Consider the following 113926-nt stretch of genomic DNA (forward strand, 5'->3'; position numbering starts at 1 on the left):
GTGATCGGCGGGATCGGCGCAACGATCCGTTCCACCGGCGCCCGGGCGGCCGGCGCGGGCGGCTGTGGCAGCTGTGCGACCGGCGGCGGCGGGTCGGCCGGGGCATAGCCTTCGACGCTGGGGATACAGCCGCCCAGCGCAAGGGCGGCAAGCGCCACGCCGCCGGTCCGTCGCGGCCATCGCCCGGCCATGGCCAGCCGACCCGCTGACGGGCGCCGCCGGCTCAGACCGCGATCGCCCCGCGCCCCGCGCCCCGTGCGATCGTCAGACGGTGCCTCGCCCCCCGGCATCGCTCAGCGCCGGGCGACGAGCCGGTCGAGCCCGCCGAGATACGGCTGCAACACCGTCGGCACCGCGACCGCGCCGTCGTCCTGCTGGTAATTCTCCAGCACCGCGACCAGCGTCCGCCCGACCGCGAGCCCCGATCCGTTGAGCGTATGCGCGAACCGCGGCGCCTTTTCGCCCTCGACGCGATAGCGTGCGTTCATGCGTCGCGCCTGGAAGTCGCCGCAGGTCGAGCAGCTCGAAATCTCGCGATACGTATCCTGCCCGGGCAGCCACACTTCGAGATCGTAGGTCCTTCGCGCGGTGAAGCCCATGTCGCCCGCGCACAGCAGCATCCGCCGATAGGGCAGGCCGAGCGCGTCGAGGATATGTTCGGCGCAGGCGGTCATCCGCTCATGCTCCGCCTCTGATGCGTCGTCGGGGACGATCGACACCATCTCGACCTTGTCGAACTGATGCTGGCGGATATAGCCGCGCGTGTCGCGCCCCGCCGCGCCCGCTTCCGAACGGAAGCACGGGGTCAGCGCCGCGAAGCGCAGCGGCAGCTCGCGCGCCGGCAGGATGCTCTCGCGGACGATGTTGGTCAGCGACACCTCGGCGGTGGGGATCAGCCAGCGGCCGTCGGTGGTGCGGAACAGATCCTCGGCGAACTTGGGCAGCTGGCCGGTGCCGAACACCGCCTCGTCCTTGACGAGCAGCGGCGGCGCCACTTCCTCATAGCCATGGTCGCGGGTCAGCGTATCGAGCATGAACTGGCCGAGCGCGCGTTGCAGCCGCGCCGCCTGACCGCGCACCAGGGTGAAGCGCGCGCCGGCGATCGCCACGCCGGTCTCGAAATCGAGGCCGAGCGCCGGGCCGATCGCGTCATGCTCGCGCGGCGGGAAGGCGAAGGCCGGCGGCTCGCCGCGCCGGTGGACGAGGACGTTGCCGCTCTCATCCCCGCCCTCGGGCACGTCGGCGGCGGGCAAATTGGGCAGGGCGGCGAGCGCGGTGGCAAGCGCGGCCTCCGCCTCCGCCTCCGCCGCTTCCTGCTGCGGCAGCGCGTCCTTGAGCGCGGCGACCTCCGCCATCAGCGCCTGTGCGCGCGCCTCGTCCTTCTGCGCCTTGGCCTGGCCGATCTGTTTCGACAGGTCGTTGCGGCGGGTCTGCGCCGCCTGCGCTGCGGCGATCGCCGCCCGCCGCGCATCGTCGAGCGACAGCAGCGCGGCGGCCTGCGGAACGACGCCGCGGCGGGCGAGGGCGGCATCGAAGGCGGCGGGATCGTCGCGGATCAGGCGGATGTCGTGCATGGTGCGGCGGCTATGCCGAGACGCCCGCGCCCGCGCAAGTCGGCAACCCCGGCGCCCCCGGCGGCGTTGTCATGCCGATCGCCACGATACAGGAGATAGGTCATGCAGGTTCCCCACAATGCGTTCGTGCTCGTCGCCGACGGCCGCAAGGCGTTGTTCTTCCGCAACGAGGGCGATGCCGATTATCCCAACCTCCGCGTCGAGCACGCCGAGGAAAAGGTCAATCCGGCCGACCGCGACCAGAAGACGGACGCCGCCGGCAGCGCCAGCTCGACGCAGATGGGCACGATGGAAGAGGTCGATTTCCATCAGCAGGAGGAAGACCGCTTCGCCGCCGACACCGCCGACATGCTCAAGCGCCGTGCGCTCGCCAATGATTTCGAGGCGCTGATCATCGTCGCGCCGCCGAAGACGCTCGGCGAATTGCGCAAACATTATCACAAGGAGGTAAGCAGCCGCCTTGCCGGGGAGCTCGCTAAGGATCTGACGGGTCATCCGGTGCCGGAGATCGAAAAGGCGCTCGGCGCCGCCTGATCGTCGGATCGAATTAGAAAAAGGGGGGGCGGATCACCGTCCGGCACCCCTTTTTCGTGCTCGGGCGAATGCTCAGGCCGCTCGCGGTTTGGCGAAGCGCTTGCGGGCGACCAGCGCCAGTGCGGCGGCACCGAACAGCAGCACCATCGGCGGGGCGGGCACCGGCGCGGGCGGCCCGCCCGACGACCCCGGCGGCCCCGGCGGCGGGCCGCCGTGATGGCCGCTCGACGTCCAGCCGCCGTTCGACGACCAACCGCCGCTGCTGCTCCATCCCTTCGAGCTCGACCCATAGTTGACCTGGCCCTGGCCCTGGCCCTGGTTTTGGCCCTGACCTTGGTTCTGGTTCTGGCCCTGGTTTTGACCCTGGTTCTGGCTCTGGTTGTTATTGTTGTTGTTGGTGTTCGTGTTGTTGCTCGAATTGTTGTTATTGTTCGTATTGTTGCTCGAGTTGTTGTTGGTGTTGTTGCTGGAATTGCTGTTGTCGATGTCGACGGTGGCGCCGCCGGTCGACGAGGAGCTCGAAACATTGCCCGACGAGGAGGACGAGACGTTCCCCGAGGACGAGGACGAGGACGACGAGGAGACGTTGCCCGAGGACGAGGAGCTGCCCGACGACGAGCTGCTCGTCGATCCGCCGCTCGACGTCGAGGAGATGACGACGCTGCCGCTCGATCCCGACGATCCGCCGCCGAAGAAGCCGCCGCCAAAGCCACCGCCGAACCCGCCGCTAAAACCGCCGCTGCCGCCGACCACGACCGGCACACCGCCGCCGCCCCCGCCGACGAAGCCCTGCGCGGCGGGCAGCGGCACCGGGACCGGCGCGGCCTGACTGGCGAGCGTCACCACCGTCGGCGCGCAGCTCGTCGTCGTCGTGGTGACGACGCGGCGGCGCACGCCGCGACGCTGCACCGATGCGACCTGCCGCTTGGCGACGACGCGCTTGACCTGCTTGACGTAGACGGGGCGGTTCGGCCGCTCGGCGACGTGCACGGCCCCGCCGCCGATCAACGCACCGCCGCATGCACAGGCGCATAATTTTGCCAGGGCCATCCTTACGGACATAACGTCTCTTTCTCGTTGCCGGCGCGACGGGCCGGACATTCGCTCGCAACAGGGCGGTGCTGCCATAGGATCAAGCGCCGAACAAAGGATTAAGTGCAAGCGCGTTCGGCACCGGCGGCGTCCCATATCGCGATTCCGCGGCGGTCGCGCCGCGCCGATCGGCGTTAACGTGCCAGAGTGGAACACATGCCTGCGGTGCCGTTAACCGATCCGGTCGCGGTTCATCCTCGCGTCATCCTAAGTCCGTTATGGTGCAATAAAATAACGCTTGGACGTACGATTCGGCAACTCTGATCGCTTGTGGTTCGGGTTGGGCGCGATTATAGGCGCTTCAACCATTTGGGGGCGGCCCCGCGGTCTAGACCGGGCCGGAGGGAGAGTGGTATGGCAACGCTAGTGAGTCAGGTTGACGATGTAATGACGCCTCCGCCGGCCAATGATGCCGACGATGGCTATCGGCCGAGCGCCGACGAACCGTTCATGAGCCTGCGGCAACAGGCCTATTTCCGTAAGAAACTGCTCCGCTGGAAAGATGCGATCCTGCTCGACGCGGCCGGCACGCTCAACCAGCTCCAGCTTGATTCCTTGCGCGAGTCCGACCTCACCGACCGTGCCTCGAGCGAGACCGACTGGTCGATCGAGCTGCGCACCCGTGACCGTCAGCGCAAGCTCGTCTCGAAGATCGAGGCGGCGATCCGCCGCATCGACGAGGGCGAATATGGCTATTGCGAAGTGACCGGCGAGCCGATCAGCCTCGGCCGTCTCGAAGCACGACCGATCGCGACGATGACGCTGGAGGCGCAGGAGCGGCACGAACGCAACGAGAAGATCTCGCGCGAGGATTGACCCGGCCTGCGGTTCGGGCTTTGGTCTCCGCCGGACAGGCGCGCGCGCCTGACTGGTAGCGGCTATACAGGCTTGGTTTATGGACAGCTTTTCCCACGACCCGGCAGATCATGCGATGGGCGCCGGCGGATCGCAGCGCAGCGTGGCGCGGGACAGCCTGTTCCTGATGGCGCGGCTGCGCTTCGCCGAAGAGACGGGGGTCCGCGACGTCAGGGTCCGCAACCTGTCCGAAGGCGGGCTGATGGTCGATTGCGCGCGGGTCAAGGAGCCTGGCACCCCCGTGACGCTCGATCTGCGCGGCATCGGCGAAGTCACCGGCAAGGTCGCCTGGTGCACCGAGGGGCGGATCGGCATCGCGCTCGACTCGCCGATCGATCCGATGAAGGCGCGCAAGCCGGTCGGCGGCACCAAGGCCTGACCGCGACTGCGCTGTGCCGCGCGGCCGGATATGAAAAGCCCCTCCGCGACGGGAGGGGCTGGCTAAGCCTAGAGGCCGGAAAGCTCTTCCTTGAGCTTCAGCTTCTTGCGTTTCAGGTCGGAAAGGAGCGCGGCGTCGGGCAACGGGCGATGAATTTCGTCGGCGATGCGGCGGTCGAGCGCGGCATGCTTGGTCTCCAGAGCCTGTTGGTGCGTCGTCTGCATTTCGGTGTCCTCCTGATGCATGCGTTGTGGGGGACTGAGTAAACCACCGAAGCGCCCGAAAGTCCTCCCCAAAAATCACCGAACGCGACGTGCCGAGCGATTGCGCGCGACGACTTGGTGCCGCATGGCGGCCCGGGTAAAAGGCGGCGCACCGATGGGGATGTCAGGCATGGACGAAGCACAGATCAGCGCCCGCCTCGACGCGCTGCGCACCGAACATCGCGACCTCGACGCGGCAATCGCCGCGCTGGCCGGCGCCGGCAATCCCGACCAGCTCCAGCTCGCGCGGCTGAAGAAGCGCAAGCTGCGGCTGCGCGACGAGATCGCAACCTGCGAAGATCAGCTCATTCCCGATATCATCGCCTGATCCTGTTTCGGGACGGGTGAATCCAAACGGGACGACCCGGGCCGACACGGCATCTGTGCAAGGGGCAAGGCCTGTGTCACCCAGCCTTTCATGACCGCCGGCCGCCGCGAATCACGCCTCCACGATCGTCTGATCGACTCGCTCTATACCGAGGCGATGCTGCTCGCCGACGAGGCGCGCGCCTATTTCGACGCCGCCGGGCGCAGCGAGCGTGAGGCGCTCGATCCGCTGATCCGCGTCGGCTTTTCGTGCGAATCGCTCAAGGTGACGACGCGGCTGATGCACGTCATCGCCTGGCTGCTCACCCAGCGGGCGGTCGACGCGGGCGAGATGAAGCCGCGCGATGCGCTCGATCCGACCTATAGGCTCGGCAAGGCGCCGCAATTCGACGTCGACCTCGTCCATGCCTTGCCGGTGCGCGCGCAGCGGCTGGTGGTGGCCAGCGCCAATCTGCACCGCCGCGTCGGCCTGCTCGACGATGCGCAGGAAGAGGTGCGGACGATCAGCCCGGTCCACCATCTGCACGACCGGCTCGCGCTGGCGTTCTAGATCGTCCGGCGGCGTCTGCATCGACCGGACATCGATCACGCGGAGGATGCTGTGACTGGGAGGGGCGTAGCCCGAACGATCGATCGAGGGGTGAGGGGCGTTACCGCGGCAGGTGCGACATCTCCGCGCCTCCGCGCCTCCGCGTGAATGCGCGGATCAGCGCAGCAGCCGCGCCCGTGCCGCGGCATATTGCGAGGCGAAGCGCTCGACGCGATCGGCGACGCTCTCGACCGCATCGATCACCCCGATCCCCTGGCCCGATCCCCAGATGTCGCGCCACGCCTTGGCCTTGCTGCCGTCGCCGCCCCCGAAGTTCATCGTCTTGAGATCGCCGTCCGGCAGCGCGTCGGGATCGAGCCCGGAGGCGACGATCGAGCTGCGCAGGTAATTGCCGTGCACGCCGGTGAACAGGTTGGAATAGACGATGTCCGACGCCCGGCTGGCGACGATCGAGTCCTTATAGTCCGGCGTCGCATTGGCTTCGCGCGTCGCGATGAACGGCGATCCGATATAGGCGAAGTCGGCGCCCATCGCCTGCGCGGCGAGGATCGCGCCGCCGGTGGCGATCGACCCCGACAGCGCCAGCGGCCCGTCGAACCATTGCCGGATCTCCTGCACGATGGCGAATGGCGACAGCGTGCCGGCATGGCCGCCGGCACCGGCGGCGACCGCGATCAGACCGTCGGCGCCCTTGTCGATCGCCTTGCGCGCGAACCGGTCGTCGATCACGTCGTGCAGCGTGATCCCGCCCCAGCCGTGCACCGCGGTGTTGAGATCCTCGCGCGCGCCGAGCGAGGTGATGACGATCGGCACCTTCCACTTGGCGCAGGTGGAAAGGTCCTGTTCGAGACGGTCGTTCGACTTGTGGACGATCTGATTGACCGCGAACGGCGCGGCAGGGGATTCTGGGTGGTCGCGATCGTGCGCGGCAAGCTCTTCGGTGATGCGGTGCAGCCACTCGTCGAGCAGCGCCTGCGGCCGCGCATTGAGCGCCGGAAACGAGCCGACGATCCCCGCCTTGCATTGCGCGATTACCAGCTCCGGCCCGGAAATGATGAACAGCGGCGAGCCGATGACGGGCAGGCGCAGGCGATCGAACAGCGGCGGGTTCATGCGGGGCTCCTCCATGAGATCGGTTGTTTAGCGCAACTGATTGACCTGTCCAGCGACGCGGCTTGCCCGCGCCCCGCAAAGGCGTATGGCCGGCGAATCCCGTGTTTCCGGAGTGTAACATTGATGAAGCTTGCCGCTGCCGCCGCTCTGGCGCTCACCGTCTCCACCCCCGCGCTCGCCGCCGGCAGCCTGCCCGCGACCGTGGTGCCCATCCTCTACGATATCGCGGTCACCCCCAATGCGCAGGCGATGACCTTCTCCGGCAGCGAGACGGTGCAGATCGACGTCAAGGCGACGACGCCGACGATCACGCTCAACGCCGCCGATCTCGCCATCGCCTCGGCCCGGTTCGACGGCAAGGCGGTGCCGTTCGCGCTCGACAAGGACAAGCAGCAGCTCGTGCTGACGCTTCCCGCCGCGGCGGCCGTCGGGCGGCATAGCGTCGCCTTCAGCTGGACTGGCAAGATCAACCAGTCGGCCGCCGGCCTGTTCGCTATCGACTATACCAATCAGGATGGGTCGAAGGCGCGTATGCTCGCGACGCAGTTCGAGGCGCCCGATGCCCGCCGCTTCGCGCCGATGTGGGACGAGCCCGCGTTCAAGGCGAAGTTCCGCCTGCGCGCGATCGCGCCGGGCGGCCAGCTCGCTTTCTCCAACATGCCCGCCGCATCGGTGGCCAAACAGCCGGACGGCACGCAGCTCTATACCTTCGCGGAAACGCCGGTGATGTCGAGCTATCTGCTCTATCTCGGCATGGGTGATCTCGAGCGCAAGACGGTGCAGGCCGGCAACGTCGAGATCGGCGTCATCACCCGCCGCGGCGTCGTCGACCAGGGCGATTATGCGCTCGCCGAGGCGAAGCGGCTGCTGCCCTATTACAACAGCTATTTCGGTCAGCCCTATCCGCTGCCCAAGCTCGACATGGTCGCCGGCCCCGGCTCCAGCCAGTTCTTCGGCGCGATGGAGAATTGGGGCGCGATCTTCTATTTCGAACCCGAATTGCTGTTCGACCCCAAGCGCGCCACCGAAAGCGGGCGCCAGCGCATCTTCACCGTCGTCGCGCATGAGATGGCGCATCAATGGTTCGGCGATCTGGTGACGATGCGCTGGTGGGACGACCTCTGGCTCAACGAGGGCTTCGCCTCGTGGATGGAGAACAAATCGGCCGCCGATCTCAACCCGAGCTGGAAGGCGGAGGCCGCCGCGGTGTCGACCGACCGTGAGGCGGCGATGGGCATCGACGCGACCGCCGCCACCCACCCGATCATCCGCAAGATCGAGACCGTCGACCAGATCGGCGAGGCGTTCGACGGCATCACCTATTCGAAGGGGCAGGCGGTGATCGGCATGCTCGAGTCGACGCTCGGCCCCGATGTCTTCCGCGACGGCATCCGCCGCTACATGGCCAAGTACAAGTTCGGCAATACCGTCACCGATCAGCTCTGGGCCGAATTGTCGGCGGCGGCGGGCAAGCCGGTCGCCGAGATCGCGCACGGCTATACGCTGCAGGGCGGCGTGCCGCTGGTGACGATGACCGCTGCGCGCTGCACCGGCGGCAACACCGTGGCGACGCTGGCGCAGGGACGGTTCGGGCTCGACGAGGCGTCGAAGGCGCCGCAGACGTGGCAGGTGCCGCTGGTCGTCGCCACCGTCGGTGGCGGCGAGACGCGCGCCGTCGTCACCGGCCCGTCGACCAACGTCACCGTCAAGGGCTGCGGCACGTTGCTGCTCAACAAGGGCAAGGGCAGCTATACGCGCGTGCTCTACGACCAGGCGGGGCATGACGGCATCGTCCGCGATTACACCCGCCTGCCGCTCGCCGACCGGCTCGGCACGCTCGCGGATGATTATGCGCTCGCCGCCGGTGGCTATCAGGACCTGTCGCGCTATTTCGCGGTGATGGGACAAGTCGGCGCCAACGCCGATCCGCTCGAATGGTCGCTCGTCTCGGCGCGGCTCAGCCGACTCAACGGCCTGTTCGACGGCACGCCGCTCAGTGGGCCGCTGCGCGCGCGCACGCTGGCGACGCTGAGCCCGGTGCTGCAGCGCATCGGCGCTACCGCCCGTGCCGACGAATCGCCGCTGGTCGGCAATCTGCGCGAGGCCCTGGTCGGCGAACTCGGCGATCTCGGCGACCCCGAGGTGCTGCGCCTCGCGCGCGGTTATGTCGCCAAGCTCGCCAGCGATCCGACCGCGATCCCGCCGTCGATCCGCCAGCCGATCCTCGCGACCTTCGCGACCAATGCGACCGCCGCCGACTGGGAGACGCTGCTGCGCCTGACCCAGGCGGAGACCAATCCGGTCGCCAAGAACCGGTTCGTCTCGCTGCTCGGCTATGCCAAGGACGATGCGCTCGCGACGCGGGCGCTGGCGCTGCTCAAGACCGATACCTTCACCGCGCCGCAGCGGGCGGCGCTGCTCCGCGCTATCTCGGGCGAGCATCCCGATATGGCGTTCGACTGGGCGGTGGCGAACCGCGCGCTGGTGGAAAGCTTCATCGAGGACAGCAGCAAGGCCGGCTTCATCGTCGGCCTCGGCGGCGGTTCGGTCGATCCCGGCATGCCGGCCAAGATCAACGCCTTCGCGGAGACGTTGCCGGAGACCTCGCGCGGCCCGGCGCGGCGTACCGTATCTGGGATCGCGGTCCGCACTGCGGCGGCGGAGCGGCTGCGTCCGGCGGTGCAGACCTGGCTCGGCACCGGTAAGTAAGGGGCAGGGCGGGGCGGCCGGATGCCGCCCCGTACCGCATCGATCAGCCGCTGGGCTGGGCCGGGATACCCGTCACCTCGGCCATGCCGTCGTCGCCCAGCGCGACGAGCCACGCGCTGCCCTCCAGGCATCGCACCGCCCAGACCGGCTTGCCGTTGCGCGGCTTCTGCCGCTCGACCCCGGCGATGCCCTGGCATTTCTGCTTGGCGTCATCGATCGCGCGATACAGAACGCCGTTGATCTGCCGCGGCGGCAGCGCCAGCACCTTGGCGATATAGCCGGTCTCGCGCGGGGCGGTGGCGGTCGGCGTCGGTTGCGGCGACGGCTGCGATCCGCATGCGGTCAGCGCCGCGGCCAGCACCAGCATCAGTCCATTACGCATAGCGGTCTCCCTCAGATGACGGGGAGAGATAGGGGTGCCGCCCGGTCGGCGGCAAGTCGCAATGCGGATCAGCGCCAGCCGGTGATCGCACGACCGCGGTCGACCTCGTGATCGACCATCTGCCGGGTCAGTCGCAGGAACAGCCGCTGCGCCTGTCGCCAGGCGACGCCGCCCGCGTCGCGGTTGCGCAGCCGGTCGCCGACGACCAGCCGGCTGCCCCAATCCTCCACCGTCGCGGCGAGATCGTCGGCCATCTCACCCGGACGGATCACCAGCGACGGGAACGGCAGCCGTACCTTCGGCGAGGCATAGAGCGACTGCGCCGCGGCGGGCGGCGCGAACAGCAGGGCGCCGGCGATCTTGCGCACGTCGTGCGCCGGCGACAGCCGCGCCCACCAGGCGCTCGCCGCGCAGCCGATCCCCTCGGCAACGAGCAGCACGCGGGCATCGGCCTCGCGCACCGCACGGTCGAGCTTCGCCGCCCAGATCGTCCGCGCCGCCGGCGAGCGCGCGTCGACCGGGACCGCACCCGCGCCATCGTCCGCCCAGCCGAACATCCGCTGCCACGCGGGGGTCGGCGCGCCATCGCCGATCGTGACGATCGACAGTCTCTGGTCGGCGAAGGGCAGCGGGATCGCGGTCATCCGTCTCTCCTCAGTGCCAAGCGCCCGTGGGCGACTCGCATCGTGGCGGGAAGTATGAACGACGGCTGATCGCTGACCAGTGCCTTTCGGCCATGGCGCGGCGAAGCGCGCCGGGAACGGGTCATGCCGACGTCCAAGGTCGAGACATCGTCAAGCATCGTCAATTGCTTCGCAGTCGGCTAGCGAGCCGGCAGGGCGGCCGTGACGGCGGCGATCAGGGAGCGATGCGGCGATGCCGAAGACGTTGGTGACCGGGGTGGCGGGCTTTATCGGCATGTATTGCGCGCAGGCGCTGCTCGCCCGCGGCGGCGAGGTGGTCGGGATCGACTCGCTCAACGATTATTACGACCCGGCGCTGAAGCATGCGCGCCTCGCCGAACTGACCCGCGACCATGGCGACCGCTTCACCTTCCATGCGGTCGATTTCGCCGATGCCGCCGCGCTGCGCGAGGCGCTGGCGGCGCATGACGTCGATCGCATCGTTCACCTCGGCGCGCAGGCCGGGGTGCGCTATTCGATCGATCATCCCGAAGTCTATGGCCAGTCCAACCTGATCGGCCACCTCAACATGCTCGAACTGGCGCGGTCGCGCGGCGTTGCGCATCTCGTCTATGCCTCCTCCTCGTCGGTCTATGGCGGCAACACGTCGGTGCCGTTCCGGGTCGAGGATCGCGTCGACCGGCCGGTGTCGCTCTACGCCGCGACCAAGCGCGCCAATGAGGTGATGAGCGAAAGCTATGCCCATCTCTACCGCCTGCCGCAGACCGGGCTGCGTTTCTTCACCGTCTATGGACCGTGGGGCCGGCCGGACATGATGCTGTGGATCTTCACCCGCGCGATGTTCGCCGGCGAGCCGATCCCGGTGTTCAACAACGGTCTGATGGAGCGCGACTTCACCTATATCGACGATATCATCGCCGGGGTGATCGCCGCGCACGACCAGCCGCCGCCCGACGACGGCGCGGTCAAGGCGGGCGGCAGCGTCGCGCCGCACCGGCTCTACAATATCGGCAACAATCGCTCCGAACCGCTCGGCCGGGTCATCGGCATCCTGGAACAGGCGACCGGGCGCCAGGCGATCCGCCGCGACCTGCCGATCCAGCCCGGCGACGTCGTCCGCACCGCCGCGGACATCAGCGCGATCGCCGGCGACCTCGGCTATCAGCCGACGACGACGATCGATGTCGGCGTGCCGCGCTTCGTCGACTGGTATCGCCGCTATCACGGGGTGTGAGCGCGGGCGGGTGAAATCCGGCAACGCAGCGGTGCCGATCCTGCTGTTTCGCCGCGCGTCGTCGCCCCCCATCTGAGGCGCAATGAGGAAGCCAGCGCTTCCGGTCGGAGTGACTTACATGATCGAACGTCGTCCCTTCAGCAGCCTCGGCGGTGCCAACCACGGCTGGCTCGACGCCAAGCACCATTTCTCCTTCGCCAGTTACTATGATCCCAAGCGGATGGGCTGGGGCCCGATCCGCGTCTGGAACGACGATGCGATCGCTGCCGGCACCGGCTTTCCGCCGCACCCGCATGCCGACATGGAGATCATCACCTATGTCCGCGACGGCGCGATCACGCATCAGGACAGCCTCGGCAACACCGGCCGCACCGAAGCGGGCGACGTCCAGGTGATGAGCGCCGGCTCCGGCGTCCGCCATTCGGAATATAATCGCGAAGCCGGCACGACAACGATCTTCCAGATCTGGATCGAGCCGCGCGCGCGTGGTGGAGCACCGGCCTGGGGCGCCAAGCCCTTTCCGCGCGGCGAGCGGTCCGGCCGGTTCGTCACGCTGGCGAGCGGCATCGACGGCGACGCCGACGCGCTGCCGATCCGCACCGACGCGCGCGTCGTCGGCGCGACGATCCGCGCCGGCGAGAGCGCGGACTATGCGCTCGGCGCGGGCCATCATGCCTATCTCGTCCCCGCCACCGGCCGCATCGAGGTCAACGGCGTCGCACTCGACGCGCGCGACGGCGCGGCGATCCGCGACGAGGCGGTGATCCGCGTCACCGCGCTGGAGGATGCCGAGATCGTGCTGGTCGACGCGGCCTGAGCTTCGGCGCCGCGCCGGTGGAGGGCTTCGGCCGCAGCCACCGGCGTGGGAGGCGTTGGTGCTCTGCCTATGCCGTCGAACAGTCGTGCAGGCGATACGACCGCCTAGTGGCGAAACCTCGATAGGAAATTTCCAGTCGGCCACGAGAAGCCGGTATTCCCGCGCAGGCGGGAATCCAGTGGCCAAGCAGAGCAACGGCTGGTGGCGAAAAGAACACTAGGCTCCCGCCTGCGCGGGAGCACTTAAGAGGGGGCGGTGCAAGCAACGACCGCGCATTGCCCGCATACCCTTGCCTCGTCAGCGTCGCTCGTCGCGAAAGCAACCCGCTCACCCCCGATCCGCCGCCTTCCGCTCCGCGCGGAAGCGGTGAAGCAGCGGCTCGGTATAGCCGTTCGGCTGGGTCACGCCTTCGAACACCAGCGCGCGGGCGGCACGCAGCGCGAGGCTGTCGCCGCTTAAAGGCCGGTAGAGGGGATCGCCGGCATTCTGCGCATCGACCTTCGCCGCCATGCGCGTGAACGCCGCCTCGACCGCCTCGCGCGTCGCGATGCCGTGGAGCAGCCAGTTGGCGATATGCTGCGAGGCGATGCGCAGGGTGGCGCGATCCTCCATCAGGCCGATGTCGTGGATGTCGGGCACCTTCGAACAGCCGATCCCCTGATCGATCCAGCGCACGACATAGCCGAGGATCCCCTGCGCGTTGTTGTCGAGCTCCGCCGCGACCGCCGCGGGCGGCCAGTCGCGCTCGGGATCGGCGAGCGGCAGGGTGAGCAGCGCGTCGAGCGGCGCCGATGTCTCGCCCGACCGCTCGCGTTGGCACGCCGCGACGTCGACGCGATGATAGTGCGTCGCGTGCAGCGTCGCCGCGGTGGGGGAGGGGACCCAGGCGGTGGTCGCGCCGGTCTGCGGATGCGCGATCTTCTGCGCGAGCATATCGGCCATCCGGTCGGGCGCCGCCCACATTCCCTTGCCGATCTGCGCCTTGCCGGCGAGCCCGCAGGCAAGGCCGATCTGAACGTTGCGATCCTCATAGGCGGCGATCCAGCGCGCGCTCTTCATCTCCGCCTTGGGGATCATCGCGCCGGCATGCATCGCGGTATGGATCTCGTCACCGGTGCGGTCGAGGAAGCCGGTGTTGATGAACATCAGCCGGTGGCGCACCGCGGCGATACAGGCGGCGAGATTGGCGCTGGTCCGCCGCTCCTCGTCCATCAGGCCGAGCCTGATCGTATGCCGCGGCACGCCGATCAGATCCTCGACCGCGTCGAACAGCCGGTCGGCGAAGGCCGCCTCGGCGGGGCCGTGCATCTTGGGTTTGACGATATAGATCGCGCCGGTGCGGCTGTTGCGGCCGCGATCATGCCGCGCGATCAGGGCGGTGACGATCGCATCGACCATGCCTTCGGGCGCCTCGCTGCCGTCGGGCAGCCGCACCGCCGGCGTCGTCATCAGATGGCCGACGTTGCGCACGAACACCAGGCTGCGCCCGGGCAAGGTCAGCCTGTCGCCGTCCGTGGTGACGTAGGTGCGATCCTTCGCGAGCCGCCGCTCGACCGTCCGCCCGCCCTTGGTGAAGCTGGCGGTGAGGTCGCCGCGGATCAGCCCGAGCCAATTGGCATAGGCCGCGACCTTGTCCTCGGCATCGATCGCGGCGACCGAATCCTCGAGGTCGCAGATCGTCGTCAGCGCCGATTCGAGGATGATGTCGGCGATGCCGGCGGGATCGGTCGCGCCGATCGGATGCGCGCGGTCGACGACGATCTCGATATGCAGGCCATGATGCCGCAGCAGCCACGTGTCGCCGGCCCGTCCGATCAACTGCGCGGGGTCGGCGAGCGTCGGCGTGCCGCCGTGCCAGTCCGCCCATCGTCCCTCCGCCAGCGGCACCGCCTCGTCGAGCAGCGCCTTGGCCCAGGCGATCACCGCCGCGCCGCGCACCGCATCATAGCCGGTCGTCGCCGGCCCCCTCTCGGGGATCGCATCGCTGCCGTAGAGCGCGTCGTACAGGCTGCCCCAGCGCGCATTGGCGGCGTTGAGCAGGAAGCGCGCGTTGAGGATCGGCACGACCAGCTGCGGCCCGGCGCGCCCGGCGATCTCGACGTCGATCGCGCCGGGATCGATCGCGAACGGCGCCGGCTCGGGGACCAGATAGCCGATGTCGGAGAGCATCGTGCGATACGCCTGCGGCGCATAGGCGTTGCCGCGGTGCCAGTCGTCGATCGCCGTCTGCAATCGGTCGCGCTCGGCGAGCAAGACGCGGTTCTCGGGCACCAGCTCGGCGAACAGCGCCGCGACGCCGTGCCAGAAGCGGTCGGCATCGAGATCGAGCCCGGGCAGCACCGCCTCGTCGATGAAGGTGGCGAGTGCGGGGGCGATCGACAGGCCGGCACGCTGGATCATGGCATCATCTCCTCACCCGATCGCTAGACCCGCAGCGATCCCATCGCTAGCCATGACAATCACCAATCACCTTTTCCGAAAGCGAACGAATGGGCTTCGATCCGGATTATGCGCTGTTCGTCGCCATCGCCGATGCGGGCAGCCTGTCGGCGGCGGCACGCAGCCTCGGCAGCTCGCCGGCGATGGTGTCGAAGCGGTTGCAACGGCTCGAACATCGCCTCGGCGTCACGCTCGTCCAGCGGACGACACGGCGGCTGGTGCTGACCGAAGCCGGCAGCCGCTTTCGCGACGATCTGCGCGCAATCCTCGATATGCTCGGCACGGCGGAGGCGCGGGTGACGGGCGGGCAGGGCGCGCCGGTCGGACGGCTGCACGTATCGGCGCCGACCTCCTTCGGGCGGCTCCATGTCGCCCCGTACCTCGGCCGTTTCCTGGCGCGCCATCCGCGGATCGATCTCGCCTTCGATCTGAGCGACGCCTATGTGGATTTGCTCACGGCCCGCGTCGACTGCGCGATCCGCATCGCCCGCGATATTCCGCCGCCGCTCGTCGGGCATCGGCTGGCGCCGAGCCGCCGTATCCTCTGCGCCGCGCCTGCCTATCTGGCCGAGCATGGTACGCCGGCGACGATCGAGGCACTCGACGCGCATCGCCTGATCGCTGCCGATGGGCAGATGCCGTGGCAGCTCGCGACGGCGGGCAGGGCGGTGACGATCGAGCGGCCGAGCCACGTTCGCACCAATTCGAGCGAGATGGTGCGCGAGCTGGCGGTCGCCGGTGTGGGAGTCGCGCTGCGATCCTGGTGGGATGTCGGTGCGGCGATCCGCAGCGGGGAATTGGTGCGGGTGCTGCCGGACTGGCACGGATCGGCGGCGGTGGCGATCCACGCGGTGCATCTGCGCCGCCCGGCGACCCCCGCCGCGGTCGCCGCCTTCGTCGACTTCCTGCGCGAAATGATCGACCCCGCCGTCTGGGAGGCGGAGGCCTGACCGCGGGATGACACCGAATTCATGGAACATGACGCTGGCGTCACGGCTTTGGTCGGGAACGGTTCAATACAGGAGAATGCCATGAAGACGCTCATGATCCTCGCCGCCGCCACCGCCGTGATCGGCGCGCAGCCGGCGCTGGCGAAGGGCTGCATCCGCGGTGCCGCCGCGGGCGGCGTCGCCGGTCATTATGTCGGCAAGGGCCATGCCGTGATGGGCGCGGCGGCAGGCTGCATCGCGATGCACCACCATTATGCCAAGCAGGCGCGCGCGCAAAAGGCCGCCGCGAAGCGCTGACCCCGATCACCCGGCGTATCAGGGTGGAGACCCGGAGCGGCCGTCGCCGTCTCCGGGTCTTGTTATATGGCGGTCAGCCCGTCGCGCGGCCGCTGAGCTCCTCGCCCGCCTTCGGGTCGAAGCGTGCGTTGACGAATACCGCGGTCAGCGAGATCGCCGTCACCGTCCAGAAGGCGAAGCGGAAGTCGGCGAAGCCGGTGTTCACGCTGCCCCTCCACAGCATCGAGACATGCAGCGCGGTCGCGCCGATGCAGATGCCGAGCGACAGCATCAATTGCTGGAAGGTCGAATAGAAGCTCGTCGCCGCGCTCATCCGGTCCTTGGCGATCTCGTCATAGGCGATGGTGTTATAGGCGGTGAACTGGAACGACATCAGGAAGCCCGACACGACCAGCACCGCGAACACCGCCGGCAGCGGCCAGGCCGGCCCGAACAGCCCGCAGCAGGCATAGCCCGCGGTCCCGGCCAGTCCCATCACCACCAAAGCGTTGCGGAAGCCGAAGCGCTTGAGGATGCGCCGCGCCACGCCCTTCATCCCGAACGAGCCGATCGCCGAGGCGACCGTCATCGCGCCGCTCTGCGCCGCTGACAGGCCTAAGGCGAGCTGCATCATCAGCGGCAGCAGGAAGGGCTGCGCACCCTGCGTGATCCGGGCCAGCGATCCGCCGAGCACTGACAGGCGGAAGGTCGGCACACGCATCAGCGACAGGTCGAGGATCGGATGCTCGGTCCGCCGCGTATGCCGCCAATAGCCGAGGCCGAACGCTGCGCCGATCGCGATCAGCGTCGCCGCCAGCCGTCCCTCGCCGGGACGGCTCGCCATTTCGAAGCCGAACAGCAGGCAGCCGAGCGCCGCGCCCGACAGCAGGAAGCCGGCCGGATCGAAGCGCGCCGGATGATCCTCGCGCACGTCGGCGATGAAATGGCCGACCAGTACAATGCCGGCGATGCCGATCGGTAGGTTGAGCCAGAAGATCCACCGCCAGTCGAGATAGGTGACGATCAGACCGCCGACCGGCGGCCCGACGATCGGCCCGATCAGCGCCGGCATGATCAGCCACGACATCGCCGACACCATGTCGCGCTTGGCGACCGAGCGGAGCAGCACCAGCCGCCCGACCGGCATCATCATCGCGCCGCCGATCCCCTGGACGAACCGCGCCGCGACCATCGCCTCCAGGTTCGGGGCGAGGCCGCAGGCAAGGCTGCCCGCGACGAACAGGCCGATCGCGGCGCGGAACACGCGGCGCGCACCGAACCGGTCGGCCATCGTTCCCGAGGCAGGGATGAACATCGCCAGCGCAAGCAGGTAGGAGGTGAGCGCAATGCTCATCTCGGGCGCGCGCACCGCGAAATCGCGGGCCATCGTCGGCAGCGCGGTGGCGAGCACGGTCGCGTCGAGATTCTCCATGAACATCGCGGTGGCGATGATCAGCGCGACGGTGCGGTAATTGCGCGTCGGCTCGGCGCCGCCGTGATGATCCGCGGTCTGCGCGATGCCGTCGCCCGCCGGCACAATACCGTCGCGCACCTCGGCATTGACCGAGGCGATCCCGCGCCGACGCGGCCTCAAATAGAGACGCGGATCGAGCTTGGCGGGAAGGTGGAGGTGCATGCGACGGACGAAGCTTTCTCGCTGGAACGGACCTCTCCGACGGTCGCGACCGGCTCGGACGGCTCGGCTCGCGCTGCCGACAATATAGGAACGGTGACGCCGGGATTGAAGTTGCCGTCTACGCCGATCCCCCGGCGGCGCCATGGTTATTGCCGCTGCCGAGGGTCGTGGGCATGATCGCGCGGATGATCCGGACCGCCGCCTGATGTGTAACCGCGCCCGCCTGTCGAGCGAACCCGAAACCTTATGGGGCGCGAGCGCGGCGCTGTTCGACGAGCGCCCGCGCGACAATCGCTTCGACCCGCAGGAACTGCGCCCGCGCAACCGCAGCTATGTCATCCGCGAGGCGGACGGCACTCGCGGCTGGGACGTGATGGGCTGGGACGTGCTCGGCGGGCAGGCGGCCTATCCGATGACCAACGTGCGCAACCTCGGGCTCGCGCAGTGGCGGCGGCTGGCGGAACGGCCCGCCAACCGCTGCGTCGTGCCGCTCACCGAATTCTGTGAGTTCACCCCCGAGCGGCACGATCTCGGCGACGGCAAGCCGCCGCTCAAGGGCGAGATGTGGTTCGCGGTCACCGACCAGCCGCGCTTCGCCGTCGCCGGTTTCTGGCAGCAGACCGCGGCCGGCAAGGGCTTTGCGATGGTCACCTGCGACCCCAATGCGCTGGTCGCGCCGATCCACCCCAAGGCGATGATCACCATCCTCGCCGCCGATGACGTCGATCTCTGGCTGCGCGGCAGCTATGCGGAGATCGTCGCGCTGCAACGCCCCTATGATGCCGCGCGCATGACGGTGCGTGGGCCGCTGTTCCCGACCCGGCAGGGGTGATGCCGGGCGGCGCGCGCCCGGCATCGATCAATCAATTGGCCTGCCGCTACGCGCGTAACTGCGCGGCATCGACATCGCTGGCGTAGCACTATCATCGGGCAGTGGTGCGGTATAATCCGTCCAGGATTTCCTGATCCCGGCTCGATCGGTATCAGGTTACGGCGCCGTTGTTCATCAATACTGGCGCGTCGGCCTCACTTCATCGCCTTCTGCGCGGCCAAGGCGCGCTCACGTGCTTCGCGATGGCCGATGATCTTCGCCGGATAGGACTCGGGGCGGACACCATGCTCGTCCGGATCGTGGATGGCGTCGTCGGGAACGTCGGCGAGCTCGGGCACCCAGCGGCGGATATAGTCGCCGGCGTCGAACTTCTCCGACTGGCCGAGCGGCGCCATGATCCGGCTGAACATATTGGCATCGACGCCGGTGCCGGCGATCCATTGCCAATTGACCGAGTTGTTGCCGTAATCGGCGTCGACCAGACAATCCCAGAACCAGCGCTCGCCCGCACGCCAGTCGATCAGCAGATGTTTGACGAGGAAGCTCGCGGTGATCATCCGCACCCGATTGTGCATCCAACCCGATTGCCACAATTGCCGCATGCCGGCGTCGACGATCGGATAGCCGGTCTGCCCGCGCTGCCACGCCTTGAGGTCGCGCTTGGCGGCGGCATCGTCGCGCCACGGCAAGGCGTCGAACTTGGCGCGGCCATTGACCGTGCCGTAATCCGGCAGGGCGAGCAGCACGCCCGAGGTGAAATCGCGCCAGGCGATCTCCCGCACGAAGCCGTCGTCGGCATGGTCGCCAAGCGCGTGAATCACCTGCCGCGGCGAGATCTCGCCGTGATGGAGGTGCGGCGACAGCCGGGACGTGCCATCCGCCGCGGGCAGGTTGCGCTGCCTTTCGTAATCGTCGGCCTGTTTGGCGAAGCGCTTCGCCTTGGCCAGCGCCTCGGTCTCGCTCGGTTTCCAGTCGGCAAAACCGCCCGACCAGTCGGGCTTGCTCGGCAGCAACGCCCAGTCGGCAAGCGAGTCGCTTTTCGGCCAGTGATCGGGCGCGGGACACGTGCGTGGCGCGGCGACCGGCGCATCGGGGGGCAATTGCGTCTGCAAGGCCTTCCAGAAGGACGAAAAGATGCGGAACGGCGCGCCGCTGCCGGTGGTGATGTCCTCGATCCGCGCGAGGTGATTGCCGTCGTACAAGGTGATCGCGTCGCCCAGCGCCGCCTCCGCCTTGCGCCACCACGGCTCATAGTGGCGCAACGCATGGATGCGCGCCGCGCCCGTCTCCTGCATCAGGTCACGCAGGATCGTCACCGAATCCCCGCGACGCAGGATTAGCCGGCTGTGCTTGGCGTCCAGCGCATCGCCGAGCGCGGCGAGGCTGTGGTGCAGCCACCAGCGTTGCGCCCCACCGATCGCCCATTCACCCGCGGCATCGTCATCGAGGATATAGACCGGGATCACCGCCCCCGCCTGCGTCGCGGCGACGAGCGCGGGTTGATCGTGCAGGCGCAGGTCCTGGCGCAGCCAGAGCAGGGAGATATCGGTCATCGGCGGTCAAGCGTTTTAGCGGCGAGACGGGTTCCGCGCCGCATCGGCCTGATGTGCAGCTCTATCATGGGTAAGCACGAGCCGAAGAGCGGGGCAGCGGCCCGATTGTGCTCGGGCAGGCGGTCGGGCACAGGGGAGGGATGAAGCGGATATCGATCCTCGCGCTGCTGCTCGCCGCCTGCGCCCCGTCCGCGCCCGACCCGGCGCCGCCGCGGCTGCCGGTGCCGATCCGTGGCGCCGAACAGATGACGCTGGTGCGCGGCGTGGCGCTCGAACGGCTGGTGCGCGGCAGCGTCCAGACGCGAGACGGCGCGGTGCCGCCGGTCGAGCATTTCGCCGCGACCGGCGATGGCTATGAGTTGCGCTATAACGACAAGCCCGATTCCGCCGGCCGCTATCGGATCACCCCCGACCGCGTCTGCCTGCGCTTCGCCGACGATCGCAGCATCTATTGCCGCTTCTATCTCACCGATCGCGCCGGCAAGACCTGGATGGCGGAGGACGATCGCGACTATCCCCTGCACGTCGCCGGGGTGCGGGTGACGCACGGCGACCGATAGGGCCCGCCGACGTCGGGAGCGGCGGCGATCAGTCGCCGTCCGCCCCCGAACCGGATTCAGGCGATCATCGCGCTGCCGGCGATCACTTTGTCGAGCGTGACCGGATATTCACGCACGCGCACGCCGCTGGCATTGTACACCGCATTGGCGATCGCCGCGCCGACGCCGCACAGGCCGAGTTCGCCGACACCCTTGGCCTTCATCGGCGACGACATCGGATCGACCTCGTCGAGGAAGATCACCTCCTGATGCGGGATGTCGGCATGAACCGGCACCTCATAGCTTGCCAGATCGTGGTTTACGAAGAAGCCGAAGCGCTTGTCGACCGCCAGCTCCTCCATCAGCGCCGCACCGACGCCCATCGTCATCGCCCCGATCACCTGGCTGCGCGCCGACTTCGGGTTGAGGATGCGTCCGGCCGCGCAGACCGCGAGCATGCGGCGGATGCGGATCTCGCCGGTATAGGCGTGGACGCCGACCTCGACAAAATGGCCGGCGAAGGTGGATTGCTGTTCCTTCTTCGCCAGGTCACCGAACTCGATACTGTCTTCCGCCGACAGGCCCGAGGTGCCCGCCGCCTGCGCCAGTGGCACGCTGCGATTCCCTGAGCGGACCTTACCGTCGGCGAAGCTGACGTCGTTCGAGTTGAAGCCGAGCTTTTGCGCCACCGCCTCGCGCAGCTTCATGCACGCAGCATAGACGCCGGCGGTCGAGCTGTTGGCGCCCCATTGGCCGCCCGATCCGGCGGCAGTCGGGAAGCTGCTGTCGCCGAGCAGCACCGTCACCTTGTCGAGCGGCACGCCCATCATCTCGGCGGCGGTCTGCGCGATGATCGTATAGCTGCCGGTGCCGATGTCGGTCATGTCGGTGGCGACGGTGACCTGACCCTTGCGGTCGATGCCGACCCGCGCGCCCGATTTCATCGTGATGTTGTTGCGGAAGCCGGAGGCGACACCCATGCCGACCAGCCACGCGCCGTCGCGCTTCGCCCGCGGCGTCGCGCTGCGCTGCGCCCAGCCGAATTTGTCGGCGCCCAGGCGCAGACACTCGACCAGCTGCCGCTGCGAGAATTTGCGGTTGGGCTTCTCGGGATCGACCTGCGTGTCGTTGATGATGCGGAACTGCACCGGGTCCATGCCCAGCTTCTCCGCCATCTCGTCCATCGCGACTTCGAGCGCCATCAACCCGGGCGCCTCGCCCGGTGCGCGCATCGCATTGCCCTCGGGCAGGTCCAGCACGGCGAGCCGCATCGAGGTCAGCCGGTTGGCGCCGGCGTAGAGCAATTTGGTCTGCGACACCGCCGTCTCCGGCCCGCCGCCGGGCAGATCGCCCGAACCGCTCTCATGCGCGATGGCGACGAGCTTGCCGTCCTTCCCCGCGCCGAGCCGGATGCGCTGGCGCGTCGCCGGACGGTGCGTGGTGTTGTTGATCATCAGCGGGCGTTGCAGCGTCACCTTGACCGGCCGGCCCGCCTGCCGCGCGCCGAGCGCCGCGAGCACCGCATCGGCGCGCACGAACAGCTTTCCACCGAAACCGCCACCGATATAGGGCGAGATCAGCCGCACCTTCTCCTTGGGGATGCCGAGCGTCTTGGCGACGTCGCCCTTGCCCCAGTTGATCATCTGGTTCGAGGTCCACAGCGTCAGCTCGTCGCCCTGCCAGCGGGCGATGCTGGCATGCGGTTCCATCATCGCATGGCTCTGATCGGGCGTTTCATAGACCGCGTCGAGTTGCACCGGCGCGGCGGCGAACGCCTGTTCGAACTTGCCGACGCGGTCGACCGGCGGGGCGGAGCTGCCCTCGCCGCTGCTGTCACCCTTGAGCGGCGCGGTCTTGAGCGCCTCGTCGAGGTCGAACCGGCCTTGTCCGCGCGCATAATCGACGCGGATCAGCGCCGCGGCGGCGCGCGCCTGTTCGAACGTCTCGGCGACGACGAGAGCGATCGCCTGGTGGTAATGATCGACCGCCGGGCCGCCGAGCAGCTTCGCGGTGTTCATGTCACCCTTGCCGAGCGTGCCGGCGGTGTCCGCGGTGACGATCGTCAGCACGCCCGGCGCGGCCTTGGCGGCGGCGAGGTCCATGCCGGCGATCCGGCCCTTGGCGATGCCGGCGCCGACGACATAGCCATAGGCCGCATCGGGGGCGACGTCGTGGCGTTCATAGGCATAGGGGGCGGTGCCGGTCGTCTTGAACTTGCCGTCGATCCGGTCGGTCGGCTTGCCGACCACCTTGAGCTGATCGATCGGATTCTGCCCGGCGGGCGTATCGAACTTCATGCTGCGTCCTTCGCTTGCGCCAGCACCGCGGCGAGCGTCCGCTCGACCAGCGGCACCTTGAAGCTATTGTCCTTGGTCGGCCGTGCGCCGGCGAGCAGTCGCGGCGTCACCGCCTTGGCTCCCTGCGGCAGCGCTGCTTCCGCCGCCTCGACCCGCCACGGCTTGGGCGCGATACCGCCGATCGCGACATGGCCGCTGCCGTCGCGCTGGACGATCGCGGCGACCGAGACGAGCGCATAGGCGTAGGAGGCACGGTCGCGCACCTTGTGGTAGATGTGCGTGCCGCCAACCGGCTTGGGAAGGGTCACCGCGGTGATCAGCTCGCCCGGTTGCAGGTTGGTGTCGATATGCGGCGTATCGCCCCACAGCCGATGGAAATCGGTGATCGGGATGCGCCGTGTCGCGCCCGACGGCTGCACCGTCTCGACCGTCGCGTCGAGCACGCGCATCGCCACCGCCATGTCGCCGGGATAGGTGGCGATACAGGCGTCGCTGGTGCCGATGATGCCGAGCTGACGGCTGTAGCCGCCGATCGCCGCGCAGCCCGATCCGGGCTTGCGCTTGTTGCACGGCTGGTTGGTGTCGTAGAAATAGGGGCAGCGGGTGCGCTGGAGCAGATTGCCCGCGGTGGTCGCCTTGTTGCGCAACTGGCCGCTCGCCCCCGCGACGATCGCCCGGGTCAGCACGCCGTAATCGCGGCGCACGCGCGGGTCGGCGGCGAGGTCGGTGTTACGGACCAGGGCGCCGATGCGCAGTCCGCCGCTGTCAGTCGGTTCGATCTTGTCGAGCGACAGCGTGTTGACGTCGACCAGATGGACCGGCGCCTCGATCTCCAGCTTCATCAGGTCGAGCAGGTTGGTGCCGCCGGCGATGAACTTGGCGCCGGGACGCGCCGCGACCGCGGCGGCGGCGGCGGCGGGGCTGGTCGCGCGCTCATAGGTGAAGGCCTTCATGCCTTGGCTCCCGCGACGTCGCGCATCGCTTCGATGATGTTGGAATAGGCGCCGCAGCGGCAGATGTTGCCGCTCATCCGCTCGCGGATCTCCATCTCGGTGACGGCCGGCGCGGTGGCGATATCGGCCTGGACGTGGCTCGGCACGCCGCGTTTGATCTCGTCGAGCACCGCCACCGCCGAACAGATCTGGCCGGGCGTGCAATAGCCGCACTGATAGCCGTCATGCTTGATGAAGGCGGCCTGCATCGGATGGAGATCGTCGGGCTTGCCCAAGCCCTCGATCGTCGTGATCGAATCGCCGTCGTGCATCACCGCGAGGCTGAGGCAGGAGTTGATCCGGCGGCCGTCGACCAGCACCGTGCACGCGCCGCACTGGCCGTGGTCGCAACCCTTCTTGGTGCCGGTCAGCTTCCAATGCTCGCGCAGCGCATCGAGCAGGGTGGTGCGCGTGTCGAGATCGAGCCGGTGGGTCGATCCATTGACCTTGAGCGTCACCGGCATCGTCGGCGGCGCGGCGCGCTGGTCGAGCGGCGGCGTCTGTGCTTCGGCCGGCAGCGCGCTCGCGGCGACGCCGACGGCCCCGCCCGCGATCACGCCGCGGCGGGACATGGTAATTTCGTTCTGGCTCATCGAGGCCCCCGGATGCTGTCGCAGATCGTCATAGGGCCGGACGGCCCCGCCTAGCTACGGAAAATCGCGTGGACTCACTACGCCGGAAGAGGGCCGGGGTTCCGCCGCCGGGACGGCGAAACCCCTGAATTCCCATCAGAAGCCGATATGGGCTCCGGCCGACAGGACGACGGCATGCGCATCCTGCAACGTGCCGTTGGTCAGCACGGTGGTCTGCGCGATCGTGCCGGAATAGGCCTGCGTCGCGCGATCGATCGACGCATTCTTGAAGTCGACGTAATTGGCGGCGAGATCGATGCCGAACTTGGGGGTCAGCTGGAAGGTGCCGCCGGCGCCATAATTCCAGCGGTTGGCATCGGGTACGCGCGCGTCGCGCAGACCGTTCTGCGTCGGCGTGGTGGCGTGCTGGACACCGGCGCGCAGCGTCACGCGCGGCGAGATCTCATAATCGACACCACCGGCGAGGCTGTAGCTGTCGCGATAATTCTCCGGCAGCGCGGTATTGAGCGGCGCGCCGAGGCGGATCGCGTCGAACTTGCTCCAATTGTAGCGCACCGCCTGGCCGTTGAGCGTCAGCGCCGGCGTGGCGCGGATGCGGGCGCCGACGATCACCTGCGCGGGGGTGTAGAAGCGCGCCTCGACCCCCGAGATCGTCGTGTTGCGGGTGGCGAGCGGCCCGGTCAGTCCTTCAACCAGCAGGTCGCCCTTCAGCGTATGCTCGATCCGCGACTTGTAGCTGACGCCGACCGTCGCCCAGTCGTTGTGCATCTGCGCGCCGGCGGTCCAGCCCACATCCCAGCCGTCGCCTTCGAGCTTCTGGCGGCCGTCCGTCGTCGTGGTGAGGTTGGGCAGCGCGTTGCCGAGGCTGGCATAGACATGTTCGACATTGGCGCCGCCGCCGACCCGCAGCCAGTCGGTCAGCGCGACCGCGATCGATGGCTGGATGTCGATCGTCTGGAGCTTGGTGCGGGTGGCGCTGTAGCGCGTCCAGCTCGTCGAATCATAATCGGTGGTGAAGCTGTACGGCGAGGTCACGGCAAGGCCGATCGCCACCGGTCCGAACGGCACGGCGACGGCGCCCGACGGCAGCAGGCCGTTGTCGATCGGGTTGCGCGCGACCTGGTCGCCGCCGACCGCGGCGAACTGACCCGCCGGCGTGCGCTGCACCAGCGTGCCGTTGTTGACGACCTTGCCGCGCGGCAGGATGCCCGATGCGTTGATCGCCGCCTCGCCGTGATCCATCCCGGCGATCGCGGCGGGGTTCCACCACAGCGACTGCGGCCCGGTGTCGGCGACCTCGCCCGAGAAGGCGCGGCCGGCGCCGCGTGCCGACTGTTCCTGAAGGTAGAAGGCCTGCGCGTGGGCGACGGTGGCGAAGCCGAACGAGCCGAGCACCGCGGTGGCGAGCAGGGAGGTTTTGCGGAAGGTCATGGCGGGGTTCCTCTGAAAGGGATGGGAAGGGGGCTGGTGCGAGGGATGCGGCGGGCGGCGCCGGATCAGCGGATGCGCGTCCAGGTCTGCGTCTTGCAGAGCGGCACGAAGACGCAGCCGCGCACCTTGAGCGTGTCGGCGGTGAGCGGCGTCACCGTCGCCTTATAGGTCTTGCCGTCGTCGGCCTTGTAGATCGATCCGCCGGTCCAGGCGTTGCCGCTGGCGGTGAAGCCGCTGAGGATCAGCAGGCCCTTGAGCGGGCGGTTACGCTGCGCCGGATCGGGGTTCTTGCTGTCCTTGAGGTCGGGCTGGGTACGCAGCAGCTCCGACGTGACGATGCGGCCGCAGATCGATGCGCCGCAGCGCTGGATCTCGACGATGCCGCCGCGCGTCTCGGTCTTCCAGCGGCCGATCGCGGCCTCCGCACCGGGGTCTGGCGCCGCGGCGAGCAGGGCACCGAGCAACAGCAGGGACATGGTCATTCTCCTCTCCATGATGCCCGCGGTCCACCGCGCACATCGGTCTTGCACTGGTCGGACGCCGTATCCGTACGGTCGCCCCGTCATCATCACCGCGTAAAGATGAACGATGACCTAATGGCTAAGCAGATGCCGTATACGGCAAGCTGCGGCCCGGTTAACCCGCTGTCGGGGCAAGTCAAGCGCCGCCACGCTGATTGTCCGGCGGGTGCGGCAGCGGTGCCACGAATGGCCGAATCGCGGCGTGGCGGCGTGCGACTCGGGGGTGGTGGGGCGTCCGCAAAGGGGGCCATCCGCGAGACGCCAGTCTTCCCGCGCGGGCTCGAACCCAGCGGCCAAGCAGGCCGGCGGCCGGTTGCGATGAGAAAACCGGGCGCCGCCTGCGCCGGGGCACCGTGGGCTGGCGCACCGATTCACGCAGGCCAGGAGCCGGCTGGAGCAAGCCTCGCGACGACGCGGTCGCCCGACCGTCCCCAGCAGGACGGTCGGTTGGTTTGCGGAAGCCCCGACCGATCATCAGGACCGCCGAACCACGACACCGCGACGGCTCAGTTGCGCAGCGGCTTCCCCGTCGTCAGCATCTGCTGGATGCGCGCCTGCGTCCGGGGATCGCGCACCGCCTCCATGAACCCCTCGCGCTCGAGCGCGAGCAGGTCATCCTCGCCAACGACATCGACCAGATCGGCGTCGCCGCCGGTCAGGACGCGCGCCAGCCGGGCCGAGACGACGACGTCATAGTCGGTCGCCACGCCCTTCTTGTGGAAGCCGTCGACCACGCCGGCGATGCCGACCTGACCGCTTTCGCCGGGCAGGCGGAACGTCGGCTGCTCGGGCGGCGCATAGCCCGCGACCAGCGACAGCGCCTTGGCCTTGGCGTCGGCGAGCAGCCGGTCGCGGTTCATCGTGATGCCGTCGCTCGGCCGCAGCAGCAACATCTCCTTGGCGAGCGCCGCCGACTTGGAGACCTGCGCGGTCGAGATCGTCTCGAACGCCTTGGCGACCGCGGGCATCGGCCCCTTGGGCAGCATCGGCGCATGCGCGAGCCGGTCGAGCAATTCGCCATTGCCGCCCCAGCCGGGCAACAGGCCAACGCCGCATTCGACCAGGCCGATATAGCTTTCGGCATGCGCCTGCACCGCATCGGCGTGGAGCACCACCTCGCAGCCGCCGCCGAGCGCCATGCCCGCGGGCGCGGCCACGACGGGGAAGGGGGCATATTTCAGCGCCTTCATTGCCTGCTGACCGCCGGCGACGAGCTTTTCGATCTCGCCCCACATGCCGGCGGCGACCGCGAACATCGCCATGCCGAGATTGGCGCCCGCCGAGAAGTTCGACCCTTCGTTGTAGATCACCAGCGCCTTGAACCGCTCTGCGACGATCGGAATCGCCTGCTGGATCAGCGCCATGATCTCGCCGTCGAGCGCGTTCATCTTGGTGGTGAATTCGAGCGCCGCGACGCCGTCGCCGATATCCCACAGCGCGGCCGAGGCATTGCGCAGCACCGGTTCGACGCCGAGCTTGATGTCCTCGAGCAGCATCACGCCGTCGCCGCGCACCACGTCGGCATAGTCGCCGTCGCGGCTGAGGAACTGGCGCTTGCCGTCGACGACGCGGTAGAAGCTGCGCTCGCCCGCGACGTCGAGGATCGCCGGCACGTCTCGGCCCGCGTCGCGCAGCCGCGCGGCAAAGGGCGCGGCGCCGATCCGGTCGATCAGCTCGAACGGCCCGAACTTCCAATTGTAGCCGAGTTTCATCGCATCATCGATCGCGACGATATCGTCGGCAGCCTCCCCGATGAGCATCGCCGCATAAGCGAGTGTCTTGCCGAGCACCTCCCAGGCATAGTCGCCGACCTTGCCGGGCGTCGCGATCAGCGCGGCGAGATCCTTCTCGGCCTTGGGCGGCAAGGCGGCGGGCTTGATCCCCTCGCGATAGTCACCGGTGGCAAGGTCGAGCGCGAGCTTGGTGCGCGTCGCCTTGTCGAAGCGGTAGAAGCCGCCCTTGCCCTTGCGGCCGGTGAAGCCCTCGGCGATCATCCTGTCGACCAGCGGCATCGGCCGCACCGTCTCGAAATAGGGGTCGCCCTGCGGCAGCGTCGACGACAGGCTCTTCGACAGCAACGGCATCAGATCGACGCCGACCAGGTCGACCAGCCCGAAGATACCGGTCTTGGGCACGCCCATCGGCCGGCCGCCGATCTGGTCCGCCTCTTCGACGGTCAGGCCCTGATCCATCGCCGCATTGATCGCGACGGCGAGCCAATAGGTGCCGATGCGGTTGGCGATGAAGCCCGGCGTGTCCTTGGCGCGGACGATGCGCTTGCCCATGAAGCGATCGACGAAATCCTCGACCCGTCCCGCCACCGTCGCATCGGTCTGCGCGCCGCGGACGATCTCGATCAGCCGCATGTAGCGCGGCGGATTGAAGAAGTGGGTGATGAGGAAATCGGCCTTGAACTGGTCCGAGCGCCCGTCGACCAGCGCGCCGAGCGGAATGGTCGAGGTGTTCGACGAGACGGCGGTGCCGGGGCGCTTGAGCGTTTCCAGCTTGGCGTAGAGCGACTGCTTGATGTCGAGCCGCTCGACGATCGCCTCGACGATCCAGTCGCATTCGGCGACGCGGGCGAGGTGGTCGTCGATATTGCCCGTCTCGACCAGCTTCGCCGCGGCATTCGACATGAACGGCGCGGGGTCGGTCTTGAGCATCTTCGCCACCGCGCCCTTGGCGACCGCGTCGCGATCGTCGCCGTCCCTGGCCGGAATGTCGAGCAGCAGCACCGACACGCCGGCATTGGCGACCTGCGCGGCGATGCCGGCGCCCATCACGCCGGCGCCGATCACGCACACTTTGCGAATGGCGTCAGTCATCATGCGCGCTCCAGCACCGTGGCGATGCCCTGGCCGCCACCGATACATTGGGTGGCGAGCGCATAGCGGCCGCCCTCGCGCTCGAGCAGCGCCGCCGCCTTGCCGACGATACGCGCGCCGGTCGCGCCGAGCGGATGGCCGATCGCAATCGCGCCGCCGTCCTTGTTGATCGTCTCGTCCTTGAGGCCGAGGTCGCGGATGCAGGCGATCGCCTGGCTGGCGAAGGCCTCGTTGATCTCGACCACGTCGAGGTCGGCGACGGCAACGCCCGCCCGCTCCAGCGCCTTGCGCGAGGCGCTGATCGGGCCGAGGCCCATCGTCTCGGGCTCGATCCCCGATACGCCGACCGCCTTGATCCGGGCGAGGATCTTGAGGCCGTGCTTGACCGCAAAGTCCTCCGACGTGACGAGCACGGCCGAGGCGCCGTCGGTCAGCGGCGACGAGGTGCCGGCGGTCACCGATCCATCCTGGCTGAACGCGGGCTTGAGCGCGCCGAGCGCCTCGACATTGGTGTCGGGGCGGATCGTGCCGTCCTCGCTGACCGTGCCCGCCTTGGTGGTGATCGGCACGATCTCGTCGGCAAGGCGGCCGTCGGTGCGCGCCGCGGCGGCCTTCTGCTGGCTCTTCACCGCAAAGGCATCCTGCTCGCCGCGGGTGATCTGATATTTGGTCGCGACGTTCTCCGCCGTTTCGCCCATGCCCATGTAGGCGCCGGGATTGGCCTTGGCGAGCGCCGGGTTGGGCAGGGGGTTGTAGCCGCCCATCGGAATGCGGCTCATCGATTCGAGGCCGGCGCAGATGAACGCCTCGCCCGCGCCGATCTGGATCTGGCCCATGGCGATATGGATCGCGCTCATCGACGATCCGCAGAAGCGGTTGACCGTCATGCCGCCGACCGACAGCGGCAGATCGGCGAGCAGGCCGATCAGCCGCGCGACGTTGAGGCCCTGTTCGCCCTCCGGAAAGGCGCAGCCGAGGATGATGTCCTCGATCGCCGCCGCATCGACGCCGGTCTTCTCGATCAGCCCGCGAATCGTCTGCGCGGCGAGATCGTCGGGGCGGACGCGGGCGAGCGCGCCCTTGCCGGCGAGGTGGAAGGGCGAGCGCGCATAACCGGCGATGACGACGTTGGTCATGGAATCCTCTCTTTGCAGGCATCCGAGACTTGCGGGATGCCGTATAGGTGCGATACCTTCCCATTACGTCAAGTGACGCGAGCGGACAATATGCTCGGGACAGAAGATGAGAGGATAGACGGATGAGCGACACCGCGAGCCGAGAGTCGAGCGCATCGCAGACCCCTTCGCTGGCGATCCGCCATGGCGCGCCGCTCACCGCCCAACCCCGCCTGCTCGGCGACCTGCTCGACCGGTCGGTGCAGCGCTTCCACGGTCGGCCCGCGGTCGACTTCATGGGTCGGATCACCAGCTGGGGCGCGCTGGGCGCCGATGTCGAGCGGGCCGCGGCGGCGCTGCAGGCGCTCGGCGTCGTCAAGGGGACGCGGGTCGCGCTGTGCCTGCCCAACACGCCCTATTATCCGGTGTTCTTCTTCGCGACGCTCAAGGCGGGCGGCATCGTCGTCAACGTCAACCCGCTCTACGTCGAGCGCGAGCTCACCCATCTGATTGAGGATTCCGGCGCGGAGATCATCGTCACCTGCGACATCGCCGAAATCCAGGCGCGCGTCCTCAAGGTCGCCGGCGAGACCGGCCTCCGCCACGTCATCACCTGCCCGATCGCCGACGTGCTGCCCGGGCTCAAGCGGTTCGGCTACAGACTGGTCAAGCGCAAGGAGATCGGCCACGCTCCGGCGAGCGTGCAGCATCTCTATTACCGCGCCTTCATGGCGAAGGGCGGTACGTCGCGCGCCGTCGCGGTCGATCCGCATGAGGTGGCGGTGCTGCAATATACCGGCGGCACCACCGGCGTGCCCAAGGCGGCGATGCTCAGCCACGCCAATATCGTCGCCAACACCGACGCGATGCTGGTCCATTGCGGCGGCGAGGTGCCCGAGCAGGACCGCGTGCTCGGCGTGCTGCCGCTGTTCCACGTCTTCGCGCTGACCAACGTGCTGACCTTCTCGACGCTGGTCGCGGCGGAGATGATCCTGTTGCCGCGCTTCGAGCTCAAGCAGCTGCTGGCGACGCTCAAGCGTACCCGGCCGACCTATTTTCCGGCGGTGCCGACGATCTACAACGCACTCGCCAACCTGCCCGCCGGCGAGCGGCCCGATCTGTCGGCGATCAAGGTCTGCATCTCGGGCGGTGCGCCGCTGCCGGTCGAGGTGCGCCATGCGTTCGAGGCGCATACCGGCGCCAAGCTGGTTGAGGGATATGGCCTGTCCGAAGCCTCGCCGATCATCACCTGCAATCCGTTCGTGGGCGTCAACAAGGAAGGCTCGGCCGGTCTGCCCTTTCCGGGCACGACGATCGAGATTCGCGACCGCGAGGATCCGACGCGGATCATGCCGGCGGGCGAGAAGGGCGAAATCTGCGCGCGCGGCCCGCAGGTGATGAGCGGCTATTGGCACAAGCCCGCCGAGACGCAGGCCGCCTTCGCCGACGGCAGCCTGCGCACCGGCGACGTCGGCTATCTCGACGCCGACGGCTATCTGTTCATCGTCGACCGGATCAAGGACATGATCCTGTGCGGCGGCTACAACGTCTATCCGCGCGTCATCGAGGAGGCGCTCTACGAACATCCCGCGGTGGTCGAGGCGGTGGTGATCGGCGTCGCCGATCCGCATCGCGGCCAGAGCCCCAAGGCGTTCGTCGTGGTCAACGATCCCGCCGTCACCGGCGCGGCCTTGCGCGATTTCCTGCGCGACAAGATCAGCAAGATCGAGCTTCCCCGCGAGGTGGAAATCCGCGACACTCTGCCCAAGACCTTGATCGGCAAGCTTTCCAAAAAAGAGCTCGTCGCCGAGGAAGAGGCCAAGGCGGCACAGCACGCCGGCTGATTGGGGGAGTCTATGCACGACGGCGGCGAGCTGCAGGGGATTCAGGAGGTGGCCGACATGCTCGGCGTCACCCCGCGCACCCTGCGCTTCTACGAGGACAAGGGATTGATCGAACCGTCCCGCATCGGGACGACGCGCGTCTATCGCCGCCGCGAGGTCGCGCGGATGCAGCTGATCCTGCGCGGCAAGCGGCTCGGCTTTTCGCTGACCGACATCGCCGAATTCCTCGACCTCTACGATGCCGACCCGCAGCATCTCGAACAGATGCGCGCGCTGGCCGAACGCGTCCGCCAGCGGATCACCGAGCTGGAGCAGCAGCGCGACACGCTCGACCAGACGCTCGCCGATCTCGCCAAGCTGGAAGGCGAGGCGCTCGCCCGCGTCCATGCCCATGATCCGGGCGGCAAGCTTTCGTCACGCACCATCGCGACCCAGGGAATTGATGTTCGGGCGGAAGGAGGCCTATAGGCAGCGCCACATCCCCAGGACCGTTGAGGTAATCCGTGGCCAAATCGCCTGCTCCTCCCGCCGTACCGCTCACCAATCGCGAGCGCCCCGCCGATCCCAAGCCGTTCGAGGCGACGAAGGAGCAATTGCTCGACTTCTACAAGCACATGCTGCTGATCCGCCGGTTCGAGGAGAAGGCGGGCCAGCTTTATGGTCTCGGCTTCATCGGCGGTTTCTGCCACCTCTACATCGGCCAGGAAGCGGTTGCGGTCGGCCTCCAGTCGGCGCTCGACGGCGAGAAGGATTCGGTGATCACCGGCTATCGCGATCACGGCCATATGCTCGCCTACGGCATCGACCCCAAGGTGATCATGGCCGAGCTGACCGGCCGTGCCGCCGGCATCAGCCGCGGCAAGGGCGGTTCGATGCACATGTTCTCGACCGAACATAAGTTCTACGGCGGCCACGGCATCGTCGGCGCGCAGGTCAGCCTCGGCACCGGCCTCGCCTTCGGCCACAAGTACAGCAACGACGGCGGCGTCTGCCTTGCCTATTTCGGCGACGGCGCGGCCAACCAGGGCCAGGTGTACGAGAGCTTCAACATGGCCGAGCTGTGGAAGCTGCCGATCATCTTCGTGATCGAGAACAACCAGTATGCCATGGGCACCAGCGTCAACCGCGCCTCGGCCGAGGACCAGCTGTATCGCCGCGGCGAAAGCTTCCGCATTCCCGGCATCCAGGTCGACGGCATGGACGTGCTCGCCTGCCGCGGTGCCGCCGAGGAGGCGCTCGCCTGGGTGCGCGCGGGCAAGGGGCCGGTCATCCTCGAGATGAAGACCTATCGCTATCGCGGCCATTCCATGTCCGACCCCGCCAAATACCGCAGCCGCGAGGAGGTGCAGGGGGTGCGCGACAAGTCCGATCCGATCGAGCACGTCAAGAAGCTGCTCGAAGCGCAAGGGGTGGGCGAGGCCGACCTCAAGACCATCGAACAAGAGATCCGCAAGACCGTGAACGAAGCCGCCGATTTCGCCGAGAGCACGCCCGAGCCCGATGAGGCCGAACTCTATACCGACGTGCTGGTGGAGACGTACTGAGATGGCGATCGAGATCAAGATGCCCGCGCTCTCCCCGACGATGGAGGAAGGCACGCTCGCCAAATGGCTCGTGAAAGAGGGTGACAGCGTCAAGTCCGGCGACATCATGGCCGAGATCGAGACCGACAAGGCGACGATGGAGTTCGAGGCGGTCGACGAAGGGACGATCGGCAAGATCGTCATCGCCGAAGGCACCGACAATGTGAAGGTCGGCGACGTCATCGCCTTGCTGCTCGAAGAGGGCGAGAGCGCCGATTCGGTCGCCGCCCCCGCCACCAAGGACGACAGCGCCAAGGGCGACGCCCAGGCGGACGAGCAGAAGCCGGCCGACAAGGTCGAGGATTCGGCGCACCCGGCGCAGGAGAAGGTCGAGACGGGCGCGCGCCAGCTGTTCGATGCGGCGAGCAACGACGGCAGGCGCGATCCCGAGATCCCCGCCGGCACCGAAATGGTCCGCACCACCGTCCGCGAAGCGCTGCGCGACGCGATGGCGGAAGAGATGCGCAAGGACGACCGCGTCTTCGTGATGGGCGAGGAGGTCGCGCAATATCAGGGTGCGTACAAGGTGACGCAGGGCCTGCTCGATGAATTCGGCGACCGCCGCGTCATCGACACGCCGATCACCGAATATGGCTTTGCCGGCGTCGGCACCGGTGCGGCGATGGGCGGGCTCAAGCCGATCATCGAGTTCATGACGTTCAACTTCGCCATGCAGGCGATCGATCACATCATCAATTCGGCGGCCAAGACCAACTATATGTCGGGCGGCCAGATGCGCTGCCCGATCGTCTTCCGCGGCCCCAACGGTGCGGCGAGCCGCGTCGGCGCGCAGCACAGCCAGAATTATGCGCCCTGGTATGCCAGCGTCCCCGGCCTGATCGTCATCGCGCCCTATGACGCGGCGGACGCCAAGGGCCTGCTCAAGGCGGCGATCCGGTCGGAAGATCCGGTCGTCTTCCTCGAGAACGAGCTGATGTACGGCCGCTCGTTCGAAGTCCCCAAGCTCGACGATTACGTCCTGCCGATCGGCAAGGCGCGGATCATGCGCGAGGGCAAGCACGTCACCCTGGTCAGCTATTCGATCGGCGTCGGCCTCGCGCTCGAAGCCGCCGAGACGCTGGCAGGCGAGGGGATCGAGGCGGAGGTCATCGACCTGCGCACGCTGCGCCCGCTCGACAAGCAGACGGTGCTGAACAGCCTCGCCAAGACCAACCGCCTGGTGGTGGTCGAGGAAGGCTGGCCGACCTGCTCGATCGCGTCGGAGATCACCGCGATCGTGATGGAAGAGGCGTTCGACGATCTCGACGCGCCGGTGCTGCGCGTCACCAACGAGGACGTGCCGCTGCCTTATGCCGCCAATCTCGAGAAAAAGGCGCTGATCGACGCTCGGCGCGTCGTCGCCACGGTGAAGAAGATCGTCTGAGACAGGCGCCCCCTCTCCCTTGCGGGAGGGGGCGTTTTCCGGCGGGGGCGGCTCGCCGATGCTTTCGCCTGAGAAGTAGGGCTTTGGTGGCAAAAGCCGTTGGATCACTCGGACGGTGACGTGTCCGGTTGCGTGAGCCTTTGCTCAAGCCTCACCGTCGCCCGACACGCCGTCACCCCGGACCTGTTCCGGTGTTCACCGTCCCGCCCAACTACCGGCTCATGCCCTTGCGGACGGGTGGATGCCGGAACAAGTCCGGCCTGACCTAACCGCTTCGAATGATGGGTCACCCCGGCTGCGGGTCTGCGTCGCGGGATGATGATCCCAATGATCTTACCTGCGCCCCACAATCAAATCCGATCAACTCGCCGTATATAGGTCGCAGAAATACTGCGTCGCCGCCGGGCTCGGATTGTAGATCTGGCTAAAGTCGCGGCGGTCGCGCACCACATAGGATGCGGTGTAGCGGATTCGCGTGGCCGAGGCGCCGCCCGGCACCCAATAGGTGCTGAACACCGGCTTATAATCGTAGCTCACCTCGATATACATCACGCCCGATCCGACCGGCGCGCTGACCCGCGTCGCGGCGGTGTCGCCCATGCCGTTCGGCATCGCGACGCCGGCGCTGGAGGGGGAGGTGCCGACGCCGTCGCCGCGATCCATCGTCCCGTTGCTGCGGTCGTAGTTCGAATCATAGCCGGTGCCGCTGCGCATGCCGAGGCAGCGCTGCCAGTGGAGATATTGCGAGCCCGCCGTCTGCTGTTCGAGGCTCGATATCGTGATCCGCCCGCGATTGGTCAGATCGAGCGCCGCGCCCTGCAACCGCGCCGAGGTCAGTACGTCGGCGATATCCGCCTCGCGCAACTGGGTGATGTTCGAAGCGCCGAGCAGCCCGACCCGCGACGCGGTATCGGCGAGGTTGAGCGCGACCTGGCTGACGCGCAGATGCGTGATCGCCAGCCACGCCATCTCCGTCCCCCACGCGCCGACGCCGAGCACCAGCGGCATGGTCAGCGCGAACTCGATCAGCGCGACGCCGCGGGTCGCGCGGAGCAGGTGCCGCATTCGCCGGCGCGTCACGGGCACACCTGCTGCACGGTGGTGCCGGCCTGCGAGGCATAAGGCTGGTTCTTGAGGATCGTCGACGCGCTGATCGTCGCGCGCTTCGGCCAGCCGATCAGGCTGGCGATCGGGAAGATGCGGTTGAACTGGACCGTCATCGTATAGACGACGGCGTCATTCGCACCACCCTGGCCGGTGATACCGGGATCGATGTCGCGGAAGCCGTTACCATTGACGTCGGTGAAACATTCGGTCGCGGCATCGTAGACGCCGTTCTGATTGTCGTCGGAGAAGGGCTCGGGCGCGATATAGCCGAACTGGCTGAAGCTCTTGCGCGACGAGGTCCCGGTCGCGTTCTTGGCGATGCGGTTGACCTGGCTCATTACCCGCTGGTCGAGCGTCGTCCCCGCGTCGGTCGAGGCGTTGGTCTGGATCGTGCCGTCGCGTCCGGCCTTCTGCACCGCGCCGGTCAGCGTCGCCTGCATATAGGCGAAATAGGCGAGGTCACCAAGTCCCATGATGAGCAGCAGCATGACCGGGACGACGAAGGCGAATTCGACCAAAGTCGCGCCGCGCCGATCCGCGGCGAGGGGGGGGCGGGGCGACTTCACTGGCTGATCCGCAGCATCGCCAGCCGCTGGGCGATCGTCTGGAACGCGCTCTTCAGCGCATCGGTGCTGCTCGCCTGGAACGCCTGTCCCGGTGACGCGCAATACGTCAGGTCGCTGGTGATCGACGTGCCGAGCGCGACGACGAAGATGCTGATCCCGCGCTTCTTCGCCGCATCGCACTCGATGCGGAAACGTGCGGTGTGTGTCGCATAATCGCGCGAGTCGTTGCTCGCCGAGCCGGTCCGGTTGTCCATGTCCTCGACACCATATTGGCCGTAGATCTGGCCATTCGGCGACATCGTCCCGTCGGTCATGAAGACGATGTTGCGCGACGGCGCCGGCCGCCCGGGCCACGCCGCGGTATCCGCCGCAAAGACGCCCTTCGGCGCGAGCAGCCGCACGCCCCAGATCATGCCGGTGTCGTGGTAGGTGCCGCCGAACGCCTTGAAGCTGCTGTCGTAGACGTAATCGTTGACCTGCTGCGCCGTCATCACCGCCAGACGCTGCGCCTTCGGCACGCAGGCGGCATAAGCGTTGTTGGCGAGCGTGGTCCCGGCGCGGTAATTGAGGTTGTTTTCGTTGATGTTCTCGTCGGCGACGTCGACGTAGGTCCGGTTCGCCCCGCGCCACCATTCGACGTCCGGCCACATCGGCCGCCACTTGTTGGTCGACAGGCTGGGAATGCTGTCCGGGTTGAGGTCGTCGGGGAGATTGTTGACGTCGAAGCTGCTCGCGGTCGAGGTGTTGAGTTCCTCGATACACCCCGACCAGGCGCTGGTCGACCCGTCGAACCGGGTCGGATCGGCGACGGTGCCGCCGGTGAGCGTCGTCAGATAGGAGGAGACGTCCCATTGCACCGGCTCGAACCGCCAATAGGGGCGCAAGGGTTGTTCGCGACCCGAGCAGGTTCCGCCGGAGGAGGAGGACCAGCTCGTGTTGTAATATTTCATCGCCTGCGGATAGCTGGTGCTCCAGTCCGGACCGGTCTTGCTGAAGCCGCTGCTTGGATAACGTTGATCGACGCACATCGCCTTCGGCACGCCAGTCAGCGAGACCGCTTTCGTATCGCCGGACGCATAGTCGCCGGCCAGCACCCCGCCGGTACCGGTGAGCGGCGACAGATGCCGGCTCTGATAGGTCCAGCTGCCCTGCATATATTGCGACGGGATCAGCCGGCCGACGTTGACCGACGACGCGTAAGGTACGAACCCGTAGCGGATATGCGTCGAGGGATCGGCGCTCGTCCGCATCGTCTTGTCGAACAGCAGCACCGACTGGCGCAGCGATTCGATCTTCGAATAGGTCGTCGTGCCATTAGAGGTGGTGGCGGGCTTTTCCGTGCCGTTGTTGCAGGTCGTCGAATCGTAGGGATAGCAGGTCATCGACCCGGTCACGTCGAGCACGAACATCACGTCGGCATCGCCGACGTCGAAGATCGCCTGGCAATTGACCGTCAGCGTCTGCGCGCCGATGCCGAAGAATCCCATCAGCGCCATCGGCACCGTCGTCTGCGCGACGCCGCCCATCGCATTGGCGACGCCGGGGGTGGTGTTGACTGATGCCTTGCTGGTGGTGAAGCTGATGTTGCGGTTCTGGTACCAGCCGGGGCGGAAATTGTTGTAGAAGAAGGCGGAGGCCTGTTTGCTCGCGGCGTCATCGACCGGCGTCGACATCTGCGTGTCGGTCATCGCCTTGCGCCCGGCGAGCACGCCGGCGTCGCACGCCTGTTGCAGCCGCACCTTGACGACGTACAGCCGTGCCATATCGACCGCCGAGCCGGCGAAACCGATCAGCGGAATCATCGCCGCCGCCATGATCGCCAGCGTATTGCCGGCCCGGTCGCGCCGCAGCCGGGACAGAAATCCTGATCGAGACCGATTGCGAAAGATGCGCATCGCCAAACACGGCTCACGTTTGTTTACTGGGATAGTCCCGGTTAACCCCCTGGTATGAAATCACTCTCAAACGGCATGGTTAACGAATCCGATCCGGATGGAACCGCATTGGCGCTGCTCGCCGTGTCGAGGGCGATGCGGCCGGCGATGGCCGCGCTGTTCGCGCTCGACGCGCGGCTCGCCGATATCGTCCGCACCACGCGGGAGCCGCTGGTCGGGCAGATGCGGCTGACCTGGTGGCACGACGCGCTGCCCCGGCTCGACGATGCGCCCGCACCCGCCGAACCGCTGCTCCGCGAGCTGCAACGGCTGTTGCTGCCCCAGGGCGTATCCGGCGCCCTGCTGGCGACGATGATCGACGGCTGGGAGGCGCTGATCGTCGCCGACCCGATCGATGCCGCGGCGCTCGACACGCATGCGCGGGCGCGGGGGGAGGGGCTCTTCGCCGCCGCGGGCAGGCTGCTCGGCGGCGACTCGCCGCTGCTCACGCCGGCGGGGCGGGGGTGGGCGCTGGCCGATCTCGCGGCGCATCTGTCCGACCGCGACAGCGCGACGCGGGCGGCAGACTCGGCTGGCGAAGCACTTGCCGATGCGTTCTCAGGCACTTGGCCAAGAACGTTGCGTCCGGTCGGTCTATCGGCCCTAATTGCCAAGCTCGATCGCTCCGATCTTGCGCCTATCGTCAAAGCATTGAAGGTCGGGGCTTTTCGGATGACTGGCCGGTGAAGACTTGATCGTCGCCCCGCCGCTGCTAGGCTCCCCTATCGCAGGAGGGCTCGACGATGTGGCGATATCTGGCGGCGGGTGTGGCAGTTCTGGCAGCGGCGGGGGGGGGGGCGGTGCTGCTCCCCCGCCATTCGCCGGCGGCGGCTCTGCCCGCGGCCCCGACGGCGCAGGCGAGCGAGGCGCCGGCCCCGGCGGCTGAGCCGGACGTTCCCGCCGCGGCCGAGGCGACGCGCGAACAGCGTCGCTTCGCGCGTTACGACAAGGACGAGAATGGCGCGATCAGCCGCGAGGAATATCTCGCCAACCGGCGCAAGAGCTTCGCCAAGCTCGACAGCAATGGCGACGGCCGGCTCGACTTCGACGAATATGCCGCCCGCGCCGCCGCCAAATTCGTCGCCGCTGATCGCGACAAATCGGGGGCGATGGACGCCGCCGAATTCGCCGCCACCGCGGTCAAGCGCAAGCCGGGTCGGGCGAAATGTCCGCCGACTGCGGCGCCGTCGGGTGATGAGAGCTGAGCCAGCCGGCAAAGGCGGCACGACCGCGGTCGGTGTACATCTTCTTGCGGTCGGCCTTCTTGGTGCGACCGGGAATCGGCGGCATCAGCCCGAAGTTGACGTTCATCGGCTGATAGGTCTCCGCCTCTGCGCCGCCGGTGATATGGCCGAGCAGGGCGCCGAGCGCGGTCTCGACCGGCGGCGGCGCTAGCGTCGGGCCGGCGAGCTCCGCCGCGGCGAAGCGTCCGGCGAGCAGGCCGATCGCCGCGCTCTCGATATAGCCCTCACAGCCGGTGATCTGTCCGGCGAAGCGCAGATGCGGCCGGCTCTTCAATCGCAACGTCGGATCGAGCAATTGCGGCGAGCGGATGAACGTATTGCGATGCAGCCCGCCGAGCCGCGCGAATTCCGCATTCTGCAGGCCGGGGATGGTGCGGAACAGCCGGACCTGTTCGGCATGTTTGAGCTTGGTCTGAAAGCCGACGATATTCCACAAGGTGCCCTGCGCATTGTCCTGCCGCAGCTGCACCACCGCATAGGGCCAGCGCCCGGTGCGCGGGTCGTCGAGCCCGACCGGCTTCATCGGCCCGTAGCGCAACGTGTCGAGGCCGCGCTCCGCCATCACCTCGATCGGCATGCAGCCCTCGAAATAGGGCGTGTCCTTTTCCCACTCCTTGAATTCGCTCTTCTCCCCGGCAAGCAGCGCGGCGTGGAAGGCGAGATAGGTTTCCTTGTCCATCGGGCAGTTGATGTAATCCGCCTCGCCCTTGTCCCAGCGCGACGCCTTCCACGCGACGTCCATGTCGATCGTGTCGGCGTGGACGATCGGCGCCAGCGCGTCGAAGAAGGCGAGCGCCTCCGCCCCCGTCGCGCCGCCGATCGCCTCGGCGAGATGCGCCGCGGTGAGCGGCCCGGTGGCGAGGATCGCCGGCCCCTCCGGCAGCGTGTCGATCCGCTCGCGCACCAGCGTGACATTGGGATGATCGGCGAGCGCGGCGGTGACGCCCGCGGCATAGCCGTCGCGATCGACGGCGAGCGCCGAGCCGGCGGGGACGCGATGCCGGTCCGCCTGCGCCATGATCAGCGATCCGAGCGCGCGCATCTCCTGATGCAGCAACCCGACCGCATTCGCCTCGGCATCGTCCGAGCGGAAGCTGTTCGAGCAGACGAGTTCGGCGAGCTGGTCGGTCTGATGCGCCGGCGTGCGCTCACCCGATCCGCGCATCTCCGACAGGCGGACACGATAGCCCGCCTCGGCGAGCTGCCATGCCGCTTCCGATCCGGCGAGGCCGCCGCCGACGATATGGATGTCATAAGTCATGTCAGGCCATTAGGCCGCGATGCCGGCGCGGGCAACGCGCCGCCCCGCCGATGCGTTGGGGCGGCATGACGACGATCTACACTATCGGGTACGAGGCCACGACGATGGCCGACTTCCTCGCCGCGCTGCATCGCGCCGGCGTGACGCAGGTGGTCGACGTGCGCGCATTGCCGCTGTCGCGCCGCCCCGGCTTCTCTAAGTCGTCGCTTGCCGCCAGTCTCGCCGAGGCGGGCATCGCCTATGTCCACCTCAAGGCGCTGGGCACGCCGAAGCGCGGCCGCGACGCCGCCAAGAAGGGCGACGTCGCGACGCTGACCGAGGTCTACGACGCGCAGCTCGACCTGCCCGAAGCGCAGGCCGCCGCCGCGCAGATGCTCGACCTCGCCGCGACGCAGCCGAGCGCCTTGCTCTGCTACGAACGGGACCCGACCCATTGCCACCGCACGCTGCTGCTCGACGCGGTGGCGGAGGGCGCGGAGGTGGTCGATCTTTATACTTGAGGCCGAGCGCGATGGACTGGTCTTCGTGCGCCATCGGTCTCTTATGGTAGGACTCAGCCTAGTCGCGCGGACGAGCCGGAAAATTAGGTTCACGCGGAGGCGCGGAGAAGGAGTTTGCGCGCAGAGGCGCAGAGGGCGCGGAGGTATTGCGCCGCGGCGCGCAGCGCCTCCTCTATTCTCATTGGAGATAGCAAGCAGCTTCGCTGAGTCGCCTGTCGTCGGCTTTTTGACGTGGAACCCTCTTCTTCTCCGCGCCTCCGCGCCTCCGCGCCTCCGCGTGAACCCTCTTCCTGCGTTCCTTGCGCCCGCACTCAGGCCGACCGCACATCCTCGCTCATCCGCCGCACCCGCCGGATGCGCGGTTCGCGGTCGAGTTCCGCCGCCGCGCGGATCGTCTGGCGCAGCTCGTCGCGCTTTGCATGGATCGAGGCGATCACCGGCCCCATCGCGACGCCGAGATCGACCAGCACCGCCTCCGACAATTGCAGCGAGCTTTCGAGCGTTTCCGGCACCGCGTCGGTCACCCCGGCACGATAGAGTTCGGCGGCGTGGTGCGGATCGCGGGCGCGGGCGATGATCGGCAGGTCGGGGGCCAGCGCGCGCATCCGCCGCGTCAGCTGCACGGTCAGCACCGGATCGTCCATCGTCAGGATCAGCGCGCGCGCGCGGGCGAGGTCGAGCCGCTCCACCCAGTCACCGCGGGCGATATCGCCGAACATCACCGGGTGGCCGCTGCGCCGCGCCTCGGCGACCGCATCGATATCCGCCTCGACCGCGAGATAGCGCTGGCCGTGCACCGCAAGCAGGTCGGCGACCATCCGGCCGACGCGGCCGAAGCCGATCACCACCGCGCCCGGCCCGTCGCCGCCGTCGTCGGCGGGCAGCGGGTCGTTGGGCGCGAACCGGTCGATGCCGCGCGACAGCCTCTTGCCCGCCTGCGCGAGCAGCGGCGTCAGCGTCAGCCCGATCGCGGTCACCGTCTGCCAGAAGGCGGCGGTCGACGGCAGGATCAGCTGCGCCTGCGCCGCGGTGGCGAGGACGATCAGCGTCGTTTCCGACGGGCTGCCCATCAGCAGCCCGGTCTCCGCGGCGACGCCGCGCCCGGTCTGCGCGACGCGGAGCAGCAGGAAGGTGACGATCGCCTTGATCCCGACAACCGCGGTCACGCCGCCGAGCAGCGACGGCCAATTGGCGAGCACCTCGCCAAGATTGACGCTCATCCCGACGGTGATCAGGAACACGCCGAGCGCCAGGCCTTTGAACGGCGCGGTGATGACCTCGACCTCGTTATGATATTCGGTCTCGGCGATCAGCAGCCCGGCGAGCAGTGCGCCGACGATCGGCGACAGCCCCGCCGCGGTGGTCGCGACGCTCGCGGTGATGACGACGAGCAGCGAGGCGGCGAGGAACAGCTCCGGGCTTTTGGTCCGCGCCGCCTGCGCGAACAGCCGCGGCAGCACCAGCCGTCCGCCCAGATACATCACCACCACCGTCGCCAGGCCGCGCAGCGCCACTCCGGCGATGCCGACCCAGCCGTCCGGGCTCGCGGTCGGCGCCATCGCGCCCAGCGCGAAGATGATCGGCACCAGCGCGAGATCCTCGAACAGCAGCATCGCGAAGGCGGCGCGGCCGACCGGGCTCGTGGTGCCGACCAGCGGCAGCACCAGCGCGGTCGACGACAGCGCGAGCGCAAGCCCGAGCCCCGCCGAACCGCCCCAATCCTGGCCGAGCAGATGCACCGCCACCGCGATCAGCACCGCCGATCCGATCAGTTCGGCGGGACCGATGCCGAACACCTGCGCCCGCATCGCCCACAGGCGCTTGAAGGACAGCTCGAGCCCGATCGAGAACAGCAGCAGCACGATGCCGAATTCGGCGAAGGGCTCGATCGAATGCGGGTTGGAGATGGTCAGGTAATAGAGCCATGGCGCGCGATCGGTCAGCGCGCCGAGCCCCGCCGGCCCGACCAGCACGCCGACGAGGATGAAGCCGATGATCGGGCTGACGCGAAACCGCGCAAAGGCGGGGATCACCAGCCCCGCCGCCCCCAGGATCACCAGCGCATCGCTGAACCCCGTATTATCCAGTCCGATTGCCATAGCCACTTTGTAGAGGGGGTTCGGCGAAAGTCAGCCCATCATTGGTCGGGGAGGTCAGTCCTCCGGTTCGACGCGGGCCCGAGACCGAGCCATGAGCAAATCTCCGGACAGACGGGATCAAAGGTTCTTTGTCGCCGGCGCAGCCACGCCATAGACCCGGTGCGTCAGAGACCAGGGAATTTCGCATGACGCCGTTTCGCTTAGCGTTGCTCACCGCACTGACGATCGGGGCTGCCAGCGGAGCCTGCGGCCGCGCCGGCAAGCCCGATGCGCCGCCCGCGCCTGCTCGAACGAGCGCCCCGTCGACGTGGCAGCCGCGCGCGGGTTTGCGGCAGATGCGCATCTGGCCGGGCGCCGCCCCCGATGGCACGTTCCGGCCGCAGCCGCCGGAAAGCGTCCAGAGCTATCCCGACCCCGGTGCGACCGGCGGAATATCCGCCGCCGTGCTCAACGTCTCCGTCCCGACGATGACCATCATGCCCGCTCGGGGCCATGCCAATGGCGCCGCCGTCATCGTCTTTCCGGGCGGCGGTTTCCAGAAGGTCTTCGTCGACCTCGAAGGCGTCGAGATCTGCGACTGGCTGACCGGCAGGGGCATCACCTGCATCGTCTCCAAATATCGCGCCCCCGGCGGCAACGACTTCTGGGACGACAAGACGCAGCGTCGCATAATCCCCGCGATCCCGCGCGCGCTGCAGGATGCGCAGCGGACGATCCGGCTGGTGCGGTCGATGGCGGGGCGGCTCGGCATCGATCCGCATCGCATCGGCGTGCTCGGCATGTCGGCGGGCGGCTATCTCGTCGCCCAGACCAGCAACATCGTCGAACCCACCTATCGCCCGGTCGATGCCGTCGACGCGGTGAGCAGTCGGCCCGATTTCGCCGTGGCGCTCTATCCGGGGCACATCTGCCGCCAACACGGCACGTTCGATCCGAAACTGCCGGTCAGCCGCGCCGCGCCGCCGACCTTCATCGCCCAGGCGTGGAACGATCCGGTCGATCCGATCTGCAACAGCCTGATGTACGCGTCGGCGCTCGACAAAGCCGGCGTGTCGACCGAAGTTCACCTCTTCGCCAAAGGCGGACACGCCTTTGCGCTACGCCACGGCAGCGAGCCGGTTGGGCAGTGGCCGCGGCTCGTCGAGCTGTGGCTGCGTGCGATCGGAATGGTGAGCGCGTGAACCTCTCCTGCAATACCGCGGCCGGTGCCGAGAGGAGATGGATGCCGTGAGGATCGCTGCCGAAGTCCGGCGCTAGCGCACCACCCGCCTCAATTCCCCGCCACCGTCGTCCGCGACTGCGGGCTGACGCTGCCGTTCACCGCGATCGCGGTGTTGCTCGGGCGGCCGGCGATGCGGACCGCGGCGGCGCCGGGCAGGCCGGGGAAGCGCGGCCACATGCCCTGCGCCAGCGCGGAGCGGCTCGCCGAGGCCTTGCGGCCGCCCTGCGCCTCGTACATCCAATAATTGCGCAGCACCGTCGTGACATAGCCGCGCGTCTCCCAATAGGGGATGCTTTCGATGTAGAGCAGAGGGTCGCCATTGTCGTGGACGATCGCGTTCCAGTCGCCGACCGGTCGCGGGCCGGCGTTATAGGCGGCGATCACCTTGGGCAGCAGCCCGCCGGTCACGCCCGCCATGTCGCGCAAGCGCTCCAGATGGCGCTGGCCGATGTCCATGTTGGTCGCCGGCTTGGTCAGCGCCGCCTTGTCGAGCGCCAGGCCGCGTTCGCGCGAATAGTCGGTCGCGGCGGCGGGCATGATCTGCATCAGGCCATAGGCGCCGGCGGGGCTCACCACCTTGTTGCGGAAGCCGCTTTCCTCGAGCGTATGGGCATAGACCAAGGCCTTGTCGACGCGCCAGCCGCTCGACGGGGTCCAATTGGGCGTCGGATAGCGTGCCTCGGCGGTGGCGACGACGCCCTGCGGGCAATTGTGCGCGAGCCAGACGGTGGTGGCGGGCAGGCTGAGCGCCTCGGCGACGCGGACCAGGCTGCCGAATTCGGCCGGGTCGCCGATCCGCGCCTGCTGGCGCACGACGGTGTCGGCAAGGTCGGTCTCGCCGATCTCGGCGAGCGCGGCGGCAACGCGGATGTTCGGCCGCTTGTCGAGCCGTGCCCAGTCGGCCGCGACGACCTGCGTCGACGGGCGGCTGGTATCGCGGATCAGAAGCGCCTGTCGGGCGAGCTGGCCGTAGAAGCTTTCGGAGAATTGCGCCGCGGATTGCAGTCGCGCCTGCACGCGGTCGGGGCGGCCGCACATCATATCGGCCCGCGCCGCCCAATAGAGCGCGGCGGCACGCAGATCGACGTCGGTGGCGCGCGCAGCGACGCCGGAGAATTCGCCGGCCGCGGCGGCGCAGTCATTCTGCCGCCAGGCGGCGAGCGCACCCATCCAGCGCCCCTGGACCGCCCAGTCGCCGTCGCCCGCGGCGGCTTTCGCTGCCATCGCGCGCGTGTTGCGGTCATCGCCGGTGAGATAATACATCCAGGCGACCTTCGCCTGCCATTCGCTCAGCGCCTCGGGCGACAGGCCGGGCGTCGATTCGAGCAGCGCCTGCGCCTCGGCGCCCATGTCACCCTTGATATAGGGCTGCATCGCCACGGCGAGGCCGGCGGCGACCTCGTCGCTGCGTGTCGCCTTGGCACGGACGCGGCGCGGCGCGCCGTCCTGCCAGATCAGCCGCTGCGCCTGCGGTAGCGGCGGCAGCTCCGCCGCGCCGCGGCTGCGGGCGAGGCGGGCGAGGGTCTCCGCCTCGGGCAGCTCGGGTGCTTCGTTGAGCAAGGCGACGAGCGGTTCCATCTCGATCCGCGGCGAGCCCTTGGCGGTATAAAGTTCGGCGCGGGCGATCGCGTGCAGCGGGCCGGGCTTCATCGCGTCGAGCCCGAGCTGCGCATCCTGCCACCGGCCGTCGCGGATCGCCTGGAACACCGCGCGATAGCCCTCGCGCTGGCTGGCATCGAGCTGATCGGGAATGCGATCGGCGAGCGCGGCGGCGGTGACCGGCCTCGCATCGCCGGCCGGATCGCCGGGCGCGGCGTCCGCGGCGGCGGGGAAGGTGGCGGGGAGCGCGAGCGCGACGAGCAGGGCGAGCGTGCGGGTCATGCGGGTCCGATCAGCAATTGCAGGTCCTTCCAGGCCTCCGCCTTGGCCACGGGCTTTTCGAGCAGGAAGCGCGGGTGGAAAGTGGCGACCACCCCGGTCTTTCCGCTTCTATGGTTAAATGAGTGTAAAGACCCGCGTGCCGCCGGCATTTCCGCCCCCAGAACGGCACGGCTCGCCGCATTGCCGAGCAGCAGCAGCCGTTGCGGCGCGACCAGCCCGACATGATGCTGCGCGATGGCGGACAAACGCGTCTCGGTATCGGGCGGCATCCGGCCGGCGACCGGCCGCTTCGCGCAGACCGCGGCGAGGTGGATGGTCTCGCGGCTCAGGCCGATCGCGGCGAGCATCCGGTCGAACAAGGCGCCCGCCTGTCCGCTGAGCAAGCTGCCGGCCTCGCCATCCTCCTTGTCGGGGCAGTCGACCAGCACCATCACCGCCGCATCGTGCGGGCCGCTCGCCGCGATCGAGATGCCGCGCCAGGAGACTTCCGGCACCGCATCGCCGGCGCGCCAGGCGATGAAATCGGCGATCCGGTCGGGCATCGTCGCCGCGGCCGGCGCCGCCGCGAGGGCAGGGGCGGGGGCGGGCATCGCCGGCACGACCATCGGCTCGGCGAGCCAGTCGCGCGGCGTATCGGCGACGAGCGTGTCGACGCCCGCCTCCTGCCACCAGTCGAGCGCGCTCGCGACGCCCGCCAGCCAGTCGCTATGTTGATCGGCCCCCACGCTGTTCCTTTTTGTTTCCCCGAACCTTCCCTAGGTTGACGTTTGCGTCAACTTGTCCGATCGCGATCCGGAGACGAGACGTTGTCGGGATGCGCCTGAACGCTTTTCATGCCGCCGACAACCGCAAGCACGATGCATCCAGTGGGATGCCGGGAGTGGAATGATGTCGGAACGCGAATCGATGCCCTATGACGTGGTGATCGTCGGCGCCGGCCCGGCGGGCCTGTCGGCGGCGATCCGCTTCAAACAGGTCGCTGCCGAACAGGGCGCCGACCTGTCGGTCTGCGTGCTCGAAAAGGGCTCGGAGGTCGGCGCGCATATCCTGTCGGGCGCGGTGATCGATCCGCGCAGCCTCGACGAGCTGCTGCCCGACTGGCGCGAGGATTGCCCGCTGGCCGAGGTGCCGGTCACCGACAATCTCCATTGGGTGCTCAGCCCGACGAAGAAGACGGTGCTGCCGCATCTGTGGACGCCGCCCTTCCTCCACAACAAGGGCACCTATACCGGCAGCCTCGGCAATCTGTGCCGCTGGCTCGCCGGCAAGGCGGAGGAACTCGGCGTCGAGATCTTCCCGGGCTTCGCCGCCGCCGAGGTGCTGTTCGACGACGGAGGCCGCGTGATCGGTGTCGCCACCGGCGACATGGGCGTGGCGCGCGACGGCACGCACAAGCCCGACTATACGCCGGGGCTCGAACTCCACGCCAAATACACCTTTTTCGCCGAAGGCTGCCGCGGTCACCTGAGCAAGGAGGTGATCCGCACCTTCGACCTCGCGCGCGACGCGCAGCCTCAGGTCTACGGCCTCGGCGTCAAGGAATTGTGGGACATCGATCCGGCGCTGCACCAGCCCGGACGGGTGATCCACACCCAGGGCTGGCCGCTCGGCGACGACGCCAATGGCGGCGGCTGGCTCTACCATCAGGCGAACGGGCAGGTCAGCCTCGGCTTCGTCACCTGGCTCAACTACACCAATCCCTATCTGTCGCCCTTCCAGGAAATGCAGAAGTGGAAGACGCATCCGGAGATCGCCGCGCTGCTCAAGGGCGGCAAGCGGGTCTCCTACGGCGCGCGCGCGATCAGCGACGGCGGCTTGCAGTCGATCCCCAAGCTCGTCTTCCCCGGCGGCGCGCTGATCGGTGACAGCGCCGGTTTCCTCAACGTGCCGCGGATCAAGGGCACGCATACCGCGATGAAGAGCGGCATGATGGCTGCCGAGGCCGCCGCCGCCGCGATCCTGTCGCAGCGCCAGCATGACGAGCTCGTCGCCTATCCGCAGGCGTTCGAGACGAGCTGGGTCAAAAAGGAGCTGTCGATCGTCCGCAACGTCGTGCCTCTGGTCAAGAAGTTCGGCGATTTCCTCGGCTCCGGCCTTGCCGGCGTGACGATGTGGCTCGAGCATTTCGGCATCCGCATGCCGTTCACGATGAAGCATCATCCGGATCACGAGAGCCTGTGGCGCAAGGATCTGGTCAAGCCGCCGGTCTATCCCAAGCCCGACGGCGTGCTGACCTTCGACCGCCTGTCCTCGGTGTTCCTGTCGAACACCAATCACGAGGAGGACCAGCCGGTCCACCTGACGCTCAAGGACCCGAACGTGCCGGTCGAATATGACCTGCCGCTCTACGACGAACCGGCGCAACGCTATTGCCCGGCCGGCGTTTACGAGATCGTCGGGCAGGAGACGGGCGAGCCGAAGTTCGTCATCAACGCGCAGAATTGCGTCCACTGCAAGACGTGCGACATCAAGGACCCGACCCAGAACATCAACTGGGTGGTGCCGGAGGGTGGTGGAGGCCCGAATTATCCCAACATGTAAGCGCCTGATCCTCGCCGCGGCGGTCGGCTGTGCCACGATCGCGCCGGCGGCGGCGGACACCGCGCGGCTTGCCGATTACCTGAAGGCCGGGGCGGCGGATGCCGACGGCCGCGTCGACCTCGCCGCCGCAGGCTATGCCCGCGCGCTGGCGGCGGCGCCGACCAGTACGGCGGTCGCGGTGCGCGCCTATCGCGAGGCGCTCGCCGCGGGCGACGTCGCGCTCGCCACCCGCGCCGCCGCGGTGCTGCGCGGCCAGCCGGGCGCCCCCGCCGATCTGCCGCTGTTGCCGCTCGCGCTTGCCGCCGCCCGCGGCGACGCTGCGGGCGCGAGCGCCGCGACCGATGCGCTCGCCACCACCCCGCTCGGCGTGCTCGCGCCGTCGCTGCGCGCCTGGATCGCCTTCGCGAGCAAGCAGAACCCGGCGCCGGCGATTCTCGCCACCGGCAAGGACCCGGTCGCGCAGCGGCTTGCCGCCGAGACCGCGGCATTGATCCAGATCGCCCGCGGCGACACCGCAAAGGGTCTGGCCACGGTCCAGGCGCTGCGCGAGACCGGCTCGCCGATCGACCTGCGCCTCTCCGCCGGTCAGTTGCTGTTCGGCCTCGGGCAGAAGGATCAGGCCCGCAGCCTGCTCGCCGGCGACGATCCGGTGTTCGCGGCATTGCGCGAGGGCGATGCCGCGCAGCCGACGCTCGGCTTCGGCGTATCGCGGCTGCTCGGCCGGATCGCCGGCGACCTTGCCGATCAGGATGCGAGCGAGCTGTCGATCGCGCTCGCCCGCACCGCGCTGATCGCTTACCCGGCCAATGATCGCGTGCGGCTGCTGCTCGCCGGCGCGCTCGCCAAGGACAAGGCGGTGCCGCGCGCGCTGACCGCGCTCGACGGGATCGGCGCGGCGAGTCCCTATGCCTCGACCGCGCTGGCGACGCGGATCGCGATCCTCACCGCCGCCGGTCGCCAGGAGGAAGCGCTCGCCATCGCCCGCACGGGGGCCGAGCGGCCGGGGGCGGGCGAGGGCGACTGGCAGACCTATGCCGACCAGCTCACCGCGCTCGACCGGCATCGCGAGGCGGTCGGCTGGTACCGCCGCGTCGTCGATGCCGATCCGACCGCGTGGAGCGCATGGCTGCAATATGGCGGTGCGCTCGAACAGGCGGGCGACTGGCCGGCGAGCCGCGCCGCATTGCAGAAGGCGGTGGCGATCGCCCCGGCCGAACCGCTCGCGCTCAACTATCTCGGCTATGCGCAGGCCGAGCGCGGCATCGACGTGCCGCAGTCGATCGCGATGCTCGAACGCGCGCATGCGCTCAAGCCCGACGATTCCTCGATCGCCGATTCGCTCGGCTGGGCCTATTTCCTCAGCGGCGATATTGCGCGGGCGCAGCCATTGATCGAGCGTGCCGCCGCGGTCGACACCGTCAATGCCGAGATCGGCGAGCATCTCGGCGATCTCTACTGGACCCGCGGCCGGCGCTACGAGGCGCGCTACGCCTGGCGCGCCGCGGCGCTGACCGCGACGCCGGTCGAGGCGCAGCGGCTCGCCGCCAAGGCCGCGAACGGATTGCCGCCGCGATGATCGTCGAACCCGCCCCCGCCAAGATCAATCTTGCCCTGCACGTGCGGCATCGCCGCGCCGACGGCTATCATGCTCTGGAGACGCTGTTCGTCTTCGCGGCCGATGGCGATACGATCACCGTCGTTCCCGCCGCGGCGGACAGCTTCACGATCACCGGACCGTTCGCCGATGCGCTCGCGGGCGGCAATCCCGCGGACAATCTCGTGCTGCGCGCGGCGCAGGGGTTCGCCGGCGTGTTCGGCATCACCCAGGCGCATGCGATCACGCTCGACAAGCATCTGCCGATCGCCTCGGGGATCGGCGGCGGCTCGGCGGATGCCGCGGCGACCCTGCGCGCACTCGCCCGCCTGCACGGCATCGCCACCGACGACCCGCGGCTGTTCGTGCTCGCCGAGACGCTCGGTGCCGACGTTCCTGCCTGCCTGCTCGGGCGGGCGACGCTGGGTACCGGCAAGGGGGAGGCGCTGCTGCCGGTCGAGGGGCTGGCGGGTATGCCGGTGCTGCTCGTCAATCCGGGCGTCGCGGTCGGCACCGCCGCGGTCTTCGCGCGCTGGGACGGGATCGATCGCGGCGCGATCGCCGAGGACGGGGACCTGCTCGCCCGCGCCCGCGCCGGCCGCAACGACCTCGAACCGCCCGCCCGCGCGATCGCGCCGGTGATCGACGCGGTGCTCGCCCAGCTCGCCGCCGCGCCTGACGTGCTTCTGGCGCGCATGTCGGGGAGCGGCGCGACCTGCTTCGCGCTGTTCGACGAGCCGGCGGCGCGGGATGCGGCCGCGGAGCGCGCGCGCGCCTGCGGCTGGTGGACGCTGGCGACGCGGCTGACGTGATCCGGCACCCTCGAACGGGTAAAATCCGCGTTCCCCTCTTGTTCTCACGGAACAAACACCGTACATGGTGAACAGACGCGTTGCCCCGACGGCGCGCTTGCTCTAGCGAGGACCCTCCCGATGGCCGCCAATCTGAAAGTGATCGACACCGGCATGGCAACCGCAAATACCGACCGGCAAAAGGCGCTCGACGCCGCGCTGGCGCAGATCGACCGCGCCTTCGGCAAGGGCTCGGCGATGAAGCTCGGCCAGAAGGAGGCGATGCAGGTCGAGGCGATCTCGACCGGTTCGCTCGGTCTCGACATCGCGCTCGGCGTCGGTGGCCTGCCCCGCGGCCGTGTGATCGAGGTCTATGGCCCCGAATCGTCGGGCAAGACGACGCTCGCGCTGCACGTCATCGCCGAGGCGCAGAAGGGCGGCGGTACCGCGGCCTTCGTCGACGCCGAACATGCGCTCGACCCGGTCTATGCCAAGAAGCTCGGCGTCAACATCGACGAGCTGATCGTCTCGCAGCCCGACACCGGCGAACAGGCGCTGGAGATCGTCGACACGCTCGTCCGCTCCAATGCGATCGACGTGCTGGTCGTCGATTCGGTCGCCGCGCTGGTTCCCCGCGCGGAGATCGAGGGCGAGATGGGCGACAGCCACGTCGGCCTGCAGGCGCGACTGATGTCGCAGTCGCTGCGCAAGCTGACCGGGTCGATCAGCCGGTCGCGCTGCATGGTGATCTTCATCAACCAGCTGCGCATGAAGATCGGCGTGATGTACGGCAATCCGGAGACGACGACGGGCGGCAACGCGCTGAAGTTCTACGCCTCGGTCCGCCTCGACATCCGTCGCACCGGCGCGATCAAGGACAAGGAAGAGGTCACTGGCAACGCCACCCGCGTCAAGGTCGTCAAGAATAAGGTCGCGCCGCCGTTCAAGCAGGTCGAGTTCGACATCATGTACGGCGAGGGCATTTCGAAGATCGGCGAGATCCTCGATCTCGGCGTCAAGGCCGGGCTGGTCGAGAAATCGGGCGCGTGGTTCAGCTACGACAGCGTCCGCATCGGTCAGGGTCGCGAGAATTCGAAGAACTATCTGCGCGAACATCCCGAGATGGCCGACCGGCTCGAAAAAGCGATCCGTCAGCGGACCGAAAAGGTCGCCGAGGAGATGATGGCCGGACCGGAAGCCGACGACGACATCTGATGCGCGCCCGGCGCGATGCGACGACAGGAGGCTCGCCGGTGACGGCGGGCCTCTTTTGTCTTTGGGGCGCTCGCGGTGCGCCGTCTAGGCTCGCGATCCGGGTTCGATCGACGGCGTCGCGCGTCAGGCAACGAAATCGCGCTGTCGGGAATTGGCAAGAGGTGCGCGCGGCCTGAGCCGCGATGAAGGGAAGTCAGATGATCATCGTCCACCATCTCGAGAACAGCCGGTCGCAGCGTATCCTGTGGATGCTCGAGGAGCTCGGCTTCGACTATCAGGTCAAGCGCTATCAGCGCGACGCCAAGACGATGCTCGCGCCCCCCGAGCTCAAGCGCATCCATCCGCTCGGCAAGTCGCCGGTGATCGAGGATCTCGACGCCGACGGCGGCCGCGTCGTCGCAGAGACGGGCGCGATCGTCGAATATCTCGTCGAAAAGGCCGATGGCCGGCTCGGACCGCCGCCGCACCGCGATTCGGCGCTTCGCTATCGCTTCTGGCTCCATTATGCCGAAGGCTCGATGATGCCGCCGCTGCTGCTCAAGCTGGTGCTCAGCCGTATTCCGCTGATGGGCAAGCCGGCGATCAAGCGCATCCTGCCGATGATCGACGTCCACCTCGACTATGTCGAGGCGGAGCTGTCGCAGCGGCCGTGGTTCGCGGGCGACGACCTCACCGCCGCCGACGTGATGATGAGCTTCCCGCTCGAGGCGGCGCGCAGCCGCGCGGGGCTCGACGCGTCGCGCCCCGCGACGATCGCCTGGCTGAACAAGGTCCACGCCCGTCCGGCCTATCAGGCGGCGTTGGAGAAGGGCGGTCGCTACGCCTACGCCTGATCGGGGCGATGGGCGGGTGAGGGCGGCGCCCGAAGACGCGAACCTGTGGCTGGAGCTGATTCGCGCGGAGGCGCGGAGGCGCGGAGGGTTGCGATAGGAGCGTCGTTTCCGCGTACGTCACGGCCGTCAGGGCAAACTGCCGCGTTCGCGGCAACCCTAATCTCCGCGCCTCCGTGCCTCCGCGTGAACCTCCTTTTGGATCACGTCTTCATGCCTTCGCGTGACCTTACCCGCCGGCGGCTGGACCCCGGCGAAGCGCTCAATCCCGGAACCGCGTCGTCGCCTCCGCCGCCGGTCCGTGCGAGACCAGCGGGTCGATCGTCGCCGGCTCGCGCGGGTCGAGGCCGCCCTCCCATTTCGCCACCACCGACGCGGCGACGGCATTGCCGATGACGTTGGTCGCGGTGCGGCCCATGTCGAGGAAATGGTCGATCGCCAGGATCAGCAGCAATCCCGCCTCCGGGATCTTGAACACCGGCAGCACCGCCGCGATCACCACCAGGCTGGCGCGCGGCACCCCGGCGATCCCCTTGGACGAGATCATCAGGAACAGCAGCATCGCGATCTGCGTGCCGAGCGGCAGCGCGATGCCATAGGCCTGGGCGATGAACAGTGACGCGAAGGTCATGTAGATCATCGAGCCGTCGAGGTTGAACGAATAGCCGAGCGGCAGCACGAAGCTGGCGATCCGCGGCGGCACCCCGAATTTGTCGAGCGCCTCCAGCATGCGCGGATAGGCGGCTTCCGACGAGGCGGTGGTGAAGGCGACGAGCAATGGCTCGCGCACATAGCCGATCAGCGCCCGGATGCGCGGTCCGATGAACAGGAAGCCGAGGCCGAGCAGGATCGCCCACAGGCACAGCAAGGCGAGGTAGAAGCTGCCCATGAAGAAGGCGAGTTGGCCGATCACCCCGGGTCCGCGCTCGGTCAGCGTCGCCGCGACCGCGCAGAACACCGCAACCGGGGCGACGCGCATGACGTAATCGGTGATCCGCAGCATCACCGCGACCAGCCCGTCGATCGCCCGGGTCAGCGGCGCGGCACGCTCGCCCACCGCGGTGATCGCGATGCCGACGAAGATCGAGAAGACGACGATCTGGAGGATCTCGTTGGTCGCCATCGCCTCGACCATCGATGCCGGGACGATATGGGTGATGAACGTGTCGAGGCTGAACGCTGCGGTGGCGATCCCCGCATCGGCATCGACCGGCGGCAAGGGCAGGTTGATGCCGACGCCGGGGTGGATCAGATTGACCAGCACCAGCCCGAGGCCCAGCGAGATCAGGCTGGCCGACACGAACCAGCCGATCGCCTTGGCACCGACCCGGCCGAGCGACGCGGTATCGCCCATCTGGGTGATGCCGCTGACCAGCGTCGCGAACACCAGCGGCGCGATGATCATCTTGATGAGGCGCAGGAAGACGGTGGTGCCGATGGCGAAATAGCCGGCGATGCCCTTCAGCCGCGCCGCGGCGGCGGGCGTGCCGTCATCGAGCCATCCGTTGATCGCCAACCCGACGACGACGCCAAGCAGCAGGCCGATCACGATAAACACAGTCAGCCGTTTGGCCATGCAGCAAGTCTCCCAATATCGCCGGCCACGGAAGGGGATTGCGACCGCCGGGTCAAGCGCCGTATCGCTGGCATCATGATCGCCACCCCCTCGCGCCGCGCGCTGCTCGCCGCTGCGGCGACGGTGCCCCTGCTTTCCGCCGGGCTGCTCCGCGCCGCCGAACCCGATCTGTCGGCATTGCGCGACATCACCACGGGCGCGACGCCGATCGGCGCGGACGAGCGGGCGCGCCGCCTCGCCCGGGCGCAGGCGCTGATGGCGGCGAACGGCCTCGGCGCGGTGCTGATCGAGCCGGGCTCGTCGATGCTCTATTTCACCGGCGTGCGCTGGGGGCGCAGCGAGCGCCCGACGCTCGCCATCCTGCCGCGCGAGGGCGCGCCGCTGATCGTCACGCCCTTCTTCGAGGAACCCTCGGTCCGCCAGACGCTCGCCGTGCCTGCCGAGGTCCGCGTCTGGCAGGAGGACGGCAATGCGCTCGCCGTCGTCGCCGCCTGGCTGCGGGAGCGGCGACTCGACCGGCTGCCGATCGGGATCGAGGAGACGGTGCGCGTCTTCATCCCGAGCGATCTCGCCCGCTACGCGCCCGACGCCAGGCAGGTCAGCGCCAATCCGGTGGTGCGCGGCTGCCGGATGATCAAGACCCCGGCCGAACTCACGCTGATGGAGACGGCGACCAAGGTGACGCTCGCCGCCTATCACTGGCTCGCGCCGCGGATCGAGGCGGGGGTGACCGGCAGTGCTATCGGCGCGCTGATGAATGCGGCGACAACCAGGCTCGGCGGCGATCCCGAATTCGCGCTGGCGCTGATCGGCCCGGCGGCGGCGCTGCCGCACGGCAGCCGCGAGGTCCATCGCATCGCCGATGGCGCGCTGCTGCTGATGGACTGCGGCTGTACGGTGCAGGGCTATCAATCGGATATCTCGCGCACCTGGGTGCCGCGCGGCACGGCGAGCACGGCGCAACGCACCGTCTGGGATCAGGTCGCGCACGGGCAGCAGGTCGCGCTCGACGCGGCGCGGATCGGCGCCACCGCGGGCAGCGTCGATGATGCGGTGCGGCGCTATTACACCGGCCTCGGCTATGGTCCCGATTACGCGCTGCCGGGCCTGTCGCATCGGACCGGCCATGGCATCGGCATGGACGGGCACGAGCCGGTCAATCTGGTCCGCGGCGAGACGACGCGGCTGACCGCCGGCATGTGCTTCTCGAACGAGCCGGGCCTCTACCTTCCCGGCCGGTTCGGCGTACGCATCGAGGATTGCTTCCACATGACCGCTGCCGGCCCGCGCTGGTTCAGCACACCGCCGGCCTCGATCGACACGCCCTTGTGATGCGGGCGCGGCTGGCGGACCGGGGCTATGCCAGATGGGATGGCCGCCTCGATGCGGCGGCATGCGACGCGCTCGCCGATCTGTTCGGGCATCTGCCGCCGGACCAGCCGGGACTGCGGATCGACCCGACGCGCTGCGCCGCGCTTGCCGCCTATCGCGCGATCGCCCCAACGCTGATCGATCTGCTCGGGCCGCGGGCGCGCCCGGTGCGAGCCCTGCTGTTCGACAAGCGCGACGGCGCCAATTGGGCGCTCGGCTGGCATCAGGATCGTACCGTCGAGGTCGCCGAGTGGATCGACGTGCCGGGTTTCGGCCCGTGGACGAGGAAGCAGGACCGGCTGCACGTCGCCCCGCCGATCGCCGTGCTGACGGCTATGGTGACCGTCCGCCTCCATCTCGATCCGGTCGGGCCGGACAATGGCCCGCTCCACGTCGCGCCGGGCTCGCATCGCCTCGGCGTGATCGCGGAAGCGGCGATCGACGCCGTGGTGGAACGCTGTGGCAGCGCCGTGTGTCTGGCGGAGGCGGGTGACATATGGTTCTACGCCACGCCGATCCTGCACGGCTCCGCCCGCGCCGCCTCCGGTCGACGCCGTCGGGTGCTCCAGATGGACATAGCGGCGGCGGACTTGCCCGGCGGGCTGCGCTGGGCCGCCGACGCGCTGTGATCCGGCGGCGGCGAACGGCGCTTGAGGGCGGGCCGTCTCTCGCCTAAGTCGCTTGGCCTATGATCTCGACCAACGACATCCGCCGCGGCTTCCTCGACTATTTTGCAAGCGCGGGGCACGCCATCGTGCCCTCGGCGCCACTGGTGCCGCAGAACGATCCGACGCTGATGTTCGTCAACGCCGGCATGGTGCCGTTCAAGAACGTCTTCACCGGCCTCGAGACGCGGCCCTACGTCACCGCGACCAGCAGCCAGAAGTCGGTGCGCGCCGGCGGCAAGCACAACGACCTCGACAATGTCGGCTATACCGCGCGGCATCACACCTTCTTCGAGATGCTGGGCAATTTCTCCTTCGGTGATTACTTCAAGGAACAGGCGATCCATCACGCCTGGACGCTGCTCACCGGCGTCTGGGGCATTCCGGCCGAAAAGCTGACCGCCACCGTCTATCATACCGACGACGAGGCGCATGGCCTGTGGACCAAGTATCTGCCGGAAGAGCGGATCATCCGCATCGCCACCAAGGACAATTTCTGGGCGATGGGCGACAGCGGGCCGTGCGGCCCCTGTTCGGAGATCTTCTACGACCATGGCGCGCACATCCCCGGCGGCCCTCCCGGCAGCCCGGACGAGGATGGCGACCGGTTCGTCGAGATCTGGAACCTCGTCTTCATGCAATATGAGCAGGAGGCCAATGAGATCGTCGGCGAGCTGCCCAAGAAGTCGATCGATACCGGCATGGGACTCGAGCGGATCGCCGCGGTGCTGCAGGGCGTCCACGACAATTACGATACCGACACGTTCAAGGCGCTGATCGCCGCCTCGACCTCGCTGACCGGCACCGATGCGGAGGGGCCGCGGCGCGCGTCGCATCGCGTCATCGCCGATCACCTGCGCTCGTCGGGCTTCCTCGTCGCGGACGGCGTGCTGCCGGCGAACGAGGGGCGCGGCTATGTGCTGCGCCGGATCATGCGGCGGGCGATGCGCCACGCGCACCTGCTCGGCGCGAAGGAGCCGCTGATGCACCGGCTGGTGCCGGCGCTGGTCGCCGAGATGGGCGCGGCCTATCCCGAGCTGGTCCGCGCCCAGCCGCTGATCGAGGCGACGCTGCGCCAGGAAGAGACGCAGTTCCGCAAGACGCTCGACAAGGGGCTCAAGCTGCTCGACGAGGCGACGGTCGATATGGCGGCGGGCGCGACGCTCGCCGGCGAAACCGCCTTCCGCCTCTACGACACGTTCGGCTTCCCCTACGACCTGACCGAGGACGCGCTGCGCGAGCGCGGCCTGACCGTCGATCGCGCCGGCTTCGACGCGGCGATGGCCGAGCAGAAGCGCGCGGCGCGCGCGGCGTGGAAGGGATCGGGCGCCAAGGCGTCGGACGATCTGTGGTTCGACATCGCCGAAGAGACCGGCTCGACCGAGTTCATCGGCTATAGCGCCGACGTCGGCGAGGGCGAAGTGGTCGCGCTGGTCAAGGACGGCGTGCGCGTCGATCAGGCCGCCGCCGGTGATACCGTCGCGATCATCGTCAACCAGACGCCCTTCTATGGCGAGAGCGGCGGGCAGGTCGGCGATACCGGCGTGATCTCGACCGATGCGGGCCTGCGCGCCAGCGTGACCGAGACGTCGAAGCAGCTCGGCCGCGTCTTCGTCCATCACGCGGTGGTGGAGAGTGGCGCGATCACGGTCGGCGATGCCGTCCGCCTGCAGATCGACGTCGCCCGCCGCGCACAGATCCGCGCCAATCATTCGGCGACGCATCTGCTGCACGAGGCGCTGCGCCAGCGGCTCGGCACGCATGTCGCGCAGAAGGGTTCGCTGGTCGCGCCCGAGCGGCTGCGGTTCGACGTCTCGCATCCGGTGGCGATGATCGCCGCCGAACTCGCCGATGCCGAGGCTGCGGTCAACGCGCAGATCCGCGGCAACGGCAGCGTGACGACGCGGCTGATGACCCCCGACGAGGCGATCGCCGAGGGCGCGATGGCCTTGTTCGGCGAGAAATATGGCGACGAGGTCCGCGTTGTGTCGATGGGCAGCGAGGATGGCGGCAAGACCTATTCGGTCGAGCTGTGCGGCGGCACCCACGTCAATGCGCTCGGCGACATCGGCCTGTTCAAGGTGATCGGCGAGGGCGCGGTATCGTCCGGCGTCCGCCGCGTCGAGGCGCTGACAGGCGAGGCTGCGCGTGCCTATCTCACCGCCCGCGACGAGCGGCTGCGCGAGGCGGCGATCGCGCTCAAGACCACGCCCGACGAGGTGCCGGCGCGCGTCGCGGCGTTGCTCGACGAGCGGCGGCGGCTCGAGCGCGAGCTCGCCGAGGCGAAGAAGGCGCTGGCGATGGGCGGTGGCGGCGGAGCCGCGGCTGGGCCGGAGCAAGTCGGCGGCGTCGCCTTCCTCGGTCAGATACTCGACGGCTTCGACGCCAAGGGGCTGCGTGGCGCGGTCGACGATGCCAAGCAGCGCCTGGGCGGTGCCGGTGTCGCGGTGATGGTCGCGGTGAACGACGGGCGCGCGTCGATCGCGGTCGGCGTGAGTGAGGATCTGGTGGGCCGCGTCAGCGCGGTCGACCTGCTGCGGCGGGCGGTGACGGTGCTCGGCGGTCAGGGTGGCGGTGGCCGGCCCGACATGGCGCAGGGCGGCGGACCCGATGGCGGCAAAGCGGCCGAGGCGATCGAGGCGATCCGCGCTGCGCTGACCGAAATAGCGGCGTCCGTCTGACGGAAAGGGCGGGGGAGGCGAACCTCCCCCGGCCCGATTACTTGGCCGCGCCGGCGGTGGCACCGGCGGTGGCAGCGGCGAGCTGATCGGCGGTGATGCCGACGATGACCTTGCCGCTCGCATCGGCGGTAAAGCCGGTGATCGGCAGCTTCACATCGCCCTTGGCGGTGGTCACCGTCACGAACTGCGCGTCGGCCGACTTGATCGTGCCGAGATTGGCGCCGTTGAGACCCGACACTGCGGTGCCCGGGGTCAGCTTCGCCTTCACCGCCTGCTGCGCCTGCGCCTGCGAGCTGGCGACCGCGGCGTCGAGATCGGCCTTGGTCATCGCCATGGCGAAGCCCTTGTCGGTCTTGCCGATCGACGCCGGCGGCACGGGCACCTGCGCGGTGCCGGTGTTGAGGATCACCGCCTGCGGCGTGATGCTGGCGACGGTGCCGAGCGCAACGCCGGCGCTGTCATAAATGGTCGCGCCGACGGTGGGCGCGGAGGCGGTCGCGGAACCGGCAGTGGTCGCGGCGGCGCCGGGAGCGGGCTGGGCTTGCTGTGCCAGAGCCGCGGCGGGCACCATCATCAGGCTGCCGATCGTCAGGGCCAGGGTACGCATTCGAGATTCTCCATCTTCGTCGTTGTGACTTGGTAACGATGGGGTTTCGAATGCGGTTCCGCCCGCTTTTCTCGGCGAGCGGAGCCCGGACCGGGATCAACTGGTGGTCGGCAATCGTACCGTCCCGTCTTCGGCACGGCTCAGCGGACCGAAGGCGACGGCGGTTTCGAGCAGCAGCGGCTCATAGAGATGCGGGAAAAGCTGGCCGCCGCGCGATTCCTCCCAGCGCAACGTCTCGCCGAAGCTGCCGAGATCGACCGCGACGACATGCAGATCGTCCTGACCGGCGAAATGCTTGTCGACCGTCTCGGTCAGCTGCGCCTCGGTCGACAGATGGATATAGCCATCGGCCCGGTCGACCGGCGCACCGTCGAAGCGGCCGTCGCGTTCCAGCGTCGCCATCTGCTCGCCGGTCAGCACCTTATAGGCGATGTTCGGCCGTTCGCTCATCCCTCGTCCCCTTCGTCATCGCTCTCGTCGACCTGTTCGTCCATCGTCTGCGGCCCGGTGCCGTCGTCGACGATCAGCGCGTCCTCGGCCGGATGCGCCGGGGCGCGGCCGAGTTCGGCGGCGACCACCGCCTGCGCCTCGTCCTCGGGCTCTTCCTCTTCGTCGATGCGCGCGGCGGAGACGACATGTTCGTCCTTGGCGACGCTGAACAGCGTGACGCCCTGCGTGTTGCGCCCGGTGACGCGGACGTCGCCTACCGACATGCGGATCAGCTTGGCCTGATCGGTGACGAGCATCAGCTGCTCGCCCGAATGCGCCGGGAAGCTCGCCACCACCGGACCGTTGCGGCCCGCGGAGACGATGTTGGTGATCCCCTGGCCACCACGATTGGTGCGGCGATATTCGTACGCCGAGGTGCGCTTGCCATAGCCGTTCTGGGTAACGGTGAGGATGAACTCCTCCGCCGCCTCCATTGCCGCCATCGTCTCGGCGTCGAGCGTCGTCTCGCGCTCGCCTTCCTTCCACGGCGCGGCGCGGAGATAGGCGTCGCGCGTGTCGGTATCGAAGGGCACGCCGCGCAGGATCGACAGGCTGATCACCTCGTCGCCCTCGGCGAGGCTGACGCCGCGCACGCCGGTCGAGGTGCGGCTCTGGAATTCACGCACGTCGGTCGCGGCGAAGCGGATCGCCTTGCCGTTGCGGGTGGCGAGCAGCACGTCGTCGCTCTCGGTCAGCACCGCGACGCCGATCAGTTTATCGTCCGAGCCTTCGTCAAAGCGCATCGCCAGCTTGCCGTTCGACGGGATGTTGGCGAAGGCGTCCATCGCGTTGCGGCGGACGGTGCCGTTGGCGGTGGCGAACATGACGTGCAGGTCGCCCCAGCGCGTCTCGTCCTCCGGCAGCGGCAGCACCGTCGAGATCGTCTCGCCGGGACTGAGCGGCAGCAGATTGATCATCGGCCGCCCGCGCGTCGCCGGCCCGCCCTCGGGCAGGCGCCAGACCTTCTGGCGATAGACCTTGCCGAGATTGGAGAAGAACAGCACCGGCGTGTGCGTCGAGGTGACGAACAGCGAGGTGATCGCATCCTCGTCCTTGGTCGCCATGCCGGCGCGCCCCTTGCCGCCGCGCTTCTGCGCGCGGAAGGTGTCGAGCGGGGTGCGCTTGATATAGCCCTGCACCGTGACGGTGACGACCATGTCCTCGCGCTCGATCAGATCCTCGTCGTCGATGCCGTCGGCGGCCGCGGCGATCTCGGTGCGGCGCGGGGTCGCGAAGATGGCGCGGACGTCGACCAGCTCCTCGCGCATCACCTCGTACAGCCGCTTGCGGTTGCCGAGGATTTCCAGCAGCGCCGCGATCGAATCGGCGAGGCCCTTGAGCTCGTCGCCGATCTCGTCGCGGCCGAGCGCGGTGAGGCGATGCAGGCGCAGGTCGAGGATCGCGCGCACCTGCGTGTCCGACAGGCGATAGCCGTCACCGACCTGCGTGCCCTCGACCGCCTCGACCAGGCTGAGATAGGGCGCGATCTCGGCGATCGGCCATTCGCGCGCGAGCAGGGCGGCGCGCGCCTCCGCCGGGCTCGACGACCCGCGGATGATCCGCACCACCTCGTCGAGATTGGTGACCGCGATCACCAGACCGAGCAGGATATGGGCGCGGTCGCGCGCCTTGTTGAGCTCGAACTTCGAGCGTCGGGTGATGACCTGTTCGCGGAACTGGACGAAGGCCTGGATGATGTCGCGGAGGTTGAGCGTCTCCGGCCGGCCGCCGCGGATCGCGAGCATGTTGGCGGGGAAGGAGCCCTGCGCCGGCGTATGCCGCCACAGCTGGTTAAGCACCACCTCCGGCGTCGCGTCGCGCTTGAGGTCGATGACGATCCGCACGCCCTCGCGGTTCGATTCGTCGCGGATGTCGCTGACGCCCTCGATGCGCTTGTCCTTGGCGGCCTCGGCGATCTTCTCGACCAGCGCGTTCTTGCCCTGCTGGAAGGGGATTTCGGTGAGCACGATCGAGGTGCGGTCGCCGCGCGCCGTCTCGATCTTGTGGCGCGAACGCACGATGATCGAGCCGCGGCCGGTATTGTAGGCCGAACGCGCGCCGGCGCGGCCGAGGATGATCGCGCCGGTCGGGAAGTCCGGTCCGGGAACGATCTCCATCAGCTCCTCGATGGTGATCGGCTCGCCGCCGCTCACCGACCGGTCGATATAGGCGAGGCAGGCGTCGACCACTTCGCCGAGATTGTGCGGCGGGATGTTGGTCGCCATGCCGACCGCGATGCCGCCGGCGCCGTTGACCAGCAGGTTGGGGAAGCGCGCCGGCAGCACCTGCGGCTCACGCTCGCTGGCGTCGTAATTGGGCTGGAAGTCGACGGTATCCTTGTCGAGATCCTCCATCAGGTAATTGGCCGCGCGGGCGAGGCGCGCCTCGGTGTAGCGCATCGCGGCGGGCGGATCGGGATCCATCGAGCCGAAATTGCCCTGACCGTCGATCAGCGGCAGCCGCATCGACCAGTCCTGCGTCATCCGCGCCAAAGCGTCGTAGATCGCGGTGTCGCCGTGCGGGTGATATTTACCGATCACGTCACCGACGATGCGCGCCGACTTGCGATAGGGGCGATTGAACAGGAAGCCGTTTTCCTGCGCCGAGAAGAGGATGCGGCGATGCACGGGCTTGAGGCCGTCGCGGACGTCGGGCAGCGCGCGCGCCACGATGACGCTCATCGCATAGTCGAGGTAGCTCGACTTCATCTCGTCGACGATGGAGATCGTCGCAATATCGGAGGGTTCGGCGAGGCTGGTCTCGTCGGCCAAGGCTATACGCTTTCGGATTGTTACACGGGTGTGCCGATCTTGTAGGCACCTCGCGACCGAAAGTCACGCGCGCACACGCGCGCGCGTGACGATAGAGCCTTTGTGTTACTTCTTGCAGGCGGCCTTGGTGGCGTTGCCCGCCTTGCTGCAATCATAGGTCACCGTCTTGCCGGTGCTGGTCTTGGTGGTCACCATCCGGCCCTTGGTCCCGGCGGTGGTGCGCGTCGTCGTCTTCGTCATCGTGGTCGGGCGCGCCGCGGGGGTCTTGGTCGTGGTGGTGCGGCTGGTCATCGTCGTCTTGGCGCTGGTCGCGGTCTGCGCGCCGGTCGCGAAGGCGGCGGAGCCACAGCAGAGCGCGGCCGCCGTCAGGATGGCAACGGGCAAGGATTTGGTCATGACATCATCTCCCACCGGCCGACGCGGGATCGCGTCGCCTTGATGAGGACGATGCGCGCGATGCGCTGACGTGCCAATGGCCGGACGATGACGATTCTGTCATCTCCGCGCCGCGGCGGCATGGCTCAGGGCGCGACCTCCTTGCCTTCGAAATCGAACAGCTTGCCGCTGTCGGTCACGCCGAGGCCATCGATCACGTCGAGCAATTGCGAGGCGGCGCGATCGGGGGTGAACAGCGTGCCGGGGCGCACGTTCGCCTGGAACGGCTTGGACAAAGCGGTATCGACCGTACCGGGATGCAGCCCGACGAGGATCGCCCGATCGTTGCGCCGCCGCTCCTCGACGCTCAGCGTCCGCACGAGCTGGTTGAGCGCCGCCTTGGCCATGCGATAGCCGTACCAGCCGCCCAGCCGATTGTCGGAGATGCTGCCGATCCGCGCCGACAGCACCGCAAAGACCGTCCGCCCCTGTCTGGGCATCAGCGGCAGCAGATGCTTGGCGACCAGGGCAGGGCCGATCGCGTTGACGCGCAGCACCGTCTCCAGCCACGCCGGATCAAAGTCGCGATAGCTCTTCTCCGGCCCGTGGCGGGCGTCATGGAGCAAGCCGGTGGCGAGGATGACCAGCGACGGCGGCGGGCCGGCGGCGATCCGCGCCGCGGCGGCGGCGACGCTCGCCTCGTCGGTGATGTCGATCGGCGCCTCGCCCGATCGCGACAGCGCATGGACCGGCGCATAGGCCGCCTCGTCGACCAGCGCCGCATGCAGCGCCGCGCCGATCCCGCCCGACGCGCCGATCACCACCGCCGCGCTCATCGCGCGAACCGCCAGACATCGTCGCCGCTCGCCGCCGCGTCGAAGACGTAGCCGTCGCTGTCGAAGCCGCGCATGTCGTCGATCCGGGTGATGCGATGCTCGACCATCCAGCGCGCCATCATCCCGCGCGCCTTCTTGGCGTGGAAGCTGACGAAGCGGTCGCCGTCGCGGAAGTCGATGGCGACGACGCGGATGCCGGCGGGCAGATGGCCGCCGACACCCGCCCAATATTCCTGGCTGGCGAGGTTGAGGACGACGCCCTCGCCCTCCTCGGCGAGATCGGCGGCGAGCGCCTTGGCGATCCGGTCGCCCCACCAGTCGGTCAGCTTGGTCTTCCGCGGCGCCCAGCGCGTGCCCATCTCCAGCCGGTACGGCCGCATCAGATCGAGCGGGCGCAGCATGCCATAGAGGCCGGAGAGCAGCCGCAGATGATCCTGCGCGAAGGGGAGCGCTTCCTCGGGCAGGGTCTTGACGTCGAACCCGGTATAGACGTCGCCGTCGAAGGCGAAGATCGCCGGCCGCTCGGGCGCGTCGGGGAAGTCGCGGAAGCGGTCGGCGTTGAGCTTGGCGAGCGCCGGCGAGATATGCATCAGTTCGGCAAGCTTCTTCTGCGTCAGATGCGCCGCCGCGGCCGCCAGCGTCTCCGCCTCGGCGGCGAAGCGCGGCCGGGTCGGGGTGAGGGCGGGGAGGGGCGACTCATAGTCGAGCGTCTTGGCGGGGGAGAGCAGGGCGATCATCGCCGGTCGCGGTAGCGGCCCCGCCGCCGCCGTTCAATCGCCGTTCAGTGCCGCCGGGGCAGACACCGCACGGCATCTGCTTGAACGGCTTGCGACGGACCGTTACAGCCGCGCAGACGTTAGCGGCAACGATGCCTCACTATCTGGAGAGTAGGTTAGCATGAAGACCCTTTCGAAGCTTGCGCTGGCCGCGGTGCTGGCCACCGGCGTGAGCGGATTGGCGTTCGTCGCCCCCGCGATCGCCAAGAAGGAAGAGCCGGCGACGCCTGGCTTCAAGCTCAGCAAGCCGGTGCAGGCGATCGCCTTTCAGGCACAGGAAGCGGTGAAGTCGCGCAATGTCGCCACCGCCGAGCCGCTGGTCGCACAGGTCGAGGCCGCCGCCACCACCGACGATGACAAATATATCGCCGCCGCGCTGCGCTACGATCTCGAGAACACCAAGCTCGTCATCGCGCAGGAGGCCAATCCGAAGGCACCGCTCGACGAGACCGGTCTCGCCAAGCCGCTCGACGCACTGATCGCCGCCAAGAACACGCCCGCCGCCGATCGCGGCAAATATCTCTTCCGCCGTGGCCAGCTCGCTTACAACAGCAATCAATATCCGGTCGCGACGCAATATTTCACGCAGGCGAAGGCCGCCGGCTACAATTCGCCCGACTTCGACCTGCAGCTCGCCAAGGTGAAGGTGCAGGCGGGCGATACCGCCGGTGGTCTCGCCGATCTCGATCGCTACATCACCGCGCAGAAGGCGGCGGGGCAGACCGTGCCGGAGGCCTATTACCGTTTCGGCATCGCCACCGCGAACAACAAGAAGATGGCGCCGGAAACGCTCGCCTGGATGCAGAAGTACGTCGCCGCTTATCCGAACGCCAAGGTGTGGCGCGACGTGATCCTGCAATTCGCCTTCGCGCAGAACAGCCTCGCCGCGCCGGACAAGTCGCAGACGGTCGATCTGTATCGCCTGCTCCGCGCCACCGGCTCGATGCCCGATCAGGCGATGTACGAGGATTACGCCAAGAACGTCTACGACAAGGGCAATCCGTATGAAGCGGCGGCGGTGCTCAAGGAAGGCATGGCAGCGGGCAAGATCCCCGCGACCAGCGCTTTCTCGAAGAGCCTGCTGACCGCGTCGAACACCGCCATCAAGGCGGACGGGTCGCTCGCCGGCAGCGAGAAGACCGCGCTGGCATCGAAGGACGGCAAGATCGCGGCCTCGACCGCCGACGCCTATCTCGGCCAGAACAACTATGCCAAGGCGATCGAATTGTATCGCGCCGCGCTGAGCAAGGGCGGTGTCGATGCCAATGAGGTCAACACCCGCCTCGGCATCGCGCTCGCCAAGTCGGGCGACAAGGCCGGCGCGCAGGCGGCCTTCGGTGCGGTGACGGGGAATCCGCGCGCCGGCATCGCCGCGCTGTGGAACACCTATACTCAGGTCGGCGCGACGCCCGCTCCGGCGGCCTGATCGCCTCACCGGTGATGCACAAGGGGGCGGTCCGGAGACGGGCCGCCCTTTTTGCGTCAAAGGGTCAGTCGATGATGACCGGGATGCCCGAGGTCGACTTGGCGGTGCGGATCGTCAGCGACGTCTTGACGCTGGCGACGTTGGGTGCCGGGGTCAGATGCGTGGTGAGGATTTCCTGAAAGCTCTTGAGGTCGCTGGCGACGATCTTGAGGATGAAGTCGATCTCGCCGTTGAGCATATGGCATTCGCGGATTTCCGGAATGTCGGCGACATGCGCCTCGAAGGCGGCGAGATCATGCTCGGCCTGGCTGCGCAGCGAGACCATCGCGAAGACGGTGATCGGGAAACCGAGGCTGGCGGGATCGAGATCGGCGTGATAGCCGCGGATCACCCCGGCCTCCTCCAGCGCGCGCACGCGGCGCAGGCAGGGCGGCGCGGTCAGCCCGACGCGTTCGGCCAGCTCGACATTGGTCATCCGCCCATCCTGCTGCAGGTGAGCGAGAATTTGACGATCGATCCGATCGAAGGACATTGCGTATTACTCTCCAGGAACAGGCCGGATTAGCGCGGCGGCTCCCCCTAAGCATAAGAAAATTGCGGCGCAACGCAATTGTCCCACTATGCGACGTGCGTAAATCGGCGGTTCCTCTAACCGGAGCCGGACGTTAAGGGATGAGCGCGCACATCGTGACGATGGGGCGATCTCCAGGAGTTGGTGTGCGGTTCGACGACAGCCTGAAAACGGTGCTTTCGGCCGACATGGAGAGTGGGTTCGGCGCGCAATCGGCGTGGCGCCAGCTGACCGACCTGATGGGGCGCGGGCGCATCCCTGCCGACCCGGCGTCGCTCGACCGGCTGCGTGCGCTGCGGGAGGTCGTTCCCGTGGCGACGCGCATCGCCAGCGCGCGGGCTCTGGCCTTCGCCCGGCCGCCCGCCGCGCTGATCGGCGTCTTCGCCGAGGATGAGATCACCGTCGCCGCACCGCTGCTGCGCACCGCCAGCCTGACCGACGACGAATGGCTGGCATTGTTGCCGAGACTCGACGCGCATGGCCGCGCCTTGCTGCGCCACCGCCGCGACCTTCCCGCGCCGGTCGAGCGCGGGCTCGCCAGCTTCGGTCCCGCCGATTTCGTCCTGCGCTACGACACGCCCGAGCCGGCGAACGACGTCGTCACTCCCGCGGCGAACGACGTCGCCGTCGCGCCGCCCGCCGAGGAGAGCGCCGTCGTCCGTTTCGCCCCGCCGGCCGAAGACGTTCCACCATCCGAAGACCTGCTGCCGCCCGCGGCGCCGCAGCCGGTCGCCGACGGCGGTTTCCAGATCGCCGATCTCGTCGCGCGGATCGATGCCTTTCAGAAGCAGCGCGACCCCAACGAACCGATCGCCGACGCCAAGGCGGAGCCGCCCAGCTACTTTCACTTCGACACCGACAGCCATGGCGTGATCTGCGCGGTCGACGGTGTCGCGCGCGGGCCGCTGATCGGCGCCTCGCTAGCCGTCGCGACGGCGCAGGGCGAGGTCCGCGTCGATGCGGTGATGACCGGCGCGCTGCGCCAGCGGCAGCGATTCGCCGGCGCGCGGCTCGACGTCGGCGGCCATTCCGATGCCGCGGGCGCATGGCGCGTCGCCGGTACGCCGCAATTCGATGCGGCGAGCGGCCGCTTCCTCGGCTATGTCGCGATCGCCCGCCGTCCGCGCAGCGACGAGGATGCCGTACCGGGCGCACGCAAGCTGATGTCCGATTCGCTGCGCCAATTGGTCCACGAGCTGCGCACCCCGACCAATGCGATCGCCGGTTTCGCCGAACTGATCGAGGCGCAACTGCTGGGGCCGGTTTCCGCCGTCTACCGCGACCATGCGCTGACCATCCGCCGGCAGGCGGCGAGCCTGCTCGGCGCGATCGACGATCTCGACACCGCGGCGCGGATCGAGGGCAAGGCGCTCGACCTGCGCCCGGCGCCGATCGCCTTCGAGCCGCTGCTGACGCGCATCGTCGCCGATCTCGAGCCGCTCGCCTCGCTGCGCGGTACGGTGATCGACATCCATCCGATGGGCGATCATCAGGCGCTGAGCGACGATCGCGCGCTCGAACGCCTGCTCTCGCGCCTGCTCGCCGCGTTGACCGCCGCCGCGACGACGGGGGAGCGGATCGACATCGCCGAGGCACCCGCGCCCGAGGGGCAGGTCGCGATCTGCTTCGCCCGCCCGATCGCGCTCGCCGCCACCGGCGAGGCGGCGTTGCTCAGCCTCGACGCCGAAGCCGAGGCCGAGGCGGGGGATCGCGACGGGGCGCCTCTGCTCGGCACCGGCTTCGCGCTGCGCCTCGCGCGCAACCTCGCCGCGGAATTGGGTGGCGAACTGGTGTTCGGCGAGCATCTGCTGACGCTGCGGCTCCCTGCGGCCGACGAGCCGGCGGCGGTGCAGGCGACCCATTGAGCGTTCACGGCGGCGCCCTGTCGCCGTTCCGGCTGCCCGCCCCCGATGCTGCCGCTCTGGTACGCTGGCCGGCGCGCTTCGGCCGCCGCTTCCTCGTCTTCGTCGATGTCGAGGAGGAGTTCGACTGGTCGGCGCCGCTCGATCGCGCCAATCGCTCGGTCACGTCGATCGCCGCGCTGCCGCAGGCGCATGCCCGCTTTGCCGATCATGGCATCGCGCCCGTCTATCTGATCGATCACCCCGTGGTCAGCGATGCCGGGGCGGTCGATCTGCTCCGCGGCGTGCTGGCCGATCCGCGAGTCGGGCTGGGGGCGCAACTCCATGCCTGGGTGACACCTCCGTTCGCCGCACCGCAGCGGGGCGACACTTATGCCGGCAATCTGCCGCCGGCGCTCGAAGCCGCCAAGCTCGACACGCTGACCGACCGGCTGACCGATGCGTTCGGCCGGGCCCCGCTCGCCTATCGCGCCGGACGCTATGGCATCGGCCCGGCGACCGCAGCCGCGCTCGTCCGTCGTGGCTATCGCGTCGAAAGCTCGGTGCGGGCGCGCTACGACTATAGTGCGGACGGCGGACCGGATTTCAGCCGCGTCGGCAGCGCTGCCTTCCGTCTAGGCGATCTGATCGAAGTGCCGTTGACCACCAGCTTCACCGGGCGGCTGCGGCGGCGGGGCGCAGGCCTCTATCCTGCGCTCGGCCGCCTGCCGTTGGCGCGCGGCGCCTTCGCCACCGCCGGGCTGCTCCAGCGTGTCGCGCTGACGCCGGAGGATATGCCGATCGCCGAGGCGTGCGCTGCGGTGCGTGTCGCGGTCGAGGAGGAGGGTCACGGGCTGATCAGCCTGTCGTTCCATTCGCCGAGCCTGGTGCCGGGGCATACGCCCTATGTCCGCAGCACGGCCGATCTGGCACGATTCTGGGATTGGTGGCGGCAAATGACCGCGCTGCTCGAATCGCTGGCGGTTCGGCCGGCGACTCTTGCCGAGGTGATCGCCGCGGCGGACGCGCCCGACAACTGATGATAGGTCGGATTCCGCAAGTTGCCGGCAAATTCTTCAAAGTGTCACAGAGACGATCGAACCATCGTGAGGGTATCGCCCACCGGTGCCCGCCGAAAAGTCCTGATCTCACGCGACGTTGCGTGAATCTCTGCGGTTATTGCCGTCGACGTCAGGCGGTTCGTCGCACCGGCAGGGGCGTTTGACCAGCTTTGTGGCGGATTTGCGCGCTTTCGGATTGTCTTTTCTTGGCGACGCTGCCATTAGCAAGCCTCAACACGTCAAAGGGGATGACCATTATGGTTGCCAAGTTTCTGATGGCTGCTGCTGCAGCCGCTCTCGCCGTCGCTCCGGCCGCTGCTGCCCCCGCCAACCCGGCGGCGAGCCTGTCGGTTGCGAAGTCGGTGCGTACCGGTTCGGTCTCGGCCAAGAAGAACGAGCTCGCCGGTGGCGGTCTGATCATCGCCCTCGTCGCGGCCGCTGCCGTCGTCGCTGGCATCATCATCGTTGCCGACGACGACAACAGCGACAGCAATTAAGATGCGGAGCGGCCGCCGTGCGTGTCACGGTGGCCATCCTGCATGAGGCAAGGGGGGCTTATGCCCCCCTCGTTGATTCCGGCACGATCCGTCGTCAGACGGCGATGGTCACGCCGGGAGAGCCGCGCCGCGCTGGATGAGATCGGCGTGGGGAATGCCCGCCAGGCCGAACGTCCGCCAGAGGTGATGGGTGACCACCGCCCGGCAGATCGCGGACCAGAATCGATCCTCGCCGCTTGGAACGATTTCTTGCCCTTCCAGCCGCTGCGGCCAGTTTCGGTCTAGCATGCGTCTGGCCTCATCCGCGTGGCCGGACAGCATCAGCCCGACCAGCCTCTCCACCGTGGCTTGCGTATAGGCATCAGGGTCCTTCGGGTGATCGCGCTCATGCGGCAAGCGTTCCGACACCCAGGCGCGCAGCTCCCTGCGCATGACGGCGGGGTCCGATGATCGTCTGCTGACATGGCCCGTCGTGAGCGCGCGCCGATCGAGCACCAAGCCGCTCCCGGACCAGATCACCGGCAGGGGCAGGATGATCACGCCGGCGTGGGGCGCGTCGTTGAAATATTCGATGTCGAACGGCAGCGTGAGCCGCAGCGCCGGTCCGCCCGGCCGGACCGCCACGATGTCGAAACGCTCGCCCGTCCATTTGGTGACGTGAACCTCGGGCGTCAGGGTGACGGCGAACAGATCGGCATCGCCACCGGAACCGCCGAAGTCGCCAAGCACCAGCACATCGGGGCCTGATCGTGCCCCGTCACGCTGCCACAGCGTCTTGACGCTCATATAGCCGCCGCCAAGACGTATCGTACGTGTCGCCGTCGTCACCGCGAGCGCGCGGCAATAGGCATCCGTATCGCCCCCCGGCGGACAGGCGACGACGCGAACCTCGCCGCCCTTGCCGCGCCATAGCAAACCCAGCGGCGCCGGCTGAGCTGCTCCCGCTACCGGCGTCAGCAGCACAAGGCTGGCGAGCAACGCCCCGAGCCGATCGAGCCAGACCGCCATATCCCGCCGCCCCCCATGTTCGAAAACGCAGGATAGGGGCTATCGGACGACGGTCAAAGTCCCATCGGGCACCGGCCCGCCGGTCGCCTGGAACAGCGCCACCGTATCGGTCAGCCGTGCCGCACGCGCCTGCACCAGCTGCGAGCGCGCCTGCGCATCGGCAGCGGTGGCGTTGAGCAGCGACAGCGTGCCGACATCGCCGAGCGCGAGCTGACGCCGCACATAGCCGAGCGCCCGGCCCGAGGCATCTGCCGCACGCGTCGCCGCATCGAGCGCCGTGGCGTCGGTGGCGAGGCCGGTCAGCGCATCGGCGACATCGCCGAACGCCTGTACCACGGCGCCGCGATATTGCGCCTTGGCACCGTCGAGCGCCGCCTCCGCCGCGCGCTGCTGGTTGCGCAGCGCGCCGGCGTGGAACAGCGGCTGGGTGATGCCGCCGAGCAGCGTCCAGAACGGATTGCCGTCCTTGAACATGTCGCCGAAGCGCTGCGCCGAGCCGCCGGCATTGGCGCTGAGCGTGATCGAAGGCAGCCGCGCGGCGATCGCGGTGCGCACGTCCGCGCCGGCGCCTTCGAGCTGCGCCCGTGCCGCGAGCACGTCCGGCCGCCGCGCGACCAGATCGGAAGGGAGAACGGTCGGCAGCCGCGTCGGCAGGGTCAAGGCGGACAGCGACGGCAGCGGCGGCAGCGCATCGCCGGCGGCGCGGCCGAGCAGCGCGGCGATGAGGACGCGCTGATGCGCCTCCTGCCGGACGAGCGGCGGCAGCACGCCTTCGGCGGTCGCCACGGCGGTCTGCTGCGTGGCGATATCGGCGGCACCGATCGCGCCGAGCTGCTGGCGACGCAGCAGGCTCGCCAGGATGTCGCGATTGACCGAGATCGCAATCTGCGCCGCCGCGATCTGATCGGCGAGCGCGGCGCGGGCGATCACCGCCTGCACCAGATTGGCGACGACGGTGGTCCGGCCCGCCGCCAGCCGCTGCCGCTGCACTTCCGCGGCGGCACGCGCCGACCGGACGCGCGAGCGGGTCGCACCGAACAGGTCGAGCGAATAGCTGACGTTCACCTGCGCGGTGTGCAGCGTGTAGAGTTGCTGCTGCTGGTCGGCGACCGGCGGCGACAGCGCGTTGGAGACGCGTGCGCGCTCGACATTGTAGCTCGCATCGAGCTGCGGCAGGGCCGCCCCCGCCGCCACCCCGGCGAGCGCCTGCGACTGGCGCAGCGAGGCATCGGCGCTGGCGATGTCGTTATTGTGGGCGAGCGCCTCGTCGACCAACCGATCCAGCTCGGGGCTGCCGAACGCCGTCCACCAGTCCGCGCGCGCCGGCGCGGTCGAGAAGGCCTGCGCCGCCCCGCTGGCGGGCGCGATCGGCGCCGGCGTCGCGGCGGGCGGCAGCGGCGCATGCGCGTCGAGGTCGTGCGGCCCGACCGCACAGGCGGCGGTGGCGCAGGCGAGCAGCAGGACGAGAGCGCGGCTCATGCCGGCACCTCCGCGGCGGGCGCATCGCCGGCCGGGCCATGGCCGACGTCGCGGCCATGCGCGCCGCGGTCCTCCGGCGGCACCCGTTTCGAGAAACGGTCGATCAGCACCGGCAGCACCAGCAGGATGAGCAGCGGCGCGAGCGCCATGCCGCCGACGACGACGAGCGCGAGCGGCTTCTGCACCTGGCTGCCGATGCCGGTCGACAGCGCCGCGGGCAGCAGGCCGATCGCCGCGACGAGGCAGGTCATCACCACCGGCCGCAGGCTGTGCCGCACCGTCGTGCCGAGCGCGGTGGCGCGATCCAGCCCTTCGTCGACCGCATTGTTGAAGGTGGTGACGACGAGGATGCCGTCCATCACCGCGATGCCGAACAGCGCGACGAACCCGATCGCCGCCGAGATGCTGAATGCCGTACCGGTCAGCGCCAGCGCGAGCACGCCGCCGACCACCGCCATCGGGATCGCCGCGAAGGCGAGCAGGCTGTCGCGGATCGAGCCGAAATTGGCGTAGAGCAGCAACAGCATCAGCAGCAGGCTGATCGGCACGACGATCTCCAGCCGGGCGATCGCATTGGTGAGATTGTCGAGCTCGCCCGCCCATTCGAGGTGATAGCCGGCGGGCAGATGGACGTTTTTGGTGATCCGCGCCCGCGCCTCGTCGACCGCGCCGCCGAGATCGCGCCCGCGCACCGAGAATTTGATCGGGATGTAGCGTTCCTGATGCTCGCGATAGATGAACGATGCGCCCGAAGTGAGGTGGACGTTGGCGACTTCGGACAGCGGCACCTGGATCGTGCTGTTGCTGCCGTCGGGGGCGGGGGCGCCGATGGTGATGCGGCGGATCGCCTCGAGCGAGTCGCGTTGTTCGGGCTTGAGGCGGACGATGATCGGGAAGTGGCGGTCGGTCCCCGCCTCATAGAGATCGGCGCTCGAACTGCCGCCCACCGCCGCGGCGACCGTCGCATTGACGTCGTCGGGGGTGAGGCCATAGCGCGCCGCGCGGGCTCGATCGACGTCGACGCGCACCGTCGGCTGGCCGAGCGACTGGAATACGCCGAGATCCTCGATGCCGCGCACCTGGCTCATCTGATCCTTGATCTGGTTGGCGTATTTTTCGAGCGTGGCGAGATCGGGCCCGAACAGCTTGATCGAGTTCGCGCCCTTCACGCCCGATGCCGCTTCCTCGACGTTGTCCTCGATGATCTGCGAGAAGGAGAAGTCGACGCCGGGATATTTGGCGGTGAGCTTGCTCGACAGCTCGGCGATCAGCGTCTCCTTGGTGACGCCATGCGGCCATTCGCTGGCGGGCTTGAGCGGCACGAAGAATTCGGCGTTGAAGAAGCCGGTGGCGTCGGTGCCGTCGTCGGGGCGGCCGTGGGCGGAGAGCACCGCGGTCGTCTCGGGATAGCTGGCGATGATCCGCCGGATGCCGTTCACCGCCGGCTCGCCCGCCTCCAGGCTGATCGAGCCGGGCAGCGTCGCGCGGATATACATATTGCCCTCTTCGAGATGCGGCAGGAATTCGATGCCGAGCGTCCGCACGCCGATCACCGCGAGCAGCAGCATCAGCGCCGCCCCGCCCAGGGCCAGCACCCGGTTGCCGAGCGCGAAGGCGGCGGCCGGCTCATAGGCGCGGCGCAGCTTGCCGACGATCCACGTCTCCACCTCCGACAGCTTGTCGGGGAGCAGCAGCGTCGCCAGCACCGGCGCGACGGTGAAGGTGGCGAGCAGGCCGCCCGTGATCGCGTAGGCATAGGTCTTGGCCATCGGGCCGAAGATATGCCCCTCGACACCGGTCAGCGTGAACAGCGGCAGGAAGCTCGCGATGATGATCGCGGCGGCGAAGAAGATGCCGCGGCTGACCTCCGACGACGCGCCGAGCACCGCCGAGAAGCGGTTGGCGAGCGTGTAATGGCCGCGTCCGCTTTCGACATGCGCCGATCGCTCGACCATGTGACGGAAGATATTCTCGACCATGATGACGCAGGCATCGACGACGAGGCCGAAGTCGAGCGCGCCGACCGACAGCAGATTGGCGCTTTCCCCCTGCAGCACGAGGATCAGGATCGCGAAGGCGAGCGCGAAGGGGATGGTGGCGGCGACGATGATCGCGCTGCGCAGATTGCCGAGGAACAGCCATTGCAGGGCGAAGATCAGCAGGATGCCGACCACCATGTTCTCGAGCACGGTATGGATGGTGAGGTGGATGAGGTCGGACCGGTCGTAGATCCGGTCGAGATGCACGCCGGGCGGCAGCACGCCCGAATCGTTGATCTCCGCGACTTCCTTCTGCACCGCCTGGATCGTCGGCATCGATTGCGCGCCGCGCTGCATCAGCACGATGCCCTGCACGATATCGTCCTGGTCGTTATAGCCGGCGATGCCGAGCCGCGGGCTGTTGCCGACCTTGACCGTGGCGACGTCCTTGACCAGCACCGGCTGGCCGCCGCCGGTGCCGACGAGCACGTTCTCGATCCCCGCCGGCGTCTGGATCAGGCCGACGCCGCGGACGATCGCCGCCTGTGCGCCGAAGTTGATCGTCTGGCCGCCGACATTGCCGTCGCTCTTGGCGATCGCGGCGAGCACCTGGCTGACGGTGACGTTGTGCGCGGCGAGCCGGTCGTTGTCGATCACCACGTCATAGGCGCGCAGCTTGCCGCCCCAGCCGGTGACGTCGATCACCCCGGGGATGCGCTTGAACCGGCGCTGCAGCACCCAGTCCTGCAACGTCTTGAGGTCCATCACCGAATAGCCCTTGGGCGCGCTGATCTTGTAGCGGTAGATCTCGCCCACCGGGCTGGTCGGCGACAGCGTCGGCTGCGCGCCGCCGGCGAGCGGCGGCAGCTGCGACAGGCGGTTGATCACCTGCTGCTTCGCCTGGTCGTTGGTGAAATCGTAGCTGAACTGGATCTTGACGTCGGACAGGCCGAACAGGCTGATCGCGCGGATCGCGGTGAGGTGCGGGATGCCCGCCATGCCGACCTCGATCGGGATGGTGACGTTGCGCTCCATCTCCTCGGCGGAGAGGCCCTGCGTCTGCGTGATCACCTCGACCATCGGCGGGACCGGATCGGGATAGGCTTCGATATTGAGGTTGATGAAGCCGATCACGCCGGCGGCGAGCATCGCGACGAAGACGCCGACGATGAGCAGCCGCTGGCGCAGCGCGAAGGCGACAATGCGGTTCATTCGCCGATGCCCGCTTCGTTGACGAACAGGGCACCGGAGGTGACGATCTTCTCGCCCGCGGCGAGGCCCTGGCGGATGACGACCTGGCCGTCCTGCGCATCGCCGGCGACGACGTCGCGTGCGACGAGCAGCCCGTCGGGGCGGACGACCCAGACGCGCGCCTGATCGCCCTCATGGATTACCGCCGCGGCGGGGACGCGGATCGCATCGCCGCCGGCGGCGCGATGGATCTGGAAGCTGGCGAACATCTGCGGCTTGAGCGCGCCGTCGGGATTGGCGATCGCCGCGCGCACCGGCAGGCGGTGGGTCTGCGGGTCGAGCGCCGCGCCGACCAGATCGATCCGCGCCTGGAAGCTGCGGCCGGGCAGGGCGGGGGTGGTCACCGTCGCCGAATCGCCGACGTGGATCGCCGCGGCATCGGTCTCGGCGACCTGCGCGATCAGCCAGACGCGTGAGGGGTCGGTGATCGTCATCACCGGCTTGTCGCCGCCCTGGCTGACATATTGGCCGGCGGCGACGTCGCGCGTCGCGACCAGCCCGCTGATCGGCGCGTGCAGCGTCGTCACGTCGTGGATGCCCGACACTTCGCCGACGCCCTCCAGCTGGCGGATCTCGCCCGGCGACTTGCCGAGCACCGCGAGCTTGTCGCGCGCCGCACCGAGCGCGGCGGCGGCGGTACGCGCGGTCGCCTGCGCCGCGGCGAGGTCGGTCTGCGCCTGCTGATAGTCCTTCTGCGCGCCGCCCGCGGTCTGGTAGATCAGCCGCTGGCGTTCGGCGTTGCGCGTCGCGGTGGCGAGCTGCGCCTGGGCGTTCTGATAGGAGGCCCGCGCGGCGAACAGCCCGTTGCGCGCGTCGACGAAGTCGTTGGTGCGGACGAGCAGCAGCGGCTGCCCCTGCCGCACGCGCTGGCCGGCGTCGACCAGCACGCGCACCACCTGCCCGCTATAGGGCATCAGCACCGGCGTGCTGCGGTCGCCGTCTACCGAGATCGACCCGCTCGCCAGCGTCCGCGCGTCCGCCGCGCCCATGCCGACCCGCATCGTGCCGAGCGCCGCCATCTGCGTGGCGGTCGGACGAAAGGTGCCGGGCGGCGGCGCGGGCGGCGGCGCGTCCTCATGATGGGTCAGCCTGCCGATCAGCACGATCAGCAGCACGATCCCGGCGAGCACCACCGCGACGATGGCCAGCCAGCGCCATTGCGCCGGTCGCGACAGCGCACGGGCGGGGGCGAGGGGCTCGGGATGTTCGGTAGCGTGCATCATGATCCTGCGCGTGCGAAGAAGCTTGGTGCCGATAGGCAGGCTGGCTTACAGCGGCCTGACGGATGTTGCGGCGCGGGAGGATGTTTGCGCATTTTGCTGATCGAGGATGACGCGGCACTCGCCGATGCGCTGATCGGCGCGCTGCGGCAGCGGGGCATGACCGTCGACCATGCCGCCAGCGTCGAGGAGGCCGAGGGGTATCTCGCCGCGATTGATCATGCCGCGGTGCTGCTCGATCTCGGCCTGCCCGATGGCGACGGGCTGGCGCTGCTCCGCCGGATGCGCGCAGACGGCAACGTCCGCCCGGTGCTCGCGCTCACCGCACGGGGCAGCGTCGACGCGCGCATCCGCGGTCTGCACGGCGGGGCCGACGATTATATCGTCAAGCCGTTCGATCCCGACGAGCTGCACGCCCGCATCCTCGCCGTGCTGCGCCGTCAGGGCGGCTATCTCGGTGCGTCGCTGCAATGCGCGCGGCTCGCCTTCGACGTCGAGACGCGGGTCGCGCGCGTCGGCGCGACGCTGCTGCCGCTGTCGACGCGCGAGATCGAGCTGCTCGAGCTGCTGCTGCGCCGCGGCGGCAACGTCGTGCCGAAGCGGCTGGTCGAGGATCATCTGTTCGGTGCGGGTGGCGATCTCGGCTCCAACGCGGTCGAGGTCTATGTCCATCGCCTGCGCAAGCGGCTCGACGAGGCGGAGACCGGGGTACGGATCGAGACGGTGCGCGGCGTCGGCTATCTGCTCCGCGCCGCCGCGTGAGGCTGCGCGCGCCGCGCTCGCTCGCCGCGCAGTTCGCGCTGCTCCACGGCGTCACGGCGCTGATCGCGGCGCTGATGCTGCCGCTCGGCGCGGCGATGCTCCACCGCGTCGCGCATCATTACCAGCGCGACGTGCTGCGTCAGCAGGCCGCGGGAATCGCGACGCTGTTGCGCGATCACAGCCCCGCGGCGGCGATCGAGGCGACCGACATCCTCGCCGGCGGGCTGACGCTCAGCATCGTCGATGCGCGCCGCCGGATCGTCGCGCAGCACGGCCCCTCGCGCCCCGCCATGCTCGCCGCGGTGCCGCTTGACCGGCGCGCGCGGCAGATGCGCCGAGGCGCACTCGCCGCCATCAGCCTGCCGGCCGGCGGGCGCTGGATCGTCGTATCGCAGGACGACAGCGCGCCCGAAGTGGTCGCCGACGATATCGTCGATGCCTTCCTCGCCCGCTTCGCGCTGCTGCTGGTGCCGCTAATCGTGCTGCTGCCGCTGACCGGCGTGTGGCTGACCCGGCGGCTGACGCGGCGGATGACCGCGGCATCGGATATCGCCGCGGCGATCGGCCCGCGCACGCTCGACCGCCGGCTGCCGCACGGCACCTTGCCGTGGGAGGTCGAGCCGCTCGCCGCCGCGACCAATGCTGCGCTCGACCGGCTCGAACAGGCCTTCGCCGCGCAGACCGCCTTCGCCGCCGACGTGGCGCACGAATTGCGCACGCCGCTCGCGACGATCCGGCTGCGGGCCGATGCGATCCCCGACCCCGCGGTGAGGGCCAAATTGCTCGCCGAGGTCGATCGCGCGGCGCGGGTCATCACGCAATTGCTCGTCCTCGCCGAACTCGAGCGGCCGATCGACGGGGCGCATGCCAGCGTCGCGCTGTCCGCGGTCGCCGAGGATGTCGTCGCCGATCGCGCGCCGGCGTTGATCGCGGCGGGCCGGCGGATCGCGCTCGACGATCAGGGCGCGCCGCCGCTGCCCGGCTATGCCGGCGCGATCCGCCTCGCGCTCGAGAATCTCGTCGACAATGCCGCGCGGTACACGCCGCCGGGGACGCGGATCACCGTGCGCGTCGGTCCGGGGCACGAGATCAGCGTCGTCGACGACGGGCCGACGATCGCGCCCGCCGATCTCGAACGGATGGCAACGCGGTTCTGGCGGGCGGGGACGACGCGCAGCGAAGGCTTCGGGCTCGGCCTGTCGATCGTGCAGCGGGTCGCCGCGGCGCATGGCGGGCGGCTGCTCATCGCTGCGGGATCGGGTGGGCGTGGCCTGTGCGCCACCCTGCGCTTCGGCCGCGTGCCGCCGCTATAGCATCTCCAGCGGCACCGGCTTCGCGGGGCGCGGGAACAGCCGGTCGAGCGCCGCGAGTTCCTCCGCATCGAGGCGCAGGTCGGCGGCGGCACGATTGTCGCGGACATGGGCGACCGTGCCCGCCTTGGGGATGGCGAGAATGCCGTCGCGGGCGAGCAGCCAGGCCAGCGCCAGTTGCGCCGCGCCGACGCCCTTGGCCCGCGCCATCGCGCTTAGCCCGGGGTGCGTGACGAGCCGCCCCTGTTCGACCGGGCTATAGGCCATCGCCGGCAGGCCGCGTCGGTCGAGCCACGGCAACAGGTCGAGTTCCGGCCCGCGGCGCGTCAGATTGTATAGGATCTGGTTGGTCGCGCAGGTCGTACCGCCCGCGGCGATCAGTGCGGCCATATCGTCGGAATCGAAATTGCTCACGCCCCAACGCAGGATCTTGCCGGCCGCGACCAGCGCCTCCATCGCCGCCACCGTCTCGGCGAGCGGTATCCGGCCACGCCAGTGCAACAGGTAGAGATCAAGCCGATCGGTGCCGAGCCGGCGCAGCGAATCGTCGCACGCGACCGGCAGCCGGCTGGCGGAGGCGTTCTGTGGATAGGCCTTGCTGACGAGGAACACCTCGTCGCGCCGCCCGGTGATCGCCTCGCCGACCAGGCGTTCAGATTCGCCGTCCGCGTACATCTCGGCGGTGTCGATGAGGGTGAGGCCGAGATCGAGCCCGGCGCGCAGGGCGGCGATCTCGTCGCGTCGCCGGCTGGCGTCCTCCGCCATCATCCAGCTTCCCTGGCCGAGTGCCGGCAGGGCGATGCCATCGGGAAAGCGGATCATCTTCATGGCATCAATCCGACATGGAACGGCCCCCGTCGCGTCCTGTCGCAACGGGGGCCGTGAGAAGTCACTTGCCGCGGCCGGTCTTGTCCTGCAGCTCGTCGATCTTCTTCGATGCTTCCGCCTTGGTCAGCGATTCGTCGAACGTCTCGCCCGCCTCTTCGGACAGCGTCTTCAGGTAGCTCGCCTGCGCGCCGGTCATCGTCTCGTCACCCGTCGTCCAGTCATCCGGATCCTTTTCGGCGTTCGACGTGGGGTGGGTCTTGGGGTTTTCGGTCTCGGACATGGGTGAAGCCTTCTACAGTGTCGAAGGCTTCAACCACCATGTTCCACGTTCGTTCCGGCTCAGCCCTGCCAGGCCTCGAACGGCAGGTCGAGCGCCTCGGCGACCGCCTGATGACGGATCTTGCCGCCCGAGACGTTGAGGCCGTTGGCGAGATGCGGATCGGCCTTCATCGCCGCGTCCGCGCCGAGGTTGGCGAGCTTGAGCGCGAAGGGCAACGTCGCATTGTTGAGCGCGAAGGCGCTGGTCCGCGCCACCGCGCCCGGCATGTTGGCGACGCAATAATGCGTCACGCCGTCGACCTCGAACACCGGGTCCTCGTGCGTCGTCGCATGGCTGGTTTCGAAACAGCCGCCCTGGTCGATGGCGATGTCGACCATCACCGCGCCGCGCTTCATCGTCTTGACCATCTCGCGCGTCACCAGCTTCGGGGCCGCCGCGCCAGGCACCAGCACCGCGCCGATGACGAGATGCGCGTTCTTCACCGCCGCGGCGATCGCCGCCTTGCTCGCATAGGCGGTCTTGATCTGGCTCGAGAAGAACATGTCGAGTTCGGCGAGCCGGTCGTTGGAAATGTCATAGATCGTCACGTCGGCGCGCATGCCGACCGCCATCTGCGCCGCATTGACGCCCGACACGCCGCCGCCGAGGATCGCGACCTTCGCCGGCGCGACGCCCGGCACGCCGCCGAGCAGCACGCCGCGGCCACCCTGTTCCTTTTCGAGATAATGCGCGCCGACCTGCACCGACATGCGACCGGCGACCTCGCTCATCGGCTTGAGCAGCGGCAGGCCGCCGCGCGACGCGGTGACGGTCTCATAGGCGATGCAGGTCGCGCCCGAATTGATGAGCCCTTCCGCCTGCGGCTTGTCGGCGGCGAGATGGAGATAGGTGAACAGCAGGTGGCGCGGTTCGAGCAGCGCGATTTCGCTCGCCTGCGGTTCTTTGACCTTGACGATCATGTCGGCGGCGGCGAACACCGCGGCGGGATCGGGCAGGATGGTCGCGCCCGCGTCGATATAATCCTGATCCTCGAAGTCGATGCCCGCGCCCGCGCGCGTCTCGACGACGACCTCATGACCCGCGGCGACCAGTTCGGCGACCGAGGGCGGGGTCAGGCCGACACGATATTCGTGGTTCTTGATTTCCTTGGGCACGCCGATGCGCATCATCATTCTCCTCTACTGCCGCCGTACATAGCCGCGCCCGAGCGGGAGAAGGTCGCAAAGAATCGCAACGAAAGCGGCTCGGGCGGGATAGGATTGCAGCGACGGGCGGCCTAACGCACGATCCATGCTCGACGCCCTCGACCGCAAGATACTGTCGCAACTGCTCGCCGATTCGGACCTCACCAGCGCCGAACTCGGCGAGGCGGTCGGCCTGTCGCCGAGCGCCGCGCATCGCCGCGTCGGCTCACTCAAGGAGCGCGGCTATATCGCCGGCTTCCGTGCGGTGCTCAGCAAGGCGGCGCGCGGCAATCCCAGCGTCGTGCTGGTCAACGTCACGCTGCGCGACCAGCGCGAGGAGACGATGGCCGCGTTCGAACGCGAGATCGCCGACGTGCCGGAGATTCGCGACTGTTTCCTGATGAGCGGCGAGGCGGACTATATGCTCCACGTCGAGGTGCGGCGTGACGACACGTTCGAACGTATCCACCGCGAGACGCTCGCCCGCCTGCCGGGGGTGACGCGGCTCGCCTCGCATTTCGTCATTCGCGAGGTCTTCCGCCGGCCATGACCCCGGCCGGTGCAGCCTTCCCGTTGCCCGCATCGTTCAGCCCATGCTAAGGCGGGATCATATGGAACAGGTTGGGAACATGGCCGGACTTCGCTGCGCGTCGGATCGGTCGCACCGCTCGTGACAACGCCGGTACCGGCCGCCGTGCCGAATGCGCGCGACGAGGGGGACGCTCAGGGTCATCACGACGGCATGCTCAAGCTTGCCGTCGGGGCGATCGGCATCGTCTTCGGCGATATCGGCACCAGCCCGCTCTACGCCTTTCGCGAGACCTTCGCCGGGCACCACAAGCTGGCGCTCGATCCGCTGCACATCATGGGCGTGCTCAGCCTGATGTTCTGGTCGATGATGATCGTCGTGACGATCAAATATGTCGCGATCATCATGCGCGCCGACAACAAGGGGGAGGGCGGCAGCCTCGCGCTGCTCGCGCTCGTCTCGGGCCGGACCAAGAGCCGGCGCTGGTCGGCGGGGATCATCCTGCTCGGCGTCTTCGCGACCTCGCTCTTCTACGGCGATTCGATGATCACCCCGGCGGTGACCGTGCTCGGCGCGGTCGAGGGGCTGGCGATCGCCGCGCCGGCGTTCGGCGGATTGGTGCTGCCGATCGTCATCGCCATCCTCATCGCCTTGTTCTGGGTGCAGAAGAGCGGCACCGCGCGGATCGGGCTGGTGTTCGGGCCGATCATGCTCGTCTATTTCACCGTCATCGCCGTGCTCGGCCTGATCAGCGTGATGCAGACGCCGGCGGTGCTCTGGGCCTTTTCGCCGCATCATGCGGTGCATTTCTTCCTCGCCGATCCGGTCCGGGCGTTTCTCGCGCTCGGCTCGGTGGTGCTGGCGGTGACCGGGGCGGAGGCGCTCTATGCCGACATGGGCCATTTCGGGCGACGGCCGATCGGACTGTCGTGGCTGGTGTTCGTGCTGCCGGCGCTGATGTGCAACTATCTGGGGCAGGGCGCTTTGCTGTTCCGCGAGGGCACCGCCGCGCTGGAAAGCCCCTTCTACATGCTCGCGCCCGATTCGCTCCAGCTGCCTTTGGTCATCCTCGCGACGATGGCGGCGATCATCGCCAGCCAGGCGGTGATCTCGGGCGCTTTCTCGGTGACGCAGCAGGCAATCCAATTGGGCTTCATGCCGCGGCTGCGCATCGAACATACCAGCGCGGCGACCGCCGGACAGATCTACATCCCGATCGTCAACTGGATGCTGATGGTCATGGTGATCCTGCTGGTGCTGTTCTTCCGCACCTCGTCCAACCTCACCTCCGCCTATGGCATCGCGGTGACGGGGGCGATGTTCATCGATTCTTGCCTGCTCGGCGTCGCGCTGACGCGGCTGTGGAACTGGCCGCTCTATGCCGCCGCACCGTTGCTCGGCCTGTTTTTCCTCGTCGACGGCGCCTATTTCTCGGCCAATCTCACCAAGGTGCCCGACGGCGGCTGGTTCCCGCTGATGGTCGGCTTCATCGTCTTCACCTTCCTCACCACCTGGTCCAAGGGACGGCAGCTGATGATGGACCGGCTGCGCGAGGCGGCGATGCCGATCAAGGTGTTTATCACCTCCGCCGCCAGTTCGGCGAGCCGGGTGCCCGGCACCGCAGTGTTCATGACCTCGTCGGCGGACGGCGTGCCGCATGCGCTGCTGCACAATCTCAAGCACAACAAGGTGCTGCACGAGCGGGTGATCCTGCTCACCGTCAAGATCGTCCAGCAGCCCTATTGGCGCGAGGCGGATCGCGCCATGACCGAGGAGATGGGTGACGGCTTCTACCGCCTGATCCTGCGCTACGGCTTCATGGAGGAGGTCGACGTGCCGGCGGCGCTCAAGCGCGTGCATGGCTGCGGTGCCGAGTTCAAGATGATGGACACCAGCTTCTTCCTGTCGCGCCAGACGCTGCTCCCCTCCGAACGGCCGGGGATGATGCTGTGGCGCGAGAAGCTGTTCGCCTGGATGCTGCGCAACGCGGAGAGCGCGATGGAATTCTTCCGCCTGCCGACCAATCGCGTCGTCGAGCTCGGCAGTCAGGTGGAGATTTGACCGGCCCCGCCGCCGGTCCGGCACCCGCACCGATCATCGTCACCGCGCTGTTCGGGCGGCAGGACCAGGGCTGGTTCGACGCGCAACGCGCCGCGCATTTCCCGCCCGAACGCAACCAGCTGTCGGCGCATCTCACCATGTTCCATCATCTGCCGCCCTCGGCGGAGGCGGAGATCAAGCATCGCCTGTCCGGCCTCACCCGCGGCATCGCTGCGCCGGTGGCGCGCGTCGGTGGGCTGATCTCGCTGGGGCGCGGCGTCGCCTATCGTATCGAATCGCCCGAGCTGGTCGCGATCCGCCGTGAGCTGGCCGATGCCTTTTCCGGGCTGCTGACGCCGCAGGATGCCGGCGGCTGGCGTCCGCACGTCACCATCCAGAACAAGGTGCAGCCCAATATCGCCAAGCTGCTGCTCGCCGCGCTGAGCCGCGATTTCGTCGCGCGCGAGGTCGAGATCGCCGGTCTTGCCACCTGGTGGTATCGCGGCGGGCCGTGGGAAGCACTTTCCCGTCATATGTTCGCTTGACGGCTGCTGTATCCCACACTTATAGGCGCCACCTCACACGGCGGGGCGGAGTAGCTCAGCTGGTTAGAGCACGGGAATCATAATCCTGGGGTCGGGGGTTCAAGTCCCTCCTCCGCTACCATTTCCGGTAGCGCCCGCCGGTGTGAGCATCATCCTACAGCGCCGTCACAAAGGTGATCAGCCCCAGCACCACGCCGGGTGCGTTGGCGAGCGTCACCGGCCAGTCGCGCCGCTGCTTGACCAGGCCATAGGTCACCCACAGGCTGCAATTGAGCATCGTGCACAGCGGCTGGATCGCCGAGCCCTTGTGGCCGGCCAGATTGAGCCGGATCTGCGACACGTAAGAGACGTACATCGCGACTGCGGTCAGCGTGGCGATCCAGCCGAGCAGATGCACGGCGCGACGTTCGGTAGTCATCAATCAGGTCCCCCTCGGGCGGCATCGCCGCGGCAGACACGGGTAATGACCGGGCGGCGGCTGTGTTGCGTCGGCCGGCCGCGAAAAACGAACCTGTGATAACGTCCTGTAAAGACGCGCCATGCCATGGCGGTCGTCGCTGCGGAGCGAGGCCGGTCATGCCCTATCATCATCCTGTCGAGCGTCGCCGCGGGGACCGTCGCGTCGCTGCCCGCCCGGCCACGCCGGACCGCCGCCTCGCCGAACGCCGGCGCGACGAGGTCAAACTGGTCCGCAAGCCCGAGCCGATGCATCGCGGCGTGCTATGGGCGGCGGTGGCGATGATCCTGATCCTCGCCGACAGCGTCTTCCTCGACGGGACCTATCGCCACATGCTGATCGACGGGTTCGACGGCGTCATCGACGGCATTCGCAACTGGTCGGCGCATCTGTGGGATTGGGGGCACTGACGACCGGCGGCGCGGCGGAGGCGCGTCCTCAGGCGAAGACCGCGCCGGGATCGTTGAGCAGCAGCAGCGCATCCGATCGCGCCAGCGCCACCAGCGTCAGCCCGTGCGCGCGGGCGTGATCGATGCCGAGGCTGGTCGCGGCGGAGATGCCGACGAGCAGCGGCGTTCCCGCCACCAGCGCCTTGTCGACCATCTCGAAGCTGATCCGCGACGTGACCAGGGTGAACGCCGCATCGACTCCCAGGCCGATCAGTTTGTCGAGCGCATTGTGGCGGCCGACATCCTCGCAGAGCGCGAGGATCGCGCCGTCGACACCGCAGGCTGCGGCGGCATGCACCGCGCCGGTGCTGCGGTTGAGGTGCTGCGAATCGCGCACCAGCCCCAGCGCATGGAATATCGCAGCGGGCGCGACGCGCGGCGCCTCCGGCCGGCGGGCGACCGGGCGGACGAGCTGTTCGAGGCTGGCGATCCCGCACAGGCCGCAGCTGGTGTCGCTGGTGCGGTGGCGGATGCGGTCGGCGATACGGCCGCGGCACCGCTCCGCCAGCGCGACGCGGACGATCCAGCCTGCCGGCGCCTCGAACACGTCGATGTCGAGGATGTCGCCGCGCGTATCCGCCAGTCGTTCGGTCAGCATGAAGCCGGTCGCGAACGCCGCCAGATCGCGCGGCGTCATCATCATCACCGCATAGCCGAGACCGTCGACCTCGATCGCGACCGGCGCCTCGATCGCCATCGCCCGTGTCGCGGCATCGATGCTGCCGTCGGGGCGCAGCACGTGCACCGCCTCCTGCCGCGCGCCGCTCACAGCGCGAGCAGGTCGTCGGGCGTGTTGACGTTGACCAGCGGCGCGGGGCTGGGGATCGGCAGCGCGCCGATGCTGCGCGCCCAATTCTGTACCGAGCGCCGCGGCGATTCGGCGATATGGCGGAGCAGCGACGGCGCGAGCGCGCTCGGCCAATGGCCGATCACCGGCGCGTCGAGACAGAAGCTGGGCGCGCGGCGCAGCAACGCCGGCAGCAGCGGCTCGGGCAACAGCGGCATGTCGCAGGGCAGCGTCAGCACCGAGGCATAGCCATGCGCCGCGCCATAAGCGAGCGCCCCGGCGATCCCGCCGAGCGGACCGAGGCCGGCGTGCGGCCGATCGCACACGCCGTCGTCGCGCCCGACGACGACCACCGCATCCGCCTGTTCCGCGCCGAGCGCGCGCATATGGTCGAGCAGCGGACGCCCCCGATAGAGCGCCGCCGCCTTGTCCGTCCCGAAGCGGCGCGACTGGCCGCCGGCGAGGATCGCCGCGAGGATCAGGCGGATCGCTCCACCCGCACCGGCACCGACTTGCCCGCCGGCACGTGGCTCTGCTCGGCCTTGTGCGTCACCGGCATCAGCACGTTGCACTCGGGATAATAAGCGCCGAGGCATCCCTGCGGAATGTCGTAGGGGACGACGAGCAGCTGGCCGACCCGCCGGTCGCCGTTGCTGCCCGCGTCGCCGACGAGGTCGACCAGGTCATGTTCGGCGAGGCCCATCGTCGCCATGTCGGCGCGGTTCATGAAGACGATGTCGCGCGTGCCTTTGATGCCGCGGAACCGGTCGTGATAGCCATAGACGGTGGTGTTGAACTGATCGTTCGAACGCAGCGTCATCAGCCGGAACCGCCCGGGCGCCTCGGCGAAACCGGTCGCGTTGAGTGTCGAGGGCACGTTGAACTCGGCGCGGCCGCTTTCGGTCAGCCATTGCCGATGCGCCGCCTCGACGCCCTTCCAGAAGCCGCCCGGTACCCACATCCGCTCGTTGAAGCGGGTGAATTTGTCGGGATAGGTCGCCTCGATCGCGTCGCGGACCAGCGCGTAATCGCCGACCCACGCATCCCAGTCGACCTTCGGATTGGGCGCCAGTGTCGCCTTGGCGATGCCCGCGACGATCGCCGGCTCGGACAGCAGGGTGTCCGCCGCCGGCGTCGCCTTGCCGCGCGAACCGTAGATGCGGCTGAAACTGTCCTCCATCGTCACCGCCTGCGGCCCCGTCGCCTGCTCGTCGGTCTCGATCCGGCCGAGGCAGGGGAGCAGGTAACAGGTCTTGCCGGGCAGCAGATGCGTGCGGTTGAGCTTGGTCGCGATGCTGACGGTGAGGTCGAGCTGCTGCCACGCCGGCTCGATCTCGGCGGTCGCCGGCACGGCGCGGGCGAGATTGCCGCCGAGGCCGATGAACGCCTGGGCGGTGCCGTCGATGATATGTTCGCACGCCTCGACCGTGTCCCAGCCCTTGTCGCGCGGCGGCTCGAAATCGTAGAGCGCCTTGAGCCGGTCGAGCGGCGCCAATTCAGGCTTTTCGGTGATGCCGACGGTGCGCTGGCCCTGGACGTTGCTGTGCCCGCGCACCGGGCCGAAGCCTGCGCCCGGCTTGCCGACGTTGCCGCGCAACAGCATCAGATTGACCAGGGTGTGCAGATTGTCGATGCCGTGGACGTGCTGGGTCAGCCCCATGCCGTAGACGCAGATGACGCGCTTCGACTTGGCGTAGATCGCACCGACGCCTTCCAGCTCGCCGCGGCTGAGCCCGCTCTCATGCTCGATCGTCGCCCAGTCGGTCGCGCGCACCATGTCGGCGAAGGCCTCGAAGCCCTTGGTATGTTCGGCGATGAAGGCGTGGTCGAGGATAGCGGGGGCGCCGATCCGCTGGCACTGGTCGTCCGCCTCGATGACATATTTGCAGATGCCGAGCATCGCCGCGATGTCGCCGCCGGTCTTGACCTGATGATATTGGCTGGCGATCGGCGTCGACTTGCCGGTGACCATCTCGATCGGGTTCTGCGGATCGGTGAACCGTTCGAGCCCGCGTTCCTTCAACGGGTTGAAGACGATGATCTCGACCCCGCGCTTGGCGCAGGCGCGCAGCGGGTGAAGCGCCCGCGGGCTGTTCACGCCAGGGTTCTGGCCGAAATAGAGGATCATGTCGCAGCTGTCGTAATCCGACAGATGGATCGTGCCGACCGGCGATCCGATCGCGGACTTCAACCCGACCGACGTCGTCTCGTGGCACATGTTGGACGAATCGGGCAGGTTCTGGCTGCCGTACATCCGTGCCATCAGCGCCCACATATAGCTCGTCTCGAGGCTGGCGCGGCCGGAGGCGTAGAAGACGACCTTGGCCGGGTCATAGCCCTTGAGATGCGCGCCGATGTCGGCAAACGCCTCCTCCCAGCTCACCGCGACGTAGCGGTCGCTCGCCGCGTCATATCGCATCGGATGGGTGAGGCGGCCCGCCTGTTCGAGGTCGAAATCCTTCCATCCGCGCAACTCGGTGACGCTATGCTCGGTGAAGAAGGCGGGCGTGGTGCGATAGCTGGTCAGCTCCCACGCGGTCGCCTTGGCGCCGTTCTCGCAGAATTCCGCGATATGCGGATGCGCGGGCTTCCCCCAGGCGCACGACACGCACATCACGCCCTCCGGCTTGTTCTGCCGGGCAAGCTCGCGCACCGTCTCGGGATTGACCTTCTCGCGCAGGTTGATGCGGGCGACCGACTTCATCGACCCCCAGCCGCCGGACGGGCCGGTATAGGGTTCGGTACTGATCTGATCGTCGGCCACTATGTTCATCCCTCACGCTTCGTGAGCGCGAACGCGTGGAGGCGAGGGTTGGATGCACGGAAACGATGACAGGATGCCGCTGGGCCGACGATCCCGCCGCCAACCGTCCCCGGTGATCCGATTATAGCCGCATTCGGCGATGATTTGCCGACGGCATTCAAAAACGCCGCATGATCGCCTAGATCAGCATCCGAATCTTCCCTTCCGACAGGCTGTTCCCATGACCACCCATTCCACGCGCATGCTCATCCTCGGCTCGGGCCCGGCGGGTCTGTCGGCGGCGATCTACGGCGCGCGCGCTGGCATGGCGCCGATCGTCGTCCAGGGCATCCAGCCCGGCGGGCAGCTCACCACCACCACCGATGTCGAGAATTACCCCGGCTTCGCCGACGTCATCCAGGGCCCGTGGCTGATGGAGCAGATGCAGAAGCAGGCGGAGCATGTCGGCACGCGGCTGATGTGGGACACGATCGTCGAGGTCGACCTCACCCGGCGGCCGTTCCGGCTGATCGGCGACGGCGGCGACGTCTACGAGGGCGAGGTGCTGGTGATCGCCACCGGCGCGCAGGCGAAATGGCTCGGGCTCGAATCGGAGGAGGCGATGAAGGGCAAGGGCGTGTCCGCCTGCGCGACCTGCGACGGCTTCTTTTACCGTGGCAAGAAGGTGGCGGTGATCGGCGGCGGCAATACCGCGGTCGAGGAGGCGCTTTACCTCACCAACCACAGCGACGACGTCACGCTGATCCATCGCCGCGACACGTTGCGCGCTGAGCGCATCTTGCAGGAGCGGCTGCACGCGCATCCCAACGTCACCGTGCTGTGGAACAAGGAGGTGCGCGAGTTCGTCGACGGCGGCGGCAATGCCGGCCTCGTCGCGCTCGATCTGGAGGATACGGTGACGGGCGAACATTCGCGCCTGTCGGTCGACGGCGGGTTCGTCGCGATCGGCCACCATCCCGCGACCGAGCTGTTCCGCGGCCATCTCGCGCTCGACGACGACGGCTATATCGCGGTCGAAACCGGCTCGACCCGCACCAGCGTGCCGGGCGTCTTCGCCTGCGGCGACGTCGCCGACAAAATCTATCGCCAGGCGGTGACCGCGGCGGGCACCGGCTGCATGGCCGCGCTCGATGCGGAGCGCTTTCTCGCCGCCGCCGAGTTCGAGGAGATGGCCGAGGCGGCGGAATAGCGACCGGCCGTGGCCGGAACGGGCGTCGGCACTGCATGACCTTGCAGCGGTGCTCGATGTCGCTGTTCTAGACTGGAAGGTGATCACGCGAAGACACGAAGGCGCTAAGAGTTCAGTGCAATACAATGACGTGGAAGCGTCGGGCGAGTGCACTTCCAGACTATAGAGGAAAGCGCTTCCCTTGTGCGACGACCGAATTTTTCGCGTCTTTGCGGCTTCGCGTGTGTTATTGGTCTTCCAGCAAACCCGCGACCAACGCCTGGAACTGCCGCTGATCCGTCTCCCGGGCGAAGCTGTGCGAGGCGGTGTCGATCCGATGCGCGGGAAGATGCGGCGCTGCGGCGGCGAAGGCCTGCGCGGTGGCGTCGCCGCTCGCGAGGATGATCGTGGCGGCATCGCCCCAATTTTCGATCGCGCCGACGATCCGCCGCGCGAGTGTCTGCGGCAGAGCGGTCGAGGCCTTGTGCAGACCGCGGAGCGCCTTGCCGAGATCGATGCGGCCGGAAAGCAGCCGCGCCCAGGCGCGCCGGCTGGTCAGGCGCTGGCGATAGGTGGCGCGGATCGCGGCGACCGGGGGAAGGTCGTCGAAGTCCTCGATCGTCCAGGGATTGGCGAGGATCAGGCGATCGACTCCCGCCTCGCGGCCGTGGAGCGCGAGCAGGCTCGCCGCGTCGCAATTGCCATAAGCGACGATCGTCGCGAGCTGCGGCGCGGCGGCGCGGAAGGCTTCCGCCGCGGCGACGAGATCGCCGCGGGCGGACAGGTACCCGTGGTTGTCGCCCGACGAATCGCCGATCCCGCGCCGGTCGTAGCGAAAGACGGGATGGCCGCGGGCCGTCATCGCCGCGGCGAGCAGCGCCATGCCGCGATGCGCGCCGCAGCGGATTTCGTTGCCGCCGGAGACGATCAGCAATCCGGTCGCGCCCGCCGCCATGTCGAGCGAGCCGATCAGCGTCTCGCCCGCACAGGGAAAGGTGATCAGGCTTCGCACGCCGCGATCCAGCCGGCGATATCCTCGGCGAGCAGCGCGGCGAGCGCGGCATCGTTGCCCGGTTCGCTGCGGCGCCACAGCGGGGCGGCATCGACGTGGCGGTCGGCTGCGGCGGGGTCGCTGGCGAGGCGGACGACGCGACGGGGGATGCCGGGCTGATCGGACGGCGTCGCCGCCGACATCGACAGCAACAGGTCGCTTGGCAACAGGTTGCCGGCGATCTCGACCGGATCGCCACCCGCCATCATCATCGTCTGGTCGCCGGAATGGCTGGCGGCTCGCCACGTCCGATGCAAATCCCGCAGCAGGTCTGCGCCGGTTTGCGGCGCGAGATGCCACCGTCCGCTATGGAGCGCGCAGCCGTCGAGCAACGCTCCGCTTCGAATGCCCACCGCATAGGTGCGCCGCCCGTCGTCGAAACAGCGATCCGTGATGGCCTCCAGCGCCGTCGCCATGCGCAGCAGCGTAAGGCCGGCGAGCGGGGTGATGCTCTCCCCCTGACCCGGCACGTCGGGCAGCACACTGCCGATGCCCCGCTCCGCCAGCGCCCGCAGCAGCGTCACCACGAAGGTCCGTGTGCGATTGCCTTCCTCGAACATCGGCAGCGCGACGACGGCGAGCGGCCCGTCGTCGGGGCCGAAGCGCAGCATCGCCTCGCGCCCGCCCGGCCAGTCGTAATGATCGATCCGCGGCGCCATGCCGCAGAGGCTAGACGAGCGCCTTGCTCGCGGCAAATTCGACCAGCGCGCCGAAGGTTTCGAGCATATCGCCATCGACTTCGTCATCCTCGATCAGGATGCCGAGCCGGTCCTCGATCTCGGTCAGCACGCTGGCGACCGCCATCGAATCGAGTTCGGGCAGCGCGCCGAACAGCGGCGTCGTCGCGGTGAAGCCGGCGACGCGCTCGGCGGAAAGGCCCAACACGTCACGCAGGACGGCGCGGACGGTGGTCTCGACGGTGTCATAGCCTTCGGGAAGCAAAGCGGCGGCCCTGATCGGTTGCGGATAGCCGCCGGTACTGGCTGGGGCTGCATTCGGCAACAGAGTGACGCTAAGAGGGGCGATGGCCCTGCCCGATCCGACCCCGTTTCCGCTCGACCACCTGCTGCGCGGCGCCGCGGACGCGCCCGCGCTGCTGACGCGATCCCGCGACTGGACCTTCGCCGCGCTCGAGGACGCGGTTGCCGCGGTCGCCGGCTGGCTCGACGCACAAGGGTGTGCGCCCGGCGAGCGGATCGCGAGCTGGTTGCCCAAGACCGTGCTCGCCTGCGTGCTGCCGCTCGCCGCGGCCCGCGCCGGGCTGGTGCACGTCCCGATCAATCCGGCGCTGCGCCGCGCGCAGGTCGCCCATATCCTCGCCGACAGCGGCGCGCGCCTGCTTGTCACCCAGAGCGCGCGCGCCGAAACGCTCGACCCCGCGGACGTGCCGGCGGAGTGCCGCCTGATCGACGAGGGCAAGGTGCCGCTCGCCGGCGGCGGGCCGGGTCGCTCGACCGCAGACCCGCAGTCGCTCGCCGCGATCCTTTACACCTCGGGGTCGACCGGACGGCCCAAGGGGGTGATGCTCAGCCATGCCAATCTGTCACTCGGCGCGGTGGCGGTGGCGCATTACTTGCGATTATCGCCGTCCGACCGGGTGCTCGGGGTGCTGCCGCTCGCCTTCGATTATGGCCAGAACCAGTTGCTGTCCGCCTGGTATGCCGGCGCCGCCGTCGCCCCGCTCGACTATCTGACGGCGCGCGACGTGGTGAAAGCGGTCGAGCGGTTCGAGGCGACGACGCTCGCCGGGGTGCCGCCGTTATGGGTGCAGTTGCTCGACGTCGACTGGCCGGCGGCGACCGCCGCCCGATTGCGACGGCTGACCAATTCGGGCGGCGCCTTGACCGAGCGGCTGGTGCGCGGACTGCGTGCGCGCTTCCCCGCCGCCGAGCTCGTCGCCATGTATGGACTGACCGAGGCGTTCCGTTCGACCTGGCTCGACCCGGCGCTGATCGACGCGCATCCCGACGCGATCGGCCGCGCCATCCCCTTCGCCGAGGTGATGGCGGTCCGCCCCGACGGCACGCGCGCGCACGGCGAGCCGGGCGAACTCGTCCACGCCGGGCCGCTGGTGGCGCAGGGCTATTGGCGCGACCCCGAGCGGACGGCCGAACGCTTCCGTCCCGCTCCGCCATGGTCGGCGAGCGGCGGCATCGCGGTCTGGTCGGGGGATACCGTCGTCGAAGGGGAGGACGGCCTGTTCCGCTTCGTCGGCCGCGACGACGAGATGATCAAGAGCGCCGGCAACCGGATCAGCCCGCTCGAGATCGAGGAGGCGGTGCTGGCCGGCGGCGAGGCGCGCGAGGCGGTCGCGGTCGGCGTCGCCGATGCGCGGCTCGGGCAGGCGATCACCGTCGTGCTGGCGGGCGATGCCGCGGCGGAGCCGGCGTTGCGGGCGCGATTGCGCAGCCTGTTGCCGAGCTTCATGCAACCGGCTCGTTATGTCTGGCGCGACGCGCTGCCGCGCAACGCCAACGGCAAGCTCGACCGGGCCGCGATCCGCGCCGAGGTGACGGCATGAAGCCGGTCGGTCCGCTGCCGCCCGAATTCGCCGGTCAGTCCGGCGCCCTGACCATCGCCGGCGCGCCGGCGGAACAGTGGGCGGCGGACACGCCGGTCTTCGTCTACGACGCCGGCATCGTCGCCGCGCGCATCCGCCGCTTCCGCGCCGCCTTTCCGAAGGTCGACCTCCATTATGCGATCAAGGCGAACCCCTTGCCCGCGCTGCTCGACACGGTCGCGCCCTGGGTCGACGGCCTCGACGTCGCGTCGGGCGGCGAGCTGGAGCGTGCGCTGGCGGTCAAGCCCGGCGGCGCGATCAGCTTCGCCGGTCCGGGCAAACGCGATGCCGAGCTGGCCGCCGCGCTGCGCAACGGCGCGACGCTCAATCTCGAGTCGGACGGCGAGGCGACGCGCGCGCTGCGGCTCGCCGATCAGCTCGGCGTCACGCCGCGGCTGGCGGTGCGGGTCAATCCCGATGTCGAACTGCGCGGATCGGGCATGAAGATGGGCGGCCGGCCGTCGCCCTTCGGCGTCGATGCGGCCGCGGCGGCGGTCTTGGTCCGCCGGCTGATCGACGCCGGCGCCGACTGGCGCGGCTTCCACATCTATGCCGGAAGTCAGGCGCTCGACGCGGGCGCGATCGTCGAGACGCAGGCGGCCACGCTCGCGCTCGCCGCCCGGCTGGCCGAGGCGGCGGGGGCCGCGCCGCCGCTGGTCAATCTCGGCGGCGGCTTCGGCGTGCCCTATTTCGCCGGCGACCGGCCGCTCGATGTCGAGCGGATCGGGGCAGGCCTTGCGGAGGCATTGGCGACGCGCGCGGCGGTGCTGCGTGAGGCGCGGTTCGCGATCGAGCTCGGCCGCTGGCTGGTCGCCGAGGCGGGCGTCTATCTGACCCGGATCGTCGATCGCAAGACGAGCCAGGGCGAGACGTTCCTCGTCACCGACGGCGGCCTTAACCATCAGCTCGCCGCGAGCGGCAATTTCGGCACGGTGGTGCGGCGCAACTATCCGCTCGCGCTCGCCAGCGCGATCGACGGCCCCGCGGCCGAGACGGTGTCGGTGGTCGGGCCGCTGTGCACGCCGCTCGACCGGCTCGGCGACCGCGTCGCCCTGCCGGAGGCGCAGCCGGGGGACCTGATCGCCGTCTTCCTTGCCGGCGCCTATGGCGCGTCGGCGAGTCCTGCTGCTTTCCTCGGCCATCCTGCCGCGGCGGAGATCGTGGTCGGCGGTGCCTAAAGCAGGGTGATCTCGGCGGTGAAGGTGCGCGCCGGCGCCGTCATCGCACTGTCCTGCACTGTGATCCGGGTGCCTGAGGGCAGGGGGGCGAGATGATAGGTCAGCTCGATCCCCGTCGCGGGCTCGCCCGGTCGGCACGCGCCGGCGACCACCGCCGCACCGCAGAGCAGGCGCTGGCTCGCCGGGGCCTGCGTCACCACGCCGTCGACGCGCAGTACCCGCGCCCGGCCGATGCCGGTTTCGCGGACGACGATCGTCACCGGGCCGTCGTGACGACGCGCGGTGACGGCCTGATCGGGGCCGATCCGCTCGGCCTGCGTCGCCGAACTGACCCCGGTGATCGTCAGACCGATCAGCGGCGGGGCGGCCTGTGCCGAAACGGGAAAGGGATAGGGCAGGAGAACCGAAAGGGTCATCAAAAGCAGCGCACGAGCCATCATGCTGTGATAACGCAACCGGGCGGCCTTGGGGAGGGCGTGCCGATTGTGCTGTAATCGCTGGTCTAGCGTTCCTAACGCTATCTTCACCTCTCCCGCCCCATGACGCGCAGACGTAACCCCGCCTGTGGATGCGGCCCGGCGTCCCCGGGGGGTCAGGAGATGATTATGCGTTCCGGTGGTCCCGTCCGTATCCTGCTCGCGCTTGGCGGCCTCGCGCCGATGCTCGCCGCCTGCGCCACCGATGCGAGCGGCCCGGCGCTGCCGCCGGCCAGTTACGTCGCGAGCAAGGAGCAGCCGGGCGAGGAATATGTCATCGGCCCGCTCGACCAGCTCAACGTCTTCGTCTGGCGCAACCCCGAACTGTCGGCGAAGGTGCAGGTCCGCCCCGACGGCCGCATCACCACGCCGCTGGTCAACGACATGCCCGCGGTCGGCAAGACCCCCTCGGTGCTCGCCGTCGACATGAAGCAGGCGCTCGGCCAATATGTAAAGGACCCGATCGTCTCGGTGATCGTCGAGAATTTCTCGGGGACCTACAGCCAGCAGGTGCGGATCATCGGCGCGACCGAGAAGCCCGCGTCCATTCCCTATCGCGCGAACATGACACTGCTCGACGCGATGATCGCGGTCGGCGGGCTCAACCAATATGCCGCCGGCAACAAGGCCAAGCTGGTCCGCCACGATCGCAAGACCGGCGAGCAGCACGAATACAAGCTCCAGATCGCCGACCTGCTCAAGAAGGGCGATTCGAGCGCCAACGTCGGCCTGCAACCCGGCGACGTGATCATCATCCCCGAGTCGATGTTCTGATGGCCGGCATCCTCCTTACGCACGCCGCGCGCGACCACGCGCCGGCGTTCGCCGGACGCGCGCGGTGAACGGCCTCTACGACGAGGTGCGGCTGGCACTGCACGCGATCTGGACGCGCCGCTGGCTCGCGCTGGCGGTGGCCTGGGGCATCTGCGTCGCCGGCTGGTTCGTCGTCAGCCAGATGCCGAGCCGCTACGAATCGCGGGCGCGCGTCTTCGTCCAGATGCAGTCGATCCTGCCCGCGTCGATCGACGCACCCGCGCAGGCGCAGCAGAAGGATGTCGACACCATCCGCCAGACGCTGATCAGCGCGGTCAATCTCGAAAAGGTGGTGCGCGGCACCGACCTGGCGCAGACCGTGTCGAGCGACCGTGACGTCGCCGACCGCGTCGCCGGCCTCGCCAATGCGATCAAGGTCGAGAGCCAGCAGGACAATCTGTTCCAGATCACCACCACCGCCGCCAGCCCCAAGCTGGCGCAGGCGATCACCCAGAAGCTGATCGACATCTTCGTCGAACAGAATCTCGGCCGCGACCGCAGCCAGACGACGCAGAGCCTCGACTTCCTCAACAAGCAGCTCGACCAGCTCCAGAAGCAGCTCGCCGATGCCGATGCCAAGCGCGCCGATTTCCAGACGCGCTATCTCGGCGCCTTGCCGGGCACCGGCTCGGTCGGCGACCGGATCGGCGCGTCGCGCAGCCAGATGGCGCAGGTCGACAGCGACCTCGCCGCCGCCCAGTCGAGCCTTGCCGCGGTGCAGGGCCAGATGGCGGGGACGCCGGCGACCATCCCGAATGCCGACGGCGTCGCCGCCGGTCCGGCGCGTGCCGCGCTTGCCGCCATCCAGGGCCAGCTCGCCGATGCACGCGCGCGGGGCTATACCGATCAGCATCCCGACGTGATCGCGCTCAAGCGTCAGCTCGTCGCGGCACAGGCGGCGGCGCGCGGCGAACCGGCCGGCGCCGGCGGGGGTACGCCCAATCCGCTCTATCTGTCGTTGCAATCGATGCTCGCCGACAAGCAGAGCGCCGCCGCCGCGCTCAAGATGCGCAAGGCCCAGTTGCAGAGCGACCTCGACCAGCTCAACGCCAAATTGTCGGGCGATCCCGAAGTGGCGGCGGAGCAGGGCCAGATCGACCGCGATTATCAGGTGCTCAAGGATCAATACGATCAATTGCTCACCCAGCGGCAGCAGATCGCGCTGCGTGGCCAGGCGCAGACGCAGACCGACAATGTCAAATTCCAGGTGATCGATCCGCCGACGATGCCGCGCGCGCCGACCGCGCCCAACCGCATGCTGCTGCTGACCGGCGTGCTGATCGTCGGCATCGCCGGCGGCATCGGCGCGGCCTTCGCTCTGGGTCAGCTTCGCGCCACCTTCGCGACCGGACCGCGGCTCGAACGCGCCACCGGCATGCCGGTGATCGGCGCGATCGGCGAGGTGGTGACGCGCAGCCAGTCCGAGCAGCGCGGCAAGCGGCTCAAGCTGTTCCTCGGCGGCACGGCCGGGTTGGTCGCGGCCTATGTGCTGCTGCTCGGCGTCGAGGTGTTGCAGCGGGGGATGGCGGCATGACGGTGCAACGGGACGGGACGATGAGCGGATCGCCACGCGCCGAATCGATGCTCGAGCGCGCCGCCCGAGTCTACGACTTCAATGCGCATCTGCGTCGCCGGCCGCCGCCGATCGATCTGCCCGCGCTCGAAGCGGTGGCACCGCCGCCGCCGGTCGACGCCTGGCAGCAGGCCGACTTGGCGGATCCGACGCTGCTCGCGATCCCGCCCGAGCTGCGCGCGCCGGTCGGCCAAGAACTGCCCGACAGCTTCTACGACGCGCCCGAGCTGACCGACATCGCCGCGATCGATCGCGGCATGCTCGCCGAGGCGGGGATGATCGTGCCGGGTGCACCGGTCGGCCCGCTTGCGGAGGAATTCCGGCTGATCAAGCGGCAGTTGCTGATCACCCGCGAACGCATCGCCCGCGCCGGTCGCGACGATGCCGCCGACGCGGACGCGCTGTCGTCGCGCGACCGGGCGCGCACCGCGCTGATCTGCTCGGCGCGGCCGGGCGACGGCAAGACCTTCTGCGCGGTCAATCTCGCGCTGTCGATGGCGGCGGAACGCGATACCGAAGTGCTGCTGATCGACGCCGACTTCGCCAAGCCCGACGTGCTCGCGCAGCTCGGCCTCGCCGAACAGCCGGGGCTGCTCGACGCGCTCGCCGATGGCCAGATCGACGTCGAGAGCCTGGTGATCCGCACCGATGTCGGCGGCCTGTCGATCCTGCCGGCCGGCACCAAGACCGCGAGCGATACCGAATTGCTCGCCTCCGCCCGGACGCGCGAGGTGCTGGCGCGCCTGCTCGCCGCCAATCCGCGCCGCATCCTCATCTTCGATTCGCCGCCCGCGCTCGCCGCGTCGCCGGCGGCGGTGCTGGCGATGCTGGTCGGGCAGGTCGTGCTGGTGGTGCGCGCCGACCGCACGCCGGAAAGCGAATTGCGCGAGGCGGTGCAGCGGCTCGACGGCTGTGACGAGATCGCGCTGGTGCTCAACGCCGTATCCTTCGTCCCCGGCGGCCATCGCTACGGCACCTATTACGGGCAGGATCGTCCGTGATCCGCACGCTGGGGATGGCGACGGCGCTGGCGGCTCTGGTCGCCGGCGGACAGGCGGGGGCGCAGGTGCAGCGCGGCCGCGTCGTCGCTACGCCCTATGTCGAGGTCGGCCAGATCCTCGACGCCGACCTCAACTCCGGCGACGTGCTGACCTATTCGAGCCTCGCCGCCGGCATCGATGCCGCGGCGAGCACCGCGCGCGTCAAGGGGCAGATCTCCTATCGCTACGAACGCCGCATCTCGTGGGACGACCGGGTCGGCGATGACGACATCCACACCGGCCTCGCCCGCGTCTCGGCGAAGGTCGCGCGCGGGCTGAGCTTCGAGGCGGGCGGCATCGCGACGCGCGCGCGCAGCGACATCCGCGGTGCGGCGCCGGGGGTGATCGTCGGCAACGGCGACAATATCAGCCAAGTCTATGCCGTCTTCGGCGGCCCGAGCTACGTCACGCAGGCAGGGCCGGTGTCGCTCGCCGCCAGCTATCAGGCCGGATACACCAAGGTCGACACGCCGAGCTACGTCGCCTTGCCCGCCGGCCAGTCGCGGCTCGACTATTACGACGATTCGTTCGGGCAGGTCGCGGCGATCGGTGCGAGCGTGCGGCCGGGGCAGGTCGCGCCGGTCGGTCTGAGCGCCAGCGCCGGCTGGGAGCGGGAGGACGCCGGGCAGCTCGACGGCCGCTACCAGAGCTGGCGCGTGCGCGGTGACGTGCTCGCCCCGGTGTCGCCCTATGTCGCGCTGACCGGCGGGGTCGGCTATGAGCGGGTCGAGACGAGCAACCGCGCCGCGCTGGTCGATGCGACGGGCGCGGCGGTGGTCGACGGCAACGGCCGCTACGTCACCGATTCCGCCGCGCCGCGCCAGATCGCCTATCGCACCGACGGCGTCTATTACGACGCGGGCGTCGTCTGGCGCCCCAATCGTCGCCTCTCCGCAGAGGCGCATGTCGGCAAGCGCTACGGTTCGCTGAGCGTGACCGGGCTCGCCACCTATCAGGCCTCCGAGCGGGTCGCGGTCGCTGCCGACGTCTATGACACGGTCACCACCTTCGGCCGGCAGCTGCGTACCGGGCTCGCCAACCTGCCGACGAGCTTCCTGTCGGCGCGCGACGCCTTTACCCAGCAATATAACGGCTGCGTCTTCGCGACGAGCGGATCGACGCCGGGCGGCTGCCTCAACGACGTCTTCCAGTCGATCGCCACCGCCAGCTATCGCGCGCGCGGCGTCGACGGCGTCGTGTCGATCACCCGCGGGCGCTCGGCCTATGGCGGCGGCATCGGCTATGCCAATCGCAAGCTGTTCGACCGCGACGACGTTCCGGGCGTGACGCTGTACGGCGTCGAAGACCAGAGCGCCTATGCGCAATTGTTCTACAACCGCACGCTCACCGCGCTGTCGACACTCGCCGCCAACCTGTTCGTCAATTACTATGAATCGGGTATCGCCCGCACGCCGGGGATCTGGTCCTACGGCGTGACGGGGAGTTACGGGCGCAGCTTCGGGCGCGTCACCACCACGGCCAGCGCCGGCATTTACGCCTTTGATACCGGAGACGTAGATACCGTCTGGTCGGCGCAGGCACTGATTGCCGCGCGCTACTCGTTCTAAGGGCTCGGTCTATGTACGACGCGCATTTCGGATTATCGGGGCGGCCGTTCCAGCTGACGCCCGATGCGCGCTTCTGGTTCGAAACCGCCACGCACCGCAAGGCGATGGCCTATCTCGGCTATGGCCTCGCGCAGGGCGAGGGCTTCATCGTCGTCACCGGCGATATCGGCGCGGGCAAGACCACGCTGGTCGGCCATCTCACCGGCCAGATCGATCCGCAGGCGCTCAACGTCATCACCATCGTCTCGACCGCAGTGCCGGCGGACGATCTGCTGCGCATCGTTGCGACCGGTCTCGGCGTCGATCCGCATGGCCTCGCCAAGGCGCAACTGCTCACCGCGATCGAGCGCGGGCTGCATTCGGTGGCGCGATCGGGACGGCGAACGCTGCTGATCGTCGACGAGGCGCAGGCGCTGCCGGTCGATTCGCTCGAAGAGCTGCGCATGCTCTCCAACTTCCAGGCGGGCGGTCATGCGCTGCTGCAGATCCTGCTGCTCGGCCAGCCCGAGTTCCGCGAACGGCTGCACGGCTCCGACCGGCTCGAGCAATTGCGCCAGCGGATCATCGCCATCCACCATCTCGAGCCGATGGCGGCGGACGAGGTCGCCGATTATATCGCGCATCGGCTGTCGGTGGTCGGCTGGCAGGGCCGCCCCGATTTCGCCGCCGACGCCTTTGCCGCGCTGTACGAAGGATCGGGCGGCGTGCCGCGGCGGCTCAATCAGCTCGCCGGACGCGTCATGCTCCACGCCGCGGTCGAGGACCTCGACGTGATCGACGGGGCGATCGTGCGGCAGGTGGTCGGCGATCTCCACGACGACCTGCCGATGCTCGCGGCTGACACGGCGGCGGCACCGGCGGAGGCGCCCGCGCCGGCGCCCGCCGAAAGCTCGGTTCGCCGCTTCGTCCCGCGCGCCGCCCCCGATGCGGCCGAAGCCGGTGCCGCGCCCGAGCTGCCCGCTGCGGTCGCCGCCCGGCTCGCCGCGCTGGAGGCACGCGTCGCGCAGCAGGAAGGCGCCTTGCGGCGGGTGCTGACGCTGCTCGTCGACTGGGTCGAGGCGGACCGGCAGGAGACCGCCGCCGCCGCCTCGGTGATGGCGGCGGGCGCGGCCGAGATCCGCGAGGATCACGTTCCGATCCGTGCTCCGGCGGCGTGGGACCATGCCGCGTAGCGCCGTCCGCAACGGCCTGTCGGTCGACGTCGAGGAATGGTTCCAGGTCGGCGCGTTCGAGCGGGTGATCGACAAGGCCGACTGGGATAGGCTGCCGAGCCGCGTCGCCGACAATACCGGCGCGGTGCTCGACCTGTTCGCGGAGAGCGGCGTCAGGGCGACCTTCTTCACGCTCGGCTGGGTGGCGGCGCGTCACCCGGCGCTGATCCGGCGCATCGCCGAGGCCGGGCATGAGATCGCCAGCCACGGCTGGGATCACCAGCGCGTCTTCACGATGGACGCCGCGACCTTTCGCGCCGACCTCGCCCGCGCGCGCACCGCGCTGGAGGATGCCTCCGGCCAGCCGGTGACCGGCTATCGCGCGCCGAGCTTCTCGATCGACACGCGCAACCTGTGGGCGTTCAACGTACTTGCCGAGGCGGGCTATGCCTATTCGTCGAGCGTCGCCCCCGTCGCGCACGATCATTATGGCTGGCGCGACGCGCCGCGCTTCGCCTTCCGGCCGCTGTCCGATGCGCCGCTGATCGAACTGCCGGTGACGGTGGCGCGGATCGGCGGGCGGCATCTGGCGACCGGCGGCGGCTTCTTCCGGCTGCTGCCGGCCGCGCTGACCGATTATGCGGTGCGGCAGGTCAATGGCGAAGGCCATGCCGGCATCTTCTATTTCCATCCGTGGGAGGTCGATCCGGCGCAGCCGCGCGTCGCCGGCGCCCCGCTGCGATCGAAGGTGCGCCATTATTCGCGGCTCGGCGCGATGGCGGGCAAGTTGCGCGGGCTGATCGGACGCCATGACTGGGGCCGGGTCGATGCGGTCGTCGCGGCAGAGGCGGCACGGCTGTCGTGACCGTGCCGACGGTGCGCGAGGCCGATCTCGTCGATAGCCGCGACAGCGACGCGATCGACGCGTTCGTCCGGGCGCAGCCGCAGGCGACCCCGTTCCATCTGCCGGCGTGGAGCCGCAGCGTCGCGCGCGGCTGCGGTCAGCGCGCGCATTATCTCGTCGCGGAGCGGGGCGGGGCGATCGCCGGCGTGCTGCCGCTCACCGCGATGCGCTCGCCGCTGTTCGGCAAGGCACTGGTGTCGACCGGTTTCGGCGTCGACGGCGGGATATTGGGGGAGGGCGTCGAAGCGCTCGCTGCAACGGCCTGGACATTGGCGCAGCGTCTCGGCTGCCCCGGCGTCGAGCTGCGCGGCGGTCCGGCGCCGGACGGCTGGCAGACCGACGACACCTCCTATCTCGGTTTCGCCCGCGATCTCGCCGCCGACGACGAGGCCGAACTGCTCGCCGTGCCGCGCAAGCAGCGGGCCGAGGTGCGGCGCGCGCTCGGCAACGACCTGAACGTGGAGGCGGGCGGCGCCGCGCTGCTCGCCGACCATTACCGCGTCTATGGCGAGTCGGTGCGCAACCTCGGCACGCCGGTGTTCCCGGCCAGGCTGTTCCGCGCGGTGCTGGACGAGATGGATGCGGACATCCTCACCGTGCGCAGCGGCGCGCGTGCGGTGGCGAGCGTGCTCAGCCTCTATTTCGCCGGCACCGTCTTTCCCTATTGGGGCGGCGGCACCACCGCGGCGCGCGGCCTGCGCGCCAACGACCGCATGTATTTCGCGCTGATGAGCCACGCCCGCGCGCGCGGCTGCACCCGCTTCGACTTCGGGCGATCGAAGACGGGCACCGGGGCCGCGGCGTTCAAGAAGAATTGGGGCTTCTCCGGCGTGCCGCGCCTCTACGCCCGGCACAGCGAAGGGGCGGCGCGCGAGGTCAATCCGCTCAATCCCAAATATGCGCTGATGGTGAAGACGTGGCAGCGGCTGCCGCTGCCGGTCGCCAACCGGCTGGGGCCGTGGATTTCGCGCGGCCTCGGCTGATGGAGCTGCTGTTCCTGGCGCATCGCGTGCCGTTTCCGCCCGACCGCGGCGACCGCATCCGCAGCTACCACATCCTCCGCCATCTCGCCGCGCGCGCGCGCATCCACCTCGTCGCCTTCAGCGAAGGCGCGGGGGAGGTGGCGCCGCCCGAACTCGCCGGGCTCGCCAGCGTGACGCTGATCCCGCGCACCCGATCACAGGCGGTCGCGGCGCTGGCCGCGCTCGCCAAGGGGCTGCCGGTGTCGCTCACCGCCTTCGCCTCGGCCGGGATGCGGCGGGCGGTGGCGGCACGGCGCGCGGATGCGGTCTACTGCTTTTCGGGGCAGATGGCGCAATATCTGCCGGCGGGGGTGCCGGCGGTGATGGATTTCGTCGACGTCGATTCGGCGAAGTTCGCAGGGTTCGCCGAACAGGGTAGCCCGCCGATGCGCTGGATGATGCGGCGCGAAGCCCGACTGCTCGGCGCATTCGAGCGGAGGGTCGCCGCTCGCGTCGACGCCAGCCTGTTCGTCAGCGCGGCGGAGGCGGCGCTGTTCCGGGAGGGCGGCGCGACGGGCCGGATCGTTCCGGTCGAGAACGGCATCGACGCCGCCGCCTTCGCCCCCGCTGCCGTTACGGATGTCGCCGCCGAGGGCGCGTTGCTCGTCTTCACCGGCCAGATGGACTATCGCCCCAACGTCGAGGCGGTGAGGTGGTTCGCGCAGGATGTCCTCCCCGCGCTACGCCGCCGATACCCCACGTTGCGTCTCGCGATCGTCGGTCGCGCGCCGACCGCGGCGGTGCAGGCGCTGGCCTCGCCGGCGGTGATCGTCACCGGCGCGGTCGCCGACGTGCGGCCGTGGCTCGCCGCCGCCACCGTCTGCGTCGCGCCGTTGCGTCTGGCTCGCGGCATCCAGAACAAGGTGCTGGAGGCTATGGCGATGGCGCGCCCGGTCGTCGCCACCGCCGCCGCGGCCGAGGGGATCGATCACGCCGGCACCCTCCGCGTCGCCGACGATGCCGACGCCCAGGTCGCGGCGATCGCCGCGCTGCTCGACGATCCGGCGCAGGCGACAGGCCTGGGCGCCGCGGCGCGGGCGCGGGTCATCGAACGCTATGACTGGACCGCGCGGCTCGCCCCGCTCGACGCGCTGCTCGGATTGTGACGGCCGACAGAGCCCTTCGCTGGCGCCGGCATGCGATCGCACTGACGCTGACCGCGGCGGCGATCCTGCTGCTGTTCCGGGAGGACGTCGCCCGGCTGGTGACGATCTGGTGGACGAGCACGACCTTCGGCCACTGCCTGTTCATCGGGCCGGTGATCGCCTGGCTGGTCTGGCAGCGCCGCCCGGAGCTTGGCGCGCTCGCGCCGACCGCCTGGTGGCCGGGGCTCGCCCTCGTTGCCCTCGGCGGCGTCGGCTGGCTGATGGGGGAGGCGGGATCGGTCAGCTTCGCCCGCCAGTTCGGCCTCGTCGTCATGCTGCAGGGCACGGTGCTGACCCTGCTCGGGCCGCAGGTCGCGCGGGGGCTCGCCTTTCCGCTCGGCTATGCGCTGTTCCTGGTGCCGTTCGGCGAGGAATTGGAACCCGCGTTGCAGGCGGTGACGGTGCGGATGGTGATGCCGCTGCTGCATCTGTTCGGCGTGCCGGCCAGTTCCAACGGCGTGCTGATCCACGCCGGCCGTTACTTCTTCGAGGTGGCCGAAGCGTGCTCGGGCGCCAAATTCGTCATCGCCATGTTCGCCTTCGCGACGCTCGTCGCCGCGACGTGCTTCCGGTCGTGGCAGCGGCGCGGCTGGTTCCTGCCCGCGGCGCTGATCGTGCCGGTGCTCGCCAACGGCATCCGCGCCTTCGCCACCATCTATGCCGCGCATCTGACCAGCGTCGCGGCGGCGACGGGGTTCGACCATATCGTCTATGGTTGGCTGTTCTTCGGGCTGGTGATGGCGGCGGTGCTGGCGATCGGCTGGCGCTGGTTCGATCGCCCCCCCGATGCGCCGGCGTTCGATCCGGCGACGCTGCCGCCGGTGCGCGGGCACCGCATCGGCCTGCCGATCGCGGCGCTGCTGACGGTCGCGGTGGCCGCGGCCGGGCCGCTGTGGAGCGTGACGATCGCCCGCCGCGCGACGCCGCTGCCGGCGCGGATCGACCTGCCGCAGCTCGCCGGCTGGCGGCGCGCGCCACTCAGTCGCACCGCTCCGTGGCAGCCTTATTATCCCGGTGCCGACCATAGCCTGTTCGGTCGCTACGCCCGCCAGGGTGCCGCGGTCGACGTCGCGGTCGCGGTGTTCGCGTCGCAGGGAGAGGGGCATAAGATCGGCGCCTTCGGCACCGGCGTGCTGCGCGAGGAGGATCGCTGGGTCCGCGTGGCCGACGCGGCGCCGATCGCCGGTGGCGCTTCGATGCGGATCACCGCGGCCGGGCCGGTGGAGCGGATCGTCACGACATGGTACGTCGTCGGCGGAATGGTAACGTCGGATGAGCGCGTGGTGAAGATCGAGGCGATGAAGGCACGGCTGTTCGGCGGTTCGCAGCGCGCGATGGCGGTGCATCTCTCCGCCGAGGTGACGCCCGGCCGCGATGCGCGCGCTGATATCGCCGCGCTGGCGGCGGCGCTCGGCCCGATCGGCGACCTTGCCGATCGTATCGCAGGCGCACGCTGATGTGCGGCATCGCCGGCATCTTCCATCCCGAGACGCCCAAACCGGTCGATCCGTCGCGCGTCGCCGCGATGATCGCGGCGCAGGCGCATCGCGGTCCGGACGGCGAGGGCGTCTGGACGGCGCCGGGCGTCGGCCTCGGCCACCGGCGCCTGTCGATCATCGATCTCGAGGGGTCGCCGCAGCCGATGCGCTCCGGCGCGCTCGCCGTCACCTATAACGGGGAGATCTACAATTTCGCCGAGCTGCGCGCCGACCTGATCCGCCGCGGCGCGGTGTTCGTCACCGAGGGCGATACCGAGGTGCTGCTGCACGGCTGGCGCGCCTGGGGGCCGTCGCTGCTCGAACGGCTCAACGGCATGTTCGCCTTCGCATTGCACGATGCCGACACCGGCACGCTGTTCCTCGCCCGTGACCGGATGGGGGTGAAGCCGCTTCATTACGTCGAATTGTCCGACGGCAGCCTCGCCTTCGCCTCCGAACTCAAGGGCCTGCTCGCCCACCCCTTGCTCCGCCGCGTCCCCGACGTCACCGCGATCGAGGATTTCCTCGCGCTCGGCTATGTTCCGGACGATGCCTGCATGATCGCGGGCGTGCGCAAGCTGCCGGCCGGGCATTTTCTCCAGGTGCAGCGCTGGCAGGGCGTGCCGCGCCCGCGCCGCTGGTGGAGCCTCAGCTTCGCCGATCGCGCCACCGGTTCGGCCAAGGCGCTCGGCGAACAGTTGCTCGGCCATATGCGTGACGGCGTGCGCAGCCGCATGGTCGCCGACGTGCCGCTCGGCGCCTTCCTGTCGGGCGGGGTCGACAGTTCGGCGGTGGTCGCGCTGATGGCGGAGGCGAGCAAGGCGGCGGTGCGCACCTGCACGATCGGCTTCGACGAGGCGGGCCATGACGAGCGCGATCACGCCGCCGCCGTCGCCCGCCGCTTCGCCACCGATCACCATGCCCAGGTCGTCCGGCCGGACGATGCCGCGCTGATCGATACGCTCGTCCACCATTTCGACGAGCCGTTCGCCGATGCGAGCGCGCTGGCGACCTATCAGGTCGCGGCCTTGGCGCGCAGCCGTGTCACCGTCGCGCTGTCGGGCGACGGCGCCGACGAGATGCTCGCCGGCTATCGTCGCTATCGGTTCCAGGCGGCGGAGGAGCGGGTGCGCGGCCTGATGCCGGCCCGCTGGCGTCGCGCCGGCTTCGGCACGCTCGGCCGGCTCTATCCCAAGGCCGACTGGGCCCCGCGGCCGTTGCGCGCCAAGACGACCCTGCTCGCGCTCGCCGCGGATGGCGACGAGGCCTATGCGCGCGCGGTCGGCGTCACCACGCCCGAACAGCGGGCGCGGCTGCTCAGCCCGGCGGCGCGGCATGCGCTCGGCGGTCACCGGGCGGAGGACCGCTATATCGCCGCGATGCGCGCCGCCCCGGCGCGCGATGCGCTCGACCGCGCGCAATATGCCGACATGATGATCTGGCTGCCCGGCGACATCCTCACCAAGGTCGACCGGACCAGCATGGCGGTCGGGCTGGAAGCGCGCGAGCCGTTGCTCGATCATCGGCTCGTCGAATTTTGCGCGACGCTGCCGGTGGCGATGCGGCTGCATGGCGGCGAGGGCAAATGGCTGATGAAGCGCAGCCTGGAACGCTATCTGCCGCGCGACATTCTCTACCGGCCCAAGATGGGCTTCGTCACGCCGATCAGCGCCTGGTTCCGCAACGCCCTCGCCGACGAGGCGGAGGGGCTGGCGCGCTCGCGCATCCTCGTCGAGAGCGGCTGGCTCGACATGGCGGAGGTCGCGCGGATCGCCGCCGATCACCGCAGCGGCCGCGCCGATCATGGCCGGACCTTGTGGCAGCTGATGATGCTGGAGCGCAGCGCGCGGCGGCTGTTCGGCTGATCCCTAGCGCAACTTGGCGATCGACAGACCGTCCGCCTTCGCCCGCTCCTTGGTCGATTCTTCGCTGCGCTTGAGCGCCTTGGCGATCGCCTTCAGCGCCATGCCCTTCTTGGCGAGCAAGTGGAGCTTCTGGATCTCGTCCTGCGTCCACGGCTGGCGATGCCGCTCGAACACCTCACCCTTGGCCATCAGAACACCGCCATGGCGGCGTGGAGGGTGAGCGCGGCGAGCGCCAGCGTCGAAGCGAGGAACAGCATGAAGCGGGGCCATACCCGGTTGACCGTCGCTTGCACTAGCGAATGTAGCACGCGCAGCGCGACATAGGCCCAGGCGATCAGGGCGTTGACGCCATCGCCGGTGCCGCTGATCGCGATCACCGTCGCCACCGCATAGAAGAGCGTCGGCTGCTCGGTGAGGTGGTTGTAATTATGCGCCTTCCACTGGACGGACGGCGGCAGCGCGCGATCGGCGTCGGCGGCCTTGCTGCCGATCAGGCGGGTGATGTCGATCCCGGCCGCCTGCATCGCCGGCAGCCGCGTCGCGATCGTCCAGACCAGCATCACCAACGTCCAGGCGATCAGCGCCACCATGGGTTGCAGGATTTCGCTATGCATCGTCGCCCCTTCCGACTTGATCGGGAGCAGCTTAGCGCGGGCCGGGCGGCTGTCGAGCATCGCCGCCCGGCCCGCGGCGGGACCCGCCGGCGAAATCACCTGTTGGCAAGGCGGGACCGGCACGGGTAAGGGCCGATCATGGCTTCTCCTACGCAGATCCTCATCGTCGAGGACGAACCCTTGATCGCGATGATGCTCGAAGACTTCCTCGAAGTGCTCGACAAGACCTCGGCGGGGACGGTCGATACGGTCGCGGGCGCGCTGTCGCGGGTCGCGGACGGCGGCATCGATGCGGCGATCCTCGACGTCAATCTGCGCGGCGGCGAGAAGAGCACGCCGATCGCCGAAGCGCTCGCGGCGCGCGACATCCCCTTCATCTTCGCGACCGGCGGCAGCGACGACAGCGTCGACGCGCAGTTCCGCGACCGGCCGGTCCTGCAGAAGCCCTTCACCATGGACGGTGTCGCCAAGGCGCTCGACGCGCTGTGAGGCGAGGGGGCTCGGCCCCCGGTAACAATTGCCCGCTCCTCGCCCTGATCCTGTCCGTGGACGGGATCCGACCCGCGCGCCTGTCCCGGCGGCTACCCGTCGGATGACGCATTTGTCACCGGAACGATGCGCCCGTCGCCCGCATTGAGCCGCTGATGATGTGTCGAGAGGGGGACTGACGTGACCGATACGCCCATCGCGGTGGTGACCGGCGGCGAATCCGGAATCGGCGCGGCCTGCGTCGCCGCGCTTGCCAAGGCCGGCGCGCGCGTCGCCTTCACCTATTTCCGCGATGCCGCCGCCGCCGCGGCGGTGGTGCAGGCCGCCGGCGGCGAGGCGCAGGCCCATGCCGTCCAGTGCGACGTTTCCAGCGAGGAGGCGGTCGAATCATTGTTCGCCGAAACGGAACGCCGGTTCGGCACCGCCAGCTGGCTGGTCAACTCCGCCGGTCTCAACATGAGCGGCACGCGGCTCGTCGACATGAAGCTCGACCAGTTCGATCGCGTGCTGCGGTCGGACCTGTACGGCCCGTTCCTCACCTGCCGCCGCTTCGTCCGGGCGGCCGAGGCGGCCAAGGCGGGCGGCCGGATCGTCAACATCTCGTCGATCCACGAACGCGCGCCGCGCCCCGGCGGCGTCGACTATGATTCGGCCAAGGGCGGCCTCGCGCAGCTGACCGCGACGCTGGCGCTCGAACTGGCGCCGGCGCGGATCGCGGTCAACGGCGTCGCGCCGGGGATGATCCTGACGCCGATGAACCAGCATGCGGTCGAGGATGTCGACTATCGCGCCAAGCTGGAGGCGAACATCCCCTGGGGCCGCGCCGGCACCGCCGACGAGGTGGCGACGCTCGTCGCCTTCCTGCTCTCCCCCGCCGCCGATTATATCACCGGCACCACCGTGACGATCGACGGCGCCCTGTCGCTCGTCATCGCGCAGGGCGCCTGAGCGGCCATGCCGACCTATACGGTCGAGGCGCTCGACGCCGTCACCATCGCCGCCGGCTCGCCGCTCGACGGCATGGATCTGATGAGCCCGTTCGTCTGGCGCGAGGAGGGCCGCTATCGCATGCTCGTCCGCGGCGTGCCCGATCCGCTCGGCCCGACCGACCCGACCGGCCTGATCGCCAGCGGCTGGAGCGATGACGGTCTCGCCTTCACGCTCGATGCCGTGCTCGCGATCGCGCCGGGGGCGGACGCCGACGAGGCCGATGCCGGCGGCTGCGAGGACCCGACGGTGCTCGTCGACGCGGATGGCGGCTATGTCGTCTATTACACCGGTGTCGACGCGAAGCGGACGCAAGGCGTGTTGATCGCCGCGAGCGGCCCCTCGCTCGACCAGTTGGTCAAGCGCCGCGTCGCGCTCGCGGCCCCGGAGGGCGAGGGCAATATCAAGGAGGCGACGTTCGCGCAGACGCCCGCCGGCGACTGGCGGCTGTTCTACGAATATGCCGCCGCCGAGGAACGCGGCATCGGCGCGTCGCGGATCGGCATCGCGCAGGCCGCGCATCTCGGCGATCCGTGGACGTCGCTCGCCGACCCGTTTCCGATCCGCCCGGAATCCTGGGACAATTGGCATCTGTCGACCGGCCCGGTGTGTCAGCTGCCAGGCGCCGATCCGGTGATGTTCTACAATGGCGCCACGCTCGATGCACGCTGGCGGATCGGCTGGATCAGCTTCTCGCCCGACTTCGCCACCGTCACTGGCCGCGGCCTCGAACCGGTCGTCGTGCCGCCGCCGCCCGAGGATCGCGCCAAGACCGATATCGCCTTCGCCGCCTCGACCGTGATCGAGGACGGGATGATCTCGCTCTACTTTTCGCTGGAGGATCGCATTCTGCGGCGCGCGCGTATCCGATATTACGCGTAACAAGCTTGCGTTGGCGGGGCCTCTCGCGACATAGGGCGTCGCCATGACCCAGTTCGACAAGTCCCGCCTGCCCAGCCGCCACGTCTCCGTCGGTCCCGAACGCGCGCCCCATCGCAGCTATTATTATGCGATGGGCATCGGTGAGGAGGAGATCGCCCGCCCGTTCGTCGCGCTCGCCAGCGCCGGCAACAATTCGGCGCCGTGCAACACGACGCTCGATGCGCAGGCCGATGCGGCGCAGGCGGGCGTGGTGCAGGGGGGCGGCCTGCCGCGCCGCTTCAACACCATCACCGTCACCGACGGCATCGCCATGGGCCATCAGGGCATGAAGGCGAGCCTCGTCAGCCGCGAGGTCATCGCTGATTCGGTCGAGCTCAGCGTCCGCGGCCATTGCTACGACGCGCTGGTCGGCTTCGCCGGCTGCGACAAGTCGCTGCCCGGCATGATGATGGCGATGCTCCGCCTCAACATCCCGTCAATCTTCGTCTACGGCGGGTCGATCCTGCCCGGCCGCTTCCAGAACCGCGACGTCACCGTCGTTGACGTGTTCGAGGTGGTCGGCAAATATGCCGCCGGCGCCTGTCCGCTGTCCGAGGTGCACGAGCTCGAAAAGGTCGCCTGCCCCGGCCACGGCGCGTGCGGCGGCCAGTTCACCGCCAACACCATGGCCTGCGTCGGCGAGGCGATCGGGCTCAGCCTGCCCAACAGCAACATGACGCCGGCACCGTATAGCAGCCGCGAGCAGATCGCGATCGCCGCCGGGGCGCAGGTGATGGAACTGGTCGGGCGGCAGTTGCGCCCGCGCGACATCTGCACGCGCGCCGCCTTCGTCAACGCCGCGCGCGTCGTCGCCGCCACCGGCGGGTCGACCAATGCCGCGCTGCACCTGCCGGCGATGGCGAATGAGGCGGGCATCGACTTCGACCTGTTCGACGTCGCCGAAGCGTTCAAGTCGACCCCGTATATCGCCGATCTCAAGCCCGGCGGCCGCTATGTCGCCAAGGACATGTATGAGGCGGGCGGCGTCTATATGCTGATGAAGACGATGCTCGCCGGCGGTCTGCTCGACGGCGACTGCCTGACCGTCACCGGCAAGACGCTCGCCGAGAACATCGACCAGGTGACGTGGAATCCCGACCAGAAGGTGATCTACGACGTCAGGACGCCGATCACCCCGACCGGCGGGGTCGTCGGCCTGCGCGGCAGCCTCGCCCCGGACGGCGCGATCGTGAAGGTCGCCGGCATGCACCGCCTCCAGTTCGAAGGACCGGCGCGCTGCTTCGACCGCGAGGAGGACGCCTTCGCCGCGGTCGAGGCGCGCTCGATCGCCGAGGGCGAGGTGATCGTCATCCGCTACGAGGGGCCGAAGGGCGGCCCCGGCATGCGCGAGATGCTCTCGACCACCGCCGCGCTCTACGGCCTCGGCATGGGCGAGAAGGTCGCGCTGATCACCGACGGGCGTTTCTCTGGCGGCACGCG

103 protein-coding genes and 1 tRNA gene (1 of these 104 cut by a window edge) are annotated in these 113926 nt (G+C 68.9%); 56 read left to right on the top strand and 48 right to left on the bottom strand.

Annotated features, from left to right (window positions below):
* Positions 1-293 precede the first annotated feature (293 nt).
* Entirely contained in the window at positions 294-1574 is a 1281-nt protein-coding gene (serS, locus tag BW41_RS17725) for a serine--tRNA ligase (protein ID WP_037536212.1), read from the bottom strand.
* Between the two features lie 102 nt (positions 1575-1676).
* Between serS and BW41_RS17730 the strand changes: the two genes are divergently transcribed.
* Positions 1677-2108 carry a host attachment family protein gene (locus BW41_RS17730; protein WP_037536214.1) on the top strand — a complete coding sequence of 144 codons (432 nt, stop codon included), beginning with the start codon at positions 1677-1679 and terminating at the stop codon, positions 2106-2108.
* A 72-nt stretch (positions 2109-2180) separates the two neighbouring features.
* Here BW41_RS17730 and BW41_RS21310 read toward each other — a convergent pair whose 3' ends face one another.
* Positions 2181-3170, bottom strand: coding sequence for a hypothetical protein (locus BW41_RS21310; protein WP_153810811.1), 990 nt, complete (start codon positions 3168-3170; stop codon positions 2181-2183).
* A 417-nt stretch (positions 3171-3587) separates the two neighbouring features.
* Between BW41_RS21310 and dksA the strand changes: the two genes are divergently transcribed.
* Together dksA and BW41_RS17745 are read left to right on the top strand one after the other, a co-directional pair.
* Positions 3588-4016 carry an RNA polymerase-binding protein DksA gene (gene dksA, locus BW41_RS17740; RefSeq protein WP_373276471.1) on the top strand — a complete coding sequence of 143 codons (429 nt, stop codon included), beginning with the start codon at positions 3588-3590 and terminating at the stop codon, positions 4014-4016.
* Between the two features lie 79 nt (positions 4017-4095).
* Positions 4096-4434, top strand: a complete 339-nt coding sequence (locus BW41_RS17745) for a PilZ domain-containing protein (RefSeq protein ID WP_051583666.1) — start codon at positions 4096-4098, stop codon at positions 4432-4434.
* 68 nt (positions 4435-4502) lie between these two features.
* Here BW41_RS17745 and BW41_RS20725 read toward each other — a convergent pair whose 3' ends face one another.
* Positions 4503-4658 carry a DUF465 domain-containing protein gene (locus BW41_RS20725; protein ID WP_081793187.1) on the bottom strand — a complete coding sequence of 52 codons (156 nt, stop codon included), beginning with the start codon at positions 4656-4658 and terminating at the stop codon, positions 4503-4505.
* Between the two features lie 169 nt (positions 4659-4827).
* On the opposite strand from BW41_RS20725, the gene BW41_RS17750 reads away from it, so the two are divergent.
* Both BW41_RS17750 and BW41_RS17755 read left to right on the top strand, forming a co-directional pair.
* Complete coding sequence (locus BW41_RS17750; RefSeq protein WP_037536220.1) at positions 4828-5025, top strand: DUF465 domain-containing protein; 198 nt, start codon at positions 4828-4830, stop codon at positions 5023-5025.
* 90 nt (positions 5026-5115) lie between these two features.
* Positions 5116-5574 (top strand): DUF1465 family protein, encoded by a 459-nt coding sequence (locus BW41_RS17755; protein ID WP_037536221.1) that lies wholly within the window; start codon positions 5116-5118, stop codon positions 5572-5574.
* Positions 5575-5730: 156 nt separating this feature from the next.
* Here the strand turns inward: BW41_RS17755 and BW41_RS17760 are convergent, their stop codons facing one another.
* Positions 5731-6687, bottom strand: coding sequence for an NAD(P)H-dependent flavin oxidoreductase (locus BW41_RS17760; RefSeq protein ID WP_037536223.1), 957 nt, complete (start codon positions 6685-6687; stop codon positions 5731-5733).
* 123 nt (positions 6688-6810) lie between these two features.
* On the opposite strand from BW41_RS17760, the gene BW41_RS17765 reads away from it, so the two are divergent.
* Positions 6811-9396, top strand: coding sequence for a M1 family metallopeptidase (locus BW41_RS17765; protein ID WP_037536225.1), 2586 nt, complete (start codon positions 6811-6813; stop codon positions 9394-9396).
* Positions 9397-9439: 43 nt separating this feature from the next.
* Here the strand turns inward: BW41_RS17765 and BW41_RS17770 are convergent, their stop codons facing one another.
* A complete protein-coding gene (locus BW41_RS17770) occupies positions 9440-9778 on the bottom strand; it encodes a hypothetical protein (protein ID WP_152542404.1) in 339 nt (112 codons plus the stop codon).
* A gap of 68 nt (positions 9779-9846) precedes the next feature.
* Positions 9847-10422: an alpha/beta hydrolase gene (locus tag BW41_RS20225; RefSeq protein ID WP_051583668.1), complete on the bottom strand. Its 576-nt coding sequence runs from the start codon at positions 10420-10422 to the stop codon at positions 9847-9849.
* Positions 10423-10654: 232 nt separating this feature from the next.
* Between BW41_RS20225 and BW41_RS17780 the strand changes: the two genes are divergently transcribed.
* Together BW41_RS17780 and BW41_RS17785 are read left to right on the top strand one after the other, a co-directional pair.
* Entirely contained in the window at positions 10655-11656 is a 1002-nt protein-coding gene (locus tag BW41_RS17780) for an NAD-dependent epimerase/dehydratase family protein (RefSeq protein ID WP_037536226.1), read from the top strand.
* A 118-nt stretch (positions 11657-11774) separates the two neighbouring features.
* Positions 11775-12473: a pirin family protein gene (locus BW41_RS17785; protein WP_037536228.1), complete on the top strand. Its 699-nt coding sequence runs from the start codon at positions 11775-11777 to the stop codon at positions 12471-12473.
* A 327-nt stretch (positions 12474-12800) separates the two neighbouring features.
* Here BW41_RS17785 and BW41_RS17790 read toward each other — a convergent pair whose 3' ends face one another.
* The gene (locus tag BW41_RS17790) at positions 12801-14873 is read right to left on the bottom strand and encodes a malate synthase G (RefSeq protein WP_037536230.1); all 2073 of its coding nucleotides are present in this window, start codon (positions 14871-14873) and stop codon (positions 12801-12803) included.
* An 89-nt stretch (positions 14874-14962) separates the two neighbouring features.
* On the opposite strand from BW41_RS17790, the gene BW41_RS17795 reads away from it, so the two are divergent.
* Together BW41_RS17795 and BW41_RS17800 are read left to right on the top strand one after the other, a co-directional pair.
* Complete coding sequence (locus BW41_RS17795; protein WP_037536233.1) at positions 14963-15862, top strand: LysR family transcriptional regulator; 900 nt, start codon at positions 14963-14965, stop codon at positions 15860-15862.
* An 81-nt stretch (positions 15863-15943) separates the two neighbouring features.
* The gene (locus BW41_RS17800) at positions 15944-16159 is read left to right on the top strand and encodes a hypothetical protein (RefSeq protein ID WP_037536236.1); all 216 of its coding nucleotides are present in this window, start codon (positions 15944-15946) and stop codon (positions 16157-16159) included.
* 73 nt (positions 16160-16232) lie between these two features.
* Here the strand turns inward: BW41_RS17800 and BW41_RS17805 are convergent, their stop codons facing one another.
* A complete protein-coding gene (locus BW41_RS17805; protein ID WP_081793184.1) occupies positions 16233-17774 on the bottom strand; it encodes an MFS transporter in 1542 nt (513 codons plus the stop codon).
* A gap of 205 nt (positions 17775-17979) precedes the next feature.
* Between BW41_RS17805 and BW41_RS17810 the strand changes: the two genes are divergently transcribed.
* Positions 17980-18606: an SOS response-associated peptidase family protein gene (locus tag BW41_RS17810; RefSeq protein ID WP_037536237.1), complete on the top strand. Its 627-nt coding sequence runs from the start codon at positions 17980-17982 to the stop codon at positions 18604-18606.
* Positions 18607-18800: 194 nt separating this feature from the next.
* On the opposite strand, the gene BW41_RS17815 is transcribed toward BW41_RS17810, so the two are convergent.
* Entirely contained in the window at positions 18801-20159 is a 1359-nt protein-coding gene (locus BW41_RS17815; protein WP_037536238.1) for a cryptochrome/photolyase family protein, read from the bottom strand.
* 140 nt (positions 20160-20299) lie between these two features.
* Here BW41_RS17815 and BW41_RS17820 point away from each other — a divergent pair, with 140 nt between their 5' ends.
* Positions 20300-20719, top strand: a complete 420-nt coding sequence (locus BW41_RS17820) for a hypothetical protein (protein WP_037536240.1) — start codon at positions 20300-20302, stop codon at positions 20717-20719.
* A 56-nt stretch (positions 20720-20775) separates the two neighbouring features.
* On the opposite strand, the gene paoC is transcribed toward BW41_RS17820, so the two are convergent.
* From paoC to BW41_RS17855, 7 genes are all read right to left on the bottom strand, one after another.
* Entirely contained in the window at positions 20776-22995 is a 2220-nt protein-coding gene (gene paoC, locus BW41_RS17825; RefSeq protein WP_037536242.1) for an aldehyde oxidoreductase molybdenum-binding subunit PaoC, read from the bottom strand.
* A complete protein-coding gene (locus BW41_RS17830) occupies positions 22992-23948 on the bottom strand; it encodes an FAD binding domain-containing protein (protein ID WP_037536243.1) in 957 nt (318 codons plus the stop codon). Before BW41_RS17830 ends, paoC begins: the two co-directional genes overlap by 4 nt.
* Positions 23945-24580, bottom strand: a complete 636-nt coding sequence (paoA, locus tag BW41_RS17835; protein WP_037536245.1) for an aldehyde dehydrogenase iron-sulfur subunit PaoA — start codon at positions 24578-24580, stop codon at positions 23945-23947. The genes BW41_RS17830 and paoA overlap by 4 nt, the downstream gene beginning before the upstream one ends.
* A 135-nt stretch (positions 24581-24715) precedes the next feature.
* Complete coding sequence (locus tag BW41_RS17840; protein WP_037536247.1) at positions 24716-26011, bottom strand: OmpP1/FadL family transporter; 1296 nt, start codon at positions 26009-26011, stop codon at positions 24716-24718.
* A gap of 65 nt (positions 26012-26076) precedes the next feature.
* Positions 26077-26487: a DUF2147 domain-containing protein gene (locus tag BW41_RS17845; RefSeq protein ID WP_037536467.1), complete on the bottom strand. Its 411-nt coding sequence runs from the start codon at positions 26485-26487 to the stop codon at positions 26077-26079.
* Positions 26488-27038: 551 nt separating this feature from the next.
* On the bottom strand, positions 27039-29357 hold the full coding sequence (locus BW41_RS17850; RefSeq protein WP_037536468.1) for a 3-hydroxyacyl-CoA dehydrogenase/enoyl-CoA hydratase family protein: 2319 nt from the start codon (positions 29355-29357) through the stop codon (positions 27039-27041).
* Positions 29357-30493: a thiolase family protein gene (locus BW41_RS17855; protein ID WP_037536249.1), complete on the bottom strand. Its 1137-nt coding sequence runs from the start codon at positions 30491-30493 to the stop codon at positions 29357-29359. The genes BW41_RS17850 and BW41_RS17855 overlap by 1 nt, the downstream gene beginning before the upstream one ends.
* Before the next feature lie 122 nt (positions 30494-30615).
* Here BW41_RS17855 and BW41_RS17860 point away from each other — a divergent pair, with 122 nt between their 5' ends.
* From BW41_RS17860 to BW41_RS17875, 4 genes are read left to right on the top strand one after another with little or no spacing between them, the layout of a single operon-like run.
* The gene (locus BW41_RS17860; protein ID WP_037536251.1) at positions 30616-32316 is read left to right on the top strand and encodes a long-chain-fatty-acid--CoA ligase; all 1701 of its coding nucleotides are present in this window, start codon (positions 30616-30618) and stop codon (positions 32314-32316) included.
* Between the two features lie 12 nt (positions 32317-32328).
* Positions 32329-32784 (top strand): MerR family transcriptional regulator, encoded by a 456-nt coding sequence (locus BW41_RS17865; protein WP_051583669.1) that lies wholly within the window; start codon positions 32329-32331, stop codon positions 32782-32784.
* Positions 32785-32819: 35 nt separating this feature from the next.
* Positions 32820-33860, top strand: a complete 1041-nt coding sequence (pdhA, locus tag BW41_RS17870) for a pyruvate dehydrogenase (acetyl-transferring) E1 component subunit alpha (protein WP_037536253.1) — start codon at positions 32820-32822, stop codon at positions 33858-33860.
* A gap of 1 nt (position 33861) precedes the next feature.
* Positions 33862-35283, top strand: coding sequence for a pyruvate dehydrogenase complex E1 component subunit beta (locus tag BW41_RS17875; protein WP_037536254.1), 1422 nt, complete (start codon positions 33862-33864; stop codon positions 35281-35283).
* A gap of 360 nt (positions 35284-35643) precedes the next feature.
* On the opposite strand, the gene BW41_RS17880 is transcribed toward BW41_RS17875, so the two are convergent.
* The 3 genes from BW41_RS17880 to BW41_RS17890 are packed head-to-tail and all read right to left on the bottom strand — an operon-like array spanning position 35644 to position 38851.
* The gene (locus tag BW41_RS17880; RefSeq protein ID WP_037536257.1) at positions 35644-36348 is read right to left on the bottom strand and encodes a TadE/TadG family type IV pilus assembly protein; all 705 of its coding nucleotides are present in this window, start codon (positions 36346-36348) and stop codon (positions 35644-35646) included.
* Positions 36349-36359: 11 nt separating this feature from the next.
* Positions 36360-36956, bottom strand: a complete 597-nt coding sequence (locus BW41_RS17885) for a TadE/TadG family type IV pilus assembly protein (protein ID WP_037536259.1) — start codon at positions 36954-36956, stop codon at positions 36360-36362.
* Positions 36953-38851, bottom strand: a complete 1899-nt coding sequence (locus BW41_RS17890) for a TadE/TadG family type IV pilus assembly protein (RefSeq protein WP_037536261.1) — start codon at positions 38849-38851, stop codon at positions 36953-36955. Before BW41_RS17890 ends, BW41_RS17885 begins: the two co-directional genes overlap by 4 nt.
* A gap of 75 nt (positions 38852-38926) precedes the next feature.
* Here BW41_RS17890 and BW41_RS17895 point away from each other — a divergent pair, with 75 nt between their 5' ends.
* Positions 38927-39577 (top strand): squalene/phytoene synthase family protein, encoded by a 651-nt coding sequence (locus BW41_RS17895; protein ID WP_037536263.1) that lies wholly within the window; start codon positions 38927-38929, stop codon positions 39575-39577.
* Between the two features lie 113 nt (positions 39578-39690).
* Positions 39691-40095, top strand: coding sequence for a histidine kinase (locus BW41_RS17900; protein WP_443027656.1), 405 nt, complete (start codon positions 39691-39693; stop codon positions 40093-40095).
* Here BW41_RS17900 and trmFO read toward each other — a convergent pair.
* On the bottom strand, positions 40031-41395 hold the full coding sequence (gene trmFO / locus BW41_RS17905; protein WP_037536266.1) for a methylenetetrahydrofolate--tRNA-(uracil(54)-C(5))-methyltransferase (FADH(2)-oxidizing) TrmFO: 1365 nt from the start codon (positions 41393-41395) through the stop codon (positions 40031-40033). The two genes, BW41_RS17900 and trmFO, sit on opposite strands and share 65 nt — an antisense overlap.
* A 65-nt stretch (positions 41396-41460) precedes the next feature.
* On the opposite strand from trmFO, the gene BW41_RS17910 reads away from it, so the two are divergent.
* The gene (locus tag BW41_RS17910; protein ID WP_037536268.1) at positions 41461-41895 is read left to right on the top strand and encodes a DUF488 domain-containing protein; all 435 of its coding nucleotides are present in this window, start codon (positions 41461-41463) and stop codon (positions 41893-41895) included.
* A gap of 311 nt (positions 41896-42206) precedes the next feature.
* Here BW41_RS17910 and BW41_RS17915 read toward each other — a convergent pair whose 3' ends face one another.
* Positions 42207-43994 (bottom strand): cation:proton antiporter domain-containing protein, encoded by a 1788-nt coding sequence (locus tag BW41_RS17915; protein WP_037536270.1) that lies wholly within the window; start codon positions 43992-43994, stop codon positions 42207-42209.
* Positions 43995-44179: 185 nt separating this feature from the next.
* Here BW41_RS17915 and BW41_RS17920 point away from each other — a divergent pair, with 185 nt between their 5' ends.
* Positions 44180-45175 (top strand): alpha/beta hydrolase, encoded by a 996-nt coding sequence (locus tag BW41_RS17920; protein ID WP_200870467.1) that lies wholly within the window; start codon positions 44180-44182, stop codon positions 45173-45175.
* Positions 45176-45264: 89 nt separating this feature from the next.
* Here BW41_RS17920 and BW41_RS17925 read toward each other — a convergent pair whose 3' ends face one another.
* Together BW41_RS17925 and BW41_RS17930 are read right to left on the bottom strand one after the other, a co-directional pair.
* Complete coding sequence (locus BW41_RS17925) at positions 45265-47097, bottom strand: lytic transglycosylase domain-containing protein (RefSeq protein ID WP_037536271.1); 1833 nt, start codon at positions 47095-47097, stop codon at positions 45265-45267.
* Positions 47094-47822, bottom strand: a complete 729-nt coding sequence (locus tag BW41_RS17930) for a uracil-DNA glycosylase (protein WP_037536273.1) — start codon at positions 47820-47822, stop codon at positions 47094-47096. The genes BW41_RS17925 and BW41_RS17930 overlap by 4 nt, the downstream gene beginning before the upstream one ends.
* A gap of 163 nt (positions 47823-47985) precedes the next feature.
* Here BW41_RS17930 and BW41_RS17935 point away from each other — a divergent pair, with 163 nt between their 5' ends.
* The 5 genes from BW41_RS17935 to BW41_RS17955 all read left to right on the top strand — a co-directional run bounded on the left by BW41_RS17935 (position 47986) and on the right by BW41_RS17955 (position 54071).
* Positions 47986-49638 carry an electron transfer flavoprotein-ubiquinone oxidoreductase gene (locus BW41_RS17935; RefSeq protein ID WP_037536475.1) on the top strand — a complete coding sequence of 551 codons (1653 nt, stop codon included), beginning with the start codon at positions 47986-47988 and terminating at the stop codon, positions 49636-49638.
* A complete protein-coding gene (locus BW41_RS17940) occupies positions 49610-51214 on the top strand; it encodes a tetratricopeptide repeat protein (RefSeq protein ID WP_235199824.1) in 1605 nt (534 codons plus the stop codon). The genes BW41_RS17935 and BW41_RS17940 overlap by 29 nt, the downstream gene beginning before the upstream one ends.
* Positions 51211-52044, top strand: a complete 834-nt coding sequence (locus BW41_RS17945; protein ID WP_037536275.1) for a 4-(cytidine 5'-diphospho)-2-C-methyl-D-erythritol kinase — start codon at positions 51211-51213, stop codon at positions 52042-52044. Before BW41_RS17940 ends, BW41_RS17945 begins: the two co-directional genes overlap by 4 nt.
* 120 nt (positions 52045-52164) lie before the next feature.
* Positions 52165-53238, top strand: a complete 1074-nt coding sequence (gene recA, locus BW41_RS17950) for a recombinase RecA (protein ID WP_037536277.1) — start codon at positions 52165-52167, stop codon at positions 53236-53238.
* Between the two features lie 197 nt (positions 53239-53435).
* On the top strand, positions 53436-54071 hold the full coding sequence (locus BW41_RS17955; protein ID WP_037536279.1) for a glutathione S-transferase family protein: 636 nt from the start codon (positions 53436-53438) through the stop codon (positions 54069-54071).
* 259 nt (positions 54072-54330) lie between these two features.
* On the opposite strand, the gene BW41_RS17960 is transcribed toward BW41_RS17955, so the two are convergent.
* On the bottom strand, positions 54331-55644 hold the full coding sequence (locus BW41_RS17960) for a dicarboxylate/amino acid:cation symporter (RefSeq protein ID WP_037536281.1): 1314 nt from the start codon (positions 55642-55644) through the stop codon (positions 54331-54333).
* A 75-nt stretch (positions 55645-55719) separates the two neighbouring features.
* Here BW41_RS17960 and BW41_RS17965 point away from each other — a divergent pair, with 75 nt between their 5' ends.
* From BW41_RS17965 to alaS, 3 genes are read left to right on the top strand one after another with little or no spacing between them, the layout of a single operon-like run.
* The gene (locus tag BW41_RS17965) at positions 55720-56976 is read left to right on the top strand and encodes a M24 family metallopeptidase (RefSeq protein WP_037536283.1); all 1257 of its coding nucleotides are present in this window, start codon (positions 55720-55722) and stop codon (positions 56974-56976) included.
* Positions 56976-57644 (top strand): phytanoyl-CoA dioxygenase family protein, encoded by a 669-nt coding sequence (locus BW41_RS17970; RefSeq protein WP_037536286.1) that lies wholly within the window; start codon positions 56976-56978, stop codon positions 57642-57644. The genes BW41_RS17965 and BW41_RS17970 overlap by 1 nt, the downstream gene beginning before the upstream one ends.
* Before the next feature lie 59 nt (positions 57645-57703).
* Positions 57704-60361: an alanine--tRNA ligase gene (gene alaS, locus BW41_RS17975; protein WP_037536288.1), complete on the top strand. Its 2658-nt coding sequence runs from the start codon at positions 57704-57706 to the stop codon at positions 60359-60361.
* A gap of 37 nt (positions 60362-60398) precedes the next feature.
* On the opposite strand, the gene BW41_RS17980 is transcribed toward alaS, so the two are convergent.
* The 6 genes from BW41_RS17980 to yaaA form a co-directional block, all read right to left on the bottom strand.
* Positions 60399-60968 (bottom strand): hypothetical protein, encoded by a 570-nt coding sequence (locus tag BW41_RS17980; protein ID WP_037536291.1) that lies wholly within the window; start codon positions 60966-60968, stop codon positions 60399-60401.
* A gap of 96 nt (positions 60969-61064) precedes the next feature.
* Positions 61065-61418 carry a DUF952 domain-containing protein gene (locus BW41_RS17985; RefSeq protein WP_037536293.1) on the bottom strand — a complete coding sequence of 118 codons (354 nt, stop codon included), beginning with the start codon at positions 61416-61418 and terminating at the stop codon, positions 61065-61067.
* The gene (gyrA, locus tag BW41_RS17990; protein WP_037536295.1) at positions 61415-64228 is read right to left on the bottom strand and encodes a DNA gyrase subunit A; all 2814 of its coding nucleotides are present in this window, start codon (positions 64226-64228) and stop codon (positions 61415-61417) included. Before gyrA ends, BW41_RS17985 begins: the two co-directional genes overlap by 4 nt.
* Before the next feature lie 105 nt (positions 64229-64333).
* A complete protein-coding gene (locus tag BW41_RS17995; RefSeq protein WP_037536296.1) occupies positions 64334-64624 on the bottom strand; it encodes a hypothetical protein in 291 nt (96 codons plus the stop codon).
* A gap of 125 nt (positions 64625-64749) precedes the next feature.
* Positions 64750-65439 (bottom strand): SDR family oxidoreductase, encoded by a 690-nt coding sequence (locus BW41_RS18000; protein WP_037536298.1) that lies wholly within the window; start codon positions 65437-65439, stop codon positions 64750-64752.
* On the bottom strand, positions 65436-66176 hold the full coding sequence (gene yaaA, locus BW41_RS18005) for a peroxide stress protein YaaA (RefSeq protein WP_037536300.1): 741 nt from the start codon (positions 66174-66176) through the stop codon (positions 65436-65438). Before yaaA ends, BW41_RS18000 begins: the two co-directional genes overlap by 4 nt.
* 160 nt (positions 66177-66336) lie before the next feature.
* On the opposite strand from yaaA, the gene BW41_RS18010 reads away from it, so the two are divergent.
* Positions 66337-67641 carry a tetratricopeptide repeat family protein gene (locus BW41_RS18010; protein ID WP_037536301.1) on the top strand — a complete coding sequence of 435 codons (1305 nt, stop codon included), beginning with the start codon at positions 66337-66339 and terminating at the stop codon, positions 67639-67641.
* A gap of 64 nt (positions 67642-67705) precedes the next feature.
* On the opposite strand, the gene BW41_RS18015 is transcribed toward BW41_RS18010, so the two are convergent.
* Positions 67706-68173: an Lrp/AsnC family transcriptional regulator gene (locus BW41_RS18015; RefSeq protein WP_037536303.1), complete on the bottom strand. Its 468-nt coding sequence runs from the start codon at positions 68171-68173 to the stop codon at positions 67706-67708.
* Between the two features lie 140 nt (positions 68174-68313).
* Between BW41_RS18015 and BW41_RS18020 the strand changes: the two genes are divergently transcribed.
* The 3 genes from BW41_RS18020 to BW41_RS18030 all read left to right on the top strand — a co-directional run bounded on the left by BW41_RS18020 (position 68314) and on the right by BW41_RS18030 (position 71611).
* On the top strand, positions 68314-70077 hold the full coding sequence (locus tag BW41_RS18020) for a sensor histidine kinase (protein ID WP_152542406.1): 1764 nt from the start codon (positions 68314-68316) through the stop codon (positions 70075-70077).
* Positions 70074-71093 (top strand): WalW protein, encoded by a 1020-nt coding sequence (locus BW41_RS18025; RefSeq protein WP_037536305.1) that lies wholly within the window; start codon positions 70074-70076, stop codon positions 71091-71093. Before BW41_RS18020 ends, BW41_RS18025 begins: the two co-directional genes overlap by 4 nt.
* Before the next feature lie 227 nt (positions 71094-71320).
* Positions 71321-71611: a hypothetical protein gene (locus BW41_RS18030; RefSeq protein WP_443026737.1), complete on the top strand. Its 291-nt coding sequence runs from the start codon at positions 71321-71323 to the stop codon at positions 71609-71611.
* A 108-nt stretch (positions 71612-71719) separates the two neighbouring features.
* Here the strand turns inward: BW41_RS18030 and BW41_RS18035 are convergent, their stop codons facing one another.
* The 4 genes from BW41_RS18035 to BW41_RS18050 are packed head-to-tail and all read right to left on the bottom strand — an operon-like array spanning position 71720 to position 78548.
* Positions 71720-72619 carry a hypothetical protein gene (locus BW41_RS18035; protein ID WP_037536307.1) on the bottom strand — a complete coding sequence of 300 codons (900 nt, stop codon included), beginning with the start codon at positions 72617-72619 and terminating at the stop codon, positions 71720-71722.
* Between the two features lie 39 nt (positions 72620-72658).
* Positions 72659-74098, bottom strand: coding sequence for an efflux transporter outer membrane subunit (locus BW41_RS18040; RefSeq protein WP_037536308.1), 1440 nt, complete (start codon positions 74096-74098; stop codon positions 72659-72661).
* Positions 74095-77289: an efflux RND transporter permease subunit gene (locus BW41_RS18045; protein WP_037536310.1), complete on the bottom strand. Its 3195-nt coding sequence runs from the start codon at positions 77287-77289 to the stop codon at positions 74095-74097. The genes BW41_RS18040 and BW41_RS18045 overlap by 4 nt, the downstream gene beginning before the upstream one ends.
* Positions 77286-78548 carry an efflux RND transporter periplasmic adaptor subunit gene (locus tag BW41_RS18050; protein WP_081793190.1) on the bottom strand — a complete coding sequence of 421 codons (1263 nt, stop codon included), beginning with the start codon at positions 78546-78548 and terminating at the stop codon, positions 77286-77288. Before BW41_RS18050 ends, BW41_RS18045 begins: the two co-directional genes overlap by 4 nt.
* An 87-nt stretch (positions 78549-78635) precedes the next feature.
* On the opposite strand from BW41_RS18050, the gene BW41_RS18055 reads away from it, so the two are divergent.
* A complete protein-coding gene (locus BW41_RS18055; protein ID WP_037536314.1) occupies positions 78636-79310 on the top strand; it encodes a response regulator in 675 nt (224 codons plus the stop codon).
* Complete coding sequence (locus tag BW41_RS18060) at positions 79307-80623, top strand: sensor histidine kinase (protein WP_037536315.1); 1317 nt, start codon at positions 79307-79309, stop codon at positions 80621-80623. The genes BW41_RS18055 and BW41_RS18060 overlap by 4 nt, the downstream gene beginning before the upstream one ends.
* Here the strand turns inward: BW41_RS18060 and BW41_RS18065 are convergent.
* The 3 genes from BW41_RS18065 to ald form a co-directional block, all read right to left on the bottom strand.
* Positions 80618-81448: an aldo/keto reductase gene (locus BW41_RS18065; RefSeq protein ID WP_037536316.1), complete on the bottom strand. Its 831-nt coding sequence runs from the start codon at positions 81446-81448 to the stop codon at positions 80618-80620. The two genes, BW41_RS18060 and BW41_RS18065, sit on opposite strands and share 6 nt — an antisense overlap.
* 61 nt (positions 81449-81509) lie before the next feature.
* Positions 81510-81728 (bottom strand): DUF3072 domain-containing protein, encoded by a 219-nt coding sequence (locus BW41_RS18070; RefSeq protein ID WP_037536317.1) that lies wholly within the window; start codon positions 81726-81728, stop codon positions 81510-81512.
* Positions 81729-81787: 59 nt separating this feature from the next.
* Entirely contained in the window at positions 81788-82894 is a 1107-nt protein-coding gene (ald, locus tag BW41_RS18075) for an alanine dehydrogenase (protein ID WP_037536483.1), read from the bottom strand.
* 124 nt (positions 82895-83018) lie between these two features.
* On the opposite strand from ald, the gene BW41_RS18080 reads away from it, so the two are divergent.
* From BW41_RS18080 to BW41_RS18095, 4 genes are all read left to right on the top strand, one after another.
* A complete protein-coding gene (locus BW41_RS18080; RefSeq protein ID WP_037536318.1) occupies positions 83019-83462 on the top strand; it encodes an Lrp/AsnC family transcriptional regulator in 444 nt (147 codons plus the stop codon).
* 192 nt (positions 83463-83654) lie between these two features.
* Positions 83655-85502 carry a potassium transporter Kup gene (locus BW41_RS18085; protein ID WP_235199825.1) on the top strand — a complete coding sequence of 616 codons (1848 nt, stop codon included), beginning with the start codon at positions 83655-83657 and terminating at the stop codon, positions 85500-85502.
* Entirely contained in the window at positions 85499-86026 is a 528-nt protein-coding gene (locus BW41_RS18090; protein WP_037536320.1) for a 2'-5' RNA ligase family protein, read from the top strand. The genes BW41_RS18085 and BW41_RS18090 overlap by 4 nt, the downstream gene beginning before the upstream one ends.
* Positions 86027-86070: 44 nt before the next feature.
* Positions 86071-86147, top strand: a tRNA-Met gene (locus BW41_RS18095).
* 33 nt (positions 86148-86180) lie between these two features.
* Here BW41_RS18095 and BW41_RS18100 read toward each other — a convergent pair.
* Positions 86181-86444: a SemiSWEET family transporter gene (locus BW41_RS18100; RefSeq protein WP_037536321.1), complete on the bottom strand. Its 264-nt coding sequence runs from the start codon at positions 86442-86444 to the stop codon at positions 86181-86183.
* A gap of 158 nt (positions 86445-86602) precedes the next feature.
* On the opposite strand from BW41_RS18100, the gene BW41_RS18105 reads away from it, so the two are divergent.
* Entirely contained in the window at positions 86603-86893 is a 291-nt protein-coding gene (locus BW41_RS18105; RefSeq protein ID WP_037536322.1) for a hypothetical protein, read from the top strand.
* Between the two features lie 28 nt (positions 86894-86921).
* Here BW41_RS18105 and fdhD read toward each other — a convergent pair whose 3' ends face one another.
* From fdhD to BW41_RS18120, 3 genes are read right to left on the bottom strand one after another with little or no spacing between them, the layout of a single operon-like run.
* The gene (fdhD, locus tag BW41_RS18110) at positions 86922-87701 is read right to left on the bottom strand and encodes a formate dehydrogenase accessory sulfurtransferase FdhD (protein WP_037536324.1); all 780 of its coding nucleotides are present in this window, start codon (positions 87699-87701) and stop codon (positions 86922-86924) included.
* On the bottom strand, positions 87698-88291 hold the full coding sequence (mobA, locus tag BW41_RS18115) for a molybdenum cofactor guanylyltransferase (RefSeq protein ID WP_235199826.1): 594 nt from the start codon (positions 88289-88291) through the stop codon (positions 87698-87700). Before mobA ends, fdhD begins: the two co-directional genes overlap by 4 nt.
* Positions 88198-90492 (bottom strand): FdhF/YdeP family oxidoreductase, encoded by a 2295-nt coding sequence (locus BW41_RS18120; protein WP_200870468.1) that lies wholly within the window; start codon positions 90490-90492, stop codon positions 88198-88200. The genes mobA and BW41_RS18120 overlap by 94 nt, the downstream gene beginning before the upstream one ends.
* A gap of 211 nt (positions 90493-90703) precedes the next feature.
* Between BW41_RS18120 and trxB the strand changes: the two genes are divergently transcribed.
* Positions 90704-91672 carry a thioredoxin-disulfide reductase gene (trxB, locus tag BW41_RS18125; protein WP_037536329.1) on the top strand — a complete coding sequence of 323 codons (969 nt, stop codon included), beginning with the start codon at positions 90704-90706 and terminating at the stop codon, positions 91670-91672.
* Between the two features lie 226 nt (positions 91673-91898).
* On the opposite strand, the gene BW41_RS18130 is transcribed toward trxB, so the two are convergent.
* From BW41_RS18130 to BW41_RS18140, 3 genes are read right to left on the bottom strand one after another with little or no spacing between them, the layout of a single operon-like run.
* The gene (locus BW41_RS18130; RefSeq protein ID WP_037536332.1) at positions 91899-92663 is read right to left on the bottom strand and encodes a hydrolase 1, exosortase A system-associated; all 765 of its coding nucleotides are present in this window, start codon (positions 92661-92663) and stop codon (positions 91899-91901) included.
* Positions 92651-93361: a hypothetical protein gene (locus BW41_RS18135; protein WP_037536333.1), complete on the bottom strand. Its 711-nt coding sequence runs from the start codon at positions 93359-93361 to the stop codon at positions 92651-92653. Before BW41_RS18135 ends, BW41_RS18130 begins: the two co-directional genes overlap by 13 nt.
* Positions 93362-93371: 10 nt before the next feature.
* Positions 93372-93644 carry an acyl carrier protein gene (locus BW41_RS18140; RefSeq protein WP_037536336.1) on the bottom strand — a complete coding sequence of 91 codons (273 nt, stop codon included), beginning with the start codon at positions 93642-93644 and terminating at the stop codon, positions 93372-93374.
* An 82-nt stretch (positions 93645-93726) separates the two neighbouring features.
* On the opposite strand from BW41_RS18140, the gene BW41_RS18145 reads away from it, so the two are divergent.
* Together BW41_RS18145 and BW41_RS18150 are read left to right on the top strand one after the other, a co-directional pair.
* Positions 93727-95223 (top strand): AMP-binding protein, encoded by a 1497-nt coding sequence (locus tag BW41_RS18145; RefSeq protein ID WP_037536339.1) that lies wholly within the window; start codon positions 93727-93729, stop codon positions 95221-95223.
* A complete protein-coding gene (locus tag BW41_RS18150; protein ID WP_037536340.1) occupies positions 95220-96440 on the top strand; it encodes a pyridoxal-dependent decarboxylase, exosortase A system-associated in 1221 nt (406 codons plus the stop codon). The genes BW41_RS18145 and BW41_RS18150 overlap by 4 nt, the downstream gene beginning before the upstream one ends.
* Here the strand turns inward: BW41_RS18150 and BW41_RS18155 are convergent.
* Complete coding sequence (locus BW41_RS18155; protein ID WP_152542409.1) at positions 96437-96856, bottom strand: DUF4879 domain-containing protein; 420 nt, start codon at positions 96854-96856, stop codon at positions 96437-96439. The two genes, BW41_RS18150 and BW41_RS18155, sit on opposite strands and share 4 nt — an antisense overlap.
* Before the next feature lie 243 nt (positions 96857-97099).
* On the opposite strand from BW41_RS18155, the gene BW41_RS18160 reads away from it, so the two are divergent.
* The 10 genes from BW41_RS18160 to BW41_RS18205 all read left to right on the top strand — a co-directional run bounded on the left by BW41_RS18160 (position 97100) and on the right by BW41_RS18205 (position 109475).
* A complete protein-coding gene (locus BW41_RS18160; protein ID WP_443027658.1) occupies positions 97100-97690 on the top strand; it encodes an XrtA/PEP-CTERM system exopolysaccharide export protein in 591 nt (196 codons plus the stop codon).
* 64 nt (positions 97691-97754) lie between these two features.
* Positions 97755-99263: an XrtA system polysaccharide chain length determinant gene (locus BW41_RS18165; protein ID WP_037536343.1), complete on the top strand. Its 1509-nt coding sequence runs from the start codon at positions 97755-97757 to the stop codon at positions 99261-99263.
* Entirely contained in the window at positions 99260-100303 is a 1044-nt protein-coding gene (locus tag BW41_RS18170; protein WP_443027657.1) for an AAA family ATPase, read from the top strand. Before BW41_RS18165 ends, BW41_RS18170 begins: the two co-directional genes overlap by 4 nt.
* Entirely contained in the window at positions 100300-101910 is a 1611-nt protein-coding gene (locus BW41_RS18175; protein WP_235199827.1) for a hypothetical protein, read from the top strand. The genes BW41_RS18170 and BW41_RS18175 overlap by 4 nt, the downstream gene beginning before the upstream one ends.
* Before the next feature lie 11 nt (positions 101911-101921).
* Positions 101922-103082, top strand: coding sequence for an ExeA family protein (locus BW41_RS18180; RefSeq protein WP_037536346.1), 1161 nt, complete (start codon positions 101922-101924; stop codon positions 103080-103082).
* Positions 103072-103926 carry an XrtA system polysaccharide deacetylase gene (locus tag BW41_RS18185; protein ID WP_037536348.1) on the top strand — a complete coding sequence of 285 codons (855 nt, stop codon included), beginning with the start codon at positions 103072-103074 and terminating at the stop codon, positions 103924-103926. The genes BW41_RS18180 and BW41_RS18185 overlap by 11 nt, the downstream gene beginning before the upstream one ends.
* A complete protein-coding gene (locus BW41_RS18190; protein WP_037536350.1) occupies positions 103923-104948 on the top strand; it encodes a FemAB family XrtA/PEP-CTERM system-associated protein in 1026 nt (341 codons plus the stop codon). The genes BW41_RS18185 and BW41_RS18190 overlap by 4 nt, the downstream gene beginning before the upstream one ends.
* The gene (locus BW41_RS18195; protein WP_037536352.1) at positions 104948-106093 is read left to right on the top strand and encodes a TIGR03087 family PEP-CTERM/XrtA system glycosyltransferase; all 1146 of its coding nucleotides are present in this window, start codon (positions 104948-104950) and stop codon (positions 106091-106093) included. The genes BW41_RS18190 and BW41_RS18195 overlap by 1 nt, the downstream gene beginning before the upstream one ends.
* On the top strand, positions 106090-107589 hold the full coding sequence (gene xrtA, locus BW41_RS18200) for an exosortase A (RefSeq protein WP_051583670.1): 1500 nt from the start codon (positions 106090-106092) through the stop codon (positions 107587-107589). Before BW41_RS18195 ends, xrtA begins: the two co-directional genes overlap by 4 nt.
* Entirely contained in the window at positions 107589-109475 is a 1887-nt protein-coding gene (locus tag BW41_RS18205; protein ID WP_037536358.1) for an XrtA/PEP-CTERM system amidotransferase, read from the top strand. The genes xrtA and BW41_RS18205 overlap by 1 nt, the downstream gene beginning before the upstream one ends.
* Before the next feature lie 3 nt (positions 109476-109478).
* Here BW41_RS18205 and BW41_RS18210 read toward each other — a convergent pair whose 3' ends face one another.
* Both BW41_RS18210 and BW41_RS18215 read right to left on the bottom strand, forming a co-directional pair.
* Positions 109479-109664 (bottom strand): hypothetical protein, encoded by a 186-nt coding sequence (locus BW41_RS18210; protein WP_037536360.1) that lies wholly within the window; start codon positions 109662-109664, stop codon positions 109479-109481.
* Positions 109664-110089, bottom strand: a complete 426-nt coding sequence (locus tag BW41_RS18215) for an MAPEG family protein (protein ID WP_037536495.1) — start codon at positions 110087-110089, stop codon at positions 109664-109666. Before BW41_RS18215 ends, BW41_RS18210 begins: the two co-directional genes overlap by 1 nt.
* Before the next feature lie 138 nt (positions 110090-110227).
* Here BW41_RS18215 and BW41_RS18220 point away from each other — a divergent pair, with 138 nt between their 5' ends.
* From BW41_RS18220 to ilvD, 4 genes are all read left to right on the top strand, one after another.
* On the top strand, positions 110228-110578 hold the full coding sequence (locus tag BW41_RS18220) for a response regulator (protein ID WP_037536362.1): 351 nt from the start codon (positions 110228-110230) through the stop codon (positions 110576-110578).
* Positions 110579-110758: 180 nt separating this feature from the next.
* Entirely contained in the window at positions 110759-111526 is a 768-nt protein-coding gene (locus BW41_RS18225; RefSeq protein WP_037536364.1) for an SDR family NAD(P)-dependent oxidoreductase, read from the top strand.
* A 6-nt stretch (positions 111527-111532) separates the two neighbouring features.
* Complete coding sequence (locus tag BW41_RS18230; RefSeq protein WP_037536366.1) at positions 111533-112447, top strand: glycosidase; 915 nt, start codon at positions 111533-111535, stop codon at positions 112445-112447.
* Between the two features lie 43 nt (positions 112448-112490).
* A protein-coding gene (gene ilvD, locus BW41_RS18235) for a dihydroxy-acid dehydratase (RefSeq protein WP_037536368.1) crosses the window boundary here: on the top strand, positions 112491-113926 show its 5' portion. Its footprint extends 283 nt past the window's final position; only the first 1436 of its 1719 coding nucleotides appear in the window; the start codon lies at positions 112491-112493; the stop codon falls past the right edge of the window.

This window comes from Sphingomonas sp. RIT328 (assembly GCF_000632225.1).
Lineage (GTDB): Bacteria > Pseudomonadota > Alphaproteobacteria > Sphingomonadales > Sphingomonadaceae > Sphingomonas > Sphingomonas kyungheensis.

Excerpts from the sequence above, each read along its gene's own strand:
- BW41_RS17895 (WP_037536263.1), top strand. The coding sequence starts at position 38,927 with ATGGTTAACGAATCCGATCCGGATGGAACCGCATTGGCGCTGCTCGCC.
- BW41_RS17760 (WP_037536223.1), bottom strand. The coding sequence starts at position 6,687 with ATGAACCCGCCGCTGTTCGATCGCCTGCGCCTGCCCGTCATCGGCTCG.
- BW41_RS18160 (WP_443027658.1), top strand. The coding sequence starts at position 97,100 with ATGCTCGCCGCCTGCGCCACCGATGCGAGCGGCCCGGCGCTGCCGCCG.
- BW41_RS17755 (WP_037536221.1), top strand. The coding sequence starts at position 5,116 with ATGACCGCCGGCCGCCGCGAATCACGCCTCCACGATCGTCTGATCGAC.
- BW41_RS18100 (WP_037536321.1), bottom strand. The coding sequence starts at position 86,444 with ATGACTACCGAACGTCGCGCCGTGCATCTGCTCGGCTGGATCGCCACG.
- trmFO (WP_037536266.1), bottom strand. The coding sequence starts at position 41,395 with ATGACTTATGACATCCATATCGTCGGCGGCGGCCTCGCCGGATCGGAA.
- BW41_RS18065 (WP_037536316.1), bottom strand. The coding sequence starts at position 81,448 with ATGAAGATGATCCGCTTTCCCGATGGCATCGCCCTGCCGGCACTCGGC.
- BW41_RS18170 (WP_443027657.1), top strand. The coding sequence starts at position 99,260 with ATGACGGTGCAACGGGACGGGACGATGAGCGGATCGCCACGCGCCGAA.
- BW41_RS17980 (WP_037536291.1), bottom strand. The coding sequence starts at position 60,968 with ATGCGTACCCTGGCCCTGACGATCGGCAGCCTGATGATGGTGCCCGCC.
- BW41_RS18045 (WP_037536310.1), bottom strand. The coding sequence starts at position 77,289 with ATGAACCGCATTGTCGCCTTCGCGCTGCGCCAGCGGCTGCTCATCGTC.
- BW41_RS17765 (WP_037536225.1), top strand. The coding sequence starts at position 6,811 with ATGAAGCTTGCCGCTGCCGCCGCTCTGGCGCTCACCGTCTCCACCCCC.
- BW41_RS17935 (WP_037536475.1), top strand. The coding sequence starts at position 47,986 with ATGTCGGAACGCGAATCGATGCCCTATGACGTGGTGATCGTCGGCGCC.
- BW41_RS17985 (WP_037536293.1), bottom strand. The coding sequence starts at position 61,418 with ATGAGCGAACGGCCGAACATCGCCTATAAGGTGCTGACCGGCGAGCAG.
- BW41_RS18070 (WP_037536317.1), bottom strand. The coding sequence starts at position 81,728 with ATGTCCGAGACCGAAAACCCCAAGACCCACCCCACGTCGAACGCCGAA.
- BW41_RS17745 (WP_051583666.1), top strand. The coding sequence starts at position 4,096 with ATGGACAGCTTTTCCCACGACCCGGCAGATCATGCGATGGGCGCCGGC.
- serS (WP_037536212.1), bottom strand. The coding sequence starts at position 1,574 with ATGCACGACATCCGCCTGATCCGCGACGATCCCGCCGCCTTCGATGCC.
- BW41_RS17830 (WP_037536243.1), bottom strand. The coding sequence starts at position 23,948 with ATGAAGGCCTTCACCTATGAGCGCGCGACCAGCCCCGCCGCCGCCGCC.
- ald (WP_037536483.1), bottom strand. The coding sequence starts at position 82,894 with ATGCGCATCGGCGTGCCCAAGGAAATCAAGAACCACGAATATCGTGTC.
- BW41_RS17955 (WP_037536279.1), top strand. The coding sequence starts at position 53,436 with ATGATCATCGTCCACCATCTCGAGAACAGCCGGTCGCAGCGTATCCTG.
- yaaA (WP_037536300.1), bottom strand. The coding sequence starts at position 66,176 with ATGATCGCCCTGCTCTCCCCCGCCAAGACGCTCGACTATGAGTCGCCC.
- BW41_RS18015 (WP_037536303.1), bottom strand. The coding sequence starts at position 68,173 with ATGTCCTTCGATCGGATCGATCGTCAAATTCTCGCTCACCTGCAGCAG.
- BW41_RS18230 (WP_037536366.1), top strand. The coding sequence starts at position 111,533 with ATGCCGACCTATACGGTCGAGGCGCTCGACGCCGTCACCATCGCCGCC.
- BW41_RS18220 (WP_037536362.1), top strand. The coding sequence starts at position 110,228 with ATGGCTTCTCCTACGCAGATCCTCATCGTCGAGGACGAACCCTTGATC.
- BW41_RS18180 (WP_037536346.1), top strand. The coding sequence starts at position 101,922 with ATGTACGACGCGCATTTCGGATTATCGGGGCGGCCGTTCCAGCTGACG.
- BW41_RS18080 (WP_037536318.1), top strand. The coding sequence starts at position 83,019 with ATGCTCGACGCCCTCGACCGCAAGATACTGTCGCAACTGCTCGCCGAT.
- BW41_RS21310 (WP_153810811.1), bottom strand. The coding sequence starts at position 3,170 with ATGTCCGTAAGGATGGCCCTGGCAAAATTATGCGCCTGTGCATGCGGC.
- BW41_RS18185 (WP_037536348.1), top strand. The coding sequence starts at position 103,072 with ATGCCGCGTAGCGCCGTCCGCAACGGCCTGTCGGTCGACGTCGAGGAA.
- BW41_RS18000 (WP_037536298.1), bottom strand. The coding sequence starts at position 65,439 with ATGAGCGCGGCGGTGGTGATCGGCGCGTCGGGCGGGATCGGCGCGGCG.
- BW41_RS17890 (WP_037536261.1), bottom strand. The coding sequence starts at position 38,851 with ATGCGCATCTTTCGCAATCGGTCTCGATCAGGATTTCTGTCCCGGCTG.
- BW41_RS17845 (WP_037536467.1), bottom strand. The coding sequence starts at position 26,487 with ATGTCCCTGCTGTTGCTCGGTGCCCTGCTCGCCGCGGCGCCAGACCCC.
- BW41_RS17810 (WP_037536237.1), top strand. The coding sequence starts at position 17,980 with ATGTGTAACCGCGCCCGCCTGTCGAGCGAACCCGAAACCTTATGGGGC.
- BW41_RS18050 (WP_081793190.1), bottom strand. The coding sequence starts at position 78,548 with ATGCACGCTACCGAACATCCCGAGCCCCTCGCCCCCGCCCGTGCGCTG.
- BW41_RS17790 (WP_037536230.1), bottom strand. The coding sequence starts at position 14,873 with ATGATCCAGCGTGCCGGCCTGTCGATCGCCCCCGCACTCGCCACCTTC.
- BW41_RS17820 (WP_037536240.1), top strand. The coding sequence starts at position 20,300 with ATGAAGCGGATATCGATCCTCGCGCTGCTGCTCGCCGCCTGCGCCCCG.
- BW41_RS18135 (WP_037536333.1), bottom strand. The coding sequence starts at position 93,361 with ATGGCGCCGCGGATCGATCATTACGACTGGCCGGGCGGGCGCGAGGCG.
- BW41_RS17910 (WP_037536268.1), top strand. The coding sequence starts at position 41,461 with ATGACGACGATCTACACTATCGGGTACGAGGCCACGACGATGGCCGAC.
- BW41_RS17925 (WP_037536271.1), bottom strand. The coding sequence starts at position 47,097 with ATGACCCGCACGCTCGCCCTGCTCGTCGCGCTCGCGCTCCCCGCCACC.
- BW41_RS18010 (WP_037536301.1), top strand. The coding sequence starts at position 66,337 with ATGAAGACCCTTTCGAAGCTTGCGCTGGCCGCGGTGCTGGCCACCGGC.
- BW41_RS18155 (WP_152542409.1), bottom strand. The coding sequence starts at position 96,856 with ATGACCCTTTCGGTTCTCCTGCCCTATCCCTTTCCCGTTTCGGCACAG.
- BW41_RS17970 (WP_037536286.1), top strand. The coding sequence starts at position 56,976 with ATGCGGGCGCGGCTGGCGGACCGGGGCTATGCCAGATGGGATGGCCGC.
- BW41_RS17880 (WP_037536257.1), bottom strand. The coding sequence starts at position 36,348 with ATGCGGCACCTGCTCCGCGCGACCCGCGGCGTCGCGCTGATCGAGTTC.
- trxB (WP_037536329.1), top strand. The coding sequence starts at position 90,704 with ATGACCACCCATTCCACGCGCATGCTCATCCTCGGCTCGGGCCCGGCG.
- BW41_RS17915 (WP_037536270.1), bottom strand. The coding sequence starts at position 43,994 with ATGGCAATCGGACTGGATAATACGGGGTTCAGCGATGCGCTGGTGATC.
- dksA (WP_373276471.1), top strand. The coding sequence starts at position 3,588 with ATGACGCCTCCGCCGGCCAATGATGCCGACGATGGCTATCGGCCGAGC.
- BW41_RS20225 (WP_051583668.1), bottom strand. The coding sequence starts at position 10,422 with ATGACCGCGATCCCGCTGCCCTTCGCCGACCAGAGACTGTCGATCGTC.
- BW41_RS18020 (WP_152542406.1), top strand. The coding sequence starts at position 68,314 with ATGAGCGCGCACATCGTGACGATGGGGCGATCTCCAGGAGTTGGTGTG.
- BW41_RS18120 (WP_200870468.1), bottom strand. The coding sequence starts at position 90,492 with ATGAACATAGTGGCCGACGATCAGATCAGTACCGAACCCTATACCGGC.
- BW41_RS17795 (WP_037536233.1), top strand. The coding sequence starts at position 14,963 with ATGGGCTTCGATCCGGATTATGCGCTGTTCGTCGCCATCGCCGATGCG.
- BW41_RS17860 (WP_037536251.1), top strand. The coding sequence starts at position 30,616 with ATGAGCGACACCGCGAGCCGAGAGTCGAGCGCATCGCAGACCCCTTCG.
- BW41_RS17855 (WP_037536249.1), bottom strand. The coding sequence starts at position 30,493 with ATGACCAACGTCGTCATCGCCGGTTATGCGCGCTCGCCCTTCCACCTC.
- BW41_RS17920 (WP_200870467.1), top strand. The coding sequence starts at position 44,180 with ATGACGCCGTTTCGCTTAGCGTTGCTCACCGCACTGACGATCGGGGCT.
- paoA (WP_037536245.1), bottom strand. The coding sequence starts at position 24,580 with ATGAGCCAGAACGAAATTACCATGTCCCGCCGCGGCGTGATCGCGGGC.
- alaS (WP_037536288.1), top strand. The coding sequence starts at position 57,704 with ATGATCTCGACCAACGACATCCGCCGCGGCTTCCTCGACTATTTTGCA.
- BW41_RS18035 (WP_037536307.1), bottom strand. The coding sequence starts at position 72,619 with ATGGCGGTCTGGCTCGATCGGCTCGGGGCGTTGCTCGCCAGCCTTGTG.
- BW41_RS18145 (WP_037536339.1), top strand. The coding sequence starts at position 93,727 with ATGGCCCTGCCCGATCCGACCCCGTTTCCGCTCGACCACCTGCTGCGC.
- BW41_RS17840 (WP_037536247.1), bottom strand. The coding sequence starts at position 26,011 with ATGACCTTCCGCAAAACCTCCCTGCTCGCCACCGCGGTGCTCGGCTCG.
- BW41_RS18195 (WP_037536352.1), top strand. The coding sequence starts at position 104,948 with ATGGAGCTGCTGTTCCTGGCGCATCGCGTGCCGTTTCCGCCCGACCGC.
- BW41_RS17785 (WP_037536228.1), top strand. The coding sequence starts at position 11,775 with ATGATCGAACGTCGTCCCTTCAGCAGCCTCGGCGGTGCCAACCACGGC.
- BW41_RS17770 (WP_152542404.1), bottom strand. The coding sequence starts at position 9,778 with ATGCGTAATGGACTGATGCTGGTGCTGGCCGCGGCGCTGACCGCATGC.
- BW41_RS17780 (WP_037536226.1), top strand. The coding sequence starts at position 10,655 with ATGCCGAAGACGTTGGTGACCGGGGTGGCGGGCTTTATCGGCATGTAT.
- BW41_RS17850 (WP_037536468.1), bottom strand. The coding sequence starts at position 29,357 with ATGACTGACGCCATTCGCAAAGTGTGCGTGATCGGCGCCGGCGTGATG.
- BW41_RS17960 (WP_037536281.1), bottom strand. The coding sequence starts at position 55,644 with ATGGCCAAACGGCTGACTGTGTTTATCGTGATCGGCCTGCTGCTTGGC.
- BW41_RS17945 (WP_037536275.1), top strand. The coding sequence starts at position 51,211 with ATGATCGTCGAACCCGCCCCCGCCAAGATCAATCTTGCCCTGCACGTG.
- BW41_RS17995 (WP_037536296.1), bottom strand. The coding sequence starts at position 64,624 with ATGACCAAATCCTTGCCCGTTGCCATCCTGACGGCGGCCGCGCTCTGC.
- BW41_RS17815 (WP_037536238.1), bottom strand. The coding sequence starts at position 20,159 with ATGACCGATATCTCCCTGCTCTGGCTGCGCCAGGACCTGCGCCTGCAC.
- paoC (WP_037536242.1), bottom strand. The coding sequence starts at position 22,995 with ATGAAGTTCGATACGCCCGCCGGGCAGAATCCGATCGATCAGCTCAAG.
- BW41_RS17750 (WP_037536220.1), top strand. The coding sequence starts at position 4,828 with ATGGACGAAGCACAGATCAGCGCCCGCCTCGACGCGCTGCGCACCGAA.
- BW41_RS18210 (WP_037536360.1), bottom strand. The coding sequence starts at position 109,664 with ATGGCCAAGGGTGAGGTGTTCGAGCGGCATCGCCAGCCGTGGACGCAG.
- BW41_RS17730 (WP_037536214.1), top strand. The coding sequence starts at position 1,677 with ATGCAGGTTCCCCACAATGCGTTCGTGCTCGTCGCCGACGGCCGCAAG.
- BW41_RS17865 (WP_051583669.1), top strand. The coding sequence starts at position 32,329 with ATGCACGACGGCGGCGAGCTGCAGGGGATTCAGGAGGTGGCCGACATG.
- BW41_RS18040 (WP_037536308.1), bottom strand. The coding sequence starts at position 74,098 with ATGAGCCGCGCTCTCGTCCTGCTGCTCGCCTGCGCCACCGCCGCCTGT.
- BW41_RS18205 (WP_037536358.1), top strand. The coding sequence starts at position 107,589 with ATGTGCGGCATCGCCGGCATCTTCCATCCCGAGACGCCCAAACCGGTC.
- BW41_RS17965 (WP_037536283.1), top strand. The coding sequence starts at position 55,720 with ATGATCGCCACCCCCTCGCGCCGCGCGCTGCTCGCCGCTGCGGCGACG.
- BW41_RS18085 (WP_235199825.1), top strand. The coding sequence starts at position 83,655 with ATGCTCAAGCTTGCCGTCGGGGCGATCGGCATCGTCTTCGGCGATATC.
- BW41_RS20725 (WP_081793187.1), bottom strand. The coding sequence starts at position 4,658 with ATGCAGACGACGCACCAACAGGCTCTGGAGACCAAGCATGCCGCGCTC.
- BW41_RS18215 (WP_037536495.1), bottom strand. The coding sequence starts at position 110,089 with ATGCATAGCGAAATCCTGCAACCCATGGTGGCGCTGATCGCCTGGACG.
- BW41_RS17800 (WP_037536236.1), top strand. The coding sequence starts at position 15,944 with ATGAAGACGCTCATGATCCTCGCCGCCGCCACCGCCGTGATCGGCGCG.
- BW41_RS17875 (WP_037536254.1), top strand. The coding sequence starts at position 33,862 with ATGGCGATCGAGATCAAGATGCCCGCGCTCTCCCCGACGATGGAGGAA.
- BW41_RS18105 (WP_037536322.1), top strand. The coding sequence starts at position 86,603 with ATGCCCTATCATCATCCTGTCGAGCGTCGCCGCGGGGACCGTCGCGTC.
- BW41_RS18150 (WP_037536340.1), top strand. The coding sequence starts at position 95,220 with ATGAAGCCGGTCGGTCCGCTGCCGCCCGAATTCGCCGGTCAGTCCGGC.
- recA (WP_037536277.1), top strand. The coding sequence starts at position 52,165 with ATGGCCGCCAATCTGAAAGTGATCGACACCGGCATGGCAACCGCAAAT.
- BW41_RS17805 (WP_081793184.1), bottom strand. The coding sequence starts at position 17,774 with ATGCACCTCCACCTTCCCGCCAAGCTCGATCCGCGTCTCTATTTGAGG.